This window comes from Candidatus Poribacteria bacterium, from assembly GCA_026706025.1.
Classification (GTDB): domain Bacteria; phylum Poribacteria; class WGA-4E; order WGA-4E; family WGA-3G; genus WGA-3G.
Map to the genome: position 1 here is coordinate 1 of JAPOZO010000007.1, position 104,460 is coordinate 104,460.

Below are 104,460 nucleotides of genomic sequence, written 5' to 3' on the forward strand. Positions count from 1 at the left end.
TTGAGGTTTTTGCCGGAACAGGATTTGAACGGCATCAACAATTTTTAGAGAATGTACAGCGTTACGCTCGTGAATATCGGGAATTCGTCGCGGATATGGATAGAGCAGATCCTGATAGTCTCCATATTATTGGAGTTCGTGAGGGGATGTCGAAGAAGCCTATCAGCCCAGAATCAATTCCGACCTTTGAAGATACGCTCAACCTCGGTCGCGATTTCAACGCTGCGGCGATAGATTTGCTTTTGTCAGTTCTGTTTTTCGTTGTTCTTTCGTCTGTGGCATATCTTGTATTTGTACGCATTGAGGTGTAATGGAGAATATTAAGCGTTAAAAAGTCAACCATCGGTGAAGGAGAACACCCCTTCCTTCAGGTTCAACCACGCGCAACAAGATCTTCCCATCGGTGAAAAAATCCACCGCCATGAAACCTGTATGCTGATGCGCGAACAAGGTATTTTCCCCAGACAACACTGCTGTTACCTTTCGACTCGCGGCGGCCCCGCTGACGAGGAGATAATCGACAGTATCACCTTTTAAGACCTGTAAAGAATGTTCATGTCCGGCGGCATAAATTAAAAGGGCTGTGCCTTCAGGCGGCGGTTTGCGCGTGGAAAATACTCGGTTGAGTTGTGCTATCAAATTGTTGTATGGGGCACTGCCTATATCTTGATCAAATTTGTAAAAGTATTTCCTTGCATACGGATGCACTGAGCCAATTATCGGTATTGGAATCCAGAGCCATTCTCCTAAAGCTCTGGTAGGAAAAAGATGTGCCTTCCAGTCAAAATAGCCGCCGTGTGGACCGTAACTTTGCAACGGGTGGTGCCCCAGAACGATAACCGGCAATTCTGTATCTAACAGTGCTATAAGTTCTTCTATAACCGTTTCAGGTGATTTTTCTGGTTTTTCATGTTCATGGAGCCACCATTGTGTATCCAGTACAATAAGCCGGACGACGGGGTTAACTTTCGGCAGCTCAAGAACAACTGGACCGGGTGAACCGCCAGATGGCAGGAAATTCTGTTCACCACCAAGTGCATCATTGATAAACTTCTCTTGTGCCAGAAGCGCACTATACCCTTCCGATCTTCCACTTGCCCAATCGTGGTTTCCGGGGATAAAGAGTCCGTGGGCACCCGCATCTTTAACAACTGTTAGTTGGGGTGTTAGACGCGTTGCTGCTTCATGTTTTTTCCGGGCTGTCATCCCCTCTGGGTACATATTGTCCCCTAAAAAGACGATACTCGTTTTCGCAGCGTCCTTTTGTGCCCATTCACCGAGGGTTTTCAAGACCGGTTCATCCGGTCTCGGTGCGCCACCATCGCCGAGTAACAAAAGACGATAACGCAGTACGCCTTCTGTTTCACTTTCACGTCTTTCGATATCAGGTATCTCTGGATGGTAATACGGCTTGGTATGACTGCACCCCGCACTTGTTAACTGTATCGCCTGAATAACGCAACAGAGCAGAATAATATAACGGGTGAAATTAGGGCGTTGATAAAATCGTTTCATTTTCTACAGAACTCCTATTGTTATTGGCAATATTCAACAGGCAATCTTTACAGACTTGTCCATTCTTGGATGTGTTCAGCAACTTCACCGCGTGGGACGATGTGCTGCGTTCTATTCGAGAGATCTCGGATTGCGACTGTGCCTGCCTCTACTTCATCCGAACCGAGGATAACAGCATACGGAATGCCTTTGGTATCCGCATATTTTATCTGTGCGCTCATGCGCGCCGGGCGGGAGTAAACCTCTGCACGAATACCATTTTGACGCAGAAGCGTCGCGACTTTCAAGGATTCCTGCGCCAGATCGGCATCGAAAACAGTCACTAACACCTGCGTTACCGTTTTTCCGACTGCGGATGGGAACATATCAAATTCTTCCATCACGTCAATGATCCGCTCAATCCCGAAACTGGTACCGGTCGCGGGGTAACCCTGTTTGCTGAAACTGCCGATGAGTTCATCGTATCGACCGCCACCGGTGATACTCCCGATTTTCGGTTCTTCGACGACGGTCTCATAGATCGGACCGGTATAGTATTCCAAGCCGCGCACCATCGCAACGTTCACTTTATAAAATTCTTCGGGAACACCGAGCGTTGTGAGATAACCGATCAGTTCCTCCAATTCCGAGATGCCCTCTCGCGCGGCTTCAGAATCACCGAGTTGCGCATTGAGCGCATTCAGTACTGTCGCTGTATCGCCTTCAACCTCAAGCAAGGCAAGGAGTTTCTCAATAACAGGCTCCGGTATCTGGTTTTCCGCTAATTCGGTGCTAACCCCGGCTAACCCAATCTTATCCAGTTTATCAATAGAGCGATAGAGACCCCCAAGTTGTTCAGTTGGCACGCCAGCGAATTGTCCGATGCCAGTGATGAGTTTCCGGTCATTGATATTAATCTCAAATTGCTTAAAACCGAGACGTGTTAGCACCCGATAGACGAGCGTGACGTTTTCGGCATCAGCGAGCATACTCTCGCTGCCGACCGTATCTGCATCACACTGGAAGAATTGGCGGTAACGTCCCTTTTGTGGACGCTCGGCGCGCCAGACCGGATCAATCTGGTATCGCTTAAACGGTTTCGGGAGTTGTGGATACATAGCGATAAGTCGGCAAAGCGGCACCGAAAGATCATAGCGGAGGGAAATGTCCTCCTTGCCACCGACGTGTCCTGCCTGATAGATAAGCTTCTCCGCATCCGGTCCGTATTTGCCTGTGAGTACTTCCGATAATTCGAGGGCAGGGGTCTGCAAAGGTTCAAAACCAAATTCCTCAAACACGTCACGAATGACACCTATAACGTACTGCCTACGGATCATCTGTTCAGGTAAGATGTCTCGCATCCCGCGCGGGACGCGCGGTTTAATGAATGGGGTTGCCATAAATTTACTCCTTAATTATAGTAAAACTTAAAAATAAATAGACACTTCTGCAGTTCCCCGGTAGGCACGGTTTCCTAACCGTGCCGGTGCAAAGTGTCCCATTAATTCTGGGATCCACTATAAGTGTGTTAAATGTGTCCGGGAAGTGCTTGGCTCCGTCGTCTCCGCAAACCTTTCTGGAGTGCCTGCTTGAATGCTTCAATCTTTTCCCGCTTCCATGCGTCCCTGAGTGCCTTCGGATTGGCAATAAGGGTAGATTCGGATTCGCGTAAGCGTTCAATCTCTTTGAGTGCATTCGCTTTGATTGTACGCCGTGATGCTGTCGAATTGTCGATGATAGCATCGGCTTCTTCAGGCGGTTTTCCCTCAGTTGCCCCAAAAGACAGCATGAGCGTGATGGGAGACTGGTAAGAGCCAGGCGTATTAAGCCGCTTCCACGGTGTTAAAATCGTCGGCGCAACCTTATTTTCTGTCTTTTCAAGGATATATTTCTCGGCGATATTCAAATATTCCGTAGAAATGAGGATGTCTCCAACCGCGAGGTTTATCAAATCCTCAAATGTGTTGATATCTTCTCGTTCTTCACGAACAGCCAGAATAATATCGATGTGTCCATATGCCAGAGGCAAAATCTCTTCAACGTCTGAATCCGTCTCTTCAACCCAATCTTGACCCGTAATCCCTAAATCATAGAAGTCATCCATGCCGACATAGACCGGGATCTCTTGTGGACGCGAAATCTTGATCTGAAATTCGTTATCATCGCGGAAGGTCGCGCGATAAGATCTGTCAGTTTCGGTGTAACCGTTGAGTTCGTAACCGGCACGCTGAAACAGTTCAAGGGTCTCTGATTGTAGGCTCCCTTTCGGTAAAAGTAGATTCAGCGTCCGTTGTGATTCCGTTTGCATTTTTTTATTTGTGCTCCTTTTTCTCAAAGGTAATTGCATTCTTTTCCAGTTTTTGACGGGCAACAACACCTAAAGGAGATCGGTAACAGTAGTTTTTTCTGTGTCGCCAGTTCTGAGGTGAATCAAGTACATTGAATCATCTGCAGTGAAGCGGAGCAGATAATCGTAATTCAATCGGTTGGCGTAATCCCGCTGGGCTTGGAAATCACGTTCCATTAAATCCACTTCCACGTTCTTACCTTCTCTTCGCAGGGTTTCAGCGAGGCGTTGCGCTTCCGAAGTCTGTTCCAAAGTTTCCGTTGCAATAAAATAGTCTCTTCTTCCGTTACCTGTTGCCTTTCCTGTGTCGGCAAACGCCTCTACAAGCGCGTCAAATTGGAACGCAAACCCAGCACCCGGTGTCGGTGGACCGCCAAAAGACGCGATGAGACCATCGTATCTCCCGCCACCACAGAGTGATAAACCTTTTTCAGACAATTCAATCTGGAAAACTGTGCCGGTATAGAAATCAAACCCGCGCGTGATACCCAAATTGATTTCAAAGTCTGTAATATCGTAGTTTTCTAAACAGTCGCAAAGTGCTATGAGTTCTTGACGTGCTGTTTTGGCAGTGTCGCCGAGAAGCGTCTCCCACGCTGCCATGACAGTTTTCTTATCACCACAAATCTTTGAAACATCTATACAACGCTGGGCAGTCTCTTCAGAAACATTGAAATAGCGGAGCCACCGTGCTTTATAGGTTTCCTCGGCAATTGCTGGTAGTTTTTCTGCATAAGTCGGCGCAGTATTTTCGGTCAGTTCTTGAACTTCGGAAACCTCTATTTTATAAGCACCTTGGTAGTCAGATCCTTGCGACCGACGCAGCATATTCAGCGCGTCTTGAAGCGTTTCCAGGTCCCATAGATAGCTCTCGTTACGGAGACGAACGAGGTGGTCAATGTCCCATATAATTTCACCGTGATCCTTAGTATCCAGCGCGACCTGTTTGAAAATCTCGCGGAAAACCCTTGTATTGCCGATTCTTAATTTTCTCTGTGAAATGTTGAGCTTCTCAAGGATTCGGATCGGAATCGCAATGATTTCAGCGTCTGCATGGGCGGAAGCCGGCCCAACGAGTTCAACCCCTGCCTGTCGGAATTCCCGCTTGACTTTGATGCCATCAGTGATCGGTTCCTGTCGGACACACTGCCCGATGTAGTAGAGTTTATACGGATAAGGAAGGTCTTTTAGGTCCCCATTGGCAATGAGTCGGCAGACAGGTGCCGTCAACTCAGGTCTTAAGGCATAATCTACCCGATCCGAACCGACGAACGTAAACATTTTGTGACGGATCTCTTCGCCAACTTGTGCTGACAGAAGTGCGAAGGATTCAAACAGTGGAGTCTGAACCTGGGCGTATCCGTAGGTTTCAAAGGTTTCGCGAACGATATTTTCAACGAAATTTCGCTGAGCCATCTGCTCGGGTAGAAAGTCATTCGTCCCGGCAGGTTTATCAAATTTCTCCATTTTTTTCTGTACCCCAAGGGTACATCCTCCATCTATTGTTTATGAAAAACTCCAGTTTCAGTTTAGGGTAAAAGACTTAAAAATTCTCAATCCTGCCATGGTATAGTAGTCTGTCCAGTCTAAAATTGGGAGTAGCCCCGTTCGTAGTAGGGCAATTCTGCGGCGTACTCGCCCAAATGCGAAGTGCATTATTGCCCGTTTCTGAGCGGAGACGTGCGATAAATCGCACTACTACGAACGAGTCCACCCACAATTCAAAGGTAGACATACTACTAGGCAGAAACCCGTTTTTTTGACCAACAACTCGACTCGAAATATAATATAGAAAGGCACGAGTTGTTGGTCAAAACGGGAAAAACGGAGCGAAAACTTAGTAGTTAAAAAATAAAAAACCCAGTAAACAGTCGGCTCTTTTTCTCGCGCGTACCACTAACGCGGCACGGAGGAGAGCGGCTCGTTTACCAGGGTCCAAACAAGTTAAACTTGCTTCGTGTCAAAGATATTTATTCACATTCCCTCATCCGCTCTACTCAAAAGTGGACCGAATGATGGTGATGGATGTTGAATATAGTGGTGTTAAGCATTTTTCAATGTTATTCGCAAGTTGAAACTTGCTATCAAGAAAGTCAGTGATTTTAATTAAGTTTAATGATATTATACCCCGTTGAGAGGCGAATGTCAAATTTTTTTAGAGGCTACCAGATAACACTATGAAAATTAAACCTATTTTCATCATCGCAATACTCGGTGTACTGCTATCGGTACTCCTATGCGGCATCTATTTCCAGTTCTCCTACTTTGAACCAGACACTGTCTCGTATCTATTCCAAGCGAAGTTGTTCGCTGAGGGTAAACTCTCGGTGCCCGCGCCCCCGGAACACGGGTTCTCTTCTTCACCACATATCAATGTTCTCAACGGTAAATGGTATTCAAAATACCCGTTTGGAAACGCCTTGATGCTGATGTTCGGTGTATTTATTAACGCACCGTGGCTGATTCCTGCGCTCGCAACAGGTGGGGCATTGTTGTTCCTCTACCTTTTTGTCAAAGAGATATATGGGGACATTCATAACGGCATCGCACTCATCGCCGCGGTACTTGGGCTCATTTCGCCTGCAACACTCGGTATGGGGTCAACGTGGTTCAGTGAACCGGTCAGTCGTTTTTACCTTGCACTCTTCCTGTTTACGCTGCTTAGGACATTGAATTGCAAGAGCGATGCACCCCGCCTCGCGCGGATTGGCTACCCGCTGCTCTCAGGGTTTGCCTTGGGATATGCGTTCAATACGCGCCCACTCTCCGCTGTGGTCTTTGGCGTTGTTGGGGGAGGTTTAACTGTCTATCATCTGCTCACACAATGGCAACACCGACAAGTGTTATTCGCCACACTGAAACGCTTCGGATTTTTCTTTATTCCGTTTGTTGTGATGCTCGGCGTGTGTATGGCGTGGAACGCGCATTTCACAGAAGACCCGTTCATGTTCACGCACACGGTTGCGCAGCCCTATGATAAAATCGGGTTCGGTCCTCGGACGGAAGGCTACGTACCCGATATTGAGGGGGCACGTATTTTCACACCCGCATGGGCAATCGAAAGAACATGGCGACACATCCTCCCGTGCATCAGTTTCAACGCGCTCGGTTGGGGGAGTTATCACCACCATTTGTTGAGGGATGCTACATTCTCATTGACTTGGATTATTGCCTTTGTGCCTTTAATTCTGCCTTGGTGTTTGCTATTTATACCTTTCTTCCACCCTTCATGTAACAGATATGATGTATTTTGTCTGACCCTGCTTGTTGCGAACCTGTTGCTTTACGCCTTTTTTTATTTTGAAGGTTCGACGTGGGGATATACACCAGTGAACGCTCGCTACTACACCGAATCGACATTTCTCGGTTTTATTCCGTTAGTAGCGCGCGGGATGTTGATCTGTTATGAGCGGTTCAAACTACGTGAGAGGCGTGGGCTTGCGTTTGCTGTAGGAGCGTGTCTATTATTCTTGAGTGTTAACACGGTATGGAGTTATGTTCGCATCGGCGAAAGATACCAGAATTGGGGGCATGTCTACCAGAAGCTGCCACCGATGGTGGAAGAACAGGATATTCACAACGCCGTTATTTTTGTCTCTCGACACCGAGGCGCGCCGATTGGCGATTACCCGTTTAAGAGTCTCCAAGAAGCGGACATCGTCTATTTTAAACTCGGTCCCGCACCGCGCTGGAAACTCACAAACAGCGATTGGGAAAATGTATACGCCGAGTACTTCACAGGTAGAAGCGCGTATCTGTATGTACCGGGTGAGAACAGTTTGACTCAGTTATCTTTTGAAGGGAAATAATTTATGAAACAGTTTTTCAGGAGGAATCTACTTTTTTTCTTCCTTGTGTTAGGGACGTGTCTAAGTTTTACAAAGATGGGTTACGGTCAGGCCCTCGTGTATGTAGGATTTGAACAAACTGAACCGCTTGCAGTTGGTGAGCAGGTAAACGTGAATATTCAGATAATGGACGCTCAAGATGTTTCCGGGTACGAACTGACCGTGGGTTTTGATCCAACCGCGCTCCGTTATGTTGAAAGTATGAATGCGGATTATCTGCCAGTGGATGTCTTTATTATCCCACCTATAGTTACTAATGAAGCAGTCCATCTCGTAGCGACATCGAAAGCAGGTGCTGCTTCCGAAAGCGAAGGTACACTTGCCACGTTAACTTTTGAGGTGGTTGAGGTCAAAGATTCTACTATTAAATTAGTGGATGTGATACTCTCCGATAGTGCAGGAATGCCATTGGCAATCGTAACTAAGAATGGACGCATTACGACAATTGAGTTACCTCCAATCGGAGATGTCAATGAAGATGGAAGAGTGAACATTCTGGATTTAACGTTGGTCGCAAGTAACCTCGCGGCAGAGGCACCAACGAATCCGCGCGTGGATGTCAATGAAGATGGAATTGTTAATATCTTAGACTTAGTGTTGGTGGCACAACATCTTGATGCTATTAGAAGTAGTAGCGTGTCTGATGTCAGAGTTATTCCTGTTAGTCCTGAAGAGATTCCTATTGATTTTCCGGGAACTATCAACTTTTATGCCGAAAAACAGGCGATTCAAGAAATCTACACTGAATTCTATAACGCCTTTAACGACTTTGATATCAAAGCCGTTCAAGAGACCTTTGATAGCGCGAACATTGTCTTCGGAATCATCTTTGCCGGAAATGAACCCGTGCCTTTAGCCGTAGGCTGGAACGATGTCAAAACCAATATCTTAGGTTTATGGGTGGGCATCGGCACAAAAGGTGTCAAATGGGGACAGAATGATAGGCTGTCAGATTTTTGGATTCGCTATAAGGGGAGCAAGTTAGAAGCCAGTGCGATAGGCTACAACTGTTACAAAGGCTCATTCCCAGGGGAAACACACCTCTATTTGCTGAAAGATCCCGAAGATGGGTGGAAAATTCATGAGTTAGATAGCGTCACCGAAAACAATCTTGGCATATTCGGTTTTCACAAAGGCAACCCGCGGCTTAAGGATAAAGGTAATTTCTTTACGACAGAAAAGGACAAAGCCCCATAAGTTCACTTTCAGCGCACATAGTAGTCGTTTAATGTTGAGTTTATAGGTAATCCTGTTTGTAGTAGGGCAATTCTGCGGTGTACTCACCCAAATGCGACGTGCATTATTGCCCGTTGCTTGCCTTTTCTCACTGCGAAGCAGTGCGATAAATCGCACTACTACGAACCTACCGTCACATTCAAAGTTGAAAGACTAATAGTTGCTGAAAACTGCCCGTTTTTGTGTAGCATTCTATTCATATATTCTACATTACCTGCTCTAAAATAACGATGTCTCCAGGATTCCATGACTGTGCGATGATGTAGAGTTTGCCGTCAATCTTACGAATCACTGCGCCGTGCAGATGCTGGAAGGTCTCTACACCTAATTCCTCTTTTAGCATAACGGTTGAGACGAGGTTGTTTCCTTCCAGTATATAGAGCGGCGCGCCTTTCTCTTTATTCGGTCCGAAGAGGCATGCAACGACAGCATATCCTGCCTCGTAATCAATGCTACACGGGAACGAACCTCTGATCAACGGCAGCGTCTCCAAATAGGTACCGTCTGGTGAATAGCGTTCGATTTCCGCATTTGCCCGATCGGAAGCATCCAATCGGTTTGTACCATAAGGCACTGTGATGTGATGTCCCGTGCCGAATTGTCCGGGTTCATCGCCTTTGCCACCGAACGCCAGCGGATACCAACTCGCCTTAAGCGGTTCAAGACTCGTGAGCTTCGCACCCAAGATGTAATCTAAATCAGAGTAACCGGTCGTAACATAGAGCATGCCATCGACGTGTGTTACCCCCGTCGGGACAAACTTTCCACCTTCACTGAAATAGGTGTTGACCGCCTGATGCTTGAAATCCGTCATCGCGTCTGGAGCTTCCAATGTATGCACGAGTTTCCCATCCATCGTCGTCGTGAAGATTTTGCCGACATCGTTTGCGGGGAAAGAGAGGTAAGGGGTACCACCGGATGTTGTCCAGGCGGTTACATAGTGGGCGTTGGCTTTTTTCAATGCAGCTGGGGTCTCAATCAGCCGTGTCGTTTTCAGGTCGGCACTGATTTGGATGATACCGACTCCCGGTAGTGCGAAGTAGGTTTCGCCTTTCCCTTCCCGTCGATCCACGTCAAACCCACCGTGTGCGTTATCAATTGCAGCGACGACTTCCGCTGGAAAATGGTTGCGCGTATAGAGCACTTTGAACTTAAGCACGCCCTGTCCACTGGTAGGAGGGGTTTGTAACCCCGATTCAGCTGCCTCGTGATGCGCGACGAACTGAAACCCATCCTGCTCCGCCGGTGGATGTTCTGTCATGTGTGCAGAAGCCTGCCCGATTATAAAGGTAACAGCGAGAATTAAATAGAAAACCTGTCTCATTCTTAAATTTCCTCTCTATGCTTGTATCATCGCTCGAAATCTTTGGGTAAATTCGCAACTGCGCGCGATGCTCGCTATATCTTCCATCTTATATTGGACGACCAGCGGACCGGAAAAACCAATTTCTTTCAAGCCCCCTGCGAACGTCTCAAAATCAAAAACACCGCCACCGGGTTCACCACGGTTGCTTCCGGATACATGTACATCACCGAGGCATGCCTGCATCGCGTGTGCCGCTGCGTGTGGTTCCGCACCATCGTTGAAAAGGTGATACGTATCGCACGTCAAATAGACCGGTAATCCTGTGTCCTCAATGAATTGAATACCTTCGCGATAGTTATCAAGCGGGCATCCCTTCTCAAACTCAAGCGCGATCTTCATTCCGTTTTCACGGCAGGGGTCTACCATCTGTGAGAGGTTATCGGCAAGTGCGTCCAGAGACGCTTCTCGGGACACACCTTCTGATGGGTTCACCCACACACCGATGACATCGGCGTTGAATCGACGGGCGACACCAAGCACTATCTCAAAATGTTGCAACGCCTCGGCTTTTCGGGCGGGTGTTGTCAAAATATGATTGCCGAAGCCAATTGTCGGCGCGACAAGCCCATGTTTTTCGGCAAGGTTCACCGCATCGTCTATTTCCGCCGTGGAAAGTTCACCCAGAAAACCGGAATGTACAGGAATATTGATACCTTCATAGCCTGCTTCGGCGACGAGATCAAAAATCTCGGCACGCGTAAACCTGCCTAATGTACCAGCGTAAGGATCGTAACAGACAGTTAACATTTTTCCTCGCTTGAATCTGTTTCTTTTGATAGTGGATATGGATCTTCTTTCGTTAGTTCACCATTAGGGAGTTCATAGTAGAGATGTCCGTTAAAATCATAGACATTCGGAATCCCTTTTTTGCGGTTTTCTTCTTGTGCTCTTTTCGCGGCACGATTGGCAATCTGCAGCAACTTACGTGCTTGTTTATGGGTTTCAGGACTCAATTCATCTTGATACATTATGTCCCTCCATTGGGAATGTCTTGCATAAACAGTTCAAAGAAGTCATTGTTTATTACCGTAACTTTGTCTCCTTCACCAGAAGCGACTTCCTGGGGATGTTCAGCAGAATTGTAGAATAGATGCCACTCATCTACGAGATGTCTATAGGTATACCAAAAGTTGTGCTTGCTCCGATAAAACCGACGCACGACATCTTCCGTTGGTACATGGTGTCCACCTGCCTGCACACGATTCCGCACACGAGCAACGCTTGTTTCAGGGGATTTAAGAAAAATAAAGACGATGGTGATCGTATAGCCAGCACGTTTTAATTCAGAAATAGTTCTTACAAATCCTTTTCCTGCAAGCGTCACCTCTACAATAAAATCTGTCCCCGCTTCAATCAGCGCGTGGATCTCTCTTATGAAGAGTCGTCCAGGCTTGAATTTTGACGCTGTCCATCTCCTCCGTACGGGATACCAATCTTTCGGCGATTGCATCGGCACCGATATATACAGTGACCTCTGAATTGCGGAGATATTCAGCTGCAAAAGTCGTTTTGCCGGACCCGTTTGGACCGGCAATAACCATCACATTTTTTGACAATGGGATGCCTTTTAACCTCGGTGCGGTTAGAAACTGCACCTACCGAGTTGCTTGGATTACTTCTTGTTCAGACAACACTGCTTATATTTCCGACCACTACCACATGGACACGGTGAGTTCCGTCCGATTTTCTGTGAGGCTTGTGCGGTTATCGGCGTATTAACTTGTGCTTTTTCTTCCCGACGCTGCCGTAGGATAGGCATGATGCTGTTCGCCGGTCGTCCCGCTTGTAGTGCAGAAGCCATCATCTTCATCGGTTCATCAATATGATTGAAAAACTGTTTATAGCCAGCGCAGAGATAGTTCAAACCATCTTCACCCGTAGGCGTTTTGATAAAACGGTTTTTCGGACAGCCGCCATTACAGACAAACTTCACTTCGCAGCTGCGGCAGTATTCAGGGAGCGTGTCCCGCTTATCCGTGCCGAATTTGCGTTGGAACGTTGAATCTACCATCTCCGCGATAGTGTTCTCTTCAATGTTTCCGACGTGGTAGTCAGGCGTAACGAAATGGTCACAGGAGTAGAGGTCACCGTTATGTTCGATTGCGAGTGCGTCGCCGCAGGTTTCATTGAAGACACAGAGGCTTGGGTTATAGCCCAACCATGCCTCAAGCGCGACATCGAAAATCTGCACAAAAATTCTGCCGATGTCGTTTACCACCCACTCATCGAAAATCGCGCAGAGGAATTTACCGTACTGTCGTGCTGTGACAGAACGTGGGGACACGTTCTTTCCGCCGAAATTCTCAACTGCGGGGATAAACTGCATAAACTCCGCACCAAGCTCTTTGAAGTAACTATAGACTTCCTTCGGATACTCAGCGTTGTGTTTATTGACAACACACAGTATATTATAGTCAACTTGGTGTTTCTGTAAGATGCGTAGGCCTCGGATGACCTGCTCGGACGACGGACGACCGCGTTTGTCGTAGCGATATTTATCATGAGTCTCTGGCGGTCCATCGATGCTCACGCCGATCAAGAATTTGTTACGTTTGAAAAATTCTCCCCATTCATCGTCAAGGAGTGTGGCGTTTGTCTGAAAGGAATTCTGGATCTGCATACCGGGACGGCGGTATTTCTGCTGGTATCGGATCGCTTGTCGGAAGAAGTCTACACCCATGAGTGTGGGTTCACCGCCTTGCCATGCGAATGTAACCTCATTGACTTCTTGTGCTTCAATGTACTGTTTAACGTAATTCTCCAAGACCTCATCATCCATCCGAAAGGATCGCGTTTCTGGGTAGAGTTTTTCTTTATCAAGATAGAAGCAGTATTCGCAATCCAGATTGCATATCGGCCCGATGGGCTTTGTCATCACATGAAATGCGCGCGGTGTGCTGTGTTGAACCATTTGATTGTCCTCTTTTACCTGACCTCATAGCGTAGACTCCAAAGATGTCTTAAAGTTTAGCATATCTCACGCGAATCTACAAGAAAAATTTGATTACCAATCCATTACATCAGGACCATTCAATTTTAAGAAATTATTGGATTGGATGTCTTTTTTTGCAGGATCCGGTGCGAAATCTAGCGAAATCCAGCGAAAATTTCTGCGGTTTTTAAAAAAACATAACATATGTAAAGTATTAACACCTGGCCAAAAAACCTACAATTGAATGACCCTGTCCATTACATAGGAAATCCTTTTTGGAAAAAAAGAGATGTGGTATAATATATCGCATGAACGGAGTATAGGGAAACCTGTTATATTGTTATTATTTGTTTCAAGAAAATTTTGAACATGGAGGCGTTAAAATGAAATTACTAACCTCAAGCATTGTGTTACTCTTATGTCTTTGCGCCATTTCATTAGCATTGGAAGAGGATGATCCCGCGATTGTTGGGGTGTGGCTCTTTGAAGGCGATGTTAAAGATGCATCAGGCAACGGTAATGATGGAAAGATTGTCGGCAATTTTAAATTTGAGAACGGTAAATTTGGTAAGGCAGTCGTCGCAGGTGGCGGCGGCAGTATTGATGTCCAAGATTCAAAAAGCCTCCAAAGCGTCAGTGAAGAATTGACTGTGGCTGCTTGGTTCCGAGTCGATGCCGACTCAGATACTGGTGTCAGGAAAAATGGTGCTTATTTGCTGGAAGATCAGTCTGGTGGCGAACCAATACCTGACGGCTTCTCATTCAGAGTTTGGACAGCTAATGGGATTACACCCGGATTCTACGGCAAAACAGAACTGGAACAGGGAAAGTGGCACCATGTTGCTGGAACGTACGACGGCTTAAATGTTGAAATGTACGTTGATGGTGAACCCGAAAGTAAAAAAGGCGCGTTGGATGCCGCCAAGGCAGATTGGAAACCGGAGTGGGGTGGCAAGGTCGCAGCGGGTCAGGTGCTCCAACTCAAATTCGGGCCAGAGTCCTTTACCGGTGGCATTGACGAGATTGTCATTCTCAGTCGCGCCCTTGAGGCAGATGAGATTCAGCAGCTCCTGAACGGTTGGGAAGATGCTTTCCCCGTTGAACCGGAAGGAAAATTGGCAACGACGTGGGGAAGAGTGAAAGCTGCCCGATAATCTAATGAGTGAAGCAAGTCCATTGTCGCTATACGAGGACACGCGCAAGTGCGGTCCTCGCACAATATTTTAAGTAGAACTTATGTATTACCTCTTAAAGTCCCCCTGATAAGGGCGATTTAGGGGGTTAAATACAATTTCTCTGGTCAATTTGGGTGAGTCCTATTAAGCATATCTTTTCTTGTTCAGTCAAATGCCAAAATCTTCTTAATCTTACCCGGTTGTGCCCAATTGCACTTTCCTGCGCCATTGAGTTGCTGTAACAGCGTCGGAATCTCTGGATTCTCAAGCGCGATTTTGATTCGTTGTGCGTCATGCGCAGTCCAACACGGAATGAATGCGTGCATTGCCTGGTTCCCTTGCCACATCTGTCCCTCTACACTGCTCAACACTACCGGTGTAAAATCGCTTTTCCCGTACGCCTGCCAGATCACTTTGAAAGGCGCGAATGCATAAGGACCCACACCAAGCAGTGCCCACCAATTCCCTCTCTTCATAGCGGATCGGAGAAGCACCCCTTTACGGGCTTTTAGTGCCTCTTGGGCATTCTGAAGGTGCTTTTTTAAGGTATCCCACTGTTCGATTTCTTCTAATATGAGCGGTTTTCCTGTCTGCTGATGATACGGCAACAGGATCCATTTGCGCGGTAAAAGTGTGTTTTGTTGCCATATCTCTTTTGTTGCGAGTGGGTGTAGAAACTGTTCAGGGAGATGTGAAGGTTTGCGATCAAAGATAAAGACGCTATTTGCACCACAGGTATTCACACCCTGTCGTGGTTTTTGTTCTGGTGACAATCTAATTTCAAGCGTCGTGTCCATATTCAGTTCATCAAGATTTTGCACGACTCGCCACGGGTCTGTCGGATTTTTGAATGGCAGTGCCTTATGCGCAGCCCATTTTCCGTCTAACTCTCTAAAATACGAGACTGGGAAATCCTGTCGCGTGTCTCCGTGAAATTTCGCACAACAGTACGATGTGCCAACGCCGTCAAACACTTTTGTTGCTGTGAATTCATAGACGGTATCTACGGCAAAATCCCTGCAGGAATCAACGCCGTTTCGCGAACCTCTGGCACTGTAATTCCGAAATCCGCTATGGGCACCGTCGCCGAAAAAGAGGGATGTTGGGAGATAGAAACACCCCATCCCATTCTTTTTCAGTAGTCTTCCGAGAGCCACCTTCAGCACCAGGGCCGCTATGTCAGTTCGGGAGGAACCGAGAAGTGTTTTCTGTCTATCTGGTACAAGTCCTTCTTCAAGGAAAAAGGGTTTTATGCGCGCTTTATACGCTGTCGGTAAGGTCCCGAAGTTTGCCCACGGTGGATTCCCGACAAGAATATCATATTTCCTCTCATGTGCCTCTGTAATAACATCTTGGCAGAAAATTTGAGAGGCTGGAAAGTCAATACCAAACTCGTACTTGACGTTTTCCCTAAACCGTTTAAGATGTGCGGGGGCTATCTCAATAAGCGTCAGACGTGACAGACGTTCCTTGGTAATAGGAACCCCTTTTTGTCTTGCGATGTGGAGCATCGCAAGCGGGAATGCTCCCTCTCCTGCAGTCGGGTCGCAGATATGTGCACCTTCAAGCCATGCCTCAAAGATGCCCCATCTGTTGATGAGCCATTTTGCCCATTTCAAAGGTGTAAAAACCTGTCCAATCTGTTTTTTCATTTGATTAAAGGATACTCGTTATCTTGGATTTGTGCAACGATATTTAACTTGATAATAGACATAGAACACATTATAATTAAAATGGTACTTTCTCAACTTTGAACTTAAGGGTAGGTTCATAGTGGTGTGATTTATCGCACTGCCTTGCAGTGAGAGGAACGGGCAATGAATTGCCCTACTACAAACAGGATTACCTATAAACTGAAACCTAACGAAATAGTAGTATCCTACCTATAACGGGTGAATTATGAGGAAACTCCAATATCCATTTAATATAAGCAAATTGCCTGATGAAGAAGGGGGTGGCTACCTAATTGAATTTCCTGACTTGCCAGGTTGTATTTCTGATGGAGAAACAATTGACGAAGCGATAGCTAATGGAAAAGACGCGCTTTTCTGCTGGGTAGAAACAGCAAAACAATACGGCGATGAAGTGCCTCAGCCTTGCTCACCCTTCGGACGATAAATAACGCCTCATGTAATGCCCAATAGTTTTGCCTAACAAGGCTTTGAACTCAAGCACGATTATGACACAAAAAACAGGTTTCGCCTATCATCCAGACTACTTGAATCATGACACCGGTCCGGGACATCCTGAACGACCGGATCGGTTACGGGCAAGTTTGGCAGCACTTCAACAGAGCAGTGTATGGGATCAATTGCACCAGATTGAACCGACCTCAGCAAGCGTTAAACAAATCGCTTACGCCCATAACCCTGCCTATAGTGAGCATATCCGACAACACTGTGAACGAGAAATCCCGCTCACTTACGACACCACCGTCGGATTTGAATCGTTTGATATTGCGTTGCTTTCAACAGGCGGTGTCCTACGTGCAGCAAATGCAGTCATAACAGGCACAGTCAAAAACGCTTTTGCGATGGTACGTCCGCCGGGCCACCACGCCACACCTGGGCAGAGTATGGGATTTTGTCTATTCAATAACATCGCGATTACGGCGCGCTATCTCCAACGGGAACACGGTATCGGGAAAGTCGCAATTGTTGATTGGGATGTCCATCACGGCAACGGCACACAGGACATTTTCTATGAAGATGAATCCGTCTTCTTCTTTTCTATCCACCAATCGCCACTCTACCCGGGTACGGGTTCAAGTCGCGAGCGCGGTAGCGGAAAAGCACATGGTACGACCCTAAACGTCCCAATGCCCGCTGGAAGTGGCGATGCCGAATACGTCAAAGTCTTTACGGATGTTCTCATCCCGGCACTCCGAGATTTCTCGCCAGAGGTGTTATTAATCTCAGCAGGTTTTGATGCACACTACCTCGATCCACTTGCTGGAACTGAACTCACAGCAGACGGATTCGCCACACTCACGGATTTGATGCTTGAACTTGCCGAGGAAACTGCATCGGGGAGCGTTGTTTCTGCGTTAGAAGGTGGATATAGTTTAGAAGGAGTATCCGAGTCCGTTGTGGCGCATGTCGAGCGATTAGCGAAGGAACAGGGTTGAAATCGCACGCATTAAGTCAAGCGATATTCCTCGGTTTCTTTCCAACGTGAATTGCGACGATACCAAACGTTTTCCGATAAAACCGCACATCTGTCAATCCGCACTGCTCCATCACCTGTTTCAAGGCATCGCAATTCGGAAATTTCATAACAGAACGCGGGAGATACCCGTAAGCATCGTCTTTACTGCGGGAGATTAAGTTCCCGATGAAGGGTAAGATCTTCGTGAAATAGAAGTAGTAAAGACCCCGAAATAGCGGGTTTGTCGGTTGAGTAAACTCTAAGATAACGACCCTGCCACCCGGTGCAGCGACGCGCGTCATCTCGCGGATCCCCAACGCTAAATCTGAAACGTTCCGAATACCGAAACCGACGGAGACAACGTCAAAGGTATCGTCTAAAAATGGGAGAATGAGGGTGTCCGCTGCCAGAAAACTTGTGTTACTGCTACTATCCTTTTGCAACTTCTGATTGCCTATAACGAGCATCTCAAAGCAGAAATCTGAACCGATAACAAAGCCCTCTGCTGCAATCTTATCAGCGTATGCAAGCGCAAGTTCACCCGTACCTGTACAGACATCTAACACCTTGCTCATCGGTTCGACATCACTCACATTGACCGTCTCCCGTCGCCACATCTTGTCACGCTTAAGGCTTAACAACGAGTTGAGAAAGTCGTAATAACGCGCGATGGCAGAAAATAGACTTTTTATGCGGTGTGCCTGCATAGTCTCTACATTCTCAATTCAGCACCAAGTTTTTGATTGAGGTGCTTGACAACCTTGTCGTGAAGGGCATTGACCGCCTTGTCTGTCAAGGTTTCGGTCGCAGAGTGATACGTGATGGCGTAGGCGAGACTCTTTTTGCCTTCCGGGACCTGTTCGCCTTCATAGACATCAAACAAGCGGACCGATTCGACTAATTCGCCACCCGTTGCGTAAATAAGTTCAGTCGGCATATCGGACAGGACCGCTGCATCTACGACAATCGCAAGATCACGCTCAACCTTCGGATAGACAGGGATAGGTTCAAAACGTTTGGCGAATATCGCGCCCTCTACTAACGCTTCCAGGTCAAAATCAAAGAGATACGCCTTATACGGCAGATCGTAGTTTTCGAGCACCTCTGGATGTGCTTCACCGAACGTGCCGAGTTGTTTATCGTTCAATAATACCCCTGCGTTTCTGCCCGGATGAAAGGTTGAAGCGTCCGTTTTCTCCAATGTGTAATCAACAATACCGCAAACCTCAAGTATGCCTTCCACAAGCCCTTTGATATCGTAGAAATCCGGTTCTCGGTACGGATTGCTATACACACCATCCCCGACCTGTCCAGCGAGGGTGCCCGTAACCCGTTCCGGTTCTTTCTGTGCTCCATTACCAATGAAGACGCTGCCTATTTCAAAGAGCGCGATGGTGTCTATCTGGTGGTTACGGTTATGCTGCGCGTTTTCGAGTAGTCCGGGTAACAGGGTCGTACGTAGCACTGACATTTCTGGACTCAACGGATTTCGCAACTTCAAGGCATCGCGACGTGGATCATCAGCCGTGAAACGGATCTTGTCAAAGCAGTTCGGATCACAAAAACTATAATTGATCGCTTCCATCATTCCGGCGGCGAGGAGAAAATGCTTTATACGTTTTCGAACCTCTGTGCTCGGATTCGGGGCGGGGACCGGAATATCACCCTTAGGCAACGTTGTCGGAATATTATCGTAGCCGTAGACGCGCGCAATCTCTTCAATAAGGTCGATTTCGCGGGTAAGGTCGGACCTGAACGTCGGCACCGTGACTTGATAGTTTCCAGTTCCATCTGCTTTGATCTCAAAACCGAGGTTGCTCAAAATCTCTGCCATCTCTGTTGCTTCAATTGCTGTTCCCAGTATGAAATTGACACGTTCTGGGCGGAATTGAATCTGATGCAGGGGCTGCTCACCCGGATAGACATCGACGATGCCTTTACAGATGCTACCGCCTGCTAATTCGGCGATGAGTTGTGTGGCACGGTCAAGTGCAGCAAGGACTGCGCCTGGGTCGGCACCACGCTCAAATCTGTAAGAGGCTTCTGTGCTAATTCCGAGTGTTTTGGCGGTCGCACGGATACTTGACGGATTGAAATAGGCACTCTCCAACAACACATCAGCGGTACTCTCTGTGATCTCAGAATCATATCCGCCCATAATCCCAGCGAGCGCGACAGGTTTTTTCGCATCCGCAATAACAAGCATATCAGGCGTGAGATCGCGTTCAACTTCATCAAGCGTTGTTATATTTTCATTCTCCGCTGCGCGGCGCACAACAATACGATTTTCTGTGAGTTTGTGATAATCGAAAGCGTGAAGCGGCTGCCCGTATTCCATCAGGACGAAGTTCGTAATATCGACAATGTTGTTAATAACGCCAACACCAACGGATTCAAGTCGTTGCTGTAACCATGCAGGAGACTGTCCTACTTTAACCCCTCGGATAACACGTGCCGCATAACGCGGACAAAGATCGGGTGCTTCAATTGTCACAGATGTCGTCTCTTGAATATCGGTTTCGTCTTCCTTGAGATCAACGTGTGGCAGTTTTAAAGCATTTCCTGTCTCCGCACGGATTTCACGGGCAACACCGATCAGGCTCAGACAATCTGGGCGGTTCGGCGTAATTTCCAGCTCAAACACGATATCGTCTAATCCGAGTGCTTCTGAAAGTGGGGTACCAACGGGTGTTTCTGTAGGTAATTCCATTAAACCCGCGGCATCTTCAGAGAGTCCTAACTCTTTTTCGGAGCAGAGCATACCGTGTGAAGTTTCGCCGCGCAGTTTCGCGCGTTTGATGGTCAGACCGATAGGCAGCGTTGCACCGATTGTGGCAACGGGTGCGCGCATGCCTTCTCGGACATTCGGTGCCCCACAAACAATCTGGAGTTCTTCCGTCTCACCGACATCTACCTGACACAGGACGAGTTTGTCGGCATTCGGATGTGGTCGGATAGCGGTGACACTACCGACGACTATACCCTTGAGTTCAGCACCAAGCTCCTTAACGGATTCAACTTCAATGCCTAACATCGTTAGCCGGTCAGCGAGTTCGCTTGGAGATAATTCAAAGTCGATATAGTTTTTTAGCCAATTTAAAGTTACATTCATTTATCAAAACCTTTGATAATTATGGGGTGTCAGAGTGAAGCGTCATCAGTTTTCGGTGGTCAGTTAGGGAGCATTGTGGTTGGAGCCATTACGCTGCCAGCCATAAGTCTTTCTACTGATAACTGATAACTATTTCAAAACTGACGCAAGAAGCGGAGGTCGTTCTCGTAGAAGGTGCGGATATCTGGGATCCGAAATTGGAGGTTCGCAATCCGTTCCACCCCCATACCGAAGGCAAACCCGGTAACTTCATCTGGATCATAGTTCACCGCTTCAAATACGGCTGGGTCAACGGCACCAGCCCCCAGGATTTCGACCCATCCCGTGCCACCACAACTCCGACACCCTTTTCCTTGACAGACAGTGCAAGAGATATCCACCTCCGCACTCGGTTCCGTGAACGGGAAGAAATGCGGACGGAAGCGCATCTGCGTCTGGTCGCCGAACATCTGTCGAGCGAAGGAGGTCAAAATCCCTTTTAATTCGCTGAAAGTGGCATGCTTGTCTACAAGCAAACCTTCTACCTGATGGAACATCGGTGTGTGCGAGACATCGTAATCCACCCGATAGCATTTTCCAGGCACGATAATGCGGACCGGTGGTTTCTGACGCTCCATCGCGCGGATCTGAACCGGCGATGTATGTGTGCGCAAGAGGTGTCCATCTGTGAGGTAAAAGGTATCGTGTAAGTCGCGAGCCGGATGATCGGCTGGCGTATTCAACGCATCAAAGTTGTAATACTCCGTCTCAATATCCGGTCCAGTCACCACTTCAAACCCCATTTGAGAGAAAATTGCCTCAATGCGTTCTAAGATTTGCATCACAGGATGCGCTTTCCCGTAAGCCGGTTTTCGTCCTGGAAGCGTGATATCAACGGCTTCTACCTCAAGTTGGTGTCCCTGTTGTTGATGATGCAGGGCTTGGGTTGCTGTTTCAAACGCTTGCGTTAGCGTGGCACGCACTTCATTGGCGAGTCTTCCAATCTCCGGACGCTCCTCCTGGGAGAGGTTCCCCATGCCTTTCATGGCATCCGTCAATTTTCCCTTGCGTCCAAAATAGGTAATCCTGAGCGATTCAAGCGCGTCTAATGTTTCCACCGATTTTAATGCTGCGAGTGCTTCCACCTGAATCGCTTGCAATTCTGCTTTCATAGTCCCTCTTAAAAAGAAACACCTATCACTCTGCCCCGTAACTTCAAGTTTATGGTTGAAGTTATTATGGGGACGAAAGCGACAGGCATCTACTTCCGCGGTACCACCCCGCTTGGTGGATTGTCGCGACTCGGAAGTCGTTCCTACAAATCTACCCGCTTCATTTTCTAATTGCGTAGCTCCAGGATGAAATTCGGCTGTTGCTCTCAAAACCGCGCTTCCAACCGATGACGCGGTCTCTCTATTTGGGAGGTCTCAACAGCTTACGTATGTCCCTTCATAGCTGTTTGATATGTTAATTTTTCTTTAAATGTGCAAATTCACGGTGCGTCCGCGAGCCTAACCCTTTGCGAGGGCGACAAGCTGCCCAAAACCGGCTTCGTCATTGATAGCCATGTCGGCGAGGACCTTCCTATCCAATTCGATGCCAGCAGTCTTAAGCCCATGTATGAACCGGCTGTAAGAGAGTCCGTGCAATCTGGCGGCGGCGTTAATTCTGGCAATCCAAAGTCGTCTAAAATCGCGTTTACGGGCGCGACGGTGTGCGTAAGCGTGATTCCAACCCTTCTCTACCGCTTCCATAGCGGTACGCTTAAGATTGTTCCGCCCACCGCGGTAACCTTTAGAATGCTTGAGCATCCGATTACGCCGTTTGCGTCGGACATTCCCTGTTTTTACTCGTGCCATCTAATACTCCTATCGCGACCCGCAAGGCGATCCGCGATTACTTCCACTATTTCGCCCGGAACGCGTTATTGCGTTGTCTATTCGGGCATTCAACTTCTACTGATGAATGAGGCGTTTCAAACGTTTCTCATTACTCGGGTGAACAAGGGTCGCTTGCCGCAATCTACGTTTCTGCTTCGACGACTTAGAGATAAATAAGTGCCCGGCATAAGCGCGATTGCGACGAATTTTACCTTTAGCCGTGAATTTGAAACGTTTTGCTGCGCCTTTATGCGTTTTCATTTTCGGCATTAGAATATCCTTACCAGCAAGCATCCGCTTGCAAGTGCCATTCGTTTTCAGGACGCGACCGCCGGCCGCGCCTATAAGAAGAAATATATCGCGACCAAGGTCCCACCTGTTACTCGGAAGGGAAGGTCGCGCCTACAGAAAGCGTACAACGGACAAAACATTACACAGATTTTGGTGTAAGGATCATCGACATGATGCGCGTTTCCATACGTGGGGGTTGTTCGACCTCAGCAATTTCTTCGAGGTCATCTTTGAGCCGTGAAAGGAGATTGCTACCAAGATCGGTATGAAGCATCTCGCGCCCTCGGAATCGGACGGTTGCACGGACCTTCCACCCATTTTTCAGGAAATCCTCAACATGCCGTTTTTTGAACTGATAGTCGTGTTCCGCGGTATCTGGTCGGAACTGCATCCCTTTTAAGACTACCTTCGTCTGCTTTTTTCGAGCCTCACGCGCACGCTTGTTTTTCTCGTACTGATACTTCCCGTAGTCCATGATCTTACAAACGGGGGGCTTAGCGTTCGGTGAAACCTCTACTAAATCCAATCCAACTTCTTCAGCACGGTTCATAGCGTCACGTGTTGAAATAACGCCAACCTGTTTGTTGTCCTGATCAATTAACAAGACCTCTCGGGCCCGAATCTGATAGTTTGAACGACTCTGCCTTTCCTTCGTTCTCTGATTACGTTTGCCTCTGTAGTGTATTTTTCACACCCCCAAGTAAGGCGCTACAACGCGCCGCTTACAAGTTCATATAACCCATAGTGCCCGCTTGTGTGTCATATTAAAACAAAATTGACAGACCTATGGTTGCACTACGGTATGTGAGTACTCTATCTACAAAACGTTTTGCATTGACTCGGACGTTACGAAACGTGCCACTTAGCGTAAGAACAGCGAAACTGAATGTCAACGCATCTGTGGTTAGAACCGGGCATCCGAATCACGATTAACTAATTATACCATATAGGTAACACAAATGCAAGTTAAAAAAATCCGATTGTCCATAACGTGCGTAAAATAATCAAACCGCCTGCTAAACCTCCGAAAACGACGATTAAACTGATACTGACTGCAAGCGCGAGCCGAATAATCCGATTACCAAGTTCAGGTTGTTCGATTGCCCAAGCACGTGCTAACCAGAAGGTTAACGCAACACTTACTAAGCTCAGGATACACGCCCCCAGGACCGACAACAGGATCCCCTGAAAATCTACCATTTGTATCGTTTCTGGGATCGACCCGTATTGAGAGTAGTTCAGGATAACACCAATTAAAACCGCTCCCAAAATCACAATAAAACAGATAAAAACGATTAATGCTTTTTTAAATGCTGTTCCCATTTCTACTAAAACTTTCTCCAAACTTGCAAGTCGCTTTTTGGTAATTGTAACACATTAGCAGAGACAATAGCAAAATTTATTGTTACACCCACGAAAAATCCAGAGCCATTCAGTTTTAAATATTTACTTTATCTATGTGAATATGCTTTCCAGTAGGAGCGAGCTGTGCTCGCGATCTTCCGCCAGTAGGAGCGAGCTGCGCTCGCGATCTTCCGTAAGAAAACGTCAACTCATGTAAACGAAAATGAAAATAAAAACCGCAAACTAAATAATCCTGGGCTGGTAACCGAAAACGCTTGATATATTCAGCAAAAGATGCTAAACTAAATTTCAACTGACCAATTTGACTACTAAGGAGTTTTCCATGGATGTAACATACACACCGGCAATCGCCGAAGTTATCGAAAAGTTAGAAACGGGTAATCCGCTTCCAACACTGGTTCCACAGAAGGCGTGGAACACTGAATTGACGGATGCGCTGGAATCGGCATCGCTTGATGAACTTTTTCAGGGGGAATCTCTGAAAAATTCCACGTTTGGTGATGCCATCAAGAGCGGCCTGCTTTTGTGGAACGATGCACTGGATGAGTCGCATAATATTTCACAGGAACTCTCGAATCAGACGGGCAGCTACTGGCACGGCATTATGCACCGTCGTGAGCCGGACTACAGCAACGCCAAGTATTGGTTCGGCAGAGTCGGAACGCACCCAATTTTTCCCCAGCTCCGCGAACGGGCACTCGCGATATTGAATGAGGTGTCGAGTCCATCAGACGCGTTGACATATATTGCACAGACGATTGAAGCAGAAGAGAATTGGGATACCTCTCAGTTTATTGATTGGTGCCAAGCAGCCGAAAATGGGTCTGATGCTGATGTAACCCGTTTCTTGCAACAGGTACAGGCGGAAGAAATTAAGTTGTTACTGGCGTATTCCTATCGAAACGCTGTTTAAGGCACGCCAATTGGCCTGAAGGAGACTGAAATGCTTATCCGAAATGAAACCACCAGAGCGAACCAGTGGTATTGGCTTGTTATCGTTTTGATGGGATCGGTAGTGTTCAGTTCTTGTGTGAGTTCGACGCTTAACACGACCGGTTCTACTTCTTCAATGACGGATAACGAGGCATACGCCGAAATCAAAGCTATTGCTGGAAAACTTGAAAATAGCGGCGATCCGGCTGCTTATGAAGCCCTAATTGAGAAATCAAAGGTTTTTATTAAGGCGCACCCCAAATATAAGCGCGTGGATGAGATATACGCCCTTCTCGGAGCCAGTTTAGTCCAGATCAATCGTACCGACGAAGGAATTGAGATTCTTGAAGAACTCATTCGGTACTACCCAACTGCTGATTATGTTGAACCGAGTTTGTTGGTATTGGGATTGGCTTATGACAAAGTCGGTAAGCACGATAAGGCGGATCCGCTTTACGAAAAACTGGTAAATCATACAAAGTACCGTGGCCGTAAGTACGCCGAAACCGCACAGCAGCTCCTTGAACAGGATTGGGAGGCAAGAACAGGCGAATTCGCCAACGTCCCTGCAACGAACACAAGTCCAAGTCCGAACCAATTTATTAATAAACCTGCGTTAGATTTTCAGGTGACAGGTTTGAAGGGTGAACCGCTCTCACTGTCACAATATCGTGGACAGGTCGTGCTGCTCGATTTCTGGGCGACGTGGTGTCCGCCTTGCATCGCTGAGATGCCGAACGTTAAAAGGACTTACGCAAAGTACAAAAATCAGAAGTTTGAAATTATCGGTATCAGTTTAGATCAGTCAACAGCACCGCTTGAAGCATACATCGCGAGTGAAGGCCTCATGTGGCGGCAATATTGGGATAGCGGCAGCAGGATTAGCAGTATGTACAACGTTCGCGCAATTCCATCAACGTTTCTGATTGATGGTGCGGGCATTATCCGCCGAGTGAATCTCCGTGGCGGTGCGCTTGAGATGGCTGTGGCTGAACTCGTGCGCGAAAATCTGGATAATTAAATGCCAAAATTCGCTGGCAAGGTTCTCATCAAATGTTTCTATTAGGACTTACGCATTCCGCTTTAAAGTCCCCCTGATAAGGGGGATTTAGGGGGTTTAAAGGACGGAAATTCCAACTTTTGCGTAAGTCCTGTCTATAAACAAAAAAATTCAAACAGGTAGATTCAACAGAACTGAGGAGGTTTAAAATGTTCTCCCGAAATAAAATAGGTTCACAAGAAAAAGAAAACAGAAGCTTCCGTAGTGTTCTCATCGGTGTGTTCGCGAGCCTTGTACTGATCGGTTTTTGTGTTAACCTCGCTGGTGCCTATTCAGTGAAACCCGCTGACGAATATAAGGAAATTAAGGCGATCTATAAACGTCTCAGAGAGCAGCACAGATCTGAAGATTTAGAGAAATTAATTGAGAAATCCAGAGATTTTGTTGCAGCACATCCAGCGTACAACCGCGTGGACGAGGTTTATTATTTGCTTGGTAATGCTTTAGTTCAGTTAGAGCGTGTTGACGAAGGCATTAAAGTCTTTGAAGAACTTATTGAGGACCATCCAAACGCCCGTTACGTTCAAAATTGCCTGTTAGAATTGGGGTTGGTGTATGATCAACTCGGCGAGCACGACAAAGCAGACAATGCTTATCAGAAATTGGTAAACCACCCAAAATATGGGAAGCGATCACAAGCGAAACGTGCGAGGCAAATTCTCGAACAGGATAGAACTGAGCGAACGGGTGAATTATCGAAACCCTCCGGGGCGAATCCGTCACTCGGAATGAATCCGAGCGAGTGGATTGGCACACCGGCATTGGATTTTCAGGTGACAGATTTGAAGGGTGAAGCACTCTCCTTAGAACAATACCGTGGACAAGTTGTACTGCTCGACTTCTGGGCGACATGGTGCCCGCCTTGTATCGCAGAGATACCGAATGTTAAGAAGACTTATGAAACATACAAAGATCAGAAATTCCAAATCGTCGGTATCAGCCTCGACAGGTCGAGGGAACCACTTGAGGCATACATTGAGAAAGAAAACCTCACATGGCTACACTATTGGGACAACATCGGCAAGGTCAGCAATCTTTACAAGGTACAGACGATTCCATCGACCTTTTTGATTGACGGTGAAGGTGTTATCCGCAAAACAAACCTCCGAGGCTATCGGCTTGAGACTGCTGTCGCTGAATTAGTGAAAGAAAATCTCGCGAAACCTACCGATACTCCCACGAAAACACCTGAATCCGATTCGCGATTACAGTCGATACCTGCAACAAAGATTCTTAAACAGGAGACAACCCCTGAGAAAGAAGAATCGCAGAAACCTCTTAGAACAGATCCGAGTGAGTGGGTCGGTAAACCGGCACCAGATTTTCAGGTAACCGATCTGAACGGTGAAGCACTCTCTTTGAAAGACTATCGTGGACAGGTTGTACTTCTTGATTTTTGGGCGACATGGTGTGGACCCTGCATTGCCGAGATGCCAAAAGTTAAGAAGACTTATGAAACATACAAAGACCAGAAGTTTCAGATTATCGGTATCAGTTTGGATCGGTCAGAGGAACTACTTGCGGCTTATATTGAGAAAGAAGGACTTGTATGGGTTCACTATTGGGATGACAGCCGCGACGTAAGGAATTTGTATAAGGTGTGGGGAATTCCAACGGCATTTTTGATTGACGGTGAAGGAATTATCCGAAAGGCGAGCCTCGGCGGTTTTGATGTTGAGACGGCTGTTGCTGAATTGGTGGAAAAAAATCTTGCCCGACCCGCCGATCCCCCCGCAAGTCCAGCGTTCGACTCATCTGAAGGCACACAAAATATGGAGCCGAATGTCAGAGAAATCATCGATGCTGCTATCGCTGCGCACGGTGGACTTCAGAGACTACAAGCCGTGAAAAACATCGTGATAGAATCTCACAGCTTTGAACACTTTCCTGACGGGGATGTGCAGGATGAGGGGCGTTCTAAAGCCTACTTTTATCCTGACAAATTCCGTAGCGATTGGGATGTAGACGGGGACAGAGGTGGTTTAATCTTTGATGGTGATTCTTTATTTCGGTTAACGGATGGAGAGGCAAAACCTGTTCCTTCTCAGGAGGTAGTGTCTTATCTTATCTTCTTCAAAGATAGCCTTTTCCGAGAACCGATTTGGCTTTTACCAGCACTCGCAAAAGGCGATATTCCTGTTCAATACATCGGAGCAGAGGAAGTAAAGGGCATTTCGACATCCGTTCTCCGCGTTACGCAGCCTTCTGGAAAAAAGTTAAAAGTCTTCATTAGTAAAGAAACGCACTACATAGTCCAGTTTAGTTATGAAGTTGGGATAGGCGGAGGGGCGGAAAACGTGACAGCGTTCTTTGAGGATTATCGGGATGTGGATGGCGTTAAAGTCGCGCATCATCGTGCCACAAAGAACGGGGAATATCGGCAGATTTTGGTTACCGACATCGAATTGAACGCTGAAGTTGACGAGGCACTGTTTCGTCCAGCAGAATAAAACAACAGATGTAATGCTCCCTTTGTACTTTTTTGTAGCATAGGCTGTCAGCCTGTGGCAGTATAACACGCGACTTCACAGTTCGCGCTACCATACGAGTGTATAAGTAATTATGGCACAGGTCACCTTGAAAGATGTCACCAAAATTTACGATGGTGATGTCCTCGCAGTTGAACAGGCGGATTTCCAGATTCCAGATGAGTCATTTACCGTACTCGTCGGTCCGTCAGGATGCGGCAAATCGACGATGTTACGGATGATTGCCGGGTTGGAAGAGATTACCGAAGGCGACATCTATATCGATGATGAACGCATCAATGACACGCCGCCTAAAGATAGGGACATCGCTATGGTCTTCCAAAACTATGCGCTCTATCCACACATGACGGTGTATAAGAACATGGCGTTCGGGTTGAAACTTCGCAAATATCCGAAAGCGGAAATTGAACAGCGCGTCAACGAAGCGGCGGAAATTTTGAGCATTTCGCACCTCTTGAACCGCAAACCGAAGCATCTCTCCGGTGGTGAACGCCAACGCGTCGCTGTTGGTAGGGCAATCGTGCGACATCCGAAGGTGTTCCTATTCGATGAACCGTTGAGCAACCTTGACGCGAAGCTGCGTGTGCAAATGCGGATGGAGATCAGTCGGCTGCACGACCGACTCAACGCCACTATTGTCTACGTTACCCACGACCAAGTTGAAGCGATGACGATGGGGGACCAGATAGTCGTTCTCAATGAGGGGAAAATCCAACAGATTGCCGATCCCGGAACGCTTTACCACAAACCCGCGAACCAATTCGTCGGCGGCTTCATCGGTACACCACCGATGAATTTTATAGAGACGCAGATTGTGAGTAATGGCGGCACCCCGACACTCCGATTTGAGAGCTTTGAGGTGGAACTGAATAGCCAGCTCCAGTCGGCACTCATCAAACTTTCGGGAGACGCAGTAACGCTCGGTATCCGACCAGAGGATATTCACCTCGGTGAAAGTGAGAGGAACAGTGTTGATACACAAGTGGAACTGGTTGAGCCGCTCGGAAATCATGCACTTTTATATTTGCGGACCGAGAAAAACAACTTTGTTGCACAATCGGATCTTATCAATATGCCGCAACACAATACGCCGTTGACAGTTAACTTCAACATGAACAAGGCGCATCTGTTCCACCCAGAAACAGGTGATTCACTTTTTTAACTTTCCTTGCGGGTAAATGACGTAGGTTTAGACGTTAACGTGCCTTTCTCGAAATCCGCCCTCCATTACATTACGGGCTACGGTTTTAGTATACAAAAGAGAACCACTGAATTAAACTCACGTTAATTTAATTTACAGAGCCTGAATTTGTGCCCATGTTTCTGCCTCTATCGGAATACCTTCCCGTTCCCGTTTGCGTTGTTCCTTCCAACTGCGTTCCCCCGGCATCCGAATTGCGTCAACACCAGCAGCGCGTTTCGCTGATTTGAGATACGCTATAAAACGCTCTATCTCGGCACTGAACCCCGGAAACCCTCTAAAACTCGCAACGTTGATTGCAAGCACAAACAACCCATTACCGACGCGGGCATCCGCACCTTGGCTACACCCAGCACCTGTGAGTGTGCCTGCCAGAATATCAACAATTACGCTTAGACCAAATCCTTTGTGGGCAGCAATCCCGCCGAACGGTAATAAAGCAGCAGGTGGCGTGCTGTAGAAGTCGTCCGCATTTGTCGTTGACTCACCTTCTGCGTCAATCAACCAGCCGTGTGGAAGCACCTCGTCCTGATGCTGTCTAACCCGAATCTTCCCCGATGCAACAACACTCGTAGACATATCCAATACAATCGGATCTTGCCCTTCAATCGGCACAGCACACGCGATCGGATTGGTAGAGAGTCTGCCCTCAACGCCGCCGTGCGGTGCAACACACGTGCCACCGCCGTGGTCATTTGCCATCAGTAGTGCAATCATTTCCGCATCTACTGCAAGGCATGCATATCCACCCAATCGACCGACCTCATTACACCGTGAGACAGCAACGGAACTGATGTCCGTCTGTTTTGCCTTTGCAATCGCCAATTCAACAGCGCGCGTCGCAATCACGGGACCGAACCCCCAGTTCCCATCTAACACCGCAATCGACGCGGATTCGTGTAAGGTCTCTGTTAGAGCACCCGGTTGAATTAATCCTGCCTCCAGTTCGCGTACATATTTTGCGAGATGAATAACGCCGTGTGAATCGTGTCCGACGCGGTTGGCATCCACCATAGAACGGGTTACGATTTCCGCTTCCGCTTCAGATATATTTAATTTTTGGAAGACGTTGAGGCAAATAGCAGTGAGTTCTTCTGCTGTAAAGTTCGGCATCGCAGGCTCCTTGTATGAGGTCCCGCTATTTTACAAGTCTTCGTCGGTGTTGTCAAGCGGAAACAAAAAAAATTTGCCCGTTGTGAGATTTTCCGACGAAATCCGCATTCATGTCTTATGAAATCTTATGAAATCTTGTGAAATCTTGTGAAATCACAAAAACTCCTCATTTTTACTTTGAGGTTTATCTTATACTGCTTTCAATTGGAGGACTTCATTCATGTCAGGTGACCGATGAGCAAAGGCGAGATGCAAGACTTGTTCACAGGATCCTATCTGGAGACGAGACTGCTCTTGCAGAACTCAATGCGCTATACAAGCACCGTATCTGTGAATTTATCGCAAGTAAAATAGGCGACTGGCACTATGCGGAGGAGCTAACCCAGGACACGTTCCTCAAAGTGAAGCAACATCTACAAACGTTGAGGGAACCCGAGAAGGTTTTGAATTGGATGTTCCGCATTGCTGATCAACTGGTTGCCGGATGGCATAGAAAAAACCAGAAACGTATCCAGATGGAATCTTTTGCTGAGGTTTCCGGGACTGATATGGAAAGCGCAGCTGCCAACGCATACCAATTAGCGGAAACGGACGCGTTGAACGAGGGTCGATATATAAATCTCTTTGCGGCGATCGCGCAACTGCCTGAATTAGAGCAGAAGATATTTCGCCTGCAACTCCAAAACAAGAGTTATGAAGAGATTGCTGAAATATGCGAAGTCTCTATGTCCTCCGTGAGGAATCGGTTGTCTCGTGCAAAGCAAAAACTCAAAGCCTGGGCAGCAGCTTGGGAAGAAGCAAATGCTGAAGGCCGAGACTTGGATTTCTCAGAGTTTAACAAGGGGAAGGGTAAATAGCATTTACTTTTTCTGGAGTAGCACCGCTGGTTTGTTTGTGTAGAGTCGCTGTTATTAATTCGGTATTTCCCGTTCTGCCCTTGAAAGGCGTGCGAAGCGTGTGATAACACAAATGTCAAAATTTATTCTTGATATCAATTTCTAAACCTTATATAATTATTAGGAGAAGAGGATATGTTTTTACGCAAATACTGCGTACCAATCACGGTTTTTGTCGTGGCAATGTGTGTTGTCACATTTACAATAGCACAGAATCCAAATAGAGCAAAAGCGATAACAGATGCGCTCCGGGCTATGAATGAAGCCCAATCGGGTATCCAAGGAATTGAGAGCATCATTCAAGACCTTAAGAGAGAATTAGATGAGATAGAAGTAGATCTGAGTGCAGCGAAATCCGTTTTTACACCTTTCGCAGAACTTTGGGCAACCGCTACGAGCAATTTAGAAGACGCTGAAGATGAATTTAACGCTGCATTTGACGCTTACGAGGCAGCCGGTAATCGGGTAGATGCTACCGAGTCACACATAGCAGGCTTAGAGGCAGATCTCCAGTATTCCAGAGATATGCTTTTCAATTTGGATTCTGATAATCCGAGCTCTGGGAGTCAATCCGATTATTGGAGGCAGAAAATATCAGATTTGCAAGCCGATTTAGCGATGGCACGATCCGAGCTTGAATCCGCAAGAGCGGAGCGGAATCGCACCCGAAGTGCCATGAGAAGGGCCGCAAGACAATTACCGTACCTTCGAGATGAGGAAAGGCGAGCTGAGGAACTGGCCGACAAGGCTTACAAACAGGTCGGCAGGCTTGAGGGTGAGAAATCAGCCAAACTCGCTGAAATCGAAGCGAAAGAAGCAGAGAAGGCCATAGCGGAACAAAAGTATCGAGAGGCAGAAGCTAAATACCTCGAATTGAAAGCAGAGCAAGAAGGAGATGGATAAATGTTAAATCAGTGCCTATATCGAAAGCGTTATTTCATCCTTGCAGTCGTTGTGGTGATAATGACATGTTCCTCTGCACTTCTATACCTGTCAAAAATGCGGCAGACGCAGCACGCGCGGATGCCGAAAATGACGCATCAACCTCCTTTGACGCTGCGCGACCTTCAAAAAAACAACCTTCTCTTCAAAAACGACGCGCAATTAGCAGCAGCGTTACCCGAAGAAAAGGAGCAAGCGGCAACTGAATTTTTGGAAGCACTTGCTTTTTTACCAGACGATGATATTTTCACGCTCAAGGAAGAAAGGCAGCGCGCCTTAAAAATTCAGCAGCAAGAACGAGAAAGGCGGCGCGTAAAACTCGCCTTATACCAAAATCTCATCGCGAAATGGCAAGATGAAGAAACACGAGAAATAAAACAAGAGGCATGGCAAACGAAATTCGCAGTGGATCGAAAAAGGGCTGCAGCTTTTCTTCAGAAAGCAAAGGAATTCCTTGAGAGCCAAGCGATCTTTGATGAATACGGCGATGTCAGGGCAATAAACGTAAATGGCACTTTTGTTCCGATAGAAAGCCTTTATGAAAACGCTGAAATTGGTGGGCAATCCGAGGGCTTTTTTTCCTCACCAAGTTCTTCCGTAGAACCCGTCGAAAACTCAGACGTTGCCAATGACAATCCAAAAGACGTCTTTACGCAGCAACAGGAGGTTTCCGAAGACCCAGATATCACGGTAATCGAATCAGAAACATTCACACCCGGTATCTTCCGCGAAACGATCACCTTGCAGGTATCCATATGGTCGGCAGACATTGACGGGCAGTATCTAGATGTTATCCTGACACCGTACCTTACCGAGACGGAGTTTGAAGAATTCTTTCCAACTGAAGAATCACAGCAGATGCTTCAAGCACGTAAACAGCAAATGCAAGCCGACATCACCGAGCGTGTTGAAAGGTTTTTGGTAGAGGATACCCACGGAAACCGAGATCAGAAACTCTCTATTATTAGGGAGACACTTTCCCAAAACTGGGGTGAGGAGATTGCAAACAACGTTGTAAAAGACTTGCAATAGGCGAACACAAGTTGACAATGCTGAAGTACCAGTTCTTGGGAGAGTAACTTTTCTTCAACGGATGTTTCAAAAGCCGCCTCTGTGATTTACACACATGGCGGCTTTCTTTGTTGTTTGGATAGGACGTTAAAGTCAACTGATATTTCTCACAATTGCTCGGAAACCCATATAAAAAATAAGTGCAAATGAAACTTTTTACCCCTATGACCATTGACTTCGTGAAAACAAACGCACACATATTTTACATGAGTGAAAGTTTTCTAATTCCTCTAAACCTAATAACATCAATACGAAATACCTATAAAAAACCCATTTAATGGACGATTTCATATTCTATTTTGTTTTGAAAACAAGGTGCTTTTTTCATATAATGTAGGTCTATTAATGTAGGTCTATCAATGAGCATTTTTAGCATTTTCATAACCGCGTATTGAGAGAACGTTGATAGGTAGTGGCTTCTGAGTGCTTTTGAGAAATCCCAGTTTTGTTAATTTTTCGTCTTTAACTTGACAAAATCCAAAAATAGAGTAAACTCATGGAATTGAGGGTGATCAATTTTGTGTTACAAAATTGATTGTAGGGTAACTTTTATAAGTCGAAGCATTGGCTGCTATCATTGCAAGCAAAAGGATGGACTGCCAAGAACACAAAACGCTTTGATGGAAATTATCTGTTCCTTTTGCCCTTGAAAATCAATGTACAAAATTAGAAGCGATTGGAGATTTACTATGTTCATCATAAGAAATTGGTATTGGACACTCGCTATACTCGTTGTTCTCAGCATCGGGGGATTTCTGCTCTTAAGACCCTCCACACCAACGCCCGCGCTAGGACCGAGACATCCACCTCTGAAGACGGTGAGAGCCCCTATCAAATGACCCAAGGTGGACTGGATCAATTCATACAAACAACCGCACCCAGCATCAAGATACTCACTTCGGAAGATGGTCAAAGAGTCTATCAAATGACCCAGGGTGAACTGGATCAACTCATACAAACAGCCCGTGAGAAAGCTAAGGAAGCAGCTCAACTCCTCTTTGGAACAAAGACGGCAGAACTACTTGAAAAAAAAGAAACTTTACACACTGCAAAGGCTGCACGTGAACGGCGATTGTCTGAAATCTTCGATCGTGTTGCCGCACTCCCGAAACCCATCCGAGATCCGGTTCTGGAACTTTTACCAGGGCGATTTAGCACACCTGAAATTGAGGCTTATGTTCTTGCTGAAATTAACAGCCGCATCAAAGACTAAGAAAAAATGCGCTATGTTCCCTAAAATTCCAAAGCAAGTGGTATTCTACACCGCAATTTTCGGAAGGCAAATCAATATCGGGACTATACCTTTTTTGGCACTGATGAAGATGTGGATGCTCGGTGGGATTATTATAACGCTAAATATACTGATCCGCCAATCGGTCAGCAAAACTGATTAATAGTGGGCTGCTCACGGTAACTCTTCCTGAGTAATTCATTTCATATTCAAAAAGCGGGTTTCCATGGATCAAAAGTAATACAGAAACCCGCTTAACTCATAAGATGAGTATTAAAAATGCCAATACTTGGTTCCAAATTTGGTTACATTGATAAAAGTGGGCATTTTGTCATCCCTCCCCAGTTTGACCGTTGCTACGATTATACCGATGGATTAGCGACTGTGGAAATTGAAGGGAAATACGGATTTATTGACAAAAACGGACATTTTGCCATCCCGCCGCAATTTGAGTGGGCACTCGGATTTTCAGAAGGGATCGCCGCTGTTTTCATAAATGGAAAGTATGGTTACATTGACAAGTCCGCTACAACAGTAATACCTCCGACGTTTGAGGAGGTAAACGACTTTTCTGACGGACTTGCCTATGTACGAACCAACACACAAAAAGGTTATATTAACCACACGGGAGCATGGGAACTTATTCCACCGTCTTATTACGATTGCTGGGCTCCCTTTTGTGATGGGTTGGCTGTCGCGGGGGTCTGTCGAGAAGATGAGATGAACAGCCGCGGTTACACTGCTGATTGGGAATGCACAGGTGAAGGATATATTGATAAAACCGGGGCGATAGTCATCCCACCTCAATTTAGAGAGGTAGACGACTTCTCCGAAGGACTCGCTCATGTCGAAATAGAAACGGGTGAACACGTCTTCATTGATATGATGGGAGACGTAGCCGTGAAATTTGATTTTGATTATGCTTCCTATTACCCCTACTTTTCTGAAGGATTGATTAACGTAAAAATAGATGGAAAATATGGGTTTGCTGATAAAATGGGGCGTGTCGTCGTTGAGCCGCAGTTTAAAGAAGCTTATAGATTCTCTGAAGGCCTTGCAGCTGCTCGCGTTAAAGAACGGTGGGGATACATTGATAAAACGGGAGAGTGGATGATTGAACCCAAGTATCTGGAGGCGCATAACTTTTCAGATGGGTTGGCACTGGTACTGGAAGTGCTTAACTGAAGGAGCCGTCCATAGAGTAATCAGTCTCTTGAACCGATACCTCAAAAGTCTCCATTTTGATTTATACATCCGGAGGCTTTTTCTTCGGATGGACATTAAAACCGTTTTACTACGTCTCTTTTGCTTGCTCTAACAATTCTGCTAACCGCTCAGCAAAACGGAGTTGACTGTCGTCTTCTGGCGCATAACCTATCACTTTCCGGGCGTTGGCAATACTCCAGAACTTATGCGAATTATCGCTGATACCGTAGAATATCTGGAACGGAATACCGTTTTCGTCCTCTATGTTCTCTGTCTCAATGCTTTTGACGAAGAGTTGCACCTGATCTCGGACGCTCAAGTATGCACCGAGTCCGCGGCGCATCGCCTTCAAATCGTCCGCTGAGGAATTCGCCATATCTGTCTCCCGTGGTCCTCCGATCCGTAATTGGACGTTCTGAAGTTTCTTACCGTCAACATGTCCAGTCGCAAAGACAAAGCCGAGATGTTCGTAAGCCTCTTTTGCCCAGCCGTAGAAGTTATCGGAGAGTGGACGCATCTCTGGTGTTACCACGTCCCACTTATCTGCCCAGATGAGCCGTTCATAGTAGTCAGCGGCGTGATTAGAACTGCAGACAACGACGCGTCGGACATCGGTTTCAACACAGGTTTGATAGAGATTGTATGCCATCTGAACGTTGGCGAGTTCGTTTTCAAAATTGCCACCTTTGAAGGCACAATGGACGACTGCGTCAACGCCTTCAAAATGGTGTCTGTATGCATCTCTGACCGGGTCAGTGAGTTCAGCGATTTGGATCCCTTCGACCTCTTCGCCCTGCCGATTGGTGGTTCTCACGTCTAAGAGTATGAGTTCATAACGTTCACGAAACTCTGGGAGCATCCGTCCGGCAACATAGCCTGAGGCTCCGGTGATAAGAACTTTTCTACGGTTTGGCATTTTCAAGTGTCTCCATCTGTTGTTCTTTTGGAGGTGTTATCAGGAAGTTGATATTTGTGATGTGATTTTTTGTTGTTGCTCGTTCAGTTTTTCTCTTACTTCATCTTCTAAACGAGAAAATAGTAAATCTGACTCAGGAACCGTAATTGCATCGTTGTACAGACCATGGTAGCTAACTGTAGCGTCCCGAAAGCCCTGCTTGGGTTTATTTAAAAAGCGGACGAGTAACTGAAAAAGAAGTTTTCCGCGGAGTTGAAGATGATATGTGCTCCTGACCTCCCTAACCCTTTCATGGTTTGAAGGCAGGAACTCCAAATCAGGTGCCAGAGTAGTCTTTTCAGGTGGAACAACCCGATTTAAATGATATGCCACATCCACATGTTCCTCATCTCGAATAGATTCAAAGGTTTTTTCTCGTGGGTTCTTCTCTAAATATTCTTCCACTTTATGGGCAAACCACATGCTAATTGCGTCTAAGATTTGATCGTATTCTGCCTCATTTCCTATTCGATCCCTTAACTTGACGTATGAATACAAATCGTTCTCAATGCTATAACCTTCTGTCCAAATAATGTCGTCATATTGATCTGGAATGCCCCTGAACAACCACATATCACGGTCAGCAATAAAAGCGACAGGGACATGCCTGAAGTCCCCCGCATTTTCATATTCAGCAAGTTCCTCATAAAGATGAAGTAGAGTATCTTTGGAACCGGCACTGAAAAAACCGACATCAAATCTTCCTAAACGCTTCACTAATGTTCCATAGATGATTTCATCATCTTGACCTTCAACAACAATGTTTGGCTTGTTAGAAAGACGCAGAGCATCAACTAAATTCTCTAAAGTAGGATCGGGCAATGACATTCAGATATCTCTTTCTTTATTTGCTCAATTACTTTCCAGTGGAATCTCTTTATGCCGATATCCAGTAAAAATAAAAGGTGAATGTGTTGCAATGAAAAACTGGTTACCAGTACTTTGATCAAGGAGCGTTGGTAGAAGCAGCCTTTGCCAATCAATGTGCAGGCTTAACTCCGGTTCATCAATGAAGATCGCTGTATCTTGGCGAAAGGCGTTGTAACACAGAAAACTGAACATCTGCTTTTCACCAGAAGAGAGTTTGTCAGAAGATATAGCATCTTTTGCTTCGCCAACAGTAATTCCATCTCTTCCTTCTATCAAAGTAACTCCGTCGGTCATTTCTCCACGAATAGTTTGCCCGGGAACATGTATCGCGTCATACCGTAGAATCTTCCGAGACAACTCAGATAACACAGAAAATGGTTTGCTCAACCGTTCTCGTTCCTCATTAACTTTTTCAATAGCATTCAGAATAGCCGAGGAATCTTGAGGAATCCCAGAAACTTTATCCTTATCTGGATTGTTTTGTATCTCTTTTGAAATGTTTTCTAATACCTGCGACTGACGGGTGGTGATATCTTCATAAATATCGGCGTATTTCTGTGTGAGCAGTTCACCGAGATCCGCTGTTGAAATTGAAGCAATGAACTTGTGTCCGTTGATTGACACCTCACCAGATAATCTCGACATTGAAACTTGAAGCATTTCCGGAGCGGCGGCGCGAAACCTCATCGTTGAGTCGTCGGCATCTGTCCTAATTCTCGAAAAACCGCCTTCCATTCTTCTAAAAGTTGGGAAGAATAGACTCCGTTTGGTCGTTTGAGCAATCCGTTTTTCAAGCGAATTCACTCTATCCATATCTGTCGAGTTGACCCTTTCGGTTTCTTCATCTATGGCAATAGGTTCGTACACGTTATCTTCTTTACCGAATCTGTAACCACATATAATTTCGTCGGGCCTAACGCGTTCCATGCTCAAAGCGAACATATCCGTTTGAATTGCAATGGAATGAAGCGGAATTTGAGCAAGGATTTGATTAAGATTCCCACTAATGAGATACCATATCAGTTTCAGTAAAGTCGTCTTACCTGAGCCATTTGCGCCAGTAAAAATATTTAGGTCTTCATTAAACTCAAATTCACCATCAAGCCGCTTATTGAGTCCCTTAACTTTAAGATATTGTATCATCTATTTTACCTCACAGAGATAGTTTCCAACGTAAGATCTGAACGCCTATGGAATCTCCAGTTTTTCTTTACAATGCTGCGCAAGGATTTTCATTTCCGAGATAACTTGTGCCTCGGTTTTAATCAGATGGTTAAAGAGTGGTGGTGTCGGCTGCCGATTAAAAAGTTTGTCAAAGAAGCTGCGCTGTGCGTGTGCTGGTATCTGGAAATGCGAAGTGTCGTTACGCGACGGTTCTACTCCCAAGTATTCAATTGAAAGATAATGTGCAACATCCTCTTGGGTAATGTTCCCTTCATGAATGCTTCCTGTATTTCTGCGTCCGTAACTGATGGCATAGACTCTGCCACTCATTTGGCTGAGCACCGTATAACCACCGACATCAACATTTTCGTTCCAACACTTCTCAAAACCGTTTTTCGGCAGACGTTCACGGAGTTCTTCGGCAGAACGCACCACAAATCTGTTCTGATGCGGCGTTTTGATAATAAGGAAACCTTCATCTTGTACCTCTAACGGTAGCTGCCCCGTGAGTAGTTCAACAGAATCCAAGGTCCAGATAATGCCGTTTCGGATACCCTTTGCCATGTTATGGTGTCTCTCAACAAATTCGCCGTTCAGCGGATGCAGACGATAGGCACCACCGCCATTGAAAGTTTCCCGCAATTTTCGACGGTGTTCTATCACAGGGAACCGTTTTTTAGGAACCGGTATCTCTAACCGCAGTGTATATCCGGTCTGTAAATCGGTTGTGAGGTTCAGCTGGGATTGGCGAAGTTCGGCTAATCGGGTCAAGGCGGTTTGACTTTTGGATAAGACGCGCCCAATTAGATACTCGCGACGAAGCCCTGGGATTTCTGTAGCGAGGCGTTCACGGGTTGGCGCATCCATCTGTTCCAACATAATCTTATGTTCCCATCGTGTCCCGCGTTCATGCATCAAAATTTGGAACTGCTGCATATCACCAGCAGTACGGATATAACCGAGGGCAGTCCAAGGATCAAAGGTTGCGCGGTAGTTCCCACTGGTTTCAGCATCACCACTCGCCAAGACGCAATCTCGCCGTTCATATCGCGAATAAAGCCCGAATTGAAATTCAAAATCTTCGTAAGGTGATAACGCCTCTCGCAAATCGCGTGCGAACTCGCTGCCCCGTGCGAATTGCTTGAAAATTTGCTCCGTACGCTGTGGTTGGTTGAGGGCATCAAGGAACGTTCCAATCGGGATACCACCTTCTTCCACGCCTTCATCTTCGCTTTTGCCAAAGACCTTGGTTTTGGTTTTGAAGGGCGGGTTCCGGAGGGAGACATCGCGTTGTGAAACGAGTTGCAATGCTGGATCATCTGCAACATCCTTGAGCGCAGGCGCGTCCCCGAGGATCTCTGCGAGTTTCACATCATCAATCTTTTCCGTCAAGTCAACACCACGTTTCAGCTCAGCGAAATGGATGATGTCGTCGAGACTATACCGGATTGGTGCGCTTGAAGAGAGGTTATCGTAGTTAGAACGATGGAAGCGGATGCGCGGCTTGATGCGAAAGACCGGGGTGAGACCATAATCCTTCAGTAACACATACAACGTGACGGTATAAGAATCCACATGGACCTTCTGTGCAAGGATTCCATCGCGCGCTGCGTCATTTTCGACGATTAACCGATCTTGGACAAGACTGCTATCGTTACCGAAAATCATCATCCGATGTTCTTCTCTATTATCATCAACTAACATGGGATGCATCCTCCCTCAATTTTGGCGTAGCTTGCAAGCCAAAACTTGCTATAGAGATGTGGCGTAGCTTGCAAGCCAAAACTTGCTATAGAGATGTGGCGTAGCTTGCAAGCCAAAACTTGCTATAGAGATGTGGCGTAGCTTGCAAGCCAAAACTTGCTATAGAGATGTGGCGTAGCTTGCAAGCCAAAACTTGCTATACAAAAGTAACGATGCCGCCGCGTCTCGGTTACCCTATCCTGTTCCTGATCGCTGTCGTGCCAGTGCTGCTGCACCGAGAATACCTGAATTGTCACCGAGTTTCGCTTGCACAATCTGGACCCCGTCTAACGTATTCGGGAGCGCGTATTTTTCCGCCGCTGCACGGATATCGTCCAAGAACGTATCGTCGAGTGCTTCAACAACGCCACCACCTAACACAATCATCTCTGGATTTAAGAAATTCACGATGGAACCGATGCCGATGCCGAGGTATTTCGTCACTTTTTTGAAAACTTTCAGGGTTAATTTATCGTTTGCGCGAATCGCCTTTGCTAAAACGCCACTCCGAATGGCACTCAAGTCGCCATCGGTGAGTTTGGAGAGCACACTTTTCTTTCCTTTTTTTAGAATTGCGTTCTGGAACTGTTTGGTCATGGCGGTTCGGCTTGCGAGTGCTTCCAGACAGCCACGCGTGCCGCATCCGCATTTCGGTCCACCGGCTTTGACGACGATATGCCCGATTTCGCCAGCTGTCTTGCTTGCACCATGGAACAATTCGCCTTGCAGGATGATACCGCCACCGATGCCAGTGCCTACAAAAATCCCGACGACGTTTTCTACCCCTTGTCCAGCCCCGAACACGTGTTCGCCGAGTGTTCCAACGTTCACATCGTTATCAACGAACGTCGGAATGCCGATGCGTGCTTCAAGTTCTGCCTTCAGTGGAACGTCTCGCCAACCGAGGTTCGGCGCGAAAATGACAACGCCTGTCTCTGGATCAAGCGGTCCCGGCGCGCCAATCCCGACGGCTTCAATTGACGCTTCGTTAACGCCTGATTTGCCAATAGCCTTTTGGATAGCGTCGGCGATCCGATCGATAACAACAGATGTGCCTTCGTCCGCTTTCGTTGGAACTTTGGCTGTACTTAAAATATTGCCTTCAGCGTCAATGACAGCGGACAGAATCTTGGTGCCCCCCATATCGACACCGACAACGTTACTACGCATTGCGATTATCTCCTGTCGGCACGTGTTCCACGTGTCTTTTTGCGGTTGACTTGATTATGATGCCAACTTTTTAATAGCAGGTTTTCGGTTTACGAGCGGCACCGAAAAAGGATAACAGTTGGTGTTTGAAGTTTGCTGCTGATAGTTGTTCCCATTTTTCCAAAAATGTTTTGTAATCCGCGTTTCGGGTCTCTCTTGCCTGAGTAATGAGTTTAGCAATACCGGGTGTTACAGTCCCCTGCTCTGATTGTGTCCCATAATCGGTTAGAATCTCTAAGACGACATCACAGTCGTGGATATCGCCGAGTATTTCTTGCAGATCAACAATCACCTTGAGAAATTCAGTAAAACGTTTGTTATCTGCCATAGTAACTTCTCCGGAATGCATTTTCGGAGGCCCGTAAACTAAACGAAAGAGTTCCATGGTATACCGAAGACGTTTAATCGAAATTCGCATATTATGGAGTTCTTCACGCCTCGCTGCGTCGTGAATAAACGGTTCCCACGTGTAGACCTCTTCAACCTTCTGCGGAAGAATAATACGTGCGTTTTCGCGATAGCTGCGCAGCGGCTTAACACCGGTAATTTTATGCGCTTTCGCCATTTCTGTTCTCCTAACAGTCGGTAGTGCATTTGGCATTTACAAAGGTTTGTCCTTCCACGAAAACCTCTTACTAACCGCTGATAACCGATAGCCAATCATCTGCTGAAGAATTTTAGAAATTCCGTCTCAAAGCCCGCCTCTTCAAGTTTCGCGAAGAGTTTTAGCATCGGTTTTCGAGTGTCCTCGCGTTCCCGCTGTAGATGTTCTATTAACCTACGGATATCTGCTTGTTCGGCTTCAGATAAAGTGTCTAATTCTTTTTCAAACCGGGCGATGAGGACATCCAAATCACGTACAGCTCCTAACGTTCGAGTTATCGATTTTACCTTTTTGTAGTGTTTATTAAATGCCTTCTCAGGAAAACAGTCAAGAAAATTGTCCATTGCGGTGCGCAAACGACGCGAGGTAACTCGCATCTCGTGGACAAATTCAATATCGTTACCCGCCTTGGCACCTTCTTTATAGGACATCATTTGATGAAAATAGTTAACGATGATCTGCCTCGCGCAGGCCTCCAGCGTTTCGTCAGGTGAGATCCCTCTAATTTTCGGTGCTGTGGTTTCCATTGTCGTATTTTTCCCCTAATCTACTAAAAAAGGAGAGTCTTTGCCAACAAAAAATAGGTGAAAATACCGGCGACATCAATCGCAGTTGTAACGAACGGTCCCGTTGCGACTGCCGGATCAACATGAATCCGCCTGAAAATCATTGGTATCAGTGTGCCGACAGTTGCCGCAATGATCATATTCACAAAAATAGCGAGTGCGACAACAAGCGGTAGTTTCCAAGCATGTTCTCGGAAGTGAGGGACAAGGCTTGCGAAACCGCCAAGCAGTAGCCCATAAGCCGTTCCAAGTAAAGCACCTGTGCTGAATTCACGCCACAATACCCGCCAAGTGTCCTTAATGCTAATTTCCCCGATGGCGATACTGCGGACGATGATTGTAGAGGATTGCGTGCCGATATTACCCCCCATCCCCATGATGATTGGAATAAACGCAGCCAAAGCGGCGATCTCTTTCAATTGGGATTCAAAGATCCCGATGACATAGACAGCGAGCAGTCCGCCCGCGAAACTTGCCAACAGCCACGGCAACCGCGCTCGTGTGTTACGGAAGATAGAACGGGAGGTGATGTCCACTGCTCCGGTGCCTGCCATCTTCAACATATCTTCCGTATTTTCTTCTCGAATGACATCGACAACGTCGTCAATCGTAACAATACCCACCAGCTGCCCAATACTGTTGATGACCGGAATAGCGAGCAAATTGTAGCGTGCCACCGCACGCGCCACCGCCTCCTGTAGCATATCCGTGTGAACGGTGTAAAGATGCGAAGTCATCAAATCTTTGAGAGGCGTGTCAGGCTTTGTTGCCACCAATTGGCGTAACGATATTACCCCTTTCAGTTTATTTTCTTCATCAACAACATAGACGTAAAAAACCATCTCAACGTCAGCGAGTTCACGGATACGTTCTGTGGCTGCAGCGGCTGTTGTCTCTTCGGGCAATGCGAAGAAGTTCGGTGTCATGATGGACCCTGCGGTTTTTTCCTCATATTCGAGCAGGCGTTCAACATCCGCGGAAGTCGCGCCCTCAATGTGCTCAAGCAGCACTGCCTTTTTCTCTTCAGGCAGGTCAGAGAGAATCCGCGTTACATCATCAGCAGGCATTGTGTGCAAAATGGTTGCGACAACAGATGGCTCTGTTTCTTCAACAAATTCGCTGATATCCGCACTGTTCAGGTCCCGCAGCACCTCTCCCATCCGTTTTTCTTCAACCAGGATCTTGGAAAGGCTGCTTTTCGCTTCCGTGCGAAGCCGTGGAAACCAGCGAGCGATGTCGGCTGAATGTGTTTTGGCGATGATATTCCGAAGGTTCGGGAAAGCGCGCCGTTGAATCAACCGAACAATCGTAGAAATAAACAGTTCATCGACATCGTGTGTGGTTATAATTGTTTGCCCCTGCATTAAGATTTCGCACGTTGGCGGAGCAGGTGATCTGTGAGGACAAGTGCCGCCATCGCCTCCACAATCGCAGGTGCCCGCACTAATACACACGGATCGTGTCGTCCGCTTGCCTCCAACGTTACCTCGTTTCCGTCTATATCAACCGTCTGTTGTGGCTTGCCGATAGTTGCCGTCGGTTTGAACGCAACTTGGAAGACAATATTTTCGCCGTTTGAAATACCGCCTTGTGTGCCACCGGAATTGTTTGTACGGGTCCGAATCTGTTCTCCCGCGTCGTTTTTTTTCAGATAAAAAGCATCGTTGTGCTCGGAACCCGTCATCGTGATGCTGTCAAAGCCCGATCCGATTTGGAAACCCATCGTTGCGGGGAGGGACATCATCGCTTTCGCCAAATCCGCCTTGAGTTTGTCGAAAACCGGTTCACCGAGTCCAACAGGGACGTTACGCACAACAGACTCAATGATACCACCGAGAGAATCTCGGTCGCGTCGTGCCTGATCAATGCGTTCCGCCATTTTTGGGCTGGCAATCGGGTCAGGACACCGCACAGGACTCTCTTCTATCTGTTCAAGCGTTACTGTGTCCGTATCTACTTCAGCTGCGAGTGTATGAATCTGTTTGACATAAGCGAGCGTTTCGGTTTCAGCGTTATCACGCAAGATTTGCTTCGCGATTGCCCCCGCAGCGACGCGACCGATTGTTTCTCGCGCACTTGCTCTTCCGCCGCCTTGCCAGTTTCGGATGCCGTACTTCTGTTGATACGTGAAATCGGCATGTGAGGGACGATAAAGGTCTTTGAGGTGTTCGTAGGCTGAAGGACGCGCGTCTTTATTCCATACCAGCATGGAGATAGGCGTTCCGAGCGTTTTTCCCTCAAAGACACCCGAAAGGATTTCAACAGTATCGCTTTCTTGACGCTGTGTCGTGAGACGGCTTTGTCCTGGTTTTCGCCGGTCGAGTTCAAATTGTATTGTGGAGATATCTACCTCAATTTGCGGTGGACATCCATCAATGACAACCCCAACAGCACCGCCATGCGACTCGCCCCAAGTCGTAATCCGAAAAAGATGACCGAACGTATTCATTTTTAATTACATAGGCACTTTGGAAGCGCGCCCTTTGCTTTTAGAATTGTATATTTTAGACATCTTGTGATATACTATAGCAGATGCTGTCCTAAAATGCAAGGAATTTAAGAGTCTTATGGTATCACTTTTTAAACGCTATATTGCCCTGCTTCTGATTTTTATAGGTATCGTGTTTCTGTGGAATACGCTGTTTGTGTACCCGCTGAAAATCTTCGTTGTGTTCATGCATGAGGTGAGCCACGGGCTTGCCGCAATGGTGACTGGGGGTAGGATCGTCGAAATTCAGATTAACCCACAGCAGGGTGGGCATGCGCTTACGCAAGGCGGTTCACGGTTCTGGACATTGACTGCAGGCTACCTCGGCAGCTTACTATGGGGTGGACTTATCCTGCTTTTGGCAGCGCGGACGCATTTTGATAAGGCGATTAGCGTTCTTATCGGTTTGGGTATGGTGGCGATCTCTATCGGCTTCGGCGAAAGCACATTTACCTATCTGTTCGGCATCGGCTTCGGGGTCGTGTTGCTCGCGGTCGGGTTTTTTCTTCCAGAGGTTGTCAACGATTGGATTCTACGCGTCATCGGCGTGACAAGTTGCCTTTACGCGATCCTTGACATCAAGAGTGATATCCTTGACAGATCTCATCTGCGTTCGGATGCACGGATGCTCTCGGAGGAGACAGGTATTCCGACTGAAGTTTGGGGAGGGGTGTGGATACTCATCGCAATCGGTCTCACACTATGGTTCCTCTATCTGGCAGGTAAACCTACCACGGATGCCCAACCAACTGCTACTGAGGAAGATCTCTAATTTGCTAAAATACTATAATAGCATCCACGCGTCTGTTCTTTAACCAAATGGGCTAAATTGTCCCGACGATATTCCGCTAAAGTAGAGAAACCACACGCCGAGACCTATTAGAAAAAGTGGAAGGCAGATAAGTGCGATGAGAATGAAGCATCCCCACATCCATGAACCTTTGGATTTGGCAGCTGTTCCCAAGCGTGCGAGTAACATGCCCCCACATATCATAATTATAACGACGAGACCGAATACCACCATTGTCAGCATTTCTTGTTATCTCCTTCCAAGCGTGTAACTTACAACTCTCGCTAATATGAGACACCCTTCAAAAAGCTCCATCACCCTACGCGCAACGCTCATCGGCATCGTCCTCATTCCATTTAATAGTTACTGGGTACTACATCTCAGTTATATCTGGGATTCCAACCGTCCCACGAGTTTGGCGTTGCTGTTCAATGTGTTGTTTACGTTGCTTCTGCTTATTGGAATCGGTGCGATACTACGGCGTTTGCGTCCAGCATTGGCGTTTACGCAGGCAGAATTGTTAACGATCTATGCGATGCTGTGCCAAGCCTCCGTTTTCGCTGGACGCGATATGTTACAAGTCTTGGTACCATTGATAGGCAACGGCTTTTGGTACGCGACAACCGAAAACGAATGGGCACAACTCTTTCATCAGCATCTCCCCGAATGGCTTGTTGTAGGGAAGCAAGAGGTATTACGCGGTTTCTATGAAGGCGAATCCACATTCTATCTTCAGGCACACATACACGCATGGCTGCTGCCGACGCTGCTTTGGGTCGGTTTCTGTCTCGTCATCGGCGTAACAATGCTCTGCCTCAATGTGCTTTTACGCAAACAGTGGCAGGAGCACGAGCGGCTTACCTATCCAATTGCGCAACTCCCTTATGAAATCACGCGCGCAGCATTAAATACGGGCAATCTCCGAACCACACCGCATCTGTTTTTTAATCGGCGGATGATGGTTGTCGGTTTAAGCATCGCCGCTATCCTAAACTTGCTCTATAGTTTACACCAGATTGACCCTGTTTTTCCAACAATTCCACTCTATCGTGGGTTTCGGCTTCCTGATAAACCGTGGAGTGCAATGAATAATCCCGGCTTCCGTATCAGTTTCTTCCCATTTGCTATCGGTGTCGGTTTCCTAATACCGCTCGATTTGGGATTCTCTTGCTGGTTTTTTCATCTGTTTTGGCACTTTCAGAGGATTGTTGGTGAGAGCTTCGGGTGGCGAGGAGCTATCGGATTTCCGAAAGAGATGGCGCAAATTCGGGGTGTATGGATGGCTCTATTTCTCTGGACATTATGGATGGGACGCGCACACGTCAAGGTCGTGCTGCAAACCGTTTTCGTAGGGGCGAGGTTACCTCGTCCGCGTGGGCAGGGAAACCCTGAAGAAACACCCAAGCAAAAACCCCCTACGAATGACGACGGTGAAGCGTTGCGTTATAGGACAGCAGCGATTGCGGTGATCATCGGATTTATCTTGATTCTGGCGTTCTGCATCAAGGCAGGGATGTCGCTCTGGTTTGCGACCTTATTTTTCGCCCTCTATTTCGCGATGTCGGTGACGATTACCCGTATCCGTGCTGAACTCGGTCCGCCCGCACATGACCTTTACAATGCGGGGCCAGACCTACTCTTGACAGATGCACTCGGCACGCGACGTATCGGCAGTCGCAATCTTTCAGTGATGTCGCTCTTCTTTTGGCTAAACCATCTCTCTTACCGTGCACATCCGATGCCGCATCAGTTGGAGGGGTTGAAACTCGCACATCAAACCCGTTTCAATCCGTCCCAATTGCTCTGGGTATTGGCGATCGCTATTTTCGTAGGGGCACTCTCCGCTGCGTGGGGACATTTACATCTCTCCTACCAAGTCGGTTTAGAGCAGGCGCGTTCGTGGTATGCCCGCGCCGCTTTCAACAGGCTTGCAGGGTGGCTCTATAATCCGAGCGAAACGAGCATCAGCGGTATGCTCTACACCGCCGGTGGATTTGGTTTTGCTGTCAGTCTCTTACTCTTGCGATGGCGGTTCATTCAGTGGCCCCTACATCCTGTCGGGTATGTCGTCTCAAGCTGGTGGACCTTTACTGGGCTTTGGTTTCCACTCTTAATTAGTTGGACGGTCAAGCGAATACTGCTCTCGACTGGGGGCGTTCGATTATATAGGCGTTCAATTCCGTTTTTCATCGGCTTGGTTATCGGTGATGTGATCGTCGCATCCATAATAAGCATTCTGGGATTGATTTTCGATTTTCGCGTGGTCTATTTGAGTTGGTAAATCTATTTCCAAGGGAACGCGAAAAATTGTTTGACATCCAAGATGTATTGGTGCTAAACTTTTCGTGCAGAACCGGAGTGTTAATTTTAAAACATGCTTCAAAAACATATCATCTATAGGAACATACACTATGAAACGACACCAGATTGTTGGTATTATCGCCCGGATATGTGGGATAGGTTTCACAGTACGCAGTGCCCTTTCAGGAAATATCATTGATGCACTCATCGACTTCACCCTATTCTCTATTGTAGCAGTTTCAACTTTTTTTAACGACAAATTACCTCCGAAATGGTCCCAACCGGTATTACCATGGTGGATACCCATTGTTTTAGTTTGCATTGCAGGGCTTGCGTGGCTTTTTCTTAATTATCTTCGTTAGAATATCAAAACCACCCTCATTTACATAAAATGGACACAGCAGACTTGTCACTCAGTGTGAATATCGGCGGAATCCGGATGCGGAACCCCGTCATGACGGCATCTGGCACATTCGGCTACGGCTCCGAATACGCCGATTTCGTGGACCTGAACCGGCTCGGCGCGGTGGTTGTTAAAGGCGTTACGAGTGTACCGTGGCCCGGCAATCCGATGCAGCGCATCATGGAAACGCCTTCCGGCATGCTCAATGCGATTGGGTTGCAGAATGTCGGCGTAGACGGTTTTATCTCGGAGAAGCTGCCCTACTTACGCGATTTTGATGTGCCAGTGATTGTTAACGTCTGCGGCAAGACAGTCGAAGAATACCTGACAGTAGTCGAGAAGTTAAACACCGCAGACGGGGTCGCTGGTGTAGAACTCAATATCTCCTGCCCGAATTTGGATTGCGGCGGTATGAGTTTCGGTGTTGACGCGACGTTGGCACATCAACTCGTCACAGAAGTTCGCTCAAAGACACACCTACCCTTATTGGTGAAACTATCCCCGAACGTCACAGATATTACTGTCATCGCACGCGCCGTTGAGGATGCGGGGGCGGACGCGCTCTCTGCCGTTAATACGCTTCTCGGTATGGCGATTGATGCCGAAACGCGAAAACCGGAACTCGCAAACGTTACAGGTGGTCTCTCTGGTCCTGCAATAAAGCCTGTAGCATTGCGATTGGTCTGGGAGGTTTACAAAAGCGTCTCCATTCCAATCGTTGGGATGGGCGGCATTATGACCGCGACAGATGCTGTGGAATTTTGCATCGCGGGTGCGTCTGCCGTGGCGGTCGGGACTGCGAACTTCGTCAATCCACAAGCGTCAATGGAAGTCGTAAAAGGCATACATGCCTATCTCAATCAAGCGAATATGAGGTCGGTTAAGGAACTGATCGGAAGCCTGAAGGTCGATTCGTAATTGCTTTGAAAAGATTGTATTTCCTGCAAACTTCGTGTATAATAACAGTATGGCACAGCACTATGACAATCCAGCGAAATACATTATGCTGGAATACTCACAAGAATTCGCAGAATTTATGGTCGGACATTCAGACATAACAGTTCTGGAGAGACTTGAAACCGAAGAACCGACATTCAAGACGCACCAAAATGACAGCACGTTGAAGGTACAGTTCGGCAATGAAACAGTGATACTGCACACCGAAGTGCAAACGGATGACAGTAGAAAGCCGATGTGGTCCCGCATTGTAGGATATAACGGTTTTCTCGTGAATTTACATGAGATACCGGTCTATTCCAACGTCCTTTATCTGCACCCTAAGGCAGGCAGGGACGATAAAGGCTATTATGCTTACAAAGGACACGGTTATGAATATGTCTTACGCTATAAGGTACTTAGGTTGATCGAGATAGACGGACAATCGATTTTGGAAATGCAGGCACCAGGGTTATTGCCTTTCACACCGCTGATGAAACCGCCAGAAGGGATAAATTCAAATCGTTGGTTGGAGAAATGTGTTAATGTAACAGCGACAGCACGCACAGACCAGCATACACGAGATACCTTATTGGCAGCATTAGGTGTTTTTAGCGGTTTGGTTTACGAACCGCAGCTAATTAAACAACTTTTACCGGAGGGCATCATGCAAGAATCTCCTTTTTTTCAACATTACATCCAAGAGGCAAAAGCAGAGGCTAAAGAAGAAGGTCTCAAAGAAGGTCTCAAAGAAGGCATTGAACAAGGCATTGAACAAGGCATTGAACAAGGCATTGAACAAGGTGAGAGAAGAGGCATGATCGAAAGCATCATCACATTGCTTGGGGTACAATTCAAGACTGATGCTGTTCATGCTTTAAAGCCAGCTCTTGAATCTATAGACGATATGCAGGATCTCAAACAAGTGCTACTTACAGTTCCGGAATCTGACAGTCTTGAAGCGTTCATGCAATCTCTCAATAGGTAGAAATCTAAGCAATTAACGGGTATACTTACAAAATGTTCCAGGGGAGGAAAATGCGGCATCTGGTAACACTCGACGATTTGTCGAATTTTGAGATTGAACAGATATTTCGACTCGCAGCGGGAATGCAGTCGCAACAGGAAACATGGGCAGGCATCTGCCGCGGGAAATTGCTCGCAACGCTCTTCTATGAACCGAGCACACGCACCCGGCTCTCTTTTGAGAGTGCTATGGAACGCCTTAACGGTAGAACCCTCGGTTTCTCTGATCCGCGTGCCACCTCCACTGCTAAAGGCGAAACGCTTGCCGATACTGCACGGATGGTGACAAATTACGCCGACCTCATCGTCGTGCGACATAACTGGGCGGGTTCGGCACGTGTTATTGCACAGCACGCACATGTTCCAGTCATCAACGGTGGTGACGGCAGTCACACACACCCAACACAGGCACTCGCGGATCTCTATACGATTATGCGCCGGAAATCGCAAATACAAGGGTTAACCGTCGGTATCTGTGGGGATCTTCAATTTGGGCGGGCAGCACACTCTTTTGCTCTTGCAGTCGCTCGCTTCGGCGGGAACCTGATTCACATCGCGCCGAAACCGCTACAGATGCCGCCGTGGGTACTCGCGCAACTCGAACAGTGTCACGGACAAAAACCGCTTGAGGTAGAAAGCGTAATAGAGGTAATTGATAAACTTGATGTCATCTACGTCAATCGACTTCAAGAGGAACGACTCCCAGCGAATATGGATGCTGCAACCGTCCGAGGCAGTTATCTGCTGAATGCCGCGGTCATGAAAAACGCTAAGTCTGACGCGATGATTATGCACCCGCTCCCCCGCGTCAACGAACTTGCCTATGAGTTGGATGACGACCCGCGTGCCGCCTATTTCGAGCAATCGGCGAACGCAGTGCCGGTTCGGATGGCATTGATCGCCAGCCTCATGGGACTGGAACAACTCATTTTGACACAACCCCCCGAGCGAGACATTGTAGCTTCTGCGAAAGTGTGTAAAAACCCGAATTGTGTCACTAACCACGAGACGTATCTAACCTCAGAGCGGGAAACGTTTAACGGTGATGCCAAATTAGAGGCTTGTGCGTATTGCGGAAACCTACTTTTGTAAAGCGACCACACCTAATCATACGCTTTAGTGCCGCTATTATCATTTACTGGGGTGGCCCCGACAACTTCAAAATTAGATTTTCGCGGCGTTCTCCGACCTTGAGTACAAACTTCTCCGACGTTGCGGAAAGCCCTTTATCAACTATTATTCTTCCTCGGTGGGGGAGTTATCAGACACATCTGTCTTTTCAAGGATCGCCATCTCTGTCATACGCCAGAGTAGGTCACCAGGACCGACAGCATGCCATTGTCCATTTATAAACGTCATGATAGCAGAATCTTTCTTTTCCGGTGGGAGGGTGCTGCGAGGAAAACTGTGCTTGGCTCCCCAATTCTCATAGGTGAGCGGTTCACCGTTCTGCCAGACCCATTCCCCTTCTTTTTCGGCATCGCTGAGTCCGATCCAATAGAGATGATTCCTAAAGAGTCCTGATAGCCATTTCTGTTCTGCTTTGTCGTTAATTGTAACCAGATACGCGCCTGCCGCGGTGGCTATGTCTTTTGCCTCGTCAAGACTCCGGCACCAAACCTCCGTATAGGCGTGTCCATTTGTGGGATTGACTACCCAGGCATATTTCTTCTTCGGCGCAGGTGTTGATTGCGTTGGTGCGGCAGCAGGTGGTGCCACGCCATCAAGCGTCAAAATCAAGTTGTCATAGCGCATACCTTCTTTAATCTCAAACGGTTCCGATTTCGCTGACAGTCCCTTATACCTTACTGAGAGTTCGCAGGTTGAGAACACATCAAAGTTATCAATATACTGCACAAAATATCCTTCGGAATCCGTGGTGACGCCTCCGCTTGACATGCCGCCCGTCTTGATGACCCTGACAATAGAGGTATTAGTTAACGGTTTGCCATCTTTAAAAACAACTCGCGCTATTATCCGGACCCGCGGACGGACAGTGACGACTACATTTTTGATATGGCTGCCCGGTTTAATACTAAACCTAATATTGTCGAAAGGCGGCGGCCTGTCCTGATAAAGCGTTATCCCTTCCATTTTGATTGAGACAATCTCATCGTCTGGTTCAAAACGGGATGTCGGTTTTTTATTTCCCCTGGGCGGCTGCACTGGAATCAGGATTTGAATCGGTTCCGCGGGAACATTGGTGAATGTGAAGGCTCCGTTCTCATCAGTTTTTAATTTCTCTAACTTTAATTTTTCTAAAGGAGATGCTGAAAGAAAAGGAGCTGCTGAAAGAACAACCATAAATCCGGGAATCGGCTTTCCGTCCATATCAAGGATAACACCGGAGAGGGTTCCTGCGTCCTCTTCTGCGATACAAGGGATTAAGGTAATTAGCGGGAGTGATACTGCAATTCCGATGAGGCATACAACACGTATAGAACGCAACCGATGCATGGTAAGTTCTCCTGTAAAGTCGTGGTATTTTGTTATGGTATTCCTTTGGATGCGTTCGGAAATAAAAATGCCTGTATAGACGTAGGTAGACGTAGGTGCCATAAGCTGCTAATTCCGCTCAGAGGGTGTTATCACTGGCATATCTGCCCTCTCGATTATTGCTTCAATGACGTTTATATCTCCCTCAGCAACGATCTGCCATCTACCAGCTGCGGAGATAATGTAGTCTTTCACCTCAGTGTTTTTACCCGCTAATTCGGGGTTGTCCAACCAATTGGTATAGGTAATCGGTTCCCCACTGTGCCATTGCCACTGTCCCTCTTTTTCAGCATCACTGAGTCCGATCCAAAAATTCTCTCGCCCAAAAGTTTCTCTTACCCATTCATTTTCTGCTGGGTCGTTAATGGAAACAAGATAAGCATTTTCTGCGGCGGCTTGGTCCATTGCGTCCGCTATATCGTAGCAATAAATCCTTTTGTAAGCGTGCCCGTTTGTCGGATTAACCACCCACATTGTTGGTGGATCAAGAAACGCTGCTAATGCAGTGGTCATCTGTTCTGGCGAACGTTCATCAGGCGGAATCGGATTGTCGTTGAGCGTCAAGAGAAGGTGTGTTTGTGATTGTCCCTTGTGCAAGATGAAAGCAGGAGTCTTCGCGAAAAGTCCCTCATACGCAATACCGAGCACATAGAATTGCGGTTGGTTATCCATCATAAGGTCTTTCACAAAATATCCCTCCGCATCGGTTTGTTCTGTGCTGTCTGCACTTCCATAACCACTTCTGCCCAGACTCCAACGCAGCATACGGGTATGAATTTGAGCGTTGGTAACCGGCCTCCCATCAGCAAAAACGACGCGTACACGAGCCTGCGGCCGGATATCCGTCTTTACCGTGATAATCGAGTTTTCGATTTTCGTTCCTCCGTCCAAGGAAAACCTGATGACATCAAAATACATAGCGTCTCTCGGATAAAGCGTTAGTTTGCCCGTTTCAATAGAAAGGATTTGTTCTTCTGTCTTGTCACCTTTCTTTTCACCCTTTACGGCAAATCTAACGGCTTTCGCTGGGATAATGTTCATGATGGAAAAACGCCCCTCTGCATCCGTCTGCTTTTGCCAACCTCCGGCACCCCCTCTTTCTACTATACCACCAGCGAAGACATCATATAACTGGAGCTCTACTGATATACCGGCAATCGGGTCCCTAAACTCATTAACAACAAACCCAGAAACCGACGGCCATTCTTGTGCAAAAGCGGATGAGGATACCAAAACCCAAAACATCGCAATCCAGACGAGAAATCCGGGATTTTTTCTGAAACTTTGAAAATTCATATTAAAGATCCTTTTTTCAATGTTGGTAAACTATCATTCCGCTCCAGTGTGAGAATTGTTAAACACATCTGTCTTTTCAAGGATCGTCATCGCAGTCATACGCAAAAGCACACTTTTAGGACTGACGGCATACCATTTCCCATCTGTGAAGGTCGGGACGGCGTAGTCTCTTTCCGGTGGCATCAGAAGATTCGAAAAAAGAAATCATCGGGTAACCAGTTTTATTTTTTTATTCCGATGCGCCAGCAATGAAATTTTCTTTTTCCAGAATCGCTTTCTCGATTAGATCCACAACGGGACTCCCTTGACGCACCATCTGCCATTTTCCTGTTCTTCCAATGAGGACAGTGTAGTACTGATGCGCATCGCCGTTTTGACTGTGGGCAGTGTCTTCAACAATCTTCTGTGGAGAACTCCAGTTGGTATAAGTGAGTGGTTCTCCGTTATCCCAGTATAAGTTGTCTTCTTTTGTCTTGTCAGTCAGTCCAATCCAATGACTTTCTCGGCTAAAGGCTTTTAAGTTCCATGCTTGCTCTGTTTCATCGTTCAAGAGGCTTTTTTGCCCGAAGACTTCAAGGAGCCAATGTTGTTCTGCTGCGTCATTGATCGCGACAAGGTACGCGCCTTGCGCTGTTGCTTTCGCTTTTGCCGCCTCGCGGGTCTTGCAATGAATCACTTTGTAAGCGTGTCGGTTGTCAGGGTTGATTGCCCACATCCCTTCACGCTCCCGTTTCCGCGCAGCTTCAGCACTTTGTGGATCGTAGGCACGAGGCGGTATCACTTCTTTCGGTTTGACTGGCGGTTTGGGTGCGGCTAATACAGCCGGTCTAAACACCGGTTTCACCATGGCTTTTGAAGAGGGCTGCGCATGGGGATCATCGCTAAGGGTCAAAACGAGTCCATCCAGCCGCTGCCCTTCTTCAAGTAAAATTTTCTTCGATTCTGCAAACTGTCCTTGATACGCTACGGTGACGGTGTAGAAAGCCGGTTCCGCCACGTATTCAACAAAGTAACCCTCGGCATCAAGGTTTCTTGGACCACTGCTGCTTCTTGTGTGTCTACCGTTTGCGCTACGTTGGTTTATCTCAAACTGAACCTCAGCATTGCGAAGTGGGGTTCCATCCGCCGAAAGAACGCGCCCACGGATACGCATCCGAAGCCGCACTGTTATCTCTACATCTTTAACATCTGCCCCCGGCTCAATCGCAATAGGGAATCTATTGTCGGACCAATGGTGATACTGTTCACAGTAGAAGGTTACGCCCTCAATTTCAACGGCGCGGATTTCATAATCTACCTGAAGTACAGGCAATAACATCAGGTTCCTAACGGAAGATGGAGCAACGTCGGTCATCGAAAAAGTACCTGTTTCATCCGTCTCGGAGAGTTGCGGTAGAAGTGCCACGGTGACACCTGAGACAGGTACTCCCGCTTCATCAATCACTCTACCTGAAAAACTTGTCGCTACGCTCGGCAAAGATGTCACAAGAAAAAGCGCAACACTACCAACAGAAACTAAAATCAGCGCGAAGTAAGAACGGTGCATTGGGATGCCTCCTTTTGTGCGGTATGTCAGAAACGTTAGGAAGATGTAAAACGTCCCTACTCTTCATCAGAAGTTTCCACAACAGGCGCGGTAGACACTAAACCATCCTTTTCAATAATTGCTTCTCGTGCCATTCGCCAGAAATGGCTTTCCGGACTGATGGACTGCCACTCACCATCTCTAAAAGTCATCACAACATAGTCTTTTTCGGTCTCTGGCTGTCCGTCAGGGAAAACGGGTTGGGCTGCCCAGTTGGTGTAGGTAACAGGTTCACCGCTATCCCACTGCCAGGTCCCCTCTTTTTCTACATCGGTAAGCCCAATCCATGTGGAGTGGCTCCGAAAGATTACCTGCAGCCAGTGCTGTTCGTCTTCGTCGTTGATGGAGACGAGATGCGCACCTTCTTCAACAGCCTTCTGTTGCGCGTCATGCCAGTCCTGACACTGAATTTTTTTGTAGGCATGTCCGTTTGCGGGGTTAATGACCCACACACTTTTCGGTGGTTTTGGTGCTTGCGGTGGGACAACTGCGCGGGCGACGACTTTAGGCGGGACTTCGACCTCTTCAACAACAATGTTTCCGGCATCAACACGGACTTTACCCTCTTCAATCGGACCACCGACACCCACTTTCTGAGCGGTTGCTCCTTCAACATCAGGAGGGTTACCGTCAAGTGTTATAACCAGATTCTCTGGTGCCACACCATCTTTGAGCAGGAAAGGACCTGCGCCTCCAGAGAGACCACTGTATTCCACAGAGAGCGTGTAAAACCCGGGTTCATCTCTATATTGTGTAAAATAACCATCAGCATCGGTAAAACAGTCAGTACCGTGGGTGCCTCCACTATTCGGATTGTGCTCATCGCGCTGCCGCATACTGAGATCTGCTTGAGCATTGGCGAGAGGTGTGCCATCTGCATAAATGATTCGAGCGCGGATCCGCAGTCGCGACTTAACAGTAATCTTGAGATTTTCAAGCGTCACACCAGGTTTCAGCGCAAACGTGAGGCCTCTCATGAAATCAGGAACGTGCCTCTCACTTTTACTAAAAAAGGTGACTTTCCCGATTTGAATAGAGAGAATCTCCATATCTGGCTCAAGTCTGTCAAACCGCATCAATTCTTGCGGAATCTGCGCGCCTTGTCGAATTTTCTCAGGGTCAAACTTTTCAATTGCATCCAATGTAGCACTCGAAACAGCGTTTAATTGGACAAGCCCGGGTTGGATGTTGGTAGCAGTGAAGGTCCCGTCTGCATCGGTTTTCACCTGACTCGTGGTCCGTGGCATTCCCGGACCTTCCATACCTTCAAGAGGCACCTGAAATTGGCGAAAACCGCCTTCTGGTTGTAAATGCCCATCGCGGAACCGCATAGGTTGAATCGCAAATGTGAACCCCGCAACAGGGTTTCCTTCTGCATCAATGACTTTGCCCGACATGCCACTCGGTGGTTGTAACGCTGGATGCTCAGGATCTTGTGCCGCTGCAACGCATATTACGGTGAACAAAAGTGTCAATGCTAATACTGCGAGTTTTTGTGTAGTGTAGGGACGATCCATTTCTCTATCTCCTTGTGTGTTGATGTGCTCAACGCTTTTCGACCTCACCTTCTGGCACAGGCGCGCCGATGATGAAATTCTCTTTTTCCAGAATTGCTCGCTCCGTCATACGTAGAAGCGGGCTGCCCGGACGTGCCACCTGCCATTTTCCTGTCATTCCGACGAGGACAACGTAATTCGGGTTCGCATCGTTGCCTTGAACGGATTTGGTGATTTCGGTAGTCTCCTGTGGCGAGATCCAGTTTGTATAGGTGATCGGTTCGCCATTGTCCCACTGTTGTTTCCCTGCTTTTGAACCAGCAGTCAGTCCAATCCAGAAGTTTTCTCGTTTTCCAAAGACTTCGAGGAGCCATTCTTGTTCGGTTTTGTCATTAATAGTAAGGAGGTGTGCACCTTGAGCGGCTGCTCGCTCCTGTGCTTCTTCACGGGTTTCACAACGGATCATTTTGTAGGCGTGTCGATTGTCAGGGTTGATTGCCCACATCCCTTCGCGTTCGCGTTTTCGCGCCGCCTCAAAACGTGCGGGATCATGGACGCGAGGGGGAGGTGCTACAACGACTCGCTCGGGTTTAGCCTGTTCAGGTTCACCGCCAAGTTTCAAAACGAGTCCATCCATTCGTTGCCCTTCCTCAAGCAGAATCTCTTCAGATTCCACGGTTTGCCCTTGGTATGTCACGATAACAGTATAATAGGCAGCACCGTCATCTACGTAGTCCACGAAGTAACCATCGGCATCAAGCGTTCTCGTGCCGCCACCACTACCGCTGCCTCTGCCATCTATATCGCGATGTTTGACCATAAGATTAACGCTTGCATTGTGGAGCGGCGTGCCGTCCGCGGAAAGAACGCGTCCACGAATACGCATCCGAAGACGCACGGTTATCTCCGCGTTTTTAATATCTGTCTCCGGTGCTATGGCGAAATTGAAGCCACCAAAATGCTGCTGGTGTTGATCGAGGTAGAAGGCTATCCCTTCAATCTCAACAGAGCGGATTTCATAATCTGAGTTGCGTTCAGGGAACAGTCTTAATCGACTCACTGAAGGTGTAACAATATTCTTAATTGAAAACATACCTGTCACGTCTGTCTCGCTGGGTTGTGCGGGTGGAAACATGCCTTGAAATCGCTGGTGTTGATGTGGCGGTGTGTTACCTGGGAATGACGGGAGGGCTATGATGAGGCCTTCAACAGGTTGCCCCGCCTCGTCAACAACTCTGCCTGAGAAACTTGCCGCTACGCTCGGCAGAGCCGTCGCAAGTAAAAGCACGACGCTCCCCACGAAAACTAAAAAATGCGTGGTGTAAGGACGTTTCATTGTGAGTCTCCTTTTTAGATATAGTAGAAAGGTTGGAGTGTATGTGCGTCACACAAATATTGTAACATTTGTGTGAGCTATTGACAACATTAATCATTAATGATTGCGCTATATTTCTTCTATGATAGGACTTACGCAGAGCACTCTTTTGTAGCATGATGCACGTCGCATCTGGGGTGTTTTTGATAGGGTATTTCTGCGTATTGCTGGGGTGTTTCTTCAAGTACGCCGCAAACCTGTTAGGTTGTGCCCTGAAACCGACTGCGTTTTTTACAGGGGCCTCCTCTCACAGAGTCTGCAATGAACAAAATTGCGTAAGTCCTGTATGAATGAAGTTCCACTTATTACTATAGAGACAATTTGTGGACGAAAAAGGTGCATAATCTCAGTACCTACTGACAACTGTTCCTTTGACTGTTGAAACTGAATCCTTTACACAACTATTAATTCTATTGACAGAATTCAGGCAGAATGGTAACATAACATTCAAAGTTCACGAAAATCCGTTTCGGGCTGCAGGCTGCTGCTTGCAAGCCATATTCTTTTGAGGGACTCGATGAAGATAACAAAATTGGAAACATTTCTGGTACAACCGCGCTGGCTTTTCCTTAAAATCCATACAGATGAAGGGTTAGTAGGACTCGGTGAACCCATTTTGGAAGGTCGTGCGAAAACGTGTGCCCAAGCCGTTGACGAACTCGCACCATACCTCATCGGCGAAGATCCGAGACGTGTTGTTCACCACTGGCAAGCGATGTATCGCCATGCATTCTACCGTGGCGGCCCCATTCTCACAAGCGCACTCAGCGGCGTAGAACAGGCACTCTGGGATCTCGCAGGAAAATCGCTCGGCGTTCCTGTCTATCAACTCTTCGGCGGACCGACGCGCGACCGCATCCGACTCTACAAAGGCGGTGGTGATCCAGACGGTATCAAAGAGTGGATTGATAAAGGTTTTACCGCCTTTAAAACAGGTGTTGCAGGCGGCAGACCCGCGCGTATCATTGAAAACAAAGCGTTCGTCGACAGAGCCGTCGATCACTTCGCAGCACTCCGCGAAGCCGCTGGCACAGAAGTTGACCTCGCTATTGACTTTCACGGGGCTGTCAGCCCGCAAACCGCAAAAGTCTTAATCAAGGCATTAGAGCCATATCAACCGATGTTCGTTGAGGAACCGATTCAGTGCCAAAATGTGGACACACTCGCCGAAATTGCGCGGGGCACCCATCTCCCAATTGCGACTGGTGAACGGATTTTCACAAAATGGGGGTTCCGAGAAATTCTGGAGAAACAGGCAGCGTCCATCCTCCAACCCGATCTCTGTCACGCGGGTGGCATCAATGAAGTGCGTATTATCGCAGGCATGGCGGAGGCTTACTACGGCGGTATCGCACCGCACAATCCGCTCGGTCCCATTTCCTTAGCGGCGTGTATCCAATTAGATGCCTCCATCCCGAATTTCGTGATGCAGGAACATACGACGCTCGGTGAAGGGTATCTCAAGAACCCCTTCGTCTTCAAAGACGGATTCGTTGAACTGCCGACCGGTCCCGGACTCGGTATAGAACTTGATGAGGACGCTCTCGAAGATAAGATCGACCACGATTGGCAGAACCCAACGTCCTATCACCCCGACGACGGCTCCGTCGTCGATTGGTAAAACATAGTTATCAGTCGTCAGTACGATTTTTTTCTACGAAAAAATCTTTCAGTTTGCTTCGCAGTGAGAAAAAAAGGCGTTCGGATTGTCAAAAACCTCTTTTAACTGATAACTGAAAACCGATAACTGAAAACTATTCTTACTGACAACTGGAAACTAATAAAACTATGAAATTTATCATGTTCACAAAACATCTGGAAGGATTAGAAATTCCAGAGATTATCACCGCCTTACAATCAGTAGGCGTAAGTGGCGCGGATCTATGTGTCCGCCCCGGCTATCCGGTAAACCCAGAAAATGCCACAGAAGCGTTACCCGCCGCCGCTAAGCAACTTGCCGATGCAGGGCTATCAATCCCCCTTATTACAACACCTGGCGATTTTCTTGACCCGGCACAGGAAGAGACACGTCGTGTCTACGCCGCTGCAGGCGAAGCAGGTGTCGAAAATATCAAATTAGGATACTGGCATTGGCACGCCGAAGATGGCGGCTATTGGGCGCAAGTCGATCTTATCCGATCACAGTTGGAAGGATTCGCAAAGCTCGCCGAACAATACGGACCCCGGACGTGCATCCATAACCATTCTGGTACTTCCATGGGGCTGAATTCGTGTGCAGTGATGAACCTTGTCAAGGGTTTCAACCCGCAACACGTCGGCGTTTTTGCCGATACGGGGCATCTCTCCATCGTCGGGGAACCGATCAACATGGCACTCGATATCGTCAAATCGCACCTCGCGGTTATAGCGTTTAAGGACTTGGCGCGGGCCCCTGGTGCACGTGGCGGCAGCGTTGTCCGAATGGGTAAAGGCTTCGTTGACTGGGAGACGACAGTGAATACATTACAGACCATCGGCTATTCAGGTCCGGTGAGTTTCCATAGCGAATACAGCGGAGAACCCGTAGACACTGTCATTGATCTTGCCCGTGTAGATGTCCGTTTCATTACAGGTTTATTGGAGAAATAAGGAAAAATAATAGAACGTCAATTTAGCGGTCCCCCGGGCCCGGTAGGTGCGGTTTCCTAACCGCACCGGGTCCGGCAAGAAAACTGGAAATTATCCGATTAAATTCTTAATCTTCATTAGGAGTGCTATGTCTATAGATAGGTAGCCAGCCTTAAAAAAGTAGTAAAGGAAGATAAATGTCACAATTTCAGTTAGGCTTAAATACAAGTACAATCCGCCCTGCCGGGTTAATGGATAAAATTAGAATCGCTGCCGAAACCGGCTATTCAGCGATTGAGCTGTGGAACGACGATTTAACAGCTCACGAAGAACAAGGCGGTTCACTTTCTGATGTCAAAAAAGTGCTTGACGACTATGGGCTTTCAGTGCCTACCGTTATCGCTTTACACGGTTGGCTCAATACCACAGGAACCGAACATCAGGAAGCGATTGAAGAAGCGAAACGGAGGATGGCACAAGCCGCTGCTGTCGGTTCGACCTATATCATTTCAAGCCCACCGCGTGAAGTTGCAGATCTCCAATTAGGCGGTGAGAACTACCGCGAACTCCTTGAGCTTGGACGCGAATTCGGCGTTAAACCCGCTATGGAATTCCTCGGTTTCGTAGATGGTGTCAACCAAGTCAAGCATGCCTTGGAAGTCATGGAAGTGGCAGATCACCTGGATAGCACGATTGTGCTTGACCCGTTCCATATCTATCGTGGTGGTGGAGAGATAGAAGATATGGAAGGCATCCCCGGCGAAAAAATAGCAGTTTTCCACTTCAATGACGCACCTGCCGAACCTGCACGTGCGGAACAATCCGATGCAGACAGGGTGTATCCCGGCGACGGCGTTCTCGACCTCGGAAAGATGATCTCTATTCTGAAAGACGCTGGTTATGCAGGAGTCATCTCGTTGGAACTGTTCAACCCAAACTATTGGGAGGAAGACCCTGCAGAAGTCGCACGCATCGGCTTGGAAAAGATGCAGGCTGTCCTAGCCGACTAGAACAGGTAATAAGGAGGTAACAATTGCAAGACGGGCAGAAAACAATTAAAGCTTTATTTGATAGTAGTACAATTTTCAATATCCCCAAATATCAACGTGCTTATGCCTGGGAAGAAGAACAACTTGATGCTTTTATTGAGGATCTGGAAAATCAGAATTCCAACAAAGATCACTTCTTTGGTACAATTTTGCTTCAGAAACAAGAACCAGAGGGGGAATTTAACATAATAGACATTGTTGATGGCCAACAGCGGATTACAACGATTATTATCTTTATGAAACTGCTTTTGACACAACATAAAAGTAAGGGTAACGATGTTAAACGGCTAAGACGGACTTATATTAAGGATGATAGATATAAACTCCGCGTTTTGGACCTTGATAACGATTTTTTTGAATCTTATATCTTGGAGGATAATGGGTCTGGCGATAATGAGGCGGAAACACCATACCAATACCGATTGCTCAAAGCGAAGGAGTTCCTCGCTGAATGGATAGGAAGACATCCTGATAGGGCTAAGGAATTCATAGATAAAATTGGAGACATGAAGGTTTTAACCTATTCGGTGGATGATAACTCCGAGGCGGCCCTAATTTTCGAGACAACCAATAACCGGGGCAAATCGCTGACCAGTTTGGAGAAAGTCAAAAGTTTTTTGATGCACAAAACTTACCTTGCCTCAAACAGTCCTGAAATTGCGGAAGATGGATTGAAAAGACTCCAAAATAGATTCAGTACAATTTATCGAGTTTATGAGGAAATTGAGGATTCCGGAAAAATTAGAGGTGAATTCGGTAAAACTGATGAAGATTCCATCTTGCAGTATCACTCTATTGCTTTTGAAAACTGGAAAAGTAAGGAATACCAAGATTCTGTTTGGATGATTAACCAGCAGATAAACAGTCTAATTAAGGCAAATAGAGCAACAGATGCAGCAGAATTCATCAACAAGTACAGTCGGGAATTAAGGGAGAGTTTCAAAATTATGAGCAAGTTGCTTCTGAGTCGTGATTCTTATCTCCTTGACATATTTGCTCTCAATCGCCCAGCGGCGTTTTATCCTCTTCTAATCACAGCTTACAAACGCGACAAGTCAAATGGGAAACAGGATTTTGAAAAGGTTGCGCAATTTAGTAGAAATTATATGTTTCCGGTTCGGTATTATTGGTGCCCGATCAGATAAAGGCGTTAGTCAACTGTATGGACTGGCGAAGGATTTCAATTTCTTCAAGTGGAATTTCGATCAACTTATCCGCGCTCTTCAAAACTTTATTAGAGATTACTGCGGCGATTTTGTTTTCAAACATGCTCTTCAATCACCTTCCTTTTATTCTGATGTGAATTCAAACGATCAGCGATATCTCTTTTGGAAGTATGAGAATTATCTCAGAGATATGGATGGTTACTCCGAGATGTCCTACGACGAATTTACCAATGACAACTCGCGGTCAAAATTCTCAATGGAACACATCATTCCGCAAAACCCTAAGGAGAGCAAGGTTGTTGAAGATGATTCAATCCTATCAACCACCGATTTTGAATCTCTAGAATTTAAGGAGAACTATCTCCATAGTATCGGAAATTTGACGATTGATCCAGTCTCAGCGAATGCCAGCAAATCGAATCAGAACTTTGAATATAAAGATCAAAAGTATTTCCGCAGAGCACCGCTCATGGCACAAAACGAATTGATCGATTTCCAGAACGATAAAACGGGAAAATGGGATACAGTCTCTATTTCAAATAGAGCACGGCAGATTCGTTGTTTTGCTTTAGAACGCTGGAATTGTCAGAAACCAGGGCAGAAATCCTCGGAAATCGCTGTGAATATCCCTCTCCAGATAGCTTTTGAAGCACCGATAGAGGAAAGGTTGTAAAAGATTTTACGTACAGAGGAATCTGTCCAATAGTAAAGTCCTTTTAACAACAACTAAATATCTTAGCAAAAGCATATTTCGGTTGCTTTTTTGCATTTATGTGTTATAATAGGTAGCAAGTTGGATTAGTAGTAATTACAGGAGAAGTGAAATGCCTATGGAGACAGGTAAACGTCTGACACTCGATGAAATGATAGAGAAGTACCCCAATCAGTGGCTGTTTATTGTTGATCCTGAAATCAATAGGGACACTTCAGAACTTATATCAGGCATAGTTACTGCCCGTAGTGACTTAAGGGATGATGTTTATAGTGAACTACGCACCCTTAAAGGCGGTGCTGTTATACGTTATACTGGAAAGGTCCCAGAAGGGAGATTGTGCCTGTTATAATGCCTCAGACACGTTTTGAGTTAAGCCCTGACAGATTAATTATGGTCCAAGCTACAATACATGCATTGGACTATAGCAAGCATGTTACTGTAGATTTAATATTAGATACTGGTGCCTCGCTTACGACTATTAATCCAGATATTTTATCAGATTTAGGATATGACCTGTCAGATCCAAATTTGCGTAGAATCGATTTTATCACAGCCAGTGGTATTACCAAGGCTGAAATTATCGCAGTAAGCAGATTATCGGTAATTGGTCATACTTTTGAACAAATGGAAGTGGCAGCTAGCTATTTGCCTGTCGAGACTTAGGCACACGGATTATTAGGAGCAAATTTCTTATCTTGTTTTGATATAGGTATTAGTTATTCTAAACATATCATTAATACCGAACCAATTCCATCTACGATTTTTAGTTTTACACCATAGGCAATTAGGATTGCGTGCAAGTTAAGTTTTCGTGAGGTCGTTCATTTTCTTGCGTGTTTCGCACATCGGTCGAACCCATAGTAAAGACAGTCCTCTGATGGAGTCCTGTTTCTTGTAAGGGGCGGTTCCCGTCCCGCTCAAAATTGTCCAAAGCGTAGTATAATAATGCAAAAATTATGTGTATTTTGACTCTTGGACTGAGCAATTTTAAAAGGAAAAGTTTGAATGGCTTATATTGATGGATTATTGTCGTCATTGACGCGTGTCAGGAAAGCACGCTCATTACGTGCCGCCTCTTGGGATACAACAGGCAGGAATAACGATGCATGGAATGTCGAACCCGGTGAAACGCGCGTTATTGCAGACATTCAAGGCACCGGTTGTATCAATCATATCTGGATGACCCAGCCAAACGGTTACCGGAACGTACTAATTCGGATGTTCTGGGACGATGAAGAACACCCAAGTGTCCTCTGCCCGCTGGGCGACTTCTTCGGACTCGGCAACGAAATCGTTAATTCTTACGATTCTATTCCCTTCTCCGCCTCCACACACCAAAACAACACGTTCAATACAGGCTGCGCACTCAACAGTTATTTACAGATGCCTTTTAACCGCAGCGCGAGGATTGAGCTCGTCAACGAAGGCGATACAACCCATCGTCAATACTTCTATGTCGATTATGAACTGTACCCCGAACCACACGCCGATGATGTCGCCTATTTTCACGCACAATTCCATCGCGAAAACCCGTGTGACGGATGGGGACATGAAATTACCGTGAATACTCCCGAAGCCAATATCATCAATGCAGAACGGCTTGCTTGGGACAACAATTACCTCATCTTATCTGCCGAAGGCAGAGGTCATTATGTCGGTTGTAACCTATCGGTTACCAATTTCCAAGGCACCTGGTGGGGCGAAGGCGATGATATGATCTGGGTAGATGGTTATAAATGGCCCCCCGACTTGCACGGCACGGGTTCAGAGGATTACCTTAACCAAGCCTGGGGGATGCAACAAAACGCCTTTGCACATAACGGCTCCTCTATCCACGAAAATAACACCGACGGTTACCAGACCTCTTATGTCTATCACATCGAAAACCCTATCCGCTTTGAGAAGGAAATTCGAGTTACGATTGAGCACGGACACGGCAATCACCTCAGCAATGAGACATCCTCTGTCGCTTATTGGTACCAAATTGAACCGCATGCCCCCTTCGGCATTTTACCTGTCGCACAACGTAAGCCGGTGCTGAAGGATGAATCTGGCGCATGGCAGATTGAAACATCTGCCCAAACGCCATCAGCGGAACTCGTGCTCAACGATGAGATGAAAGAGATGAAACAGAAATGGAGCGAAAAAAAATAAATGCTTACCGGTTTTCAACAGTTTTTAAACGCTTGTATCGGACAAACAGAGGACGAAACGGATCAACCCAACGATGCACAGCGCGATGATGAATCCCAAACGGAATTAGAAGATAATTCCGTAGATGATACTGAACCCACAGATACCCCCGCTTCCGCAGACGCGGAAACCGAAGAAAACGATGCACCATCCCTGCCGGAGGAACCACCTCCAGCGGACGATGCGCCTCCTGTCACGATAGACGAGAGCACCGAAACGCCTGCAGACAGCAATGCCGAGACTGATGAACCAGCCACTGACAACGTTTCTGATGAATCAAGTGACGAGATTTCCGACGCCGCACCCGCCGATAGTGATGAGCCGTCCCAATCATTAGAAACTGCTGATTCGGTTTCCGAAGACGACACAGAATCCGAGTCAGAGATTGCGTCGCCTGAACAGGAAACTGAGGACAGTCCGCAAGCTGCTGATAGCGAAGACCCAGAACCTGAAACGCAAGCAACAGACAAAACAGACCAAAGCGATGATGCCGAAACGGCACCTGAACGTCCACAAGTGGAACTCGGGATTGTTGAGGAGATTTACGACTTTGTGGAGATGTTCGGACAAAGCACTGTTTCTGGGACAGAGCAGGCATCTGCAAGCGGAACAGATTGCGCAGGCGGTGTTACAAAACCTGCCATCTTTGAACATCCAACACCAACAGAAACCGCAAAAATTGACTATACGCTTTCACTGCCTGATATTGATGACGAAGAAAAACTTTTCTTACACTTTTCTATCGGTTTGCGAGATGGCGTTGTGTTTGAAGACGAGGCGCGACAACCCGGTGGCGTAAAATTCGCTATTGAAGTTTTCGACCTGCATAATAATGTAGGCTTGGAAGCCACACCAGACAGATGTTTTGCGTCTGTGTCTGAGGAGTGTCGTTGGGCAGAAGAAGGAATTGATCTGACACGCTATGCAGGCAAAGAGATCGTCATATCATTTTTGACGGAATGCAACGTAGAGGGCAATAGCAACTACGCTTGGGCGTTATGGGGCAAGCCGCAGTTACGTAAACTCAAACAGACTACTCTCCGAAAGGGAAAAAGAGATTCGGAACCCGAACTTCGACGCGGCATTGCGCTCCTACACTTCAACGATGAAAAAACGCAGCTTCTTGAGTTCAACCAACCGACATCAACGGCGGTTTCCGCACTAACTGACTTTTGCCTCGAATCTATAGCATCAGAAGAACCACCCATCAAAGTATCGCTTTATACAGCACTCCCTAAAGTAGAGATTGTAAGTGTCGGTGCGACAAACGCTGTCGTTGCTGCAGGTGAAGACTTTGAAATACAATGTACGCTTCGGAATACTGGCATCGCGCCGCTCGGTAAGGCAGACGATGTCCGAGTTTCTATTAACGGTGTAAAACTAAGGCGTGGACGACCCAGACAAACAGTTAGAGAACTTGAGCCCGGCGAAGAAACCTCTTTTTTCTGGGTGGTCCGCCGTTTTTCACGACCCACTGTGACAACTGCCTCAGTTTCACTCAAATGCCAAACCGCAGCGGGTGAAGCGCGGGATACAGTTCAAGGTAGAATTCCAATTCGTACTGCATCTCCGAAACTTGAATCCAAAGTAGTGAAAGAACTCTACACCTACATGGCAGAAGACGGTAGCGTTGTGATAGGAAATAAAAATCTTCGCGTCGTTTTTGTTCGAGGGCCTGAAGCTACAGAAAAAAACGATAGCAGAGATGCTAAAGGCTCCACTGCTCTTGACGAAAAGGCTACGGACGGCGGCTTTGAATACTTTGTGCTATTTGTCGCGAAAGGTGGGAACTATCAACAGGTGGCAACCTGTCCGGCACTCTCCGAGGTTACCTACCTTGATGCCTCACAAAACCGGCAAACAGTCCAATTGGTACCGACAGCGTATCAACTCGCAGGGAACAATCGCGGCGAATCCATTATCCGGTTCAGCGGCGCAGATACCGATACTGATGGTGTCAACTGGAACTATGAGATGCGATGGACGCTTTCTGAAGAGGCAAGACGGATTCAAACAGAATATCAGCTACAAACTGATGGCAATAGAGAACTCCTCGCTTTCCACGGTCCGATGCTGTATGCAGGGCAAGGACGGAATCGCGAGAAGAAGACAGCGGCACTCTTCCCTGGACTTGAATTCTTGGAGAGTGATGAACGCTCCTCAAGCACACGGGATGCAGCACCCCCACTTGACAACCGCCTCGTGCCCCACCCCTATAAGATTACTGTACCCGTCATGGCAGTAGAGATGCAAAAGACCTTGGTCGGTATTATCTGGAATCCGCTGGAAACTTGGGATGGCGAAAACCAAACGCTCTCAGCGATATTCGCCTCACCGAATTGGCATCAGCATCAGAAAAACCATGCACTCGGAGTGTTCCTACCGACGATACCGACATGGGTTCAGGAGAATCAGACGGAGGCTTCAATTCCGTACCCGTTGATAGCGTCGCGTCCGGTGTCTATCAAAACCGAAATTATTGTTGATGGGAATGCTTCTATTTTAGATGCTCTGACACATTGGACAGACGCTTATGGCGCACCTGAACCACTGCAACCGCCCCGCAGCGATGAAGAAGAAGTACGGCTTTCACGGCACGGATTTATGCACACGACATGGGACGAGCATACTCGAAAATCACGCCATTGTATTGACTGGGCAGCGCACAACGAACCCGGTTTCGGCACGCTGCTCTGGTACGATTACCTTGCTACGAAAGATGAGCAGGTAAAAGAACGGGTGCTGGAGATTATGAATAATACCGTAGCCGATGCTGGGCCTGGAGGCTTGGCGGCACGCGGTTCCTGTCATATCTTGAGATGGGAATTCCCGTTCTATATCGGCAACCTTGATGCGGCATTAGCTTACATGGAATCAGAGACACAGCAACGCATCGCTACACAAGAATCGGATGGGAGTTGGCGGTGGCATCCGACAAACGAAAAAACTGCCACTCTCGGAAAAGCTGGGGAAGCGGTACTTGGTACTTGTGCAGAATCGGCACTCCTACTCCTCAAACACGCCCGGATTACCGGAAACAAAACCTCGCGTAAGGCGGGTTTGAAGGCACTTGGATTCATGAAACAATTCTCCGTCCCGCGCGGCGCACAAATGTGGGAATGCCCGATGTACCAACCCGATGTCCTCGCAGCCGCACACGCAATCGGGGCTTATGTTGAGGCACTTGAACTCACGCAAGAGAAAGGATACTTCAAGCAGGCAATCTATTGGGCAGAAACCGCACTACCGTTTCTTTACCATTGGCATCTCCCTGACCGACCCGGCATGCATTTCGCCTCAATTCCCGTTTTCGGAACGACTTTCTATACACACCCTTGGTTTGGTGTACCCGTCCAATGGAATGGATTGGTGCTCGCCTATTATCTACAACGTTTGAATCAACATACCGAGGATGAGCGATGGCATCAGATTGCTGAAGGCATTGCCGTCAGTGCAATGTATCAGCAATGGGAAGACGGTGAACGCAAAGGCACTTATCCCGATGGATTCTACGGTTTCTGTACCGAAGGCAAGGGACCACATCTGAATCCTGAGGATATTATGGTTAACGTTTATAAACTTCGCGGTCTCGATCCAGGTATTAAAACCGCTATTGCTGGTGATATACATCTGAGTTCGGGCGCGAAGGTGGATGCCCTCTCCTTAACCAACAAGGGGCAACTGAACTGGCAGCTTAGCTACGCTGAAAACGAAATAAGTTATGCCCTCATTGTTGGTTACGGACGTACGCCACAAGCCCTTCGTGCAAGGTACCAATTCGCATCATCTCCGGATGACGCGCCAACCTCTATTGAAAAAAAACCTCCGAGTGATTCTGAATCTGCTGATGGACTCGGCAAATATGCCGAGACCGAGATTCCGCTTGTGCAAACGCTTGAAGATGTTGAATCTGGATGGCTTTATATTCAAGATAAGGATACCATATTGATAAAGTACCTGCACCCCACCGCGGATGTGCAGTTTGAAATTTCTTAACTATCGACCCTGTTCGGGGCTCCGGTCGTCAAGACCCGTGTTTTCTGACAAGGTCCATCATTGCTCCAAGGAGACTACAAAATGGCTAAGAAAATTGTTTTCACCACGTTCGTTCTGGTTGCGGTAGCGATTGTTGCCTTTGTTATGTTCACACATAACGCAAGTGCCCAAGATGACGCGGCCGCAGTAAATGCTCCGATGGTAGACTTCAAAGTCTTGGGCGGTTTTATCATTGAAGGCGTTGTTTTTAGTATCGTCGGTTTGATAATTCTCATGGTAGGCTACAAAGTTTTTGATGTGGCGACACCATACGACCTAAACCGTCAGATCGCCGAAGAGAATAACACCGCTGCGGGAATCGCTGTTGCGGGGGTCCTCGTCTCACTCGGCATCATCGTTGCCGCGGCAATGGGCGGATAGTTCACAAACGCGTAAATACTATGGACAATTCATTGAGAAAAAATTGCATCGTCTTCCACGAAAGTTGCACGACCGCTTTAGCGCGCGAACGCATCGCTCCGCAAATAAACTTGGCTTTTCTCGATCCGCCTTTCAATCAAGATAAGGCATACAAGGCATGGGACGACAATCTGCCGCCAGCGGAGTATTGGACGTGGATGCGCGAGGTCTGTGCAAAGGTGTATGCCTTGACTTCCGATGGTGGTGCAATTTACTTCATGCAACAAGAAAAAAACGCAGAATTTGTGTTGCAGTGTTTGCGCGATACCGGATGGACTTTTCAAAACTTGATTGTTTGGAAAAAGAAAACCTCAGCAGTACCAGGGTTGAAACGCTTCGGCAAACACTACCAAGTCATTGCGTTTGCAACGAAAGGGAAAACACCGCGTGTTTTCCACAGGCTACGCATTGATCCCCCACTGCCAGTAGGCTATAAACATGCCCGCGAAAACGGTATGTTTGTTACTGACGTGTGGGATGATATCCGTGAGTTAACCTCGGGCTACTTCGCAGGCGATGAAGCATTGCGGGATGCAGCGGGGAATCGCTTGCACAAGCAACAAACCCCTATTCAATTGCTGCTGCGGATTGTCCTTTCGTCTACAAATCCTGGTGATGTTGTCCTCGATCCGTTCGCAGGCTCCGGGACAACGCTCATCGTCGCGGAACAATTAGAGCGACACGCAATAGGAATTGAACTTGACGCACATAATGTCGCGCTCATTGAAAACAGGCTTGCCGAACAAAGAAAGTCAGATGATGTTTCTCGTTTTTTCAAGAATTACGCCTGTACCCCAGACTTGGAAACTATTTGGAGGGAAACCGCGACACCATTTTAATGGAAATTTTCTTGTTTTCCAGATGAATCTACCGACTTTAACTAAAGGAGCGTAGAAGCAATGGCGCAAACAACTTACTTGGCAGATCAGGTTGTCAGCGATGAACAAATACAGGAGTGGGTTGAGACATTCAACCAGCGAGGCTGCCTGTTTCTGCAAAATGTTTTGCCCCCGGATCTATGCGCGCAGCTTCGACAAGATTTAGAGTGGGCACTCGAGAACAACCCAAACGGTCTAAACAGTGGAAGCCCGGCAGGGCGCATGCACTTGAGCCATCGGATGTTTGAACACAGCGAAGCCAATCGCCGATTGTTTGAACTCGAACCGATTGCCTCTTTCGCTGAGGCACTTGTCGCGGAAAACTGCCACGTTATTCACAACAATTCGTTCCAGACGTTCCCCGGCGGCGGGATTACGTCTTGGCACCAAGACGATGCACCGCACTACATCGTAACGGAGGGTGAACCGCCGAAAAACGTCCGGTTGCCAGTCCTACTCTTCACCGCAAATTACTACCTCACCGATGTTACCGAGATTGAACACGGCGGAACAGAAGTCGTTCCGGGATCACATCTTTTTGGCGCGTCGCCACCGAATCCGATAGAAGGAACACAGTGGAAGGAGAAAGTCCAATACAACCTCGGAAAAGCGGGGAGTGTTATCATGTTCAACAATCAGGTGTGGCATCGCGGGGGACCCAACCAGAGCGACCGTATCCGATATATCACGCAGGTGACATACGCACGCCGACTCGTCGGGCATAAGTATTATCCATTTATGAACTACAACATGCCGGATTCTGTCTACAGGGACGCAAGTCCGCGTTTACGTCGATTGCTCGGTTTCCTCAATCACGGTGCTTACGGCTAATTTCAGTCTTTCCAATCTTGATGATTACGGTTACAGCGGGGGACTCATAAACAGGGCTTACGAAAACGATAGTGGCTCCGGATGAAAGTATACGTTTACTAAAGCTTGGACAATTCATGTTGTGTTTGGGTTGAGCTTTAAAGGTATGTGTATTTTCCGCAGGTTCCATACATACACGGAACCCTGCGAGAAAGCCAGCACTCCAGATTTAGTAGCAACTTGGGTTATATTTATGAGATACGTTGTAATTTTCCTCCGATAACTGAAAACTAACAACCGAAAACCAATATGAAAGCAGTTGTTTTCTCAGAACAAGGCAGCACGGAGGTGCTTCGGTATACAGATGTGCCCAAGCCGACACTTGATGCTGACGAAGTACTCGTTAAAGTCGAAGCCTGTGCAGTGAACTACCTGGACCTCCATGCCCGACGAAACCGACCAGAAATAGCGGCGAAACTCAGTCGAGGAGACACCCCGCACATACTCGGATCCGACATCGCTGGAACAATTGCTGAGGTGGGTGATATAGGCTGCGGGGTTGCAATCGGAACGCGAGTTGTCCTCGCACCCTGTATTCCGTGCGAGGTCTGTAGTGATTGCCATAGTGGTGCCGAAAATTTGTGCGACACGCAGGAACTCATCGGCTTCCAAACCAACGGCGGGTACGCAGAATATGTGAAAGTCCCTGCCCAAAACGCGATTCGGATACCAGATACCCTTTCGTTCGTTAACGCTGCTGCGATGCCGATTGCGTATCTCACGGCATGGCACATGTTGATGACCCGTGCCCAACTGCGTCCGGGGGAGGATGTCTTAATTCTTGGGGTAGGCGGTGGTGTCGGAAGTGCCGGGCTACAAATCGCAAAGTTGACCGGGGCAAGAGTCTTTGCTACCGCAAGTAGTGATGAGAAACTCGCACGCGCACGGGAGATGGGGGCAGACATTACGATTAACTACAAAGACATAGATTTCTCAGACGTTGTACTTGAGGCAACGGACGGACGAGGTGTGGACGTTGTGCTTGAGCATGTCGGGGCTGCGACATGGGAGCAAAGTATTGCGAGCTTGGCTAAAAATGGAAGGCTCGTCTCCTGTGGTGTTACAACAGGAAACATTGGGGCAATCAATATCCGAAAACTGTATCAAAAGCAGCTCACTGTAATGGGTTCCGCCCTCGGCACGGTAACTGAACTCCGAACACTTGTCCAGCTTGCTGCGCAAGGAAAATTGGTACCTATTATAGATAGAACTTTGTCGCTTCACCGTGCCGGTGAGGCGCATTCATTGTTAGAGAACCGTCAAAATTTCGGTAAGGTGGTTTTATCAGTCAATGCTTAGAAAAGTACATATCCTGGAACGTCCTAAATAAAACTGTGTGAATCTCGTCAAACCTTTTGAATTGAAGCAATATAAAAAGCAATTCGTCCAGGAATGTACAAAATCTAAGCAAAGACTAATTGGGGGCCATCTTCTATACGAAAGTCGCGTCCTCGCATAACGATTGAATCTCGTTGAATAGGTAGTCCACTGCTCCGTATCCTAAGATGTTTCTTCTGTTGATGCCGTCTGTGACTCCGCTTTCGTTTTGAGAAATTCATAAAACTCGTAGAGCGTTTCTTTGTCTTTCTCTGTAAATTTCATCATTCCTTTGAACATAGCATTGATCTTCGGGTCGGCTAAGAGGTCATTGTGGCTTTTCTCCGCTTTTCCGAGTAGATAATCGGTCGTGACTTTTAAAGCATCAGAGAGGCTGGAAAGTGTCTTGAACGAGGGCTTACGAGTTCCCGATTCAAATTGCGAGATTGCGGCGGGCGTTAGATTCGCTTCCTTAGCGAGTTCCGTTTGGGTTAACTTTAATTCGCGACGACGCATTTTTATACGTGAGACGACTTTGTCAACCTTTGATTCTTGGGGCTCTTTGTTCACGTTTGACTCCTTTGGCTCAGACAGGCAGACCTCGTTGAACTGCCTCTGAGTTCTTTTAGTTTTAGCATCGCTTCCATAAATTGTCATGAGGTGCAGTTTTATTTAAGAGTATCCTGCTTCAGTGGAGAGACGAAGGCGTGAATTATATTTTAACTCAAAAAAACTGTAAATGCAAATTTTAATTTGACAAAAATTGCAGTAATAGTATAAAATATATCTAAATTATTGCTAAGATTATGTAACAGTGGACTCCAAAAAACGGATATTTGGAGAAGCCAAGGATGCCGAGACGACAAGAAATAAAAAACGATCAACAGGTTGCATTCCATATTACAAGCCGGTAACGGACGCGCTCCGCACAATATGGCTTTATAGGTTTGTAGGTGCCCTCGGCAAGATACCCCAATGTACTATTGTGGGAAATACGAGATACCAGAAAAGGTGGGAGACTTTAATAATATGAGAACTCGTAGGAGTCGCAAATATTGCTCGCGACGCTTTGCTTCCGTAATGAGTGTATTAGCACTCTTTCTTTCTATAATGCTGGTTATCTGCTCGCATCATTCTGTGCATGCGCAAACGGTTTCCGGGCCCGGCATGAAAACTGCTGCGATCCAGATCCGGGATGACCTTTCTATCGGTAACATTCGTAAGGACATCGCACGTCTGTCAAGTCTTGAGACTCGTGTGACAGGCTACCCGCAAGCCGCAAGTGGAAGTAAATACATCTTTGACCGATTCGTCGAAATCGGTTTGCAAAATGTGGAAAGTCGCGAATTTCCGGTCACTGTACCCCTTGACCACAACGACAGTGTCATTGAGGTACTCTCGCCTGAGGCTACTGTTCTACACACCTTTGAACTCACACCGCTCTGGCCCAATCTTGTCCGCACTTCACTCTTAGCAGATGGAATTAAACACACCGTATTAGCAGATGAAACACTGCAAGACATCGCTGAAAGTTACCAAGTTAACGAAGCAACTATCCTCGGAGATAGACGAAACAAATTTCTGGCGACCCCTGTCGTTGAAGGAAGTACCGTATTTATTCCGACAGGCGGTTTATCCGGTCCGCTCCTTTACGCCAATGATGGTCAACTCGCCGATTTCAACGGTACCAACATCGGTGGATTCTGGTATGAGCTCCAAGATGGTGATACCCTCACAACGCTCGCACGACGCTATCGAATCACTGAAGCCAGTATCACCGACGATATACTTAATGAACATCTACAAAAAGCGTCTGATGGCATTGATAACGATGAGGATGGCACTATTGATGAATATGGTGAGATCCCTTTGCTCTCTGAAATTCGAGGATGGGCAACTGATGGTATTGACAACGATGCCGATGGTTGGACAGATGAAGTACCTGGCGACGCTACCGATGGCATTGATAACAACAATGATGGACAAATTGACGAAACCGGTGAGTTCGTCGCCGCCAGCGAATCAAATATCTTCATCCCGAGAGGCGCGATCGTACTCCTTGACTTTAACTCCGTTACCCGTTACATCAACGCTGCAATGCTCGGTGGGACTGCTGTCATTTTTATTGAACCCGAAACCACCATCCGAGGGGAAGCAGAAAACAAGTTTGGCACCGTCCCCGCCAACATCCCGCGATTTTGGATTTCTAAAGAAGATGCCGACGTTCTCACACATTTACTTCAAGAACACCACGCGCAAGGCACTGAGGTGAATGTCCGAGTCAGAGGTAAAATGACTTGGGAACGTCGCGTCGGGCAGAATATACGTGGCTTTTTGGAAGGTGGAGACCCCACGCTACGCGATGAACTCGTCGTTATCACCGCTTATTACGATTCCATGTCTGTCGTGCCAGCTATGGCCCCTGGCGCAGATCCGACTTGCGGGGTCGCAACCCTCATGGAACTCGCGCGCCTCTTTAGTCAACCCCAGTATCGTCCGGGGTACTCCGTCCTCTTTGTCGCTGTTGACGGGCATTTCCAAGGGCTTGCCGGTATGCGCGCCTTTATGGAAGGTATCGGACAGGATATTGTCGGTGCGGCTACTGACTCACCCGGTACGCCGACAATGCACGGACTCCGCCGTGGACTCTCTACAGATATCATCGAATTTGAAGAGTTGGGCAGAAGGCTGCTCTTCTCTATTGACCGAAGCGTTCTCGTCGATCTCCCAGCCGGTTTTTACCACGGTATACACAACGTAAAGGCGGATCTGGACTCGCTCGGAACAACACTTGACGGTTTGGCAAAAACTCGCTCTGAGATCGAAAATCTCACAGAGCAACAGCGAGACTTTTCAGAACGGCAGAAGAAGCAAGCAGATAGAAATCGAAAGCGCGAGAAGCAAGGGTTTACTGGCGAAGAGAAAAGCCGGTTATTGGCAAATCTCGCTCGCTCAAAGAAAGAGGCGTTACAAACAACTCACTTCCTCCGGGATGTCGTTGAAAGGTTAGCTGAAGTACGCACCGTAGCACTCGACACAAGTCGAGAAGCGCAGCACGAATTAATTGTGACGCTTGCACTGCCGATCGCCCGCCTTGATGTATGGGCAGTGGATAAACTCATTCGCGCTGTAGAAACTGGGACTATTGCCGAGTATGCCAGACACCCAAATGACGCATATCTGATTCCCGAACAACAGGGATCCGACTGGCATATACCTGTTCCCGGAGACCTCCCCGAAAACCTCGTCCCTGATATTGAGACGCTTAACAAAACCTTGGCAAACTGGGAAATGAGCGACAAACGTAAATTTGCCCTGATGTGGACCCCTGAAAAAATACTTGACCGACATCTCGATTTACACTCACTCAATAAAGCGAAAAACGCACGCGGCGTTTTGCGAGATGCTACCGACACCCAAGCAGCCGCAATCCAACGCGAAACCCAACTACTTGAAAAGGTCCTCGCACAAATCCCTGACAGTCAACCTGTTGAAGATGGAATTAAGGCAAGCATTCGGAAACTCAAGGAAACGGTATTGTCGCAAGACCCCAGTCAATTGATTTACGGTGGACAGTTCTTATCGAAAGCCGGTGTGGAACGACTAAACACTATTGATACCCAACTCCGACAACGTTTAGCCGAATCCGAGGACTCCGTTGACATCGGTATACTAACAGCTGATCTGCTCAAGGACAAACAGGGTATCTTTGAAATAGCACTTCGGAACGCTCGGTTGGAGCGGACACGTATTGAAAATTTACTCGCAACTGCCGGAACACTCGGACGCGAATATTTGGCTGAAGAACGCCTCATTTTAGAAAACTATCTATCAGACGCTGAGGTGGACCAGGCACTGAAACTCCGTTTACGTATCGCTTCATACATTAATGAAACAGAACTATTGGCGGTCGTCAAAAAACGCGCAGGTACGGACATTATAGCACTCGAAAATCTTATCGAGCGCCTGCCGACGTTGTATGCAGATTTCGACGAGGAGACGAAGACACTCCTGCGTGATAACATGCTAACCCTCCGAAATGCCCGTTTCCGCAACATCCAGAGTCGCGTTGAAAAGATGTTGCGGATTGATACAAGTGAGTACAATCGGAAACTCGGACAGATTGAAGCAGCGATCGCCCTCCAAGACCTGTTCAACCGCTATTATACCTCACTCTATGTGAGTATTGATCTCTCATCTCAATCGGATCAGTTCGGTGTATTCAATAAGGGGTGGTTCTACGACCAACAACCCGAATTTGTGCTGCGTCGTGAGTTTGCCAGTATCGGTAATAAACTTGCCACCTACGCGCAAGATGCCGACTTCGGTGTCCGTATCCGAAAACTTTGGCAATGGACAGATGACCAGATCCGACAGGCAGTTATGGCACGCCAATGGACCGTCGCTAATGGGATTTCCGACAAAACCGCTCTTGAAGGAAAGACCCTTGAAACGTTACTCAGTTCGCACTTCAGCAAACTCACTGGACTCAGCGGTGTGAGCCGACTGATGAAGATGCAGTTTGAGCAGTGGCGCAATCAAGGCGAACCCTCTGAGGATATGCTTAAGGATATGGATTATATCCGAAAAGAGGTTGAACGCTTCATCCGAAACGATGTACGCACTGCAAAGAAAAATCGGAAGAACAGTATTCGTACACGTGAGCAACTCGATGCAATGCTCCGACTGCGACATGAGGATCCAGATACCTTCTCCGATGATGAGATTGAAGACATCAAAACCCTCATTTCAATCGCGGGGCTCGGCGGACAATCCAACTTCGTTAACGCCATATCCGCGAGTGGTGGAAAGACATGGAAAACGTACATCCCTGGTAAAATCGCCTTTGACAGTGAGGTCGCAACGCTTGTTGGGAAAACCGGAATCGCTTTTGCAACCATTGAAGATGCTCGCGTCTTAACCGATACGCCGCTTGATACAATTGACCGCGTTGATTTGGACAAAGACGGGAACCTCCATCAGCAAGCACAAACACTGGCATCAATACTCATCCAAGCACTCCGCGATGAAGAGATGCCGACCGCCGCTCGGGTCGGTAATTTCTACTGTAACCTCTTCGGTGATGTCGTCGAATTCGATGCACGGGAGTCCGCACTTCCCAATAAGCCGGTACCCTACCCCATCCTGACACTTCGTAGAAGGCACAAATCTATGATGGGGGTGCGCGGTGATTTGTTTGTCATGGGCGATAACAAAGGCAACTTTGAAGTTGCCGGATTAGCCATGGAGGGCAGAGCCACACGGCGGCTCGGGGGTGCGCAAGAAGTCGAAGCATACATCCTTGACAAGGATTCAGGGGACATCGTCTTCGCACCGGATTTAGGGAACTACGGCGCGAAACTGCTTCCAAATAAAGTGCCTATTAATACCCGTAGGCGTGGGTGCCGTGTTGTTACATTCCCGTGTGTGTCCACAACTATCTATGATTTGGTTGACCAGCGGTATCTGCGAACCTTGCGGGAACTTGAAATTTACGATGCCCTCACCGATAGCGCACCGGAGAAGTATGGAATGTCCAAACCGTGGCAGCAAGAAGGTGTCTCCGCAGCTGAACCGATCGCCCTCGTCTACAGCGAACCGAATACCCGTATTAAAATCGGAATGGCTTACGGGCAGATTGGGAAACGCCTCCTACTCATCAAAGCGACGAAGAGCGGTATGAAGAACCCCACGCTTTACACCGGTGAAGGGTTTGTCGTCCGTGAAAATGGACGGATCCGTCTTACACCCTACGTCGTTGTGCGAGATATGTGGTGGCTTGATGAGAACCGATCACGGCTCTATAAACGTTTCGGTATCTCCAGCGACCGGCTTGACAAACTGCATCAATTCGCGAATGAATACCTCGCACGCGCCGAGACGGAACTACTCCAAAATGATTATCAACAAGCACTCAAACTCGCACGCGCCGCATGGGGCTATGAATCTCGCGCATACCCAGATGTCAAACAGACTGGTAACGATGTTGTCAACGGTGTGATGTTCTACCTTGCACTACTGATGCCGTTTGCCTACTTTATGGAACGACTCATCTTCGGTTTCCCAAATATCCATAAGCAAATTCTCGGTTCGTTCGGTATCTTTTTACTCGTATTCTTCTTCCTAAGCCAGGTTCACCCTGCCTTCCAGATCACGACGACCCCTGTGATTATCTTGATTGCGTTTGTTGTACTTGCCTTGACGGTTATTGTTATCAGTATTATTGTCCGAAAATTTGAGGAGCAGCTCGAAAAAATTCGGCAAGAGGGCAGCAAAGTTTACAAGGCTGATGTCGGTAGATTGAGTGCAAGTGCCGCAGCGTTTAGCTTGGGGATTTCCAACATGCGGAAACGGAAAGGCCGGACGATCCTGACATGTTGCACGTTGGTAATTCTTACTTTCACGGTTATCTCGTTTACCTCCGTACGAACGTTTATGCATCCGAATAGAACGAGTCTCCCACAGGTGACACCGCGCTATACAGGTCTCCTCATCCGCGACCAATACTGGCGTCCGCTTGAGGAACCGGTGTTGACTTCTGTGCAGAATGACATGCAGAAAACACAAATCACACTTACTGCCTTAGAGAGGCTTCTGGCACGAAAAAGTGAGATACTCGTCAAACAGGGACAACAACCGATTGATGTACCAGAGGCTATCGCTGCTTTAGAACAAGACGGCTTCATTGAACGGGTAGATGAAGAATCCATCGTGACTGTCCGGAACATCGTGGCACCACGGGCTTGGTATCAATCCTCAGGGACTGGGGATCAATCCTTTGTGCAGCTAACACGCACACCAAACATGGCAGATCCATCGCCCCCGACACATCAACTCACCGGTGAAGCATTGACGTTCGCTGCAAACATGCTCGTCGGAATGAATGAAGCAGAACCTGCTGTTAGTGGTATTAATAGATACCTGCAATATGGAAAGTGGTTTGATCCGGCTGATGCCAGTGAATGGCCTACGGAGTGGCCCTATGCGATTGTTCTACCCAAAGGGATGGCAGAATTGCTGAAAATTACCGAAAGCGATATGGGCAAGGCGACCGTTTCTGTCTATGGCGCGGACTTTACTGTCGTCGGTGTGCTCGGCATCGGGTTCAAAGATCTTACAGATAACGATGGCGAAGAACTCACACCCGTCGATTATCAGTTAATGCAACAGCAACGCAGTCGTGGGGCTACAGGTGATGAAACGCTCGAAGGTGAATTGCAGAAATATCTCCACCTCACGCCAGACAGTATTGCTATCCTGCCTTATGAGGTTGTCATGAACCAAGGCGGCACGCTCCGCAGCGTCGCCGTTAATATGGAACCGCGAGAAGATGACCCGAAACTCCTCGGAGCGATTGATAAGTTGGACCTCATCATGGCACCGCTCATGAACCGGATCGCTCTTGACTTCTTCGTCGGACGTGATAAAGATACGTATCTCTATAGTAGTATCGGGATGACGAGTTTCAGTGGAATGGGCAATCTATTCGTACCGATTTTGATTGCCGCGCTCATCGTACTCAACACCATGCTTGGAGCGGTCTATGAACGTGTCCGAGAGATCAGTATTTACAGTTCTGTCGGTCTCGCGCCTGTACATATCGCCTTCCTTTTCCTTGCTGAGGCGTGTGTATACGCTATCGTCGGTGCTGTGCTGGGCTACCTCATGGGGCAGGCAATAGCAACGACACTTGTCCACTTCGGATGGCTCGCTGGGTTGACCCTCAACTATTCCTCAATGTCAACCGTTGTCGCAACAATTATCGTCATGATTGTGGTGCTGCTGAGTACCCTGTATCCGGCAATCAAAGCCTCACGGATGGCTGTCCCTGATATTGAGCGTAAATGGAAACTCCCGGAACCAGAAGGCGATGTGTGGCATTTCAATCTGCCTTTCACCGTCCTTGAAGAAGAGGCACTCGGTTTGAATGTCTTTATGCGCGACTATTTTGAGGCGCACGCCGATGAATCCGCAAGCGATTTCTACACCGACCAAGTCGCATTCAGCGAAACCGTGGAAGATTCATACCAAATCGGAATGATGGTATGGTTGGCACCCTATGACTTGGGTGTGAGCCAATCAATTCAATTTGTTACGTCGCCAGTGGGTGGTGAGGAGGAAGATCTCTATAAAATTACGTTGGATGTACATCGCGAGAGTGGCGAGATCGCCTCTTGGAAACGTGTGAACCGACGGTTCCTCAACCTGCTACGGAAGCAGCTGCTTATCTGGCGGACGTTCAGCGTCGATATCCGGGCGGAGTTCCATGAACGCGGTAGAACCGAAGGCACAGATGCCGCAACGGAGGAAACATCGCAAATGGACCCAGCACTGACACCAGCGGACTAAGGTTTTTTAAACTATTAAATCTGGACTGCCCTCCATTATGTTACGTTTCGGGCAGGTTTAACGAAAATTGGAAACATATAATAGTTCCAAAACCCGATACAGAATTAACCAGCAACCATCGTGAAACGAAATTATGCCTTAAATGGCATAATTTTGCTTCGCAGTGAGAATGCTTTATATTTGGAACGATGCTCAGAGGACCATAGATAAAAAATGGAAAAAGTAGCAACTACTATCATCATCATCGGCAGTTTCTTATGGCTGTTCAGTGTTATCGCTCTTGATGGACGTTGGCAATGGCAAATGTTCTCGGCTCTTGTGCTGACAATTGGTATCTTCTGCGCGCATTTCTGGGAAGAGCTACGAGACACCGACAGCACTAAAGAGTCAGGCGACGAGTGAGAATTAGTTGTCAGTTGTCGATTGTTAGAAAAAATGGGTTCTTACCGATAACTGATAACCAATAAAAGGAGAACATTCAATTTGGCGAGAGAAAGAGTAACACAAGCAGATGAATGGCAAGCTTGGGCACAGCGATACGACATTGAAGGCGGTATCCGTACCTTTGAGTCGGGGTTGACGGTTAAAGTGTTCGTCGGAGCACTTTTCGTCGGCTTGTTAATGATGCCAGGTTCCATCTATCTCAGTTATGTATCCGGCGAATCCGGTGCTGGTGCAGCACCTTGGGTCGCCGTAATTCTATTTACCGAGCTCGCTCGGCGTTCCTTTACAACCGCCCGACGCCAGGAGCTCTATATGCTCCTCGGGTTAACCGGCGCAGCAGTCGGGAGTGGGCTGCAGTACCGAAGTTTTATCTGGTACGCCTACTTCATCAATACCCCCCAGGCGGCTTCCTACGAGATCGCTGACAAAATTCCAGCATGGATTGTACCCGCTGGCCATTCCGTCGGGGTACTTACGCGAAGTTTATTGCATCCCGATTGGTTTCTACCGATTGCCATTTACCTCGCAGGAAAACTCCTCGGAACGTTGCGATTTGTCAGCGGGCAGTATATTTTGTTCCGGCTCACGGCGGACCTCGAACGGCTCCCATATCCGATGGCGCCCATTACGGCACAGGGCGCAACCGCATTGGCTGAAACAACCGGGAAAGAAGAGACTTGGCGATGGCGCGTCTTCTCTATCGGTTCTATGGCAGGGCTAATTTGGGGATTTCTCTATATCGGTGTCCCTTCGCTCACAGGGGTCATGATGAGCCAGCCGATTCAGATTCTGAAGATTCCGTGGATAGATTTCACGCAAAGTATTGAAGGGTTCGCACCAACCGGTGTGTTCGCTTTCCGAACTGACTTCGGACAGATGCTCTTTGGCTTCGTGCTGCCGTTCCCGATCGTCATGACAGAGTTCATTACTGCAATGGCATCGCAATTTATTTTGAACCCGCAAATTCTGTACAGATACGAGATCCTCCACCAGTGGAAACCTGGCTTGGATGTCCGGGGTGTTGGTTTGTTCAACGGGCTGGATTTCTGGATGAGTTATGGCATGGGGAAATCTTTTAGCCTCGCGCTCGTCGGCATGGCGGCTTCAATCCCGATGCTCTTCAAACTACGGAAATCCAAGAAAACAGCTGGCGAACGCGGTTCCTTCGCGACACCACCTAACCGGGGTGATTTTCCAATATGGTTGATGGGATTAATGTGGCTCGTCGGTATGGGTGGATTCGTATGGCTTATCCACTGGATGGTGCCTAACTTCCCGTTAAGTTTCTTACTCGGTTACGCTTTCCTCTACACACCGATTAATTCGTATATTACCGCACGGACTTTCGGTGTCTTAGGACGCGATCTCTTTGAAATACCGTATCTGCACGAAATTACTTTTATTTTGAGCCGATATGAGGAGATAGATATCTGGTTTGCACCGCTGCCAGACGAAGATTACGGACGCGGTACACAGAGTTGGCGGGTACTTGAATTGACAGGCACAACCTTCACTTCAAACCTTGCTGGTACACTTCTGATTATGCCAATTCTGATTGTTAGTGGAATTGTGGTACTTCACTTTATCTGGAAGATTGCTCCTATTCCGAGTGCGCAGTATCCCTTCGCACAGATGATGTGGCCCATTAACGCCACAAATGAATGTCTCTGGAAAACTTCACTGCGGGATGGAAATAGCCAAATGCTTCAAGCAATTCGCGGGGATTATGTCTCCGCTGGATTTACCTCAAGCCTCGCAATCTACGGGATGTTGTGGGTCTTTAAACTACCCTCAATGTGGTTCTACGGTATTATTGGAGGTATTGGGGCTGATCCGGGCAGCATGATCGCACGGCTACTCGGGGCGGTTATCGGGCGATTCTACATGATCAAGCGGTTCGGTATGAAACGCTGGTATATGTTCAATCCAGTGCTCGCAGCAGGGTTTGCGTGTGGGGTCGGTCTCATCGGTATGGGGACCGTTGCTATTGCCCTTGTCTCCAAAGCCGTTATCGTCAAACCATTTTAATAGTTGTCAGTCGTCAGTTATCATGCTTCGCAGTGAGAACAGTTAAGAGGTTTTAGATTTACCCAACAGTTTTAGGCGATCTCAACACCTCTTGTTACTGGCAACTGAAAGGTTTTTTCTGAAAAAAACCGCTCTGACAACTGACAACTGACAACTGATGACTATATAAACATGGACTGGACTGTTTTTGGCTGGGCAGGCATACAACTCGAAATACCCACGACATGGGAACTCAGCGGACTCAGCGGAGACCAGAAAACAGGATATCTCCGACTTGATGATGGAGATATGCCACGCCTCGAACTCAAATGGGCGCATACGCGGCGCAAAAAGCCAGATCTCCATGCAACGCTTGACGAATACTTTAAGTTGATTCGCAAAACTTACAAAAGAAAAGGCACCGAACTCTCCTTCCGCCGGAACGTCAACCTCATTAAAGAGGAAGAATTCTTTGAAGGACGCAACGTCCTCGGTTTTAGCTGGAAAGGGGACATTCGTGCCAATGGATTGATTTTCCACGTCGGGAAACGGATCACAATCGTACAGGTGATGGGACGGCTCAAAGAGAACTGGCGACCCACGGTGCTCCGAATTTTCCAATCAATTGTAGACCGTAGTGAGGCACCACGGACATTGTGGAGTGCTTACGGGCTTAAGTTGGGTGTGCCGAAAGAATACAAATTGGAACGTCAGAAGCTCCTCAGCGGCTATCTACTGTTTGTGTTTGTGGCAAAACGTGTGCGTTTTCAAAGCGCGCTCCGGATCGCTAAACTGGTACATGACCGCGTACGAAAGACGAACGGCTCCGGTGGAAACACGGATTTTACGCCACCCGACGTGGGACGGCTCAGCGTTGAACGATACGGTCCCGCAGAGATGATGTTAGGCGACTATAAAGATGCGTCGAACCCACTGGAAGCATGGTTTCGCGCAAAATACGCAAAAGCGATTCGCGGCTACGGGTTTGAGGTGACCTCTCACATAGATGGAGATGATGAACGGTTGACACTCGTTGGAGAACAGACACGGTTCTACGACGGTGTACCCTTCAGTCCTGTGCTGATACTCGATAAGCTTTCCAAGCGGACAGCATTCGTGTTTCATCTCTGGCGATGCAATCATTCTAATCGTATCTATGTTATCCAGTCTATCGGGAGCGACAATGGGGCCCCGACTGTCCAGAAGGTTGCTGAAAGCATTGAATGCCATAATAGCAATCAGCCGTCAGCCGTCAGCAAAGAGACTCCCGTTAAATGAAACTTCTTAACTGATCGCTGATAGCCGAAAGCCGAAAGCCAATATGCTAAACAGACTTCTTTATTCCCTCAAACTCAAAAAACGTCCCGACATGGACCGGACACAGGTCATGAAGGCGTTCCCCGTGCGGAATCAGGTGATAACTTGGGAAATAGACGATAAGGGCGAAGCCGCGCTCGTTATCCCACAGAAAGAGACGCTCTGGATACGACTCATCAGTAAACTCTTTATGCTTCCTGGGAAAAGGGTGATTGTGCTCGATTCTATCGGCACTTACGTCTGGCAGATGTGTGACGGCAAGCATACCATTTCACAGATTACCAACCGCGTCCAAAAGCAGTACCAATTGACACGAAAAGAGGCAGAAACCTCGCTCTTTACGTTTATGCAGCAGCTCGGCAAGCGGAACTTTATACAGTTTGCTATTCCGCAACAAAATGCCACCGCAGCACCCTTGGAACCCGAACCTGCAAAACCGGGACTTCTTGGATTCCTACAGAGACGGTAAAATGGTTATCGAGAACTGACAACCAGTAAGGAGAGAAAAATGAACGAACAAATAGGTGATGTTGGCGCAGCTTTCGCCGAAACACCAGAACGTTTCGAGCGTCTCATTCCCAAGGAAAATACAGTCCGCGTCCGAAATCTCATCAAACGGTACGAGATGGGGACACAAACTGTTGATGCGCTCCGCGGGGTCAATTTCCAAATCCAGCGCGGTGAATACATCTCAATCATGGGACCCTCCGGTTCCGGGAAATCAACGCTCTTTAATATGATTGGTGGATTGGATAAACCCACTGAAGGCAGAGTCTATATTGATGAAGTGGACATCGCCCAACTCGATGCCTACGAACTCGCGTGGCTCCGCTGCCGAAAGATCGGCTATATTTTCCAATCGTTCAACCTCATCCCGGTTATGACGGCACTTGAGAACGTCTCGCTTCCGATGATTTTCGCCGGTATGAGTGCTGACGAGAGTAGAGAGAAAGGCGTTGACCTCCTCTCACTCGTTGGACTCGGGGACCGCGTGCAGCACAAACCGTTAGAACTCTCCGGTGGACAGCAGCAGCGTGTCGCAATCGCACGTTCTCTCGCAAACGACCCAGCGATTGTCCTTGCCGATGAACCGACAGGCAACCTTGACACCAAAACCGGGTTGGAGATCATCGCCTTACTCCGTCGCCTCAACGATGAAAACGGTGTAACCATCATCACAGCCACCCACGACCACAAGATGTTAGATGTCTCTGACCGTATCTTCCACATGGCAGATGGCAAAGTAGACAAAATTGAGTCCCGCGATGAGATTGATCTCCACGTCGGTAAATTAGACGGTGAAGAAGTAGGGTAAATAGTTTAGAGTTATAAGTTATAAGTTTTTAGTTAAGAGGGTTCCGATTGTTCAATATCTTTTGGCAACCGTCGGTATTTCAATTGAGAAACGACGGGTACAAAGAGATAATCAAGCATCAGAAACCAGACTTATAACTTATAACTAACAACTAATAACTCCTAAAATATGAGCATTTATAAACGCTTGGGCATCCGCACAATTATCAATGGCAACGCAACGCTCACGCGACGCGGTGGTTCCATTATGCCACCTGAAGTCATCGCCGCGATGGCTGATGCTTCCAAGCACTTTGTAGACATCATCGAACTCCAAAAACGGGTCGGTGAAGAAATCGCGAAGCGCACCCACAACGAAGCAGCCTATGTTTCTTGTGGTGCCGCCGCTGCCTTGACGCTCAGCACCGCCGCATGTATCACCGGGTTGGATGCTGCCAAGCGTGAAAAATTGCCGCATCTCGACGCGTCAATGAAAAGCGAAGTCATTGTCCATCGCCACGGTCGCGTCGGATACGATTTTGCCGTCCGCCAGGTCGGTGTCACGTTTGTCGAGATAGGCGACGAGAACGGAACACTCCCCGACGAATTAGAAAGTGCCATCACTGAGAAAACCGCTGCGATCTTCTACTTCGCCAACCCCGGTAGAGAACACCTCTGGGTGCCTTACGCGGAAGCCATCGTAATCGCAAAAAGGTACGATGTTCCGCTTATCGTTGATGCAGCAGCGCAGCTGCCACCGCCTGAGAACTTATGGCGTTTCACACAAATGGGCGCGGATTTGGCACTCTTTAGCGGCGGGAAAGGTTTGTGTGGCCCCCAGAGTAGCGGATTAACCGTTGGAAAAAAATCACTGATTGAGGCAATCGCCTTCAACGGACCACCTCACCCCTTTATTGGTAGAGGTATGAAAGTAGGTAAAGAAGAGTTGGTAGGGCTGCTTGCCGCTGTCGAATGGTATTTGGATCAGGACCATGAAGCGTTACAGCAATCTTATGAAGATCAGGTTACCTACTATGACGAAGTGTTCGCGGACACGCAAGGCGTTACAGTCCATCGGAGTTTTCCTTCCGAAGCCGGGCAACCGATGCCTCGCACCGAAATCCGATTTGACGAGGAACACCTCGGCATCACACGAAACGAAATTCTTCAGCAACTCGCGGAAGGTGAACCCGCTATTGACATCGCAGGCGCAGGCGCGAACGGTGTACTGATTAACGGGCAGACCCTGATGCCCGGAGAAGTAGAAATTATCGCCCAAAGACTAAAGGAAATCATTTTATAGTGAAGTCCATAAATAAGTGGACATCTTTGTAGCATAAACTTCCAGTTTGTGCTCTTTGTAGCATAAACTTCATAAACTTCCAGTTTGTGCTCTTTGTAGCATAGGTTGTTAGCCTGTGCCAGTCTGAATGTTTGTTATAGGTATTCAGACTGTTTGAGAGTGCCCAATTAATTATAGGTTTACTATAAGCCCGCGTACCCTAAACCCCTGCTGACCGGAGCGCAAGGAAAGTTAAAAAAATGAAACTGAACAACGGTATTCGCCTGACATGGCTCGGACATTCCACCTTCAAAATCGAAGCGGATGGACAAACGCTCCTCATTGATCCGTGGGTGACAAACAACCCCGTCTGCCCCGATGCTCTCAAAACCTTTGACGCGCTTGATGTGATACTCATAACGCACGGACACGCCGACCATATTAGCGATGCCGTGCCACTCGCCAAAGAACATACACCAACAGTCGTGTCTATCGTCGAAATCGCCGGATGGCTCGGTAAACAGGGTGTTGACAATACAATTGGGATGAATAAGGGTGGCACTGTCACTGTCGGCGGCACGAAGGCGACGATGGTTTCCGCAAACCATAGCAGTAGTTTCACAGAGGAAAACGGCACAACGGTCTATCTCGGTGAACCAGCAGGTTATGTGATAGAGTTCGCAAACGGCTATAAAATCTACCACGCTGGAGATACAAACGTCTTTGGGGATATGCGGATTATCGGTGAAATCTACCAACCCAATCTCGCACTACTCCCTATCGGTGACCATTTCACAATGGGACCGCGTGAAGCCGCCTACGCCGCGCAGCTGCTCAACGTCCCAGCAATCCTACCCATCCATTACGGCACCTTCCCACTCTTAACAGGCACACCGGAGGCGTTACGTCAATTGACTGCTTCTCAAGATGTGGAAATTATCACGTTAGAAGTTGGGGAAACATTAGACTAAGACATCCCGATAAGGCCCGTGGAGCCCAAAAGCATTAACAGTCTGGAGCAGCTCGCGTGGGTTTCCTGTATCGTAACGCTGACCTGCGACGCGATAACCCGACATACCTTCCCGCTTGATCATCTCTGCCATCGCATCCCGTAATTGAATCTCGCCGTGCGTTACAATTCGGTGCCTGTAATTGTAGTCCAGTATATCAAAGAGGAGTGGTGTAAGGAGGTCTATGCCGAAGTTGCAGAGATACTGCTGCGCGGGGATACCTTCAACACGAAGATGTTCTTGTGCAAACTCGACCGTCGGTTTTTCGGAGATTTGGTGTAGTGTATAAAGCCGTTCGGATTTAGCACAAGGGCTGCCGTGAATGATGCCGTTGAGCGAGAGCTCGCTTTCGTGGCAGAGATCCAAACTCGTCACAGACTGCCCAACTTGTGCATAGACATCCACGAGTTGTTTGGCGCATGAGGTCTCTGATTCTGAAATATAGAGATGGTCGCCGAGCAGAATCATAACTGGCTCACCCGCTGCGAAATCTTTTGCACAATAGATGGCGTGTCCGAAACCTTCCGGTTTCTCCTGAATAGCGAAATGCAACCGCTGCCCTATTTCTGCCAATCGGTCCGCTTGTGCTGCCAATTCCGGATTTTCGAGAATCGCATCGGGAACGGTACCAGAGAAATAGTCGGTGATTGGATCGACTTGTTGGGGTTGTGCAACAATACATACCGCTTCCACACCGGCTGATAAAGCCTCCTCAATAATCAACTGAATGACCGGTTTTGCGATCCCGTCTTGCGCGATAATTGGAAAGAGTGCTTTCGGCACGGCTTTCGTTGCGGGGAAAAGACGCGTCCCGTATCCAGCAATAGGGATAACTGCTTTTTGGATTAGTTTCATAAGACTTGACCTTAAGCGAAGATGTCCGCCTAATTTTGGCGGACATCTGATTTTCAACACACTGCGTATTTTATATCGGTAGTGTAGATTTCAAAGGAGACCTATTGGGAGGTTTTGAGTTTACCCCAAGTTGTCGCCATTTTTCCAGCGGCATCAACGTCTAACGCACCTTCAATCCCGTCACCGAGTTTTGCGACTTCATCATCGGTAAGCGTCACGTCGAAGATAACGACTTCATCAATAATACCTTCCCACTGGCAGCGTTTGCCACAGCCGGGATCTGCACCGATGTAAACTTCTTCAGGGGATGCCCACGGTGGTCCCTTGGCATCCTCACTGTTCTGTAGCTTACCATTAACGTAAACATGGAGTTTCGATCCATCCCATGTACCGACGAGATGCACCCACTCTTTAGCGGGGATTTCATCGCCGAGGACTTCAAGTTTCGCACCGCCGTTTGCGGCTCGGATGTGGAACGCTGCCTTCGTGCTATTTTCGCCATTCTCGTGCGCGCCCGTTCCGAGTAAGAACTGCGACCAGGTTGAACATCCAAGTCCTTTCCAGATAACACATTTACCTGTCGGATCTTCCGCGGCATAAACCCAAGCGTGTATCGAAAAACCATCAGATTCCTTGAAATCCAAGGCGGCTAACGTTTTATCTTCACCCTTGGTACCAAGTTTAACCCAAGTATCCGCGCCGTTAAACTCCAACCCGCCGCCGAATTTGCCTTTCGCCCACTTCAGGTCGCCAACAAATTCACCATCGGTGCCGTTACCAGAGAGGTCTTTTACTTCCTTACCTTTTCCTTCTTCAAACGTCCACATCCCCGCAATTGTATCTTCATCAAGATTCGCATCGCTTGTGGGTATCATCGCAAAACTAAGCGCGATGATAGCAATTGCAGTAAGTGTGTAACTCAGATAGCGTGTTGCCAAAAACATACTTATCTCCTCTAAGTGGTCGCTATCAAACGACCGCTATGCTGTTATTTTTTCATCTAATTGAGGCACGGAAACCTCAGTTGATAACCTGTGGGTGGGATTTCGGTTTCCGTATGTCTCTTTTTACTTTCTCAATCCTTTGAGGTATCCCCAAGTTGTTGAGAGTTTTCCAGCGGGTTCCACAGGCAATTGATCGCTTTTCGATTCAAAATTCTGCTTGACCTCGTCTTCCTCAAGGATCCGGTCGTAGATACGGACGTTATCTATCATACCGATGAGGTATCTGCCATCGTGTTCACTGCCGATACGGCGTTCCTTCATGTTTTCAGGTGTACCACCAGCACCGCCTTCGTCAACTAACTCACCATCAACATAAAGTTTGAGTTCGTCGTCTTTAGTATTGCTGGTGTAAATAATGTGATACCAAGTATCAGTTTCAGCGGCTAAGCGAATCTTGACACCGTCGTTCTTATGAACCTGAATCTGGTTTCCTTCAAATTTGAAGTGGACTTTGCCAGCAGCCCACAGCCACGTCGAAACAATGCCTTGAATCCCACCAAACTGACCCTCCAAGGCATAGCATTCAATAGACACAAATTCAAAATCACCCATATCAGGGATTTTAACGTAGTTGTCGGCTTTCCCCTCAAATTCCATCGCGTCTCCAGTGCCATCTGTTGCCCCTTCAACAAATTTGAGCTTACCGACGAGTTCAGCATCGTTTTCACCCAGAAGGTCTTTGACGACCTTGCCATCCACATCTGCCTCATTGAGCGTATATACGGCAACGAGTCCGTCTGTTACGAAATCTTGTGCATCAGCCGCGGGAACATAGCAGAATGCTGTCAGGAGTGCGGCGATTACACAGATTACTCTCATATTTTTTAACATTTGAATTGCTCCTTTTGATTATGGAAATTAGATCCTATCTGTAAGCGCGCCTATTTTTTATAGACACATCTCTTATGTTTTAGTTTACTAAAACCTATTCATACATTTTAACTTATGCTTTTTCGGTTTGTCAAGTCAATTGCATCCGTTTCGGCAAGTTTCTGTGCAAGCGTAAGGTTATCCTCATAGACAGTTTTGATTAACTCCTCAATATCGGGTTCCTGAACCGATATATCTACAATTCTGAATTTCTGGAGTATTGCACCGATAAGGTCTGCCGTGCTAATTGCATCTGGCGAAAACCGATACTGCACTCGACTCTCTTCTTGATAGATAATCTGAGCGTTAGGAATACTGATGTCTGAGTAGGTTTCGGCATAATCGACGCTCAAAATCCGTTCCGTCGAAAGCAACCGCCTGAGTGCGGCGAGTTCCCCGTCAAAGCAGAGTCTCGCATTGTCAATAAGAATCACGCGTTTGCAGAGTTTTTCGACATCGTCTAAGTCGTGTGTTGTTAAGACGACCGTGACCTGTCGCTCGGCGTTAATTTGCGCAATGAACTCGCGGATACGTGCCTTCGCAACCACATCTAATCCGATCGTCGGTTCATCAAGGAACAACACATCCGGATTGTGCAGAAGCGCAGCGGCAATATCCGCACGCATCCGTTGACCGAGGCTCAACTGACGAACGGGGGTCTGAAAAAAATCACCAAGCCCAAGCAACGCGTCGAACACCTCTACATTGTGACGATATTGTGACTCTGGAATCCGATAGATACGCTGCAGCAACTCGAACGATTCTTGCACCGGTAGATCAAACCACAAATGTGAACGCTGCCCAAACACGACTCCGATACGTTTGGCGTTCTCCTTCCGCTGACGATGGGGGATATAACCGTTTACTGTTACACTGCCGGATGTAGGCACCAAAATACCTGTTAACATTTTGATGGTTGTTGACTTTCCAGCCCCGTTCGGTCCTAAATACCCGATGATTTCACCGCGTGCTACGGAGAATGAAACGCTGTCCACCGCTCGAACAAGGCGATGTTTGCGAGAGAAAAGGTTCATGAAACTCCCGAAAAAACCTTTGCGGTGGTGATAGACTTTGAAGGTTTTGCTAAGGTTATTAACTTCAATCATATTTTTAAGGGTTGTCGGTACGATTTTTCTGCGAAAAATCTTACTGATAACCACTCCCTCTGACAACCATTCAATGCCCTGTGCTTTGATAGCGCAACACACCCCATCGCCAAAACAGCATCGTAACACCAAGAAAAAGGAACCCCGCGTAAGGTGCTAATTGCACACCGAGCAGCGGGACTCCAGAAGAGGCGACTTTTTCCAATAGAAAAAGGGACGGAAAATAGTTGACACATGCCAGTGGAATAATAAAAGTAAAGAAATGTCGAAACCACCACCGATAAATCGAAAACGGGTAACTTCCCATGAAAACGCCGCCATTTGTGAAAATATTAATGATCTCTATGGATTGGACAGTCCAAAAACAACTGGTCGCACCAATGACGAAAAGTCCGATAAAAAAGCAGGTACCGCTTACCAACGAAACCAACAGAAATCCAACCTTGCCGACTGACCAAGAGATATCTAACTGCGAGTTGGCAATCAGCAGCACGGCTAAGGCTTGTGCGATCCTACCGAGCCGCCGGAGTAGAAATTCATGCGCAAAGACTTGGTAAAAGGTCCCAAGCGGACGGACAAGCATTGTATCAAATTCGCCGCGCACAACGTTTCTCTGAAAGACATCAAAGCCTCTTCCCATCATTTCAGCAACAGCAAAGCAGATACCAATCATGCCATAGAGAAACCCGACTTCCCACAGACTCCATCCCGCTAACTCTTTGAAACGGTTGAAGAGCAGCGCGATCATGAAAAAATCGATGACAGAGATACTCGCTTGCGCAAAGAGGTCCAGGACAAATGAAAGCCGATACGCCATCTGTGAACGGATACGGAGCGTAACAAAATGAAGATAAAGCGAAAGGTGGTGCATTGTTTGGAGTATCTACTAACCGCCCTGTATGACGAGCCGAGAGAATCCACGTTTTAAAAGAAGCCTACCTAACCCAAGAAAAAAAACGACCCATATCATCTGTTTGCCTATAGCAATCCAGATATCCATACCTGTAATCTTACCCAAATAGATACTAAACGGGATATCAATTAGACCGCCAAACGGCAGCCATGCTGCGATGTGTGCCAACCATTCTGGCCATAACGCAATCGGAACCAACATCCCCGAAAATAAGGTGATTATGGAATAAGAGAGTCCAGAAAACCCTGTTGTATCCAGCGTCCAGAACGCGGAACTAAAAATTGCTATCGTGATAGCAGCACTCATGAAAGTCGCAAGTGTTATTGAAACTGCAAACGCCATTACCGTAATCGGCTGCGTCGGGATCGCAACCGCGAAAAAGATGATGCTGATAAGGAAGGTCGGGAGTCCACGCATAAATAAATAGTAGCAGGCTCTACCACATTCATCGGAGAACCAATATGCCTGGAAGTCTACCGGTTTGGTTAATTGGAGGGCGACACTACCGTCTTTAATCGCGCTCGTCACTTCAGAACGCGCCCCCCAAAACGGCATGAGCATGAAAAAAACTTGGCAGAGGACAAAATAGGTAATAATTTCGTTCAGATTGAGAGGTAAAGGACCGGTACGCGCTGCGTAGAAGGCGGTATAGACAAAAATATGTACCAGCAAAAAAAAGAAATTGGTGGTCAAACCCGCAAGGTTAGCGACCCGATATTGCATCCGCTTTTGGAATGACTTCGCCACAAACGCCTGATAGACATGAAAGGTCAGATAAAGGGTTCTCATCCCTTCGCGGTGTTGAGGTCAGTGATGGACACAGACCGCCCCTTCTCTGAGGATTCGTAAATACCGTCAAGCATCTGCATCAGCATGATACCCTGTTCCGCTGAAGAGATAGGGGTCTTATCTTCCACTATGCACTCCACGAAGTGTTTTACCTCTTCGTCAAATCCGTTAATTGAAGGCGCGTCAAGCGGTTTATCCACTTCTTTGCCATCTTTTTCCGTGTAGAGGGTGAATGGATTGAGCGTCGCGCCTGCTTTCGTTCCAGCGATTTTAATGTAATTATCGCCCGGCAGGTTCAGTGCCCACGTTGTTTCGAGGATAATAATCGCGCCGTTTTCAAACAGGATTTGCGCGAATGTCCCATCGTCAACATCGTATTTAACATCATCTGGCACAAGATGCCCAAAGTGGGCATACGACCTACCCATAACTTCAACCGGTCTCGGAGCGTTCATTAACCACCAGATACAATCTAACGCATGGACCCCGATATCGATGAGCGCACCGCCACCGGAACGTTCCCTATCGACAAACCAACCTTCTTTACCAATCGGAATACCGCGCCGTCGGACATAAGCGGCTTTACCGAAATAAACATCACCGAGTTCGCCTGCTTTCACAAGACGCTTCAGCCGCTGGGAACTACCATCAAACCGCTGGACGAGCGCGTACATTAAAGTCTTACCGTTTTCGGCAGCGGCATCCGCCATAGCCTTTGCTTCCAGTGCGCTCCGAGCGGGCGGTTTCTCACATAGCACATGCTTGCCAGCCTTCAACGTATCAATAGTGATCGGCGCGTGAAGGAAATTCGGTAAACACACACTTACAGCATCAATATCTTTGTTCTCCAACATCTCTAAGTGATTGGTGTAGGTATTCGGGATTTTATGTTCCGTTGCGACTTTTTCGACTTGCGTCTCGTCTAAGTCACAGACAGCAATAACCTCTGAACGCGGATCGGCGGTATAACCTTTGAGATGCTGCATCCCGGGCCAACCGAGACCAACGACAGCCGCGCGGACTTTCGTTGTTTGATTTGACATCGTATGTATTCCTTTACTTTTTCGTGTGGATTCCTATTTGTAGTTTCATGCGGGATTTCAAGATGCAACCGAGAATCCACTAAATTGACACTTATGGTGAACTTTGTCCAAGCACAAGCAAATCCAACAAAAAGACAACTCGTAGTAAGTCAACGTCGAACCCACGTTATTTCAGATATTCGTCAAACCAGTTTAGGACCCGCTCCCAATAATCGGCAAGTTTTTCGTTTGACCAAGAGCCAAGAAAATGGTCTGACTCCTTGTATTTCAACAACACAACCTCTTTTCCAAGACGCGCGAGTCCGTTGAACATTTCCTGAGCCTGTTCAAAGGGAATGAAATCTTTATCTCCGTGAATAAGCAGCAAAGGGGTCTGAACTTGATCCAGATGGAAGACTGGTGAACCATTGATATAACGTTGCGGAAATTCCCACAGGGTCCCGCCCATCCCTCCCCTTCCAGTCTCGTACCAACCGGGACCAATTCCTGTATTAACAAGGTACTCACTGATTAAGTTACTCATAGACGCAAAAGCGACCGCCGCTTTAAATCGCGTTGTTTGTGTGATAAGGACATTCACGGCATATCCACCGTGACTATGACCGACGACTCCTAACCGTTCTGCATCTACCATTTTAGTCGAAATAGCTGCGTCAACACCTGGAAGAATAACATCTGAAAACTGGTTGTATGGCTCGATGTTCTGTATGGGGAAGTCAGGGAATAAAAGCGCATAGCCTCGCGAAGCAAACATACCCGGATGGTTACTCCCCAAGCCCTTGCCGAGAGCAAAGGTGTTATTGATTTCTGTCGAAGGCGTTATTCCTGGATAGACACTTACAATCATCGGTGCAGGATTTTTCTCAGATGCCTCAGAGGGTAGCACGAGGATTCCTTTAACCGTTTCTCCATCTTCAAGTGTCCACTCAATAAATTCGCTCCTGCCAAAATCAATAGTTTGTACCTGTGGATTAATGTCTGTAATTTGCCGCGGAGATTCAAAATTAGCATCACTCATCCAGATATTTGGTGGTTCTTGATTACTTTCAACAACATAAATAAATTCTCCGGTTTTCTCTGCCACATCTTTATAAAAGCGACCTGTATGAGTGGTCCGGTGCTTGTCCTCTGATCGCAAAAGTGTAGTTGTGTTATTTGTGAGGTTGAAACGATAAAAACTGTGACATTTCCGTTCCGCGTCATAAACTTTTATTGTGATAGCGTTGTCAATCGTCCAAGAGGCATACCCCTCGCTTTGGTAGAATACATCGTGAACGAAAAACTCAAAATTTTCCGTCAAGTTTTGTATTTTACCACTGTTTACGGGCACTTTCCATATTTCCCCTTCCGCAAGACAGAGGAGTGCTTCGTTTTCTCCCATCCAGAGAGGCGGTTGATAATCTCGTCCAAGATTTATATTAAAACTTTCTGTGAGATTACGAACTATATTAGTTTCTATGTCAACAATAAAAGCATCTCCTGATGCCATATCTCCTGCTGTTGTCCATGCCACGCACCTTGAATCCGAGGACCAACTGACAGTAATACCAGCATCTTGAAGTCGAATTTTTCTTACAAGCGGTTCAATGTCCGCAGATGAAACATTACTTAACTCCGCTGACAGAGGTAAAACATAAAGATCATATATTAGTTGTAGAGATGTTGGTGTTTCATATCCCAGACAAACCATGACAGCCACTTGCTCACCATTAGGAGCAATATCAATACTTGAAGTCTCATACCCCTTCATCAACGAGAGTGTTTTACCGGTCTTGGTATCAAGAATAATCAAGTTTACGCTACGTTCTATATCTCTTGTTTCATGTCGCTCTCCTTGAAGTTGCCCATTTTCCGACTCATAGACTTCAACAAAAGAGGTTTCTTGTGAAACTTTAGGTAAAACTTGGGGTTTGTCTTGCATAGATTCATCGAAGATTGGAACATCTGCTGAAGAAATGGATCTGACAAGAATGAAACGTCCATCTGGTGTCCATTTAGGCACTTCAAAGCCAAAGAAGGTACGAACAGTTGTCGATGTAAACTCCTGTATTTCTTCAGTCTCACGATTCCAGATGAATAGGTGAGGTTTACCCCTCTGGTCTGAGAAAAATGCAAGACGCGCTCCATCAGGGGACCACCTTGGTGCCCAACTTGATCCCCAGTTCGGGGTTAGGTTACGATGTTCACCTGTCCGCGTGTTTGTTACCCAAACCGTAGCCTGCACCATTTCAAACGCCACACCCGTTTGAGAATATGCTGAGTCTCCGACGCCACCTTCATACGCTTCACGGTTCCGCGTGTTGTAAGCAATCCAATTTCCATCAGAGGAAATATCAATAGGAACTCTCACAGCAAATGTGTTAAATTTAAGCAAATTTTCAAGTGTTAAAGAATTCACTTCTTCTCCCTTAACAGGATCATTTATGGTGAATTATAGAATTAACTCTCACTGCGAGGCAATTTCAATAGAAGCGAAAACCTCCACCGCCGCTGGCGAGGTTTCTAACCTTGCTTCTTTAGAAGGTCTAAGTAATTGTAAAAACTACCATATTTTTTAAATTGATGCCTATGGTGTACTTTGCCCACGCGCCTGTTAATGGGGTATTGTTAATAGTGAAATCTATTACAATTACGCAAGGTGCCATCTTTGTAGCATAATCTTCCAGATTGTGCTTGCGGAGCGCAAACTAAAAGTTTTGCGGCGTACTTGAAGAAACACCCAAGCAAAAACCCCAGATGCGACGTGCATCACGCTACTAAATCCTGCGGAGAATCAATCACTTTCAATGAAAATGGTCTCCACACGCCTAAAATCTTATGAGTAGCAACTTGGGTTACAATTAGGTACAAATCTATTCATGGCGTAAAGCCTCTGTCGGCGTAAGACCCGCGGCTTTGTTTGCTGGGTAGAGTCCGAAAAATACCCCGATGAACGCAGAGACACCAAACGCAATCAGCGCGGCTTCTACAGAGACAATAGCAGGCCAGCTCGCCTGCATGAGTTTTGAAATAATCAAACCGGAAACAGAAGCGAGGCTGCTTCCGATAAAAATACCGATGAGACCACCACAAACGCTTAAAACAATCGCTTCAATCAGGAATTGGGTCAAGATGTCACGCCGTCTCGCACCTATTGCTTTACGTAAACCGATTTCGCGAGTCCGTTCCGTCACAGAGACCAACATGATATTCATGATACCGATACCACCAACGAAGAGCGCGACACTCGCGACACCGCCAAGGAGTATCTGGACAATCCGGCTGACATTCCCTACCTGTTTTATAATCTGCTTCGCAGTGAAAAATTCAAAATATTTTTCATCGCCGTGTTGTTGCCGCATGGCGACCTTGATTTCAGCAACCGCTTGCTCGACTTTTTCATAACTCTCGGCTTGGCAAAACAGGTGTATCCAACCTTTATATCCCCCGATAAAACGGGTACCCATTGTCGTGAGCGGGATAATCACCCGATTATCCCAACCCTCACTCGCCATACTGTTGCCCTTTTCCTCCATCACACCTATCACAGTGAAACGCTCTGAACCTATTCTGAGTTCAAGCCCAATCGGGTTCCGCATCTGAAATAGGTCTTTATGGACTTCAGACCCGATCACACACACAGGGTCCCTTCGCTCGATGTCGCTCTCCGTGATGAACCTACCTATTTGAATGAACCAGTTATTCGCTTCTTGGTAAAACGGGGTCGTGCCGTGGATTTGAAGCGACTGATTAACGTGTTTGTGAGACACACGGCGGTTCGTCCCTGATTGTGCCGTAGCCAGCTTAAGAGATGGGCAATTTTCAACGATAAAGGCAAGGTCTTCGTATTCAATGTATTCCGGATGTTTATTTTCGATATACGAACCGTCCTCTCGCCGAATTGCATCTTTCCGAAAGCAGACGATCATACCCGCACCACCGATACGTTCTAACTCAGCGAGCATGAGGTGTTCGGCACCACCGCCAACCGAAACAACCGCAACAACAGCGGCGATACCAATGATAATACCGAGCGTTGTTAGCACCGAGCGTAACTTGTTACGCCGTAAGGCTGCCAAACCGACGCTAACACCTTGTGTAATTTGCATAGGTTTTTTAATAGTTGTCAGTTATCAGAGGGAATAGTTATCAGTTATTGGTTATCAGTTTTCAGTTAAGAGGGTTCTTGTGACAGTTGAGGTTACTATTCAAGTAACAGCAAACCGCTTTAACTGACGACTGATGACTGAAAACTACGCTTCTGACAACTGGTGACTGGTAACTGGTAACTAATAACTATTCCGGTTTCATGGATTCGCCGTGCAACAAGAATGCACGGATGTCATAACGTCCAGGACGTTCGATCGGTAAATCACCGTTCTCAATCATCAGATCGAGTGGGTTAGCATGCGTCCGCAACGGCAATTGAACGACTTCGTGCATGCGTGCCGATTCATAGATTGCCATGATAATCTCAACAGCAGCGCGTCCGTGTTTCGCTTCCCCGCGGTGTTCGGGACCGCCTTCAATCCACTCAATGAGTTCAGTGGCTTGGGCAACGTGCTGGTTCGTGCCATCAGAGGGACGTTCTTCCCAGTCTGTCGCTTTATTGTTCAGAAGACGGACACGTCCTTCCGTTACGTCCGCGATACCGTCTGTACCGTAGACAATGCCACCTTGGTAATTCGGCCTACCGATTTCTTGTAAAAGCATGCCGATGCAGCCGTTCTCAAAGCCGACGACACCAGCACTCCGGTCCTCAATCTGAATATCGCGTTCATAACGCTCGGTTTTACGTTCAACGTTGCCAATCACCCACGTCGGCGCAGGATCACTAAGGACATAGCGCATCATATCAAACAGGTGTGAACAGTCATTCAATAAACCCTGGCCGCCGTGACAGACAATCTGTCTCGGTTCACCGATCGCGCCGTCAGCGATGAGGTTTCGGGCATCTGTCCATGCGGAGTTGAATCGGCGTTGGTGTCCGATGACGACTTTCACATCCGTCCGTCTGGCAGCGATCAACATTTCATCGCACTCACCCAGACTCACACCCATCGGTTTTTCACAAAGCACTGCCTTTGGGCTTCGGGCACACGCCGCTATTGTCATCGGCGCATGGAGTTTATGCCACGTCGCAACACTCACAATGTCAAGGTTCTCGTTATCCAACATCTCGCGCGCATCCAAATAACAGTTTTCCCCAGGGACATCGTAGGTGTCCGAGAACTTATCAAGTGCCGCTTGAACCGGATCGGCGAGCGCGACAATCTCCGTCTGTTCAACGCCCTGATAACCGCGGGCGTGGGCATTGGCAATGCCACCACATCCAATAATTCCAACGCGATATTTAGAGGTTCCCATATTCGCACTTCCTATTTTCTAAAAAAATTAAATTTTTTGTTGCCTTTTCACAGAAATTACGTATTACAAGACACGTTGTCATATTTTATAAAATTATCAAAGATGAGGAAAGTATAGATGAGTTTCCTTATAGCACTCGCCGTCCTTTGGATTAACGTGCTTGTCAGATTCTCCAGACACTCCTAAATCCAGTCAGCGTTTCAAGATTAAGTGGCATAAAAGGCTACAATGCTTAGTTCCATAGTAGCCTTTTGCCTATAATTTGTCTTGTGAATGGTGATAGTTATCCTACTGGCTAATTACTGCCTGTCTCTTCACCGAAATGCGACGCAACAATGACTAAATCCTGAATATTAACCGTGCCGTCACCGTTCAAATCGCCTTTCAGATCTTCTCCAGACTCACCAAATTGACCAGCAACAAGCACTAAATCCTGAATATTAACAACGCCATCATCGTTAACATCCCAAGGTGTCAGCATCTTTACAGTCGTTGTCGTTGTGACTTCGGCAGTCATCGTGCTATCCGTTCCAGAGGTTCCCGTCACACTGATAGTATACTCACCCGGTGTTGTAAATAGATCCCCAGCGACCATCAATGTCACTTCTGCGGATGCACCCGCCTCAAGTTTGATCGAACTTTCGCTGAGCGTACCGAGCACACTGCCTTCAATACCGACCTCTGCTGAGGCTTCAAGCGATACCGTATCCATCATATTACCAGTATTCGTAACTTTAAGGGTATAACTCACGCCTTCAACCGCATCCGTTGTGGAGAGGGCATCATCGCCGACGACTTCTAATGACACGCCTGCTATTACTGGTATCTCTATAGTCGTTGTGGTCGTAGCTTCAGCAGTCATCGTGCTATCGGTGCCAGAGGTCGCCGTCACAGTGATAGCATAATCACCCGGTGTTGTAAATAGATCCCCTTTAACCCTGAATGTCACTTCTTTAGATGCTCCGGCTTCAAGTTCGATTGAGCGTTCGCTGTCGCTGATACCGCCAAGCACGCTGCCTTCAATACCGACCTCTGCTGAGGCTTCAAGTGTTATTGTATCCATCATATTGCCGGTATTTGTGACTTTAAGCGTGTAACTCACACCGTCAACCGCATCCGTTGTCGAAAGCGCATCATCTCCAACGACTTCCAATGAGACACCCGCAACTACCGGTATCGGCGGCGTTGATTCTTCTTGTGCTGTGTAAATATAATCGTCTATTGGGTTGAAGTTTCCATTGGAAGCATTCCCGGCAGCGTAGAAGGTAATGGGACCTAGGTCCGCATCAGGGGCAGTCCACTGGAATTCCCAACTGTGTGCATCGTTTGTGCCTTGAGCAGTGCCAATAGAAGTATGTTTAATATACTGTTTACTATTTGCTTCTGATAGCTGCGTATTCCCTGCATCGTCAGCTTCAAATGAACCAGCACGTGCACCGTCAGCATCCAGCGCAGTCATCTCAAATCCCCAACGACTCTGTCCAGTACGCGATAGATTGACAACAATCGTATATACCTCATTCGGTATGTATGTTTCGGGGACCGTTAACATCAGTTCTCCCCCTGAGACATTGAGGTCATTGCCAGCGTGGCATCCTGCTTGAGCACAGGTGTTTTCATTCGGGGCATCTGTCTTCTCGTCCGGTGGACCGGAAGAGAAAGCAAATACATTTCCGCTGCTTGCAGTGAAAAGTAGTACAAGCACTCCCCAAACAGGTAAAATATTTTTTAGATTCATCAAAAAAGCTTCTCCTCTGTTTATACGATAAAAAACGCCCCAACACCGACTGCTAATCGGCGTTGATTCGCGGTTAGCTCAACCGGCAGGTCGGGGCGTTTTATTTTTTTTATAGTTATCAGTTATCGGTTATCAGTTTTCAGTTAAGAGGATTCTTGTAACTGACCACTGACGACTCCTCTTCTGACAACTGACAGCCATTTACTTCAGAATAACCATCCGTCGCGTCGCAGCAAAGTCTGCAGTCTGGAGTGTGTAGAAGTAGA

Annotated in this window: 88 protein-coding genes; 42 read left to right on the plus strand and 46 right to left on the minus strand. The window is 47.4% G+C overall.

Features of this window, described 5'->3' with window-relative positions:
- On the plus strand, nt 1–311 hold a 311-nt coding region (locus OXH00_01315), incomplete at its 5' end, for a hypothetical protein (GenBank protein MCY3739637.1).
- Between the two features lie 16 nt (nt 312–327).
- On the opposite strand, the gene OXH00_01320 is transcribed toward OXH00_01315, so the two are convergent.
- From OXH00_01320 to OXH00_01335, 4 genes are all read right to left on the minus strand, one after another.
- Nucleotides 328–1,515, minus strand: a complete 1,188-nt coding sequence (locus OXH00_01320) for a metallophosphoesterase (protein ID MCY3739638.1) — start codon at nt 1,513–1,515, stop codon at nt 328–330.
- Nucleotides 1,516–1,562: 47 nt separating this feature from the next.
- Nucleotides 1,563–2,894: a histidine--tRNA ligase gene (gene hisS / locus OXH00_01325; protein MCY3739639.1), complete on the minus strand. Its 1,332-nt coding sequence runs from the start codon at nt 2,892–2,894 to the stop codon at nt 1,563–1,565.
- Between the two features lie 128 nt (nt 2,895–3,022).
- Nucleotides 3,023–3,802 (minus strand): ATP phosphoribosyltransferase, encoded by a 780-nt coding sequence (gene hisG / locus OXH00_01330; protein ID MCY3739640.1) that lies wholly within the window; start codon nt 3,800–3,802, stop codon nt 3,023–3,025.
- A 69-nt stretch (nt 3,803–3,871) separates the two neighbouring features.
- A complete protein-coding gene (locus OXH00_01335) occupies nt 3,872–5,308 on the minus strand; it encodes an ATP phosphoribosyltransferase regulatory subunit (protein ID MCY3739641.1) in 1,437 nt (478 codons plus the stop codon).
- A 710-nt stretch (nt 5,309–6,018) separates the two neighbouring features.
- Here OXH00_01335 and OXH00_01340 point away from each other — a divergent pair.
- Nucleotides 6,019–7,650: a hypothetical protein gene (locus OXH00_01340; GenBank protein ID MCY3739642.1), complete on the plus strand. Its 1,632-nt coding sequence runs from the start codon at nt 6,019–6,021 to the stop codon at nt 7,648–7,650.
- Nucleotides 7,651–7,653: 3 nt separating this feature from the next.
- Nucleotides 7,654–8,886, plus strand: coding sequence for a cohesin domain-containing protein (locus OXH00_01345; protein MCY3739643.1), 1,233 nt, complete (start codon nt 7,654–7,656; stop codon nt 8,884–8,886).
- A 244-nt stretch (nt 8,887–9,130) separates the two neighbouring features.
- On the opposite strand, the gene OXH00_01350 is transcribed toward OXH00_01345, so the two are convergent.
- The 5 genes from OXH00_01350 to OXH00_01370 all read right to left on the minus strand — a co-directional run bounded on the left by OXH00_01350 (nt 9,131) and on the right by OXH00_01370 (nt 13,202).
- Complete coding sequence (locus tag OXH00_01350; protein MCY3739644.1) at nt 9,131–10,249, minus strand: hypothetical protein; 1,119 nt, start codon at nt 10,247–10,249, stop codon at nt 9,131–9,133.
- A gap of 15 nt (nt 10,250–10,264) precedes the next feature.
- On the minus strand, nt 10,265–11,038 hold the full coding sequence (locus OXH00_01355; GenBank protein MCY3739645.1) for a sugar phosphate isomerase/epimerase: 774 nt from the start codon (nt 11,036–11,038) through the stop codon (nt 10,265–10,267).
- Nucleotides 11,032–11,259: a hypothetical protein gene (locus tag OXH00_01360; GenBank protein MCY3739646.1), complete on the minus strand. Its 228-nt coding sequence runs from the start codon at nt 11,257–11,259 to the stop codon at nt 11,032–11,034. The genes OXH00_01355 and OXH00_01360 overlap by 7 nt, the downstream gene beginning before the upstream one ends.
- Nucleotides 11,259–11,825, minus strand: coding sequence for a zeta toxin family protein (locus OXH00_01365; protein MCY3739647.1), 567 nt, complete (start codon nt 11,823–11,825; stop codon nt 11,259–11,261). The genes OXH00_01360 and OXH00_01365 overlap by 1 nt, the downstream gene beginning before the upstream one ends.
- A gap of 78 nt (nt 11,826–11,903) precedes the next feature.
- Nucleotides 11,904–13,202: an anaerobic sulfatase maturase gene (locus OXH00_01370; GenBank protein ID MCY3739648.1), complete on the minus strand. Its 1,299-nt coding sequence runs from the start codon at nt 13,200–13,202 to the stop codon at nt 11,904–11,906.
- Between the two features lie 404 nt (nt 13,203–13,606).
- Between OXH00_01370 and OXH00_01375 the strand changes: the two genes are divergently transcribed.
- Nucleotides 13,607–14,377: a LamG domain-containing protein gene (locus OXH00_01375; protein MCY3739649.1), complete on the plus strand. Its 771-nt coding sequence runs from the start codon at nt 13,607–13,609 to the stop codon at nt 14,375–14,377.
- Nucleotides 14,378–14,562: 185 nt separating this feature from the next.
- Here OXH00_01375 and OXH00_01380 read toward each other — a convergent pair whose 3' ends face one another.
- Nucleotides 14,563–16,050: a hypothetical protein gene (locus OXH00_01380; GenBank protein ID MCY3739650.1), complete on the minus strand. Its 1,488-nt coding sequence runs from the start codon at nt 16,048–16,050 to the stop codon at nt 14,563–14,565.
- 247 nt (nt 16,051–16,297) lie between these two features.
- On the opposite strand from OXH00_01380, the gene OXH00_01385 reads away from it, so the two are divergent.
- A complete protein-coding gene (locus tag OXH00_01385) occupies nt 16,298–16,516 on the plus strand; it encodes a type II toxin-antitoxin system HicB family antitoxin (GenBank protein ID MCY3739651.1) in 219 nt (72 codons plus the stop codon).
- A gap of 61 nt (nt 16,517–16,577) precedes the next feature.
- A complete protein-coding gene (locus OXH00_01390) occupies nt 16,578–17,525 on the plus strand; it encodes a histone deacetylase (GenBank protein ID MCY3739652.1) in 948 nt (315 codons plus the stop codon).
- Between the two features lie 16 nt (nt 17,526–17,541).
- Here OXH00_01390 and ubiE read toward each other — a convergent pair whose 3' ends face one another.
- The 7 genes from ubiE to OXH00_01425 all read right to left on the minus strand — a co-directional run bounded on the left by ubiE (nt 17,542) and on the right by OXH00_01425 (nt 24,130).
- Nucleotides 17,542–18,252: a bifunctional demethylmenaquinone methyltransferase/2-methoxy-6-polyprenyl-1,4-benzoquinol methylase UbiE gene (ubiE, locus tag OXH00_01395; protein MCY3739653.1), complete on the minus strand. Its 711-nt coding sequence runs from the start codon at nt 18,250–18,252 to the stop codon at nt 17,542–17,544.
- A 5-nt stretch (nt 18,253–18,257) separates the two neighbouring features.
- Nucleotides 18,258–20,657, minus strand: a complete 2,400-nt coding sequence (pheT, locus tag OXH00_01400; GenBank protein MCY3739654.1) for a phenylalanine--tRNA ligase subunit beta — start codon at nt 20,655–20,657, stop codon at nt 18,258–18,260.
- Nucleotides 20,658–20,791: 134 nt separating this feature from the next.
- Nucleotides 20,792–21,808: a phenylalanine--tRNA ligase subunit alpha gene (gene pheS, locus OXH00_01405; GenBank protein MCY3739655.1), complete on the minus strand. Its 1,017-nt coding sequence runs from the start codon at nt 21,806–21,808 to the stop codon at nt 20,792–20,794.
- Nucleotides 21,809–22,147: 339 nt separating this feature from the next.
- Nucleotides 22,148–22,495 carry a 50S ribosomal protein L20 gene (rplT, locus tag OXH00_01410; protein MCY3739656.1) on the minus strand — a complete coding sequence of 116 codons (348 nt, stop codon included), beginning with the start codon at nt 22,493–22,495 and terminating at the stop codon, nt 22,148–22,150.
- A 96-nt stretch (nt 22,496–22,591) separates the two neighbouring features.
- On the minus strand, nt 22,592–22,786 hold the full coding sequence (rpmI, locus tag OXH00_01415; protein MCY3739657.1) for a 50S ribosomal protein L35: 195 nt from the start codon (nt 22,784–22,786) through the stop codon (nt 22,592–22,594).
- Between the two features lie 160 nt (nt 22,787–22,946).
- Nucleotides 22,947–23,492 (minus strand): translation initiation factor IF-3, encoded by a 546-nt coding sequence (gene infC / locus OXH00_01420; protein MCY3739658.1) that lies wholly within the window; start codon nt 23,490–23,492, stop codon nt 22,947–22,949.
- Between the two features lie 281 nt (nt 23,493–23,773).
- On the minus strand, nt 23,774–24,130 hold the full coding sequence (locus tag OXH00_01425; GenBank protein ID MCY3739659.1) for a hypothetical protein: 357 nt from the start codon (nt 24,128–24,130) through the stop codon (nt 23,774–23,776).
- 364 nt (nt 24,131–24,494) lie between these two features.
- Here OXH00_01425 and OXH00_01430 point away from each other — a divergent pair, with 364 nt between their 5' ends.
- The 4 genes from OXH00_01430 (at nt 24,495) to ugpC (ending at nt 29,816) form a co-directional block, all read left to right on the plus strand.
- Complete coding sequence (locus OXH00_01430) at nt 24,495–25,085, plus strand: hypothetical protein (protein ID MCY3739660.1); 591 nt, start codon at nt 24,495–24,497, stop codon at nt 25,083–25,085.
- Between the two features lie 30 nt (nt 25,086–25,115).
- The gene (locus OXH00_01435) at nt 25,116–26,126 is read left to right on the plus strand and encodes a redoxin domain-containing protein (GenBank protein ID MCY3739661.1); all 1,011 of its coding nucleotides are present in this window, start codon (nt 25,116–25,118) and stop codon (nt 26,124–26,126) included.
- 188 nt (nt 26,127–26,314) lie between these two features.
- Nucleotides 26,315–28,615: a redoxin domain-containing protein gene (locus tag OXH00_01440; GenBank protein ID MCY3739662.1), complete on the plus strand. Its 2,301-nt coding sequence runs from the start codon at nt 26,315–26,317 to the stop codon at nt 28,613–28,615.
- Between the two features lie 112 nt (nt 28,616–28,727).
- Entirely contained in the window at nt 28,728–29,816 is a 1,089-nt protein-coding gene (ugpC, locus tag OXH00_01445; GenBank protein ID MCY3739663.1) for a sn-glycerol-3-phosphate ABC transporter ATP-binding protein UgpC, read from the plus strand.
- Between the two features lie 132 nt (nt 29,817–29,948).
- Here the strand turns inward: ugpC and OXH00_01450 are convergent, their stop codons facing one another.
- Nucleotides 29,949–30,968 (minus strand): Ldh family oxidoreductase, encoded by a 1,020-nt coding sequence (locus tag OXH00_01450; GenBank protein ID MCY3739664.1) that lies wholly within the window; start codon nt 30,966–30,968, stop codon nt 29,949–29,951.
- A 227-nt stretch (nt 30,969–31,195) separates the two neighbouring features.
- Between OXH00_01450 and OXH00_01455 the strand changes: the two genes are divergently transcribed.
- From OXH00_01455 to OXH00_01475, 5 genes are all read left to right on the plus strand, one after another.
- Entirely contained in the window at nt 31,196–31,825 is a 630-nt protein-coding gene (locus OXH00_01455) for an RNA polymerase sigma factor (GenBank protein MCY3739665.1), read from the plus strand.
- Between the two features lie 174 nt (nt 31,826–31,999).
- Nucleotides 32,000–32,767 carry a hypothetical protein gene (locus OXH00_01460; protein MCY3739666.1) on the plus strand — a complete coding sequence of 256 codons (768 nt, stop codon included), beginning with the start codon at nt 32,000–32,002 and terminating at the stop codon, nt 32,765–32,767.
- The gene (locus OXH00_01465) at nt 32,768–33,838 is read left to right on the plus strand and encodes a hypothetical protein (protein ID MCY3739667.1); all 1,071 of its coding nucleotides are present in this window, start codon (nt 32,768–32,770) and stop codon (nt 33,836–33,838) included.
- 874 nt (nt 33,839–34,712) lie between these two features.
- Nucleotides 34,713–35,090 (plus strand): hypothetical protein, encoded by a 378-nt coding sequence (locus OXH00_01470; GenBank protein MCY3739668.1) that lies wholly within the window; start codon nt 34,713–34,715, stop codon nt 35,088–35,090.
- 297 nt (nt 35,091–35,387) lie between these two features.
- On the plus strand, nt 35,388–36,293 hold the full coding sequence (locus OXH00_01475; protein MCY3739669.1) for a WG repeat-containing protein: 906 nt from the start codon (nt 35,388–35,390) through the stop codon (nt 36,291–36,293).
- Nucleotides 36,294–36,402: 109 nt separating this feature from the next.
- On the opposite strand, the gene OXH00_01480 is transcribed toward OXH00_01475, so the two are convergent.
- From OXH00_01480 to aroC, 9 genes are all read right to left on the minus strand, one after another.
- Entirely contained in the window at nt 36,403–37,230 is an 828-nt protein-coding gene (locus OXH00_01480) for an NAD(P)-dependent oxidoreductase (protein ID MCY3739670.1), read from the minus strand.
- Between the two features lie 39 nt (nt 37,231–37,269).
- Nucleotides 37,270–38,097, minus strand: coding sequence for a DUF4435 domain-containing protein (locus tag OXH00_01485; GenBank protein MCY3739671.1), 828 nt, complete (start codon nt 38,095–38,097; stop codon nt 37,270–37,272).
- A 24-nt stretch (nt 38,098–38,121) separates the two neighbouring features.
- The gene (locus OXH00_01490) at nt 38,122–39,282 is read right to left on the minus strand and encodes an AAA family ATPase (protein ID MCY3739672.1); all 1,161 of its coding nucleotides are present in this window, start codon (nt 39,280–39,282) and stop codon (nt 38,122–38,124) included.
- A gap of 45 nt (nt 39,283–39,327) precedes the next feature.
- The gene (locus OXH00_01495) at nt 39,328–41,007 is read right to left on the minus strand and encodes a hypothetical protein (GenBank protein ID MCY3739673.1); all 1,680 of its coding nucleotides are present in this window, start codon (nt 41,005–41,007) and stop codon (nt 39,328–39,330) included.
- 234 nt (nt 41,008–41,241) lie between these two features.
- Nucleotides 41,242–42,216: an ROK family glucokinase gene (locus OXH00_01500; protein MCY3739674.1), complete on the minus strand. Its 975-nt coding sequence runs from the start codon at nt 42,214–42,216 to the stop codon at nt 41,242–41,244.
- A 70-nt stretch (nt 42,217–42,286) separates the two neighbouring features.
- Nucleotides 42,287–42,820: a CHAD domain-containing protein gene (locus OXH00_01505; protein MCY3739675.1), complete on the minus strand. Its 534-nt coding sequence runs from the start codon at nt 42,818–42,820 to the stop codon at nt 42,287–42,289.
- A gap of 95 nt (nt 42,821–42,915) precedes the next feature.
- A complete protein-coding gene (locus OXH00_01510) occupies nt 42,916–43,386 on the minus strand; it encodes a CHAD domain-containing protein (GenBank protein ID MCY3739676.1) in 471 nt (156 codons plus the stop codon).
- A 23-nt stretch (nt 43,387–43,409) separates the two neighbouring features.
- Complete coding sequence (gene mgtE, locus OXH00_01515; GenBank protein ID MCY3739677.1) at nt 43,410–44,789, minus strand: magnesium transporter; 1,380 nt, start codon at nt 44,787–44,789, stop codon at nt 43,410–43,412.
- Nucleotides 44,789–45,874 carry a chorismate synthase gene (gene aroC, locus OXH00_01520; GenBank protein ID MCY3739678.1) on the minus strand — a complete coding sequence of 362 codons (1,086 nt, stop codon included), beginning with the start codon at nt 45,872–45,874 and terminating at the stop codon, nt 44,789–44,791. The genes mgtE and aroC overlap by 1 nt, the downstream gene beginning before the upstream one ends.
- 118 nt (nt 45,875–45,992) lie before the next feature.
- Here aroC and OXH00_01525 point away from each other — a divergent pair, with 118 nt between their 5' ends.
- A complete protein-coding gene (locus tag OXH00_01525; protein ID MCY3739679.1) occupies nt 45,993–46,685 on the plus strand; it encodes a M50 family metallopeptidase in 693 nt (230 codons plus the stop codon).
- 39 nt (nt 46,686–46,724) lie between these two features.
- Here the strand turns inward: OXH00_01525 and OXH00_01530 are convergent, their stop codons facing one another.
- Nucleotides 46,725–46,946, minus strand: a complete 222-nt coding sequence (locus OXH00_01530; GenBank protein MCY3739680.1) for a hypothetical protein — start codon at nt 46,944–46,946, stop codon at nt 46,725–46,727.
- A 46-nt stretch (nt 46,947–46,992) separates the two neighbouring features.
- Between OXH00_01530 and OXH00_01535 the strand changes: the two genes are divergently transcribed.
- From OXH00_01535 to pyrB, 5 genes are all read left to right on the plus strand, one after another.
- Nucleotides 46,993–48,984 carry a hypothetical protein gene (locus tag OXH00_01535; GenBank protein ID MCY3739681.1) on the plus strand — a complete coding sequence of 664 codons (1,992 nt, stop codon included), beginning with the start codon at nt 46,993–46,995 and terminating at the stop codon, nt 48,982–48,984.
- Between the two features lie 130 nt (nt 48,985–49,114).
- Nucleotides 49,115–49,366, plus strand: a complete 252-nt coding sequence (locus OXH00_01540) for a hypothetical protein (protein MCY3739682.1) — start codon at nt 49,115–49,117, stop codon at nt 49,364–49,366.
- A 29-nt stretch (nt 49,367–49,395) separates the two neighbouring features.
- On the plus strand, nt 49,396–50,325 hold the full coding sequence (locus OXH00_01545; GenBank protein ID MCY3739683.1) for a dihydroorotate dehydrogenase: 930 nt from the start codon (nt 49,396–49,398) through the stop codon (nt 50,323–50,325).
- A gap of 49 nt (nt 50,326–50,374) precedes the next feature.
- Nucleotides 50,375–51,331 carry a hypothetical protein gene (locus OXH00_01550; protein ID MCY3739684.1) on the plus strand — a complete coding sequence of 319 codons (957 nt, stop codon included), beginning with the start codon at nt 50,375–50,377 and terminating at the stop codon, nt 51,329–51,331.
- A gap of 50 nt (nt 51,332–51,381) precedes the next feature.
- Complete coding sequence (pyrB, locus tag OXH00_01555) at nt 51,382–52,461, plus strand: aspartate carbamoyltransferase (protein MCY3739685.1); 1,080 nt, start codon at nt 51,382–51,384, stop codon at nt 52,459–52,461.
- A 144-nt stretch (nt 52,462–52,605) separates the two neighbouring features.
- On the opposite strand, the gene OXH00_01560 is transcribed toward pyrB, so the two are convergent.
- Genes OXH00_01560 through OXH00_01585 form a run of 6 tightly spaced genes read right to left on the minus strand, consistent with a single transcriptional unit; the run spans nt 52,606 to nt 59,578 of the window.
- Complete coding sequence (locus tag OXH00_01560; protein MCY3739686.1) at nt 52,606–53,928, minus strand: lectin-like protein; 1,323 nt, start codon at nt 53,926–53,928, stop codon at nt 52,606–52,608.
- 6 nt (nt 53,929–53,934) lie between these two features.
- Nucleotides 53,935–55,161: a lectin-like protein gene (locus OXH00_01565; GenBank protein ID MCY3739687.1), complete on the minus strand. Its 1,227-nt coding sequence runs from the start codon at nt 55,159–55,161 to the stop codon at nt 53,935–53,937.
- A gap of 33 nt (nt 55,162–55,194) precedes the next feature.
- Nucleotides 55,195–55,344 carry a hypothetical protein gene (locus OXH00_01570; GenBank protein MCY3739688.1) on the minus strand — a complete coding sequence of 50 codons (150 nt, stop codon included), beginning with the start codon at nt 55,342–55,344 and terminating at the stop codon, nt 55,195–55,197.
- A gap of 46 nt (nt 55,345–55,390) precedes the next feature.
- Nucleotides 55,391–56,707 (minus strand): lectin-like protein, encoded by a 1,317-nt coding sequence (locus tag OXH00_01575; GenBank protein MCY3739689.1) that lies wholly within the window; start codon nt 56,705–56,707, stop codon nt 55,391–55,393.
- A gap of 56 nt (nt 56,708–56,763) precedes the next feature.
- Nucleotides 56,764–58,263, minus strand: coding sequence for a lectin-like protein (locus tag OXH00_01580; GenBank protein MCY3739690.1), 1,500 nt, complete (start codon nt 58,261–58,263; stop codon nt 56,764–56,766).
- A gap of 28 nt (nt 58,264–58,291) precedes the next feature.
- On the minus strand, nt 58,292–59,578 hold the full coding sequence (locus OXH00_01585; GenBank protein ID MCY3739691.1) for a lectin-like protein: 1,287 nt from the start codon (nt 59,576–59,578) through the stop codon (nt 58,292–58,294).
- 556 nt (nt 59,579–60,134) lie between these two features.
- On the opposite strand from OXH00_01585, the gene dgoD reads away from it, so the two are divergent.
- The 13 genes from dgoD (at nt 60,135) to OXH00_01650 (ending at nt 74,810) form a co-directional block, all read left to right on the plus strand.
- Nucleotides 60,135–61,238, plus strand: a complete 1,104-nt coding sequence (dgoD, locus tag OXH00_01590) for a galactonate dehydratase (protein MCY3739692.1) — start codon at nt 60,135–60,137, stop codon at nt 61,236–61,238.
- Nucleotides 61,239–61,405: 167 nt separating this feature from the next.
- On the plus strand, nt 61,406–62,206 hold the full coding sequence (locus OXH00_01595; GenBank protein ID MCY3739693.1) for a sugar phosphate isomerase/epimerase: 801 nt from the start codon (nt 61,406–61,408) through the stop codon (nt 62,204–62,206).
- Nucleotides 62,207–62,382: 176 nt separating this feature from the next.
- A complete protein-coding gene (locus OXH00_01600) occupies nt 62,383–63,195 on the plus strand; it encodes a sugar phosphate isomerase/epimerase (protein MCY3739694.1) in 813 nt (270 codons plus the stop codon).
- A 23-nt stretch (nt 63,196–63,218) separates the two neighbouring features.
- A complete protein-coding gene (locus OXH00_01605) occupies nt 63,219–64,379 on the plus strand; it encodes a DUF262 domain-containing protein (protein MCY3739695.1) in 1,161 nt (386 codons plus the stop codon).
- Nucleotides 64,294–65,073 carry an HNH endonuclease family protein gene (locus OXH00_01610; protein MCY3739696.1) on the plus strand — a complete coding sequence of 260 codons (780 nt, stop codon included), beginning with the start codon at nt 64,294–64,296 and terminating at the stop codon, nt 65,071–65,073. Before OXH00_01605 ends, OXH00_01610 begins: the two co-directional genes overlap by 86 nt.
- 151 nt (nt 65,074–65,224) lie before the next feature.
- Nucleotides 65,225–65,464: a hypothetical protein gene (locus tag OXH00_01615; protein ID MCY3739697.1), complete on the plus strand. Its 240-nt coding sequence runs from the start codon at nt 65,225–65,227 to the stop codon at nt 65,462–65,464.
- A complete protein-coding gene (locus OXH00_01620) occupies nt 65,464–65,778 on the plus strand; it encodes an aspartyl protease family protein (protein MCY3739698.1) in 315 nt (104 codons plus the stop codon). Before OXH00_01615 ends, OXH00_01620 begins: the two co-directional genes overlap by 1 nt.
- Before the next feature lie 342 nt (nt 65,779–66,120).
- Entirely contained in the window at nt 66,121–67,269 is a 1,149-nt protein-coding gene (locus OXH00_01625; protein MCY3739699.1) for a DUF2961 domain-containing protein, read from the plus strand.
- On the plus strand, nt 67,270–71,304 hold the full coding sequence (locus OXH00_01630; protein ID MCY3739700.1) for a hypothetical protein: 4,035 nt from the start codon (nt 67,270–67,272) through the stop codon (nt 71,302–71,304).
- A gap of 81 nt (nt 71,305–71,385) precedes the next feature.
- On the plus strand, nt 71,386–71,724 hold the full coding sequence (locus OXH00_01635) for a DUF350 domain-containing protein (GenBank protein MCY3739701.1): 339 nt from the start codon (nt 71,386–71,388) through the stop codon (nt 71,722–71,724).
- A 32-nt stretch (nt 71,725–71,756) separates the two neighbouring features.
- Nucleotides 71,757–72,602 (plus strand): site-specific DNA-methyltransferase, encoded by an 846-nt coding sequence (locus OXH00_01640; protein MCY3739702.1) that lies wholly within the window; start codon nt 71,757–71,759, stop codon nt 72,600–72,602.
- A 60-nt stretch (nt 72,603–72,662) separates the two neighbouring features.
- Nucleotides 72,663–73,472 (plus strand): phytanoyl-CoA dioxygenase family protein, encoded by an 810-nt coding sequence (locus OXH00_01645; protein ID MCY3739703.1) that lies wholly within the window; start codon nt 72,663–72,665, stop codon nt 73,470–73,472.
- A 288-nt stretch (nt 73,473–73,760) separates the two neighbouring features.
- The gene (locus OXH00_01650; GenBank protein MCY3739704.1) at nt 73,761–74,810 is read left to right on the plus strand and encodes a zinc-binding dehydrogenase; all 1,050 of its coding nucleotides are present in this window, start codon (nt 73,761–73,763) and stop codon (nt 74,808–74,810) included.
- Between the two features lie 201 nt (nt 74,811–75,011).
- Here OXH00_01650 and OXH00_01655 read toward each other — a convergent pair whose 3' ends face one another.
- A complete protein-coding gene (locus tag OXH00_01655) occupies nt 75,012–75,398 on the minus strand; it encodes a helix-turn-helix transcriptional regulator (GenBank protein ID MCY3739705.1) in 387 nt (128 codons plus the stop codon).
- Between the two features lie 459 nt (nt 75,399–75,857).
- On the opposite strand from OXH00_01655, the gene OXH00_01660 reads away from it, so the two are divergent.
- The 8 genes from OXH00_01660 (at nt 75,858) to OXH00_01695 (ending at nt 90,491) form a co-directional block, all read left to right on the plus strand.
- Entirely contained in the window at nt 75,858–83,177 is a 7,320-nt protein-coding gene (locus OXH00_01660; protein MCY3739706.1) for a M28 family peptidase, read from the plus strand.
- Between the two features lie 213 nt (nt 83,178–83,390).
- Nucleotides 83,391–83,579, plus strand: coding sequence for a hypothetical protein (locus tag OXH00_01665; GenBank protein ID MCY3739707.1), 189 nt, complete (start codon nt 83,391–83,393; stop codon nt 83,577–83,579).
- 81 nt (nt 83,580–83,660) lie between these two features.
- Entirely contained in the window at nt 83,661–85,649 is a 1,989-nt protein-coding gene (locus OXH00_01670; protein MCY3739708.1) for a hypothetical protein, read from the plus strand.
- 171 nt (nt 85,650–85,820) lie between these two features.
- Nucleotides 85,821–86,906: a hypothetical protein gene (locus tag OXH00_01675; GenBank protein ID MCY3739709.1), complete on the plus strand. Its 1,086-nt coding sequence runs from the start codon at nt 85,821–85,823 to the stop codon at nt 86,904–86,906.
- 43 nt (nt 86,907–86,949) lie between these two features.
- Nucleotides 86,950–87,414 carry a PqqD family protein gene (locus tag OXH00_01680; protein MCY3739710.1) on the plus strand — a complete coding sequence of 155 codons (465 nt, stop codon included), beginning with the start codon at nt 86,950–86,952 and terminating at the stop codon, nt 87,412–87,414.
- Between the two features lie 156 nt (nt 87,415–87,570).
- The gene (locus OXH00_01685; GenBank protein ID MCY3739711.1) at nt 87,571–88,260 is read left to right on the plus strand and encodes an ABC transporter ATP-binding protein; all 690 of its coding nucleotides are present in this window, start codon (nt 87,571–87,573) and stop codon (nt 88,258–88,260) included.
- A gap of 168 nt (nt 88,261–88,428) precedes the next feature.
- Complete coding sequence (locus tag OXH00_01690; protein ID MCY3739712.1) at nt 88,429–89,541, plus strand: aminotransferase class V-fold PLP-dependent enzyme; 1,113 nt, start codon at nt 88,429–88,431, stop codon at nt 89,539–89,541.
- A gap of 239 nt (nt 89,542–89,780) precedes the next feature.
- A complete protein-coding gene (locus tag OXH00_01695; protein ID MCY3739713.1) occupies nt 89,781–90,491 on the plus strand; it encodes a metal-dependent hydrolase in 711 nt (236 codons plus the stop codon).
- Here the strand turns inward: OXH00_01695 and OXH00_01700 are convergent.
- From OXH00_01700 to OXH00_01750, 11 genes are all read right to left on the minus strand, one after another.
- Nucleotides 90,483–91,385: a sugar phosphate nucleotidyltransferase gene (locus tag OXH00_01700; GenBank protein ID MCY3739714.1), complete on the minus strand. Its 903-nt coding sequence runs from the start codon at nt 91,383–91,385 to the stop codon at nt 90,483–90,485. The two genes, OXH00_01695 and OXH00_01700, sit on opposite strands and share 9 nt — an antisense overlap.
- Before the next feature lie 101 nt (nt 91,386–91,486).
- Nucleotides 91,487–92,329, minus strand: coding sequence for a LamG domain-containing protein (locus OXH00_01705; GenBank protein ID MCY3739715.1), 843 nt, complete (start codon nt 92,327–92,329; stop codon nt 91,487–91,489).
- Nucleotides 92,330–92,452: 123 nt separating this feature from the next.
- Nucleotides 92,453–93,220 (minus strand): LamG domain-containing protein, encoded by a 768-nt coding sequence (locus tag OXH00_01710; GenBank protein ID MCY3739716.1) that lies wholly within the window; start codon nt 93,218–93,220, stop codon nt 92,453–92,455.
- A gap of 107 nt (nt 93,221–93,327) precedes the next feature.
- On the minus strand, nt 93,328–94,365 hold the full coding sequence (locus OXH00_01715; GenBank protein ID MCY3739717.1) for an ATP-binding cassette domain-containing protein: 1,038 nt from the start codon (nt 94,363–94,365) through the stop codon (nt 93,328–93,330).
- A gap of 70 nt (nt 94,366–94,435) precedes the next feature.
- Nucleotides 94,436–95,236, minus strand: coding sequence for an ABC-2 family transporter protein (locus OXH00_01720; protein MCY3739718.1), 801 nt, complete (start codon nt 95,234–95,236; stop codon nt 94,436–94,438).
- Nucleotides 95,237–95,251: 15 nt separating this feature from the next.
- Complete coding sequence (locus tag OXH00_01725; GenBank protein ID MCY3739719.1) at nt 95,252–96,067, minus strand: ABC-2 family transporter protein; 816 nt, start codon at nt 96,065–96,067, stop codon at nt 95,252–95,254.
- Complete coding sequence (locus tag OXH00_01730) at nt 96,064–97,110, minus strand: Gfo/Idh/MocA family oxidoreductase (GenBank protein MCY3739720.1); 1,047 nt, start codon at nt 97,108–97,110, stop codon at nt 96,064–96,066. The genes OXH00_01725 and OXH00_01730 overlap by 4 nt, the downstream gene beginning before the upstream one ends.
- A gap of 166 nt (nt 97,111–97,276) precedes the next feature.
- Nucleotides 97,277–99,508: a prolyl oligopeptidase family serine peptidase gene (locus OXH00_01735; protein ID MCY3739721.1), complete on the minus strand. Its 2,232-nt coding sequence runs from the start codon at nt 99,506–99,508 to the stop codon at nt 97,277–97,279.
- 454 nt (nt 99,509–99,962) lie between these two features.
- Nucleotides 99,963–101,198 carry an ABC transporter permease gene (locus tag OXH00_01740; GenBank protein MCY3739722.1) on the minus strand — a complete coding sequence of 412 codons (1,236 nt, stop codon included), beginning with the start codon at nt 101,196–101,198 and terminating at the stop codon, nt 99,963–99,965.
- 187 nt (nt 101,199–101,385) lie between these two features.
- Entirely contained in the window at nt 101,386–102,456 is a 1,071-nt protein-coding gene (locus OXH00_01745; GenBank protein MCY3739723.1) for a Gfo/Idh/MocA family oxidoreductase, read from the minus strand.
- Nucleotides 102,457–102,751: 295 nt separating this feature from the next.
- Entirely contained in the window at nt 102,752–104,194 is a 1,443-nt protein-coding gene (locus tag OXH00_01750; GenBank protein ID MCY3739724.1) for a hypothetical protein, read from the minus strand.
- Between the last annotated feature and the right edge of the window lie 266 nt (nt 104,195–104,460).

What these genes read in the sequence shown, in the direction of transcription:
- OXH00_01675 (MCY3739709.1), top strand. Translation starts at nt 85,821, where the DNA reads ATGGACTGGACTGTTTTTGGCTGGGCAGGCATACAACTCGAAATACCC.
- OXH00_01500 (MCY3739674.1), bottom strand. Translation starts at nt 42,216, where the DNA reads ATGCGTAGTAACGTTGTCGGTGTCGATATGGGGGGCACCAAGATTCTG.
- OXH00_01660 (MCY3739706.1), top strand. Translation starts at nt 75,858, where the DNA reads ATGAGAACTCGTAGGAGTCGCAAATATTGCTCGCGACGCTTTGCTTCC.
- OXH00_01435 (MCY3739661.1), top strand. Translation starts at nt 25,116, where the DNA reads ATGCTTATCCGAAATGAAACCACCAGAGCGAACCAGTGGTATTGGCTT.
- rpmI (MCY3739657.1), bottom strand. Translation starts at nt 22,786, where the DNA reads ATGCCGAAAATGAAAACGCATAAAGGCGCAGCAAAACGTTTCAAATTC.
- OXH00_01620 (MCY3739698.1), top strand. Translation starts at nt 65,464, where the DNA reads ATGCCTCAGACACGTTTTGAGTTAAGCCCTGACAGATTAATTATGGTC.
- OXH00_01540 (MCY3739682.1), top strand. Translation starts at nt 49,115, where the DNA reads ATGAAACGACACCAGATTGTTGGTATTATCGCCCGGATATGTGGGATA.
- OXH00_01680 (MCY3739710.1), top strand. Translation starts at nt 86,950, where the DNA reads ATGCTAAACAGACTTCTTTATTCCCTCAAACTCAAAAAACGTCCCGAC.
- OXH00_01375 (MCY3739649.1), top strand. Translation starts at nt 13,607, where the DNA reads ATGAAATTACTAACCTCAAGCATTGTGTTACTCTTATGTCTTTGCGCC.
- OXH00_01565 (MCY3739687.1), bottom strand. Translation starts at nt 55,161, where the DNA reads ATGAATTTTCAAAGTTTCAGAAAAAATCCCGGATTTCTCGTCTGGATT.
- OXH00_01615 (MCY3739697.1), top strand. Translation starts at nt 65,225, where the DNA reads ATGCCTATGGAGACAGGTAAACGTCTGACACTCGATGAAATGATAGAG.
- OXH00_01470 (MCY3739668.1), top strand. Translation starts at nt 34,713, where the DNA reads ATGACCCAAGGTGGACTGGATCAATTCATACAAACAACCGCACCCAGC.
- OXH00_01610 (MCY3739696.1), top strand. Translation starts at nt 64,294, where the DNA reads ATGGGAAACAGGATTTTGAAAAGGTTGCGCAATTTAGTAGAAATTATA.
- OXH00_01475 (MCY3739669.1), top strand. Translation starts at nt 35,388, where the DNA reads ATGCCAATACTTGGTTCCAAATTTGGTTACATTGATAAAAGTGGGCAT.
- OXH00_01465 (MCY3739667.1), top strand. Translation starts at nt 32,768, where the DNA reads ATGTTAAATCAGTGCCTATATCGAAAGCGTTATTTCATCCTTGCAGTC.
- OXH00_01690 (MCY3739712.1), top strand. Translation starts at nt 88,429, where the DNA reads ATGAGCATTTATAAACGCTTGGGCATCCGCACAATTATCAATGGCAAC.
- OXH00_01545 (MCY3739683.1), top strand. Translation starts at nt 49,396, where the DNA reads ATGGACACAGCAGACTTGTCACTCAGTGTGAATATCGGCGGAATCCGG.
- hisS (MCY3739639.1), bottom strand. Translation starts at nt 2,894, where the DNA reads ATGGCAACCCCATTCATTAAACCGCGCGTCCCGCGCGGGATGCGAGAC.
- OXH00_01650 (MCY3739704.1), top strand. Translation starts at nt 73,761, where the DNA reads ATGAAAGCAGTTGTTTTCTCAGAACAAGGCAGCACGGAGGTGCTTCGG.
- aroC (MCY3739678.1), bottom strand. Translation starts at nt 45,874, where the DNA reads ATGAATACGTTCGGTCATCTTTTTCGGATTACGACTTGGGGCGAGTCG.
- OXH00_01355 (MCY3739645.1), bottom strand. Translation starts at nt 11,038, where the DNA reads ATGTTAACTGTCTGTTACGATCCTTACGCTGGTACATTAGGCAGGTTT.
- OXH00_01685 (MCY3739711.1), top strand. Translation starts at nt 87,571, where the DNA reads ATGGGGACACAAACTGTTGATGCGCTCCGCGGGGTCAATTTCCAAATC.
- pheT (MCY3739654.1), bottom strand. Translation starts at nt 20,657, where the DNA reads ATGAATGTAACTTTAAATTGGCTAAAAAACTATATCGACTTTGAATTA.
- OXH00_01490 (MCY3739672.1), bottom strand. Translation starts at nt 39,282, where the DNA reads ATGATACAATATCTTAAAGTTAAGGGACTCAATAAGCGGCTTGATGGT.
- OXH00_01495 (MCY3739673.1), bottom strand. Translation starts at nt 41,007, where the DNA reads ATGTTAGTTGATGATAATAGAGAAGAACATCGGATGATGATTTTCGGT.
- OXH00_01350 (MCY3739644.1), bottom strand. Translation starts at nt 10,249, where the DNA reads ATGAGACAGGTTTTCTATTTAATTCTCGCTGTTACCTTTATAATCGGG.
- OXH00_01385 (MCY3739651.1), top strand. Translation starts at nt 16,298, where the DNA reads ATGAGGAAACTCCAATATCCATTTAATATAAGCAAATTGCCTGATGAA.
- OXH00_01585 (MCY3739691.1), bottom strand. Translation starts at nt 59,578, where the DNA reads ATGAAACGTCCTTACACCACGCATTTTTTAGTTTTCGTGGGGAGCGTC.
- ugpC (MCY3739663.1), top strand. Translation starts at nt 28,728, where the DNA reads ATGGCACAGGTCACCTTGAAAGATGTCACCAAAATTTACGATGGTGAT.
- OXH00_01340 (MCY3739642.1), top strand. Translation starts at nt 6,019, where the DNA reads ATGAAAATTAAACCTATTTTCATCATCGCAATACTCGGTGTACTGCTA.
- OXH00_01450 (MCY3739664.1), bottom strand. Translation starts at nt 30,968, where the DNA reads ATGCCGAACTTTACAGCAGAAGAACTCACTGCTATTTGCCTCAACGTC.
- ubiE (MCY3739653.1), bottom strand. Translation starts at nt 18,252, where the DNA reads ATGCAGGCACACCGCATAAAAAGTCTATTTTCTGCCATCGCGCGTTAT.
- OXH00_01715 (MCY3739717.1), bottom strand. Translation starts at nt 94,365, where the DNA reads ATGATTGAAGTTAATAACCTTAGCAAAACCTTCAAAGTCTATCACCAC.
- pheS (MCY3739655.1), bottom strand. Translation starts at nt 21,808, where the DNA reads ATGAAAGCAGAATTGCAAGCGATTCAGGTGGAAGCACTCGCAGCATTA.
- OXH00_01525 (MCY3739679.1), top strand. Translation starts at nt 45,993, where the DNA reads ATGGTATCACTTTTTAAACGCTATATTGCCCTGCTTCTGATTTTTATA.
- OXH00_01700 (MCY3739714.1), bottom strand. Translation starts at nt 91,385, where the DNA reads ATGAAACTAATCCAAAAAGCAGTTATCCCTATTGCTGGATACGGGACG.
- OXH00_01460 (MCY3739666.1), top strand. Translation starts at nt 32,000, where the DNA reads ATGTTTTTACGCAAATACTGCGTACCAATCACGGTTTTTGTCGTGGCA.
- OXH00_01505 (MCY3739675.1), bottom strand. Translation starts at nt 42,820, where the DNA reads ATGGCGAAAGCGCATAAAATTACCGGTGTTAAGCCGCTGCGCAGCTAT.
- OXH00_01630 (MCY3739700.1), top strand. Translation starts at nt 67,270, where the DNA reads ATGCTTACCGGTTTTCAACAGTTTTTAAACGCTTGTATCGGACAAACA.
- OXH00_01710 (MCY3739716.1), bottom strand. Translation starts at nt 93,220, where the DNA reads ATGTTAAAAAATATGAGAGTAATCTGTGTAATCGCCGCACTCCTGACA.
- OXH00_01745 (MCY3739723.1), bottom strand. Translation starts at nt 102,456, where the DNA reads ATGGGAACCTCTAAATATCGCGTTGGAATTATTGGATGTGGTGGCATT.
- OXH00_01595 (MCY3739693.1), top strand. Translation starts at nt 61,406, where the DNA reads ATGAAATTTATCATGTTCACAAAACATCTGGAAGGATTAGAAATTCCA.
- mgtE (MCY3739677.1), bottom strand. Translation starts at nt 44,789, where the DNA reads ATGCAGGGGCAAACAATTATAACCACACACGATGTCGATGAACTGTTT.
- OXH00_01440 (MCY3739662.1), top strand. Translation starts at nt 26,315, where the DNA reads ATGTTCTCCCGAAATAAAATAGGTTCACAAGAAAAAGAAAACAGAAGC.
- dgoD (MCY3739692.1), top strand. Translation starts at nt 60,135, where the DNA reads ATGAAGATAACAAAATTGGAAACATTTCTGGTACAACCGCGCTGGCTT.
- OXH00_01390 (MCY3739652.1), top strand. Translation starts at nt 16,578, where the DNA reads ATGACACAAAAAACAGGTTTCGCCTATCATCCAGACTACTTGAATCAT.
- OXH00_01530 (MCY3739680.1), bottom strand. Translation starts at nt 46,946, where the DNA reads ATGCTGACAATGGTGGTATTCGGTCTCGTCGTTATAATTATGATATGT.
- OXH00_01600 (MCY3739694.1), top strand. Translation starts at nt 62,383, where the DNA reads ATGTCACAATTTCAGTTAGGCTTAAATACAAGTACAATCCGCCCTGCC.
- OXH00_01625 (MCY3739699.1), top strand. Translation starts at nt 66,121, where the DNA reads ATGGCTTATATTGATGGATTATTGTCGTCATTGACGCGTGTCAGGAAA.
- OXH00_01645 (MCY3739703.1), top strand. Translation starts at nt 72,663, where the DNA reads ATGGCGCAAACAACTTACTTGGCAGATCAGGTTGTCAGCGATGAACAA.
- OXH00_01485 (MCY3739671.1), bottom strand. Translation starts at nt 38,097, where the DNA reads ATGTCATTGCCCGATCCTACTTTAGAGAATTTAGTTGATGCTCTGCGT.
- OXH00_01665 (MCY3739707.1), top strand. Translation starts at nt 83,391, where the DNA reads ATGGAAAAAGTAGCAACTACTATCATCATCATCGGCAGTTTCTTATGG.
- OXH00_01510 (MCY3739676.1), bottom strand. Translation starts at nt 43,386, where the DNA reads ATGGAAACCACAGCACCGAAAATTAGAGGGATCTCACCTGACGAAACG.
- OXH00_01535 (MCY3739681.1), top strand. Translation starts at nt 46,993, where the DNA reads ATGAGACACCCTTCAAAAAGCTCCATCACCCTACGCGCAACGCTCATC.
- OXH00_01635 (MCY3739701.1), top strand. Translation starts at nt 71,386, where the DNA reads ATGGCTAAGAAAATTGTTTTCACCACGTTCGTTCTGGTTGCGGTAGCG.
- pyrB (MCY3739685.1), top strand. Translation starts at nt 51,382, where the DNA reads ATGCGGCATCTGGTAACACTCGACGATTTGTCGAATTTTGAGATTGAA.
- OXH00_01480 (MCY3739670.1), bottom strand. Translation starts at nt 37,230, where the DNA reads ATGCCAAACCGTAGAAAAGTTCTTATCACCGGAGCCTCAGGCTATGTT.
- OXH00_01320 (MCY3739638.1), bottom strand. Translation starts at nt 1,515, where the DNA reads ATGAAACGATTTTATCAACGCCCTAATTTCACCCGTTATATTATTCTG.
- OXH00_01725 (MCY3739719.1), bottom strand. Translation starts at nt 96,067, where the DNA reads ATGAGAACCCTTTATCTGACCTTTCATGTCTATCAGGCGTTTGTGGCG.
- OXH00_01575 (MCY3739689.1), bottom strand. Translation starts at nt 56,707, where the DNA reads ATGCACCGTTCTTACTTCGCGCTGATTTTAGTTTCTGTTGGTAGTGTT.
- OXH00_01705 (MCY3739715.1), bottom strand. Translation starts at nt 92,329, where the DNA reads ATGTTTTTGGCAACACGCTATCTGAGTTACACACTTACTGCAATTGCT.
- OXH00_01695 (MCY3739713.1), top strand. Translation starts at nt 89,781, where the DNA reads ATGAAACTGAACAACGGTATTCGCCTGACATGGCTCGGACATTCCACC.
- OXH00_01430 (MCY3739660.1), top strand. Translation starts at nt 24,495, where the DNA reads ATGGATGTAACATACACACCGGCAATCGCCGAAGTTATCGAAAAGTTA.
- OXH00_01730 (MCY3739720.1), bottom strand. Translation starts at nt 97,110, where the DNA reads ATGTCAAATCAAACAACGAAAGTCCGCGCGGCTGTCGTTGGTCTCGGT.
- OXH00_01560 (MCY3739686.1), bottom strand. Translation starts at nt 53,928, where the DNA reads ATGGCACCTACGTCTACCTACGTCTATACAGGCATTTTTATTTCCGAA.
- OXH00_01720 (MCY3739718.1), bottom strand. Translation starts at nt 95,236, where the DNA reads ATGCACCACCTTTCGCTTTATCTTCATTTTGTTACGCTCCGTATCCGT.
- OXH00_01570 (MCY3739688.1), bottom strand. Translation starts at nt 55,344, where the DNA reads ATGCCACCGGAAAGAGACTACGCCGTCCCGACCTTCACAGATGGGAAA.
- OXH00_01345 (MCY3739643.1), top strand. Translation starts at nt 7,654, where the DNA reads ATGAAACAGTTTTTCAGGAGGAATCTACTTTTTTTCTTCCTTGTGTTA.
- OXH00_01360 (MCY3739646.1), bottom strand. Translation starts at nt 11,259, where the DNA reads ATGTATCAAGATGAATTGAGTCCTGAAACCCATAAACAAGCACGTAAG.
- OXH00_01335 (MCY3739641.1), bottom strand. Translation starts at nt 5,308, where the DNA reads ATGGAGAAATTTGATAAACCTGCCGGGACGAATGACTTTCTACCCGAG.
- OXH00_01550 (MCY3739684.1), top strand. Translation starts at nt 50,375, where the DNA reads ATGGCACAGCACTATGACAATCCAGCGAAATACATTATGCTGGAATAC.
- hisG (MCY3739640.1), bottom strand. Translation starts at nt 3,802, where the DNA reads ATGCAAACGGAATCACAACGGACGCTGAATCTACTTTTACCGAAAGGG.
- OXH00_01580 (MCY3739690.1), bottom strand. Translation starts at nt 58,263, where the DNA reads ATGGATCGTCCCTACACTACACAAAAACTCGCAGTATTAGCATTGACA.
- rplT (MCY3739656.1), bottom strand. Translation starts at nt 22,495, where the DNA reads ATGGCACGAGTAAAAACAGGGAATGTCCGACGCAAACGGCGTAATCGG.
- OXH00_01370 (MCY3739648.1), bottom strand. Translation starts at nt 13,202, where the DNA reads ATGGTTCAACACAGCACACCGCGCGCATTTCATGTGATGACAAAGCCC.
- OXH00_01740 (MCY3739722.1), bottom strand. Translation starts at nt 101,198, where the DNA reads ATGCAAATTACACAAGGTGTTAGCGTCGGTTTGGCAGCCTTACGGCGT.
- OXH00_01425 (MCY3739659.1), bottom strand. Translation starts at nt 24,130, where the DNA reads ATGGGAACAGCATTTAAAAAAGCATTAATCGTTTTTATCTGTTTTATT.
- OXH00_01380 (MCY3739650.1), bottom strand. Translation starts at nt 16,050, where the DNA reads ATGAAAAAACAGATTGGACAGGTTTTTACACCTTTGAAATGGGCAAAA.
- OXH00_01750 (MCY3739724.1), bottom strand. Translation starts at nt 104,194, where the DNA reads ATGAATCTAAAAAATATTTTACCTGTTTGGGGAGTGCTTGTACTACTT.